Origin of the sequence: Streptomyces sp. 6N223 (assembly GCF_052246635.1) — a bacterium.
Classification (GTDB): Bacteria; Actinomycetota; Actinomycetes; order Streptomycetales; family Streptomycetaceae; genus Streptomyces.
In genome coordinates this window covers 1-112,693 of record NZ_JBQQCA010000011.1, presented here as the reverse complement: position 1 = coordinate 112,693, position 112,693 = coordinate 1, and the positions used below count along the sequence as shown (strand labels likewise).

105 protein-coding genes, 1 pseudogene and 1 riboswitch (1 of these 107 cut by a window edge) are annotated in these 112,693 nt (G+C 72.9%); of the genes and pseudogenes, 42 read left to right on the top strand and 64 right to left on the bottom strand.

The window, feature by feature from the left end; translation table 11 throughout:
• The 6 genes from moeZ to ACTWQH_RS10085 all read right to left on the bottom strand — a co-directional run.
• Positions 1-177, bottom strand: partial view of an adenylyltransferase/sulfurtransferase MoeZ gene (gene moeZ / locus ACTWQH_RS10110; RefSeq protein ID WP_443286072.1) — the 5' end (the start) only. The gene continues 1,002 nt to the left of window position 1, outside the view; 177 of the gene's 1,179 nt are visible here — the first part of the coding sequence; it begins with the start codon at positions 175-177; the stop codon falls past the left edge of the window.
• A gap of 144 nt (positions 178-321) precedes the next feature.
• Positions 322-1,326 carry an NAD-dependent epimerase/dehydratase family protein gene (locus ACTWQH_RS10105; protein WP_443286071.1) on the bottom strand — a complete coding sequence of 335 codons (1,005 nt, stop codon included), beginning with the start codon at positions 1,324-1,326 and terminating at the stop codon, positions 322-324.
• Positions 1,327-1,466: 140 nt separating this feature from the next.
• The gene (locus ACTWQH_RS10100) at positions 1,467-2,630 is read right to left on the bottom strand and encodes a hypothetical protein (protein ID WP_443286070.1); all 1,164 of its coding nucleotides are present in this window, start codon (positions 2,628-2,630) and stop codon (positions 1,467-1,469) included.
• Complete coding sequence (locus ACTWQH_RS10095) at positions 2,627-4,573, bottom strand: DUF3492 domain-containing protein (protein ID WP_443286069.1); 1,947 nt, start codon at positions 4,571-4,573, stop codon at positions 2,627-2,629. The genes ACTWQH_RS10100 and ACTWQH_RS10095 overlap by 4 nt, the downstream gene beginning before the upstream one ends.
• Positions 4,574-4,747: 174 nt before the next feature.
• Entirely contained in the window at positions 4,748-5,986 is a 1,239-nt protein-coding gene (locus tag ACTWQH_RS10090; protein WP_443286068.1) for a DUF3152 domain-containing protein, read from the bottom strand.
• Positions 5,983-6,846, bottom strand: coding sequence for an alpha/beta fold hydrolase (locus tag ACTWQH_RS10085; protein WP_443286091.1), 864 nt, complete (start codon positions 6,844-6,846; stop codon positions 5,983-5,985). The genes ACTWQH_RS10090 and ACTWQH_RS10085 overlap by 4 nt, the downstream gene beginning before the upstream one ends.
• A 266-nt stretch (positions 6,847-7,112) precedes the next feature.
• Between ACTWQH_RS10085 and ACTWQH_RS10080 the strand changes: the two genes are divergently transcribed.
• The 12 genes from ACTWQH_RS10080 (at position 7,113) to ACTWQH_RS10025 (ending at position 18,254) form a co-directional block, all read left to right on the top strand.
• Complete coding sequence (locus tag ACTWQH_RS10080) at positions 7,113-7,394, top strand: hypothetical protein (RefSeq protein ID WP_443286067.1); 282 nt, start codon at positions 7,113-7,115, stop codon at positions 7,392-7,394.
• Between the two features lie 88 nt (positions 7,395-7,482).
• Positions 7,483-8,109: a TetR/AcrR family transcriptional regulator gene (locus tag ACTWQH_RS10075; RefSeq protein WP_443286066.1), complete on the top strand. Its 627-nt coding sequence runs from the start codon at positions 7,483-7,485 to the stop codon at positions 8,107-8,109.
• A gap of 366 nt (positions 8,110-8,475) precedes the next feature.
• A complete protein-coding gene (locus ACTWQH_RS10070; protein WP_443286065.1) occupies positions 8,476-8,703 on the top strand; it encodes a DUF3107 domain-containing protein in 228 nt (75 codons plus the stop codon).
• A 116-nt stretch (positions 8,704-8,819) separates the two neighbouring features.
• The gene (locus ACTWQH_RS10065; protein ID WP_443286090.1) at positions 8,820-9,713 is read left to right on the top strand and encodes a DMT family transporter; all 894 of its coding nucleotides are present in this window, start codon (positions 8,820-8,822) and stop codon (positions 9,711-9,713) included.
• Entirely contained in the window at positions 9,710-10,261 is a 552-nt protein-coding gene (locus tag ACTWQH_RS10060; protein ID WP_443286064.1) for a suppressor of fused domain protein, read from the top strand. Before ACTWQH_RS10065 ends, ACTWQH_RS10060 begins: the two co-directional genes overlap by 4 nt.
• Positions 10,262-10,312: 51 nt before the next feature.
• Entirely contained in the window at positions 10,313-10,951 is a 639-nt protein-coding gene (locus tag ACTWQH_RS10055) for a DUF6758 family protein (protein ID WP_443286063.1), read from the top strand.
• A 100-nt stretch (positions 10,952-11,051) separates the two neighbouring features.
• Positions 11,052-11,897, top strand: a complete 846-nt coding sequence (locus ACTWQH_RS10050; RefSeq protein WP_443286062.1) for a PHP domain-containing protein — start codon at positions 11,052-11,054, stop codon at positions 11,895-11,897.
• A 124-nt stretch (positions 11,898-12,021) separates the two neighbouring features.
• Positions 12,022-12,660: a hypothetical protein gene (locus tag ACTWQH_RS10045; protein WP_443286061.1), complete on the top strand. Its 639-nt coding sequence runs from the start codon at positions 12,022-12,024 to the stop codon at positions 12,658-12,660.
• A gap of 14 nt (positions 12,661-12,674) precedes the next feature.
• Entirely contained in the window at positions 12,675-12,998 is a 324-nt protein-coding gene (locus ACTWQH_RS10040; protein WP_443286060.1) for a hypothetical protein, read from the top strand.
• Positions 12,999-13,019: 21 nt separating this feature from the next.
• Positions 13,020-17,432 carry a DUF6531 domain-containing protein gene (locus ACTWQH_RS10035; protein WP_443286059.1) on the top strand — a complete coding sequence of 1,471 codons (4,413 nt, stop codon included), beginning with the start codon at positions 13,020-13,022 and terminating at the stop codon, positions 17,430-17,432.
• Positions 17,419-17,880, top strand: coding sequence for a hypothetical protein (locus ACTWQH_RS10030; RefSeq protein ID WP_443286058.1), 462 nt, complete (start codon positions 17,419-17,421; stop codon positions 17,878-17,880). Before ACTWQH_RS10035 ends, ACTWQH_RS10030 begins: the two co-directional genes overlap by 14 nt.
• Positions 17,877-18,254: a hypothetical protein gene (locus ACTWQH_RS10025; protein ID WP_443286057.1), complete on the top strand. Its 378-nt coding sequence runs from the start codon at positions 17,877-17,879 to the stop codon at positions 18,252-18,254. The genes ACTWQH_RS10030 and ACTWQH_RS10025 overlap by 4 nt, the downstream gene beginning before the upstream one ends.
• Before the next feature lie 310 nt (positions 18,255-18,564).
• On the opposite strand, the gene ACTWQH_RS10020 is transcribed toward ACTWQH_RS10025, so the two are convergent.
• Positions 18,565-18,771, bottom strand: a complete 207-nt coding sequence (locus ACTWQH_RS10020; protein WP_443286056.1) for a DUF397 domain-containing protein — start codon at positions 18,769-18,771, stop codon at positions 18,565-18,567.
• On the bottom strand, positions 18,768-19,643 hold the full coding sequence (locus tag ACTWQH_RS10015) for a helix-turn-helix domain-containing protein (protein ID WP_443286055.1): 876 nt from the start codon (positions 19,641-19,643) through the stop codon (positions 18,768-18,770). Before ACTWQH_RS10015 ends, ACTWQH_RS10020 begins: the two co-directional genes overlap by 4 nt.
• A gap of 185 nt (positions 19,644-19,828) precedes the next feature.
• On the opposite strand from ACTWQH_RS10015, the gene ACTWQH_RS10010 reads away from it, so the two are divergent.
• Positions 19,829-20,260: an ATP-binding protein gene (locus tag ACTWQH_RS10010; RefSeq protein WP_443286054.1), complete on the top strand. Its 432-nt coding sequence runs from the start codon at positions 19,829-19,831 to the stop codon at positions 20,258-20,260.
• A 67-nt stretch (positions 20,261-20,327) separates the two neighbouring features.
• The gene (locus ACTWQH_RS10005) at positions 20,328-20,942 is read left to right on the top strand and encodes a dihydrofolate reductase family protein (protein WP_443286053.1); all 615 of its coding nucleotides are present in this window, start codon (positions 20,328-20,330) and stop codon (positions 20,940-20,942) included.
• Here ACTWQH_RS10005 and ACTWQH_RS10000 read toward each other — a convergent pair.
• Both ACTWQH_RS10000 and ACTWQH_RS09995 read right to left on the bottom strand, forming a co-directional pair.
• The gene (locus ACTWQH_RS10000) at positions 20,927-21,799 is read right to left on the bottom strand and encodes an alpha/beta fold hydrolase (RefSeq protein ID WP_443286052.1); all 873 of its coding nucleotides are present in this window, start codon (positions 21,797-21,799) and stop codon (positions 20,927-20,929) included. The two genes, ACTWQH_RS10005 and ACTWQH_RS10000, sit on opposite strands and share 16 nt — an antisense overlap.
• Positions 21,800-21,944: 145 nt before the next feature.
• Positions 21,945-23,453, bottom strand: a complete 1,509-nt coding sequence (locus ACTWQH_RS09995; RefSeq protein ID WP_443286051.1) for a DEAD/DEAH box helicase — start codon at positions 23,451-23,453, stop codon at positions 21,945-21,947.
• A gap of 609 nt (positions 23,454-24,062) precedes the next feature.
• Between ACTWQH_RS09995 and ACTWQH_RS09990 the strand changes: the two genes are divergently transcribed.
• Together ACTWQH_RS09990 and ACTWQH_RS09985 are read left to right on the top strand one after the other, a co-directional pair.
• Complete coding sequence (locus ACTWQH_RS09990; RefSeq protein ID WP_443286050.1) at positions 24,063-24,830, top strand: ferritin-like fold-containing protein; 768 nt, start codon at positions 24,063-24,065, stop codon at positions 24,828-24,830.
• 53 nt (positions 24,831-24,883) lie between these two features.
• Positions 24,884-25,423, top strand: coding sequence for a hypothetical protein (locus ACTWQH_RS09985; RefSeq protein WP_443286049.1), 540 nt, complete (start codon positions 24,884-24,886; stop codon positions 25,421-25,423).
• Between the two features lie 29 nt (positions 25,424-25,452).
• Here ACTWQH_RS09985 and ACTWQH_RS09980 read toward each other — a convergent pair whose 3' ends face one another.
• The gene (locus ACTWQH_RS09980) at positions 25,453-26,226 is read right to left on the bottom strand and encodes a hypothetical protein (protein ID WP_443286048.1); all 774 of its coding nucleotides are present in this window, start codon (positions 26,224-26,226) and stop codon (positions 25,453-25,455) included.
• An 81-nt stretch (positions 26,227-26,307) separates the two neighbouring features.
• Between ACTWQH_RS09980 and ACTWQH_RS09975 the strand changes: the two genes are divergently transcribed.
• A complete protein-coding gene (locus ACTWQH_RS09975) occupies positions 26,308-27,474 on the top strand; it encodes an Mrp/NBP35 family ATP-binding protein (RefSeq protein ID WP_443286047.1) in 1,167 nt (388 codons plus the stop codon).
• A 72-nt stretch (positions 27,475-27,546) separates the two neighbouring features.
• Here the strand turns inward: ACTWQH_RS09975 and ACTWQH_RS09970 are convergent, their stop codons facing one another.
• The 5 genes from ACTWQH_RS09970 to sigE all read right to left on the bottom strand — a co-directional run bounded on the left by ACTWQH_RS09970 (position 27,547) and on the right by sigE (position 32,507).
• The gene (locus tag ACTWQH_RS09970; protein ID WP_443286046.1) at positions 27,547-28,206 is read right to left on the bottom strand and encodes a hypothetical protein; all 660 of its coding nucleotides are present in this window, start codon (positions 28,204-28,206) and stop codon (positions 27,547-27,549) included.
• A gap of 188 nt (positions 28,207-28,394) precedes the next feature.
• A complete protein-coding gene (locus ACTWQH_RS09965; RefSeq protein WP_443286045.1) occupies positions 28,395-28,964 on the bottom strand; it encodes a sec-independent translocase in 570 nt (189 codons plus the stop codon).
• A gap of 142 nt (positions 28,965-29,106) precedes the next feature.
• Positions 29,107-30,744 (bottom strand): trypsin-like peptidase domain-containing protein, encoded by a 1,638-nt coding sequence (locus tag ACTWQH_RS09960; protein WP_443286044.1) that lies wholly within the window; start codon positions 30,742-30,744, stop codon positions 29,107-29,109.
• Between the two features lie 99 nt (positions 30,745-30,843).
• Entirely contained in the window at positions 30,844-31,686 is an 843-nt protein-coding gene (locus ACTWQH_RS09955; protein ID WP_443286043.1) for an anti-sigma factor family protein, read from the bottom strand.
• Positions 31,683-32,507, bottom strand: a complete 825-nt coding sequence (sigE, locus tag ACTWQH_RS09950) for an RNA polymerase sigma factor SigE (protein WP_443286042.1) — start codon at positions 32,505-32,507, stop codon at positions 31,683-31,685. The genes ACTWQH_RS09955 and sigE overlap by 4 nt, the downstream gene beginning before the upstream one ends.
• 87 nt (positions 32,508-32,594) lie before the next feature.
• Between sigE and ACTWQH_RS09945 the strand changes: the two genes are divergently transcribed.
• Positions 32,595-33,305, top strand: a complete 711-nt coding sequence (locus ACTWQH_RS09945) for an O-methyltransferase (RefSeq protein ID WP_443286089.1) — start codon at positions 32,595-32,597, stop codon at positions 33,303-33,305.
• A 168-nt stretch (positions 33,306-33,473) separates the two neighbouring features.
• On the opposite strand, the gene ACTWQH_RS09940 is transcribed toward ACTWQH_RS09945, so the two are convergent.
• Both ACTWQH_RS09940 and ACTWQH_RS09935 read right to left on the bottom strand, forming a co-directional pair.
• On the bottom strand, positions 33,474-33,644 hold the full coding sequence (locus tag ACTWQH_RS09940) for a DUF3117 domain-containing protein (RefSeq protein ID WP_443286041.1): 171 nt from the start codon (positions 33,642-33,644) through the stop codon (positions 33,474-33,476).
• Between the two features lie 194 nt (positions 33,645-33,838).
• Positions 33,839-34,189, bottom strand: a complete 351-nt coding sequence (locus ACTWQH_RS09935; RefSeq protein WP_443286040.1) for a DivIVA domain-containing protein — start codon at positions 34,187-34,189, stop codon at positions 33,839-33,841.
• 117 nt (positions 34,190-34,306) lie between these two features.
• Here ACTWQH_RS09935 and folP point away from each other — a divergent pair, with 117 nt between their 5' ends.
• Positions 34,307-35,188, top strand: a complete 882-nt coding sequence (folP, locus tag ACTWQH_RS09930) for a dihydropteroate synthase (protein WP_443286039.1) — start codon at positions 34,307-34,309, stop codon at positions 35,186-35,188.
• A gap of 17 nt (positions 35,189-35,205) precedes the next feature.
• Here folP and ACTWQH_RS09925 read toward each other — a convergent pair whose 3' ends face one another.
• Both ACTWQH_RS09925 and dapE read right to left on the bottom strand, forming a co-directional pair.
• Positions 35,206-36,048, bottom strand: a complete 843-nt coding sequence (locus ACTWQH_RS09925) for a TIGR00730 family Rossman fold protein (protein WP_443286038.1) — start codon at positions 36,046-36,048, stop codon at positions 35,206-35,208.
• Positions 36,049-36,086: 38 nt separating this feature from the next.
• Positions 36,087-37,187, bottom strand: a complete 1,101-nt coding sequence (gene dapE, locus ACTWQH_RS09920) for a succinyl-diaminopimelate desuccinylase (RefSeq protein WP_443286037.1) — start codon at positions 37,185-37,187, stop codon at positions 36,087-36,089.
• A gap of 55 nt (positions 37,188-37,242) precedes the next feature.
• Here dapE and ACTWQH_RS09915 point away from each other — a divergent pair, with 55 nt between their 5' ends.
• Together ACTWQH_RS09915 and ACTWQH_RS09910 are read left to right on the top strand one after the other, a co-directional pair.
• The gene (locus ACTWQH_RS09915) at positions 37,243-38,160 is read left to right on the top strand and encodes a hypothetical protein (protein ID WP_443286036.1); all 918 of its coding nucleotides are present in this window, start codon (positions 37,243-37,245) and stop codon (positions 38,158-38,160) included.
• A gap of 280 nt (positions 38,161-38,440) precedes the next feature.
• Positions 38,441-38,806, top strand: a complete 366-nt coding sequence (locus ACTWQH_RS09910) for a hypothetical protein (RefSeq protein ID WP_443286035.1) — start codon at positions 38,441-38,443, stop codon at positions 38,804-38,806.
• A gap of 101 nt (positions 38,807-38,907) precedes the next feature.
• Here the strand turns inward: ACTWQH_RS09910 and dapC are convergent, their stop codons facing one another.
• Together dapC and fdxA are read right to left on the bottom strand one after the other, a co-directional pair.
• Entirely contained in the window at positions 38,908-40,056 is a 1,149-nt protein-coding gene (dapC, locus tag ACTWQH_RS09905; protein ID WP_443286034.1) for a succinyldiaminopimelate transaminase, read from the bottom strand.
• 9 nt (positions 40,057-40,065) lie between these two features.
• A complete protein-coding gene (gene fdxA / locus ACTWQH_RS09900) occupies positions 40,066-40,392 on the bottom strand; it encodes a ferredoxin (protein ID WP_443286033.1) in 327 nt (108 codons plus the stop codon).
• Positions 40,393-40,494: 102 nt separating this feature from the next.
• On the opposite strand from fdxA, the gene ACTWQH_RS09895 reads away from it, so the two are divergent.
• Positions 40,495-41,535 (top strand): GNAT family N-acetyltransferase, encoded by a 1,041-nt coding sequence (locus ACTWQH_RS09895; RefSeq protein ID WP_443286032.1) that lies wholly within the window; start codon positions 40,495-40,497, stop codon positions 41,533-41,535.
• 13 nt (positions 41,536-41,548) lie between these two features.
• Here ACTWQH_RS09895 and ACTWQH_RS09890 read toward each other — a convergent pair whose 3' ends face one another.
• The 14 genes from ACTWQH_RS09890 to ACTWQH_RS09825 form a co-directional block, all read right to left on the bottom strand.
• A complete protein-coding gene (locus ACTWQH_RS09890; protein ID WP_443286031.1) occupies positions 41,549-43,582 on the bottom strand; it encodes a peptidoglycan binding domain-containing protein in 2,034 nt (677 codons plus the stop codon).
• Between the two features lie 335 nt (positions 43,583-43,917).
• The gene (locus ACTWQH_RS09885; protein WP_443286030.1) at positions 43,918-44,307 is read right to left on the bottom strand and encodes a DUF6113 family protein; all 390 of its coding nucleotides are present in this window, start codon (positions 44,305-44,307) and stop codon (positions 43,918-43,920) included.
• Positions 44,301-45,173: an N-acetyl-1-D-myo-inositol-2-amino-2-deoxy-alpha-D-glucopyranoside deacetylase gene (mshB, locus tag ACTWQH_RS09880; RefSeq protein WP_443286029.1), complete on the bottom strand. Its 873-nt coding sequence runs from the start codon at positions 45,171-45,173 to the stop codon at positions 44,301-44,303. Before mshB ends, ACTWQH_RS09885 begins: the two co-directional genes overlap by 7 nt.
• A 53-nt stretch (positions 45,174-45,226) precedes the next feature.
• Entirely contained in the window at positions 45,227-45,427 is a 201-nt protein-coding gene (locus ACTWQH_RS09875) for a hypothetical protein (protein ID WP_443286028.1), read from the bottom strand.
• A gap of 177 nt (positions 45,428-45,604) precedes the next feature.
• Positions 45,605-46,801, bottom strand: a complete 1,197-nt coding sequence (locus ACTWQH_RS09870) for an ABC transporter ATP-binding protein (RefSeq protein WP_443286027.1) — start codon at positions 46,799-46,801, stop codon at positions 45,605-45,607.
• A gap of 23 nt (positions 46,802-46,824) precedes the next feature.
• Positions 46,825-47,901: an ABC transporter ATP-binding protein gene (locus ACTWQH_RS09865; RefSeq protein WP_443286026.1), complete on the bottom strand. Its 1,077-nt coding sequence runs from the start codon at positions 47,899-47,901 to the stop codon at positions 46,825-46,827.
• Positions 47,902-47,921: 20 nt separating this feature from the next.
• Positions 47,922-48,902, bottom strand: coding sequence for an ABC transporter permease (locus tag ACTWQH_RS09860; RefSeq protein ID WP_443286025.1), 981 nt, complete (start codon positions 48,900-48,902; stop codon positions 47,922-47,924).
• A 115-nt stretch (positions 48,903-49,017) separates the two neighbouring features.
• The gene (locus ACTWQH_RS09855; RefSeq protein ID WP_443286024.1) at positions 49,018-50,838 is read right to left on the bottom strand and encodes an ABC transporter substrate-binding protein; all 1,821 of its coding nucleotides are present in this window, start codon (positions 50,836-50,838) and stop codon (positions 49,018-49,020) included.
• Positions 50,839-50,906: 68 nt separating this feature from the next.
• On the bottom strand, positions 50,907-51,920 hold the full coding sequence (locus tag ACTWQH_RS09850; protein ID WP_443286023.1) for an ABC transporter permease: 1,014 nt from the start codon (positions 51,918-51,920) through the stop codon (positions 50,907-50,909).
• Between the two features lie 454 nt (positions 51,921-52,374).
• Positions 52,375-53,415 (bottom strand): ABC transporter ATP-binding protein, encoded by a 1,041-nt coding sequence (locus ACTWQH_RS09845; protein WP_443286022.1) that lies wholly within the window; start codon positions 53,413-53,415, stop codon positions 52,375-52,377.
• Positions 53,405-54,391, bottom strand: a complete 987-nt coding sequence (locus ACTWQH_RS09840) for an ABC transporter ATP-binding protein (protein ID WP_443286088.1) — start codon at positions 54,389-54,391, stop codon at positions 53,405-53,407. Before ACTWQH_RS09840 ends, ACTWQH_RS09845 begins: the two co-directional genes overlap by 11 nt.
• 100 nt (positions 54,392-54,491) lie before the next feature.
• Positions 54,492-55,409, bottom strand: coding sequence for an ABC transporter permease (locus ACTWQH_RS09835; RefSeq protein ID WP_443286021.1), 918 nt, complete (start codon positions 55,407-55,409; stop codon positions 54,492-54,494).
• On the bottom strand, positions 55,402-56,325 hold the full coding sequence (locus tag ACTWQH_RS09830) for an ABC transporter permease (RefSeq protein WP_443286020.1): 924 nt from the start codon (positions 56,323-56,325) through the stop codon (positions 55,402-55,404). Before ACTWQH_RS09830 ends, ACTWQH_RS09835 begins: the two co-directional genes overlap by 8 nt.
• A 2-nt stretch (positions 56,326-56,327) precedes the next feature.
• Positions 56,328-57,974 (bottom strand): peptide ABC transporter substrate-binding protein, encoded by a 1,647-nt coding sequence (locus ACTWQH_RS09825; protein WP_443286019.1) that lies wholly within the window; start codon positions 57,972-57,974, stop codon positions 56,328-56,330.
• A gap of 207 nt (positions 57,975-58,181) precedes the next feature.
• On the opposite strand from ACTWQH_RS09825, the gene ACTWQH_RS09820 reads away from it, so the two are divergent.
• The gene (locus ACTWQH_RS09820) at positions 58,182-59,444 is read left to right on the top strand and encodes a hypothetical protein (RefSeq protein WP_443286018.1); all 1,263 of its coding nucleotides are present in this window, start codon (positions 58,182-58,184) and stop codon (positions 59,442-59,444) included.
• A 174-nt stretch (positions 59,445-59,618) separates the two neighbouring features.
• On the opposite strand, the gene typA is transcribed toward ACTWQH_RS09820, so the two are convergent.
• Together typA and ACTWQH_RS09810 are read right to left on the bottom strand one after the other, a co-directional pair.
• Entirely contained in the window at positions 59,619-61,484 is a 1,866-nt protein-coding gene (gene typA / locus ACTWQH_RS09815) for a translational GTPase TypA (RefSeq protein WP_443286017.1), read from the bottom strand.
• Positions 61,485-61,514: 30 nt separating this feature from the next.
• The gene (locus tag ACTWQH_RS09810; RefSeq protein WP_443286016.1) at positions 61,515-63,599 is read right to left on the bottom strand and encodes an ABC transporter family substrate-binding protein; all 2,085 of its coding nucleotides are present in this window, start codon (positions 63,597-63,599) and stop codon (positions 61,515-61,517) included.
• Positions 63,600-63,911: 312 nt separating this feature from the next.
• Between ACTWQH_RS09810 and ACTWQH_RS09805 the strand changes: the two genes are divergently transcribed.
• The 6 genes from ACTWQH_RS09805 (at position 63,912) to ACTWQH_RS09780 (ending at position 70,678) form a co-directional block, all read left to right on the top strand.
• Complete coding sequence (locus tag ACTWQH_RS09805) at positions 63,912-64,103, top strand: hypothetical protein (RefSeq protein WP_443286015.1); 192 nt, start codon at positions 63,912-63,914, stop codon at positions 64,101-64,103.
• Positions 64,104-64,227: 124 nt separating this feature from the next.
• Positions 64,228-64,524: a hypothetical protein gene (locus ACTWQH_RS09800; RefSeq protein ID WP_443286014.1), complete on the top strand. Its 297-nt coding sequence runs from the start codon at positions 64,228-64,230 to the stop codon at positions 64,522-64,524.
• Between the two features lie 129 nt (positions 64,525-64,653).
• Complete coding sequence (locus ACTWQH_RS09795; protein WP_443286013.1) at positions 64,654-65,469, top strand: hypothetical protein; 816 nt, start codon at positions 64,654-64,656, stop codon at positions 65,467-65,469.
• 33 nt (positions 65,470-65,502) lie between these two features.
• Positions 65,503-67,383, top strand: coding sequence for a fumarate reductase/succinate dehydrogenase flavoprotein subunit (locus tag ACTWQH_RS09790; protein ID WP_443286012.1), 1,881 nt, complete (start codon positions 65,503-65,505; stop codon positions 67,381-67,383).
• A complete protein-coding gene (locus ACTWQH_RS09785) occupies positions 67,380-68,189 on the top strand; it encodes a succinate dehydrogenase/fumarate reductase iron-sulfur subunit (protein ID WP_443286011.1) in 810 nt (269 codons plus the stop codon). Before ACTWQH_RS09790 ends, ACTWQH_RS09785 begins: the two co-directional genes overlap by 4 nt.
• Positions 68,190-68,593: 404 nt before the next feature.
• Positions 68,594-70,678 carry a SpoIIE family protein phosphatase gene (locus ACTWQH_RS09780; protein WP_443286010.1) on the top strand — a complete coding sequence of 695 codons (2,085 nt, stop codon included), beginning with the start codon at positions 68,594-68,596 and terminating at the stop codon, positions 70,676-70,678.
• A 64-nt stretch (positions 70,679-70,742) separates the two neighbouring features.
• Here ACTWQH_RS09780 and ACTWQH_RS09775 read toward each other — a convergent pair whose 3' ends face one another.
• Positions 70,743-71,495, bottom strand: a complete 753-nt coding sequence (locus ACTWQH_RS09775) for a GntR family transcriptional regulator (RefSeq protein ID WP_443286009.1) — start codon at positions 71,493-71,495, stop codon at positions 70,743-70,745.
• Positions 71,496-71,725: 230 nt separating this feature from the next.
• Complete coding sequence (locus ACTWQH_RS09770; RefSeq protein ID WP_443286008.1) at positions 71,726-72,748, bottom strand: LCP family protein; 1,023 nt, start codon at positions 72,746-72,748, stop codon at positions 71,726-71,728.
• A 283-nt stretch (positions 72,749-73,031) separates the two neighbouring features.
• Between ACTWQH_RS09770 and ACTWQH_RS09765 the strand changes: the two genes are divergently transcribed.
• The gene (locus ACTWQH_RS09765; RefSeq protein ID WP_443286007.1) at positions 73,032-74,084 is read left to right on the top strand and encodes a glycosyltransferase family 2 protein; all 1,053 of its coding nucleotides are present in this window, start codon (positions 73,032-73,034) and stop codon (positions 74,082-74,084) included.
• Between the two features lie 4 nt (positions 74,085-74,088).
• Here ACTWQH_RS09765 and ACTWQH_RS09760 read toward each other — a convergent pair whose 3' ends face one another.
• The 4 genes from ACTWQH_RS09760 to ACTWQH_RS09745 form a co-directional block, all read right to left on the bottom strand.
• On the bottom strand, positions 74,089-75,852 hold the full coding sequence (locus ACTWQH_RS09760) for an LCP family protein (RefSeq protein WP_443286006.1): 1,764 nt from the start codon (positions 75,850-75,852) through the stop codon (positions 74,089-74,091).
• Between the two features lie 142 nt (positions 75,853-75,994).
• Positions 75,995-77,746 carry an LCP family protein gene (locus tag ACTWQH_RS09755; RefSeq protein WP_443286005.1) on the bottom strand — a complete coding sequence of 584 codons (1,752 nt, stop codon included), beginning with the start codon at positions 77,744-77,746 and terminating at the stop codon, positions 75,995-75,997.
• Between the two features lie 166 nt (positions 77,747-77,912).
• Positions 77,913-78,959, bottom strand: coding sequence for an LCP family protein (locus tag ACTWQH_RS09750; RefSeq protein WP_443286004.1), 1,047 nt, complete (start codon positions 78,957-78,959; stop codon positions 77,913-77,915).
• Between the two features lie 588 nt (positions 78,960-79,547).
• The gene (locus ACTWQH_RS09745) at positions 79,548-80,321 is read right to left on the bottom strand and encodes a TIGR03089 family protein (protein WP_443286003.1); all 774 of its coding nucleotides are present in this window, start codon (positions 80,319-80,321) and stop codon (positions 79,548-79,550) included.
• Between the two features lie 96 nt (positions 80,322-80,417).
• Between ACTWQH_RS09745 and ACTWQH_RS09740 the strand changes: the two genes are divergently transcribed.
• Positions 80,418-81,671 (top strand): peptidoglycan recognition protein family protein, encoded by a 1,254-nt coding sequence (locus tag ACTWQH_RS09740; RefSeq protein WP_443286002.1) that lies wholly within the window; start codon positions 80,418-80,420, stop codon positions 81,669-81,671.
• Positions 81,672-81,689: 18 nt separating this feature from the next.
• Positions 81,690-82,643 (top strand): DNA-3-methyladenine glycosylase family protein, encoded by a 954-nt coding sequence (locus ACTWQH_RS09735; protein WP_443286001.1) that lies wholly within the window; start codon positions 81,690-81,692, stop codon positions 82,641-82,643.
• Positions 82,644-82,673: 30 nt separating this feature from the next.
• Here ACTWQH_RS09735 and ACTWQH_RS09730 read toward each other — a convergent pair whose 3' ends face one another.
• Positions 82,674-83,216: an acyl-CoA thioesterase gene (locus ACTWQH_RS09730; RefSeq protein WP_443286000.1), complete on the bottom strand. Its 543-nt coding sequence runs from the start codon at positions 83,214-83,216 to the stop codon at positions 82,674-82,676.
• Between the two features lie 119 nt (positions 83,217-83,335).
• Between ACTWQH_RS09730 and ACTWQH_RS09725 the strand changes: the two genes are divergently transcribed.
• The gene (locus ACTWQH_RS09725; protein ID WP_443285999.1) at positions 83,336-84,628 is read left to right on the top strand and encodes an LCP family protein; all 1,293 of its coding nucleotides are present in this window, start codon (positions 83,336-83,338) and stop codon (positions 84,626-84,628) included.
• An 18-nt stretch (positions 84,629-84,646) separates the two neighbouring features.
• Here ACTWQH_RS09725 and ACTWQH_RS09720 read toward each other — a convergent pair whose 3' ends face one another.
• Entirely contained in the window at positions 84,647-85,024 is a 378-nt protein-coding gene (locus ACTWQH_RS09720; protein WP_443285998.1) for a VOC family protein, read from the bottom strand.
• 101 nt (positions 85,025-85,125) lie between these two features.
• On the opposite strand from ACTWQH_RS09720, the gene ACTWQH_RS09715 reads away from it, so the two are divergent.
• A complete protein-coding gene (locus ACTWQH_RS09715; RefSeq protein ID WP_443285997.1) occupies positions 85,126-85,662 on the top strand; it encodes a CGNR zinc finger domain-containing protein in 537 nt (178 codons plus the stop codon).
• A gap of 18 nt (positions 85,663-85,680) precedes the next feature.
• Here ACTWQH_RS09715 and ACTWQH_RS09710 read toward each other — a convergent pair whose 3' ends face one another.
• The 4 genes and pseudogenes from ACTWQH_RS09710 to ACTWQH_RS09695 form a co-directional block, all read right to left on the bottom strand.
• Entirely contained in the window at positions 85,681-86,448 is a 768-nt protein-coding gene (locus ACTWQH_RS09710; RefSeq protein WP_443285996.1) for a GNAT family N-acetyltransferase, read from the bottom strand.
• Between the two features lie 117 nt (positions 86,449-86,565).
• Positions 86,566-87,321 (bottom strand): annotated as a pseudogene (locus ACTWQH_RS09705) (GH12 family glycosyl hydrolase domain-containing protein); the annotation flags it as partial.
• Between the two features lie 156 nt (positions 87,322-87,477).
• A complete protein-coding gene (locus ACTWQH_RS09700; protein ID WP_443285995.1) occupies positions 87,478-88,923 on the bottom strand; it encodes an APC family permease in 1,446 nt (481 codons plus the stop codon).
• Between the two features lie 91 nt (positions 88,924-89,014).
• The gene (locus ACTWQH_RS09695) at positions 89,015-90,355 is read right to left on the bottom strand and encodes a UDP-glucose dehydrogenase family protein (protein ID WP_443285994.1); all 1,341 of its coding nucleotides are present in this window, start codon (positions 90,353-90,355) and stop codon (positions 89,015-89,017) included.
• A 156-nt stretch (positions 90,356-90,511) separates the two neighbouring features.
• Here ACTWQH_RS09695 and ACTWQH_RS09690 point away from each other — a divergent pair, with 156 nt between their 5' ends.
• Positions 90,512-91,672 (top strand): acyl-CoA dehydrogenase family protein, encoded by a 1,161-nt coding sequence (locus ACTWQH_RS09690; RefSeq protein WP_443285993.1) that lies wholly within the window; start codon positions 90,512-90,514, stop codon positions 91,670-91,672.
• A gap of 1 nt (position 91,673) precedes the next feature.
• On the opposite strand, the gene ACTWQH_RS09685 is transcribed toward ACTWQH_RS09690, so the two are convergent.
• Positions 91,674-92,435, bottom strand: coding sequence for a TetR/AcrR family transcriptional regulator (locus ACTWQH_RS09685; protein ID WP_443285992.1), 762 nt, complete (start codon positions 92,433-92,435; stop codon positions 91,674-91,676).
• Positions 92,436-92,515: 80 nt separating this feature from the next.
• On the opposite strand from ACTWQH_RS09685, the gene ACTWQH_RS09680 reads away from it, so the two are divergent.
• Together ACTWQH_RS09680 and ACTWQH_RS09675 are read left to right on the top strand one after the other, a co-directional pair.
• Positions 92,516-93,487 (top strand): ATP-binding cassette domain-containing protein, encoded by a 972-nt coding sequence (locus tag ACTWQH_RS09680; protein ID WP_443285991.1) that lies wholly within the window; start codon positions 92,516-92,518, stop codon positions 93,485-93,487.
• Positions 93,484-94,290 carry an ABC transporter permease gene (locus ACTWQH_RS09675; protein ID WP_443285990.1) on the top strand — a complete coding sequence of 269 codons (807 nt, stop codon included), beginning with the start codon at positions 93,484-93,486 and terminating at the stop codon, positions 94,288-94,290. Before ACTWQH_RS09680 ends, ACTWQH_RS09675 begins: the two co-directional genes overlap by 4 nt.
• Positions 94,291-94,321: 31 nt before the next feature.
• On the opposite strand, the gene ACTWQH_RS09670 is transcribed toward ACTWQH_RS09675, so the two are convergent.
• Positions 94,322-95,074, bottom strand: coding sequence for a M23 family metallopeptidase (locus ACTWQH_RS09670; protein WP_443285989.1), 753 nt, complete (start codon positions 95,072-95,074; stop codon positions 94,322-94,324).
• 5 nt (positions 95,075-95,079) lie between these two features.
• A riboswitch (cyclic di-AMP (ydaO/yuaA leader) is annotated at positions 95,080-95,257 on the bottom strand.
• Between the two features lie 317 nt (positions 95,258-95,574).
• On the opposite strand from ACTWQH_RS09670, the gene ACTWQH_RS09665 reads away from it, so the two are divergent.
• Complete coding sequence (locus tag ACTWQH_RS09665; RefSeq protein ID WP_443285988.1) at positions 95,575-96,159, top strand: GrpB family protein; 585 nt, start codon at positions 95,575-95,577, stop codon at positions 96,157-96,159.
• A gap of 20 nt (positions 96,160-96,179) precedes the next feature.
• On the opposite strand, the gene ACTWQH_RS09660 is transcribed toward ACTWQH_RS09665, so the two are convergent.
• The 4 genes from ACTWQH_RS09660 to ACTWQH_RS09645 form a co-directional block, all read right to left on the bottom strand.
• Positions 96,180-98,393 carry a DUF6351 family protein gene (locus tag ACTWQH_RS09660; RefSeq protein ID WP_443285987.1) on the bottom strand — a complete coding sequence of 738 codons (2,214 nt, stop codon included), beginning with the start codon at positions 98,391-98,393 and terminating at the stop codon, positions 96,180-96,182.
• Positions 98,394-98,463: 70 nt separating this feature from the next.
• Positions 98,464-99,672, bottom strand: a complete 1,209-nt coding sequence (locus tag ACTWQH_RS09655) for a dipeptidase (RefSeq protein WP_443285986.1) — start codon at positions 99,670-99,672, stop codon at positions 98,464-98,466.
• Positions 99,669-100,193, bottom strand: coding sequence for a 5-(carboxyamino)imidazole ribonucleotide mutase (gene purE / locus ACTWQH_RS09650; protein ID WP_443285985.1), 525 nt, complete (start codon positions 100,191-100,193; stop codon positions 99,669-99,671). Before purE ends, ACTWQH_RS09655 begins: the two co-directional genes overlap by 4 nt.
• 61 nt (positions 100,194-100,254) lie before the next feature.
• Positions 100,255-101,400, bottom strand: a complete 1,146-nt coding sequence (locus ACTWQH_RS09645; protein ID WP_443285984.1) for a 5-(carboxyamino)imidazole ribonucleotide synthase — start codon at positions 101,398-101,400, stop codon at positions 100,255-100,257.
• 137 nt (positions 101,401-101,537) lie between these two features.
• On the opposite strand from ACTWQH_RS09645, the gene ACTWQH_RS09640 reads away from it, so the two are divergent.
• Positions 101,538-102,074: a GtrA family protein gene (locus ACTWQH_RS09640; RefSeq protein ID WP_443285983.1), complete on the top strand. Its 537-nt coding sequence runs from the start codon at positions 101,538-101,540 to the stop codon at positions 102,072-102,074.
• Here the strand turns inward: ACTWQH_RS09640 and ACTWQH_RS09635 are convergent.
• The 4 genes from ACTWQH_RS09635 to ACTWQH_RS09620 form a co-directional block, all read right to left on the bottom strand.
• A complete protein-coding gene (locus tag ACTWQH_RS09635; protein WP_443285982.1) occupies positions 102,060-103,385 on the bottom strand; it encodes an ATP-binding protein in 1,326 nt (441 codons plus the stop codon). The genes ACTWQH_RS09640 and ACTWQH_RS09635 overlap by 15 nt on opposite strands.
• A 16-nt stretch (positions 103,386-103,401) precedes the next feature.
• On the bottom strand, positions 103,402-104,079 hold the full coding sequence (locus tag ACTWQH_RS09630) for a response regulator transcription factor (protein ID WP_443285981.1): 678 nt from the start codon (positions 104,077-104,079) through the stop codon (positions 103,402-103,404).
• Between the two features lie 145 nt (positions 104,080-104,224).
• Complete coding sequence (locus ACTWQH_RS09625; RefSeq protein ID WP_443285980.1) at positions 104,225-104,737, bottom strand: ATP-binding protein; 513 nt, start codon at positions 104,735-104,737, stop codon at positions 104,225-104,227.
• A 283-nt stretch (positions 104,738-105,020) separates the two neighbouring features.
• Positions 105,021-105,413 carry an STAS domain-containing protein gene (locus ACTWQH_RS09620; protein ID WP_443285979.1) on the bottom strand — a complete coding sequence of 131 codons (393 nt, stop codon included), beginning with the start codon at positions 105,411-105,413 and terminating at the stop codon, positions 105,021-105,023.
• A 417-nt stretch (positions 105,414-105,830) separates the two neighbouring features.
• Between ACTWQH_RS09620 and ACTWQH_RS09615 the strand changes: the two genes are divergently transcribed.
• Together ACTWQH_RS09615 and ACTWQH_RS09610 are read left to right on the top strand one after the other, a co-directional pair.
• Positions 105,831-106,733 (top strand): RNA polymerase sigma factor SigF, encoded by a 903-nt coding sequence (locus ACTWQH_RS09615; RefSeq protein ID WP_443286087.1) that lies wholly within the window; start codon positions 105,831-105,833, stop codon positions 106,731-106,733.
• A 140-nt stretch (positions 106,734-106,873) separates the two neighbouring features.
• Positions 106,874-107,641, top strand: coding sequence for an MOSC domain-containing protein (locus ACTWQH_RS09610; RefSeq protein ID WP_443285978.1), 768 nt, complete (start codon positions 106,874-106,876; stop codon positions 107,639-107,641).
• Here the strand turns inward: ACTWQH_RS09610 and ACTWQH_RS09605 are convergent.
• Positions 107,631-108,026 carry a VOC family protein gene (locus tag ACTWQH_RS09605; protein ID WP_443285977.1) on the bottom strand — a complete coding sequence of 132 codons (396 nt, stop codon included), beginning with the start codon at positions 108,024-108,026 and terminating at the stop codon, positions 107,631-107,633. The two genes, ACTWQH_RS09610 and ACTWQH_RS09605, sit on opposite strands and share 11 nt — an antisense overlap.
• 129 nt (positions 108,027-108,155) lie before the next feature.
• Between ACTWQH_RS09605 and ACTWQH_RS09600 the strand changes: the two genes are divergently transcribed.
• Positions 108,156-108,734 carry a hypothetical protein gene (locus ACTWQH_RS09600; RefSeq protein ID WP_443285976.1) on the top strand — a complete coding sequence of 193 codons (579 nt, stop codon included), beginning with the start codon at positions 108,156-108,158 and terminating at the stop codon, positions 108,732-108,734.
• Positions 108,735-108,747: 13 nt separating this feature from the next.
• On the opposite strand, the gene hutI is transcribed toward ACTWQH_RS09600, so the two are convergent.
• From hutI to ACTWQH_RS09585, 3 genes are all read right to left on the bottom strand, one after another.
• The gene (gene hutI / locus ACTWQH_RS09595; RefSeq protein WP_443285975.1) at positions 108,748-109,929 is read right to left on the bottom strand and encodes an imidazolonepropionase; all 1,182 of its coding nucleotides are present in this window, start codon (positions 109,927-109,929) and stop codon (positions 108,748-108,750) included.
• A gap of 61 nt (positions 109,930-109,990) precedes the next feature.
• Entirely contained in the window at positions 109,991-111,340 is a 1,350-nt protein-coding gene (locus tag ACTWQH_RS09590; RefSeq protein WP_443286086.1) for a formimidoylglutamate deiminase, read from the bottom strand.
• A gap of 2 nt (positions 111,341-111,342) precedes the next feature.
• Positions 111,343-112,693: allantoate amidohydrolase (locus tag ACTWQH_RS09585; RefSeq protein ID WP_443285974.1), on the bottom strand; the 1,351-nt coding region annotated here is incomplete at its 5' end.

Sequence of the window (112,693 nt, the reverse complement as noted above, 5' to 3'; positions counted from 1 at the left end):
CAGGTACATCAGCGCGGGCGAGCCCAGGCCGCCCGCGCCGACACACAGCACCTTGGCGTTCTTCAGCCGCTTCTGCCCGGCCATCCCGACGTCCGGGATGATCAGGTGGCGTGAGTACCTGCGGACCTCATCGACAGTGAGCTCATCGGCCGGCTCGACCAGGGGTGGAAGCGACACGGGGACTCCGTAGGGTGAGACGACTCTGCGCTTGCGTGCGCCTGGGTTCAACACTGCCACGTGCGGTCTCATTCCGAGACGCTGGTTCCGCTACGCGAGACGTCCCCGTCCCACCTCTCGGTCACGCCGGTCACGGCGTCTCCGTCACATCCGGCAGGCGGCCTCCATCCAGATGTCGGCCAGCGACTCCTCAAGGCCGATGCGCGCCCGCCAGCCGAGCCGGTCGCGTGCCGTCCGCACATCCGCCTGCTGCCACGCGCCGCAGCCGTCGGGGTACGGGTGCACCGGCTGGGCGTGGGCGGCATGCGTCGGGATCGCGCCCTGTGCGGGCACCGGTACCCCGGCGGCGGGCATCCCGGGAACGGGCACCCCGGGGACGGGCAGCCCGGGCGGCGGGCCCTCCATCTCCAGCAGCGTGCCGGTGTAGCCGGAGATGCGCGCCAGCATCAACGCCGCGTCCCGCAGCCGCACCGCGTGGCCGGTGCCGATGTTGATCACGCCCTGCGCCGCCGAGAGCGTCGCCGCGTGCACCGCCCTGGCCACGTCCCGGACGTCGACGAAGTCGCGCTGCACCGCGAGGCCGCCCAGCTTCAGCTCGTTGTCCTGGTGCTGCATGGCCCGCCGCATCGCGTCCGCCAGCTTGCCGAGCGGCGACCCGGCGGGCGTTGACGGGCCGGTCGGCGAGAAGACGCGCAGCACGATGGCGTCCAGGCCGGAGCCGAGGACCAGCTCGGTGGCGGCGAGCTTGCTCACGCCGTACGGGCCGCCGGGGCGGGCGACGGCGTCCTCCGCGAGGCACGAGCCGTTCTGCGAGGGCCCGTACTCGGCGGCGCAGCCGATGTGCACCAGCCGGGCGCGGCAGCGGCTGCGGCGCAGCGACTCGCACACGGTGGCGGTGGCCACGGTGTTGTGGCGGGTCAGCTCGCTGGCGGTGCCCCGGATGGCGCCGGCGCAGTTGATGACGACCCCCGGGTGGACCGCGTCCAGGAAGCGGGTGAGCGCGCCCGGAGAACCGGTGGCGAGGTCGAAGCGGACGTCGGCGTCGTCGCCCCGGCCCAACGCCGTGAGCTGCACGGCGGGGTCGGCGAGCAGCCTGTCGGCGACGAACCGGCCCAGGTACCCGGCCGCGCCCAGAAGCAGCACTCTCATCGGTCACCCTCCTCGGAGACGGCGGCCGAGGCACCGGCGGGTGGTGGGGTCATCGTTGCGATACTCCTTCGACGGGTAACCGGTAAACGGGTCAACTGGTCAACGGGTTGACGGGTCTATGGACATGGGGTGGGGATGGCCTAGAGGGCGCCGGGCCGGTGGGCGGACCCGGCGCCGGGCCGGGGAGGCTGGTCGGGCCGGTCGCGCTGATCCGGCTGCTCGGGCCCGTGGGCGGAGGCTCTGGCGAGCACCCGGGCGGCGTGGCCGAGCAGCCCGAGCGCGGCCAGCCCGCAGGCCAGCAGCGGCACGGCGGCCGGGCCGTGCTCCCCGGCCAGGGCGGTGACGGGGCGGCCGAGCGCGGCGCAGCCGGGCAGCCAGGCGGCGCTCGCGGTGGCCAGCGTCAGGAACTCGGCGGCGCCGGCCGCGGCCAGGCCGGTGGCGGCGGCGCGGGTCCGGCCGTGGGCCGCGAGCAGGGCGGCGGCGAAGAGCAGCAGGCCGAGCGCGGCGGTGGCGGCCAGGGTGACGCTCCCGGTCGGCGCAAGCAAGCGGGCCAGCAGCAGGGCGGCGGCCAGCCCCGCGGCGTAACGCGCGAGCGCGGCGGCGAGCAGGCGGCGCGCCCCGGCGGCGAACTCCCGCAGACCGCGGCTGGCGGCCAGCCGCCGCCGGGCGCGGGCGGCGAACCACCGGCCGCACCAGGCGGCCGGCGCCACGGCGAGGGCGAGGCCGAGGGCGACGACGGCGTCGGGCTCCGCGCCGCCGCCCGCCTCGGTGCCGGCGTCGGCGTCGGCGCCGGGCAGCATCGCGCCCAGCAGCGCCTCGCCCCAGAGCGCGAAGCCGACGGGCGCACACGCCGCCAGCCCGGCGCCGCCGAGCGCGGCGGCGCGGCGGGTGCTCAGGCGGCCGAGCGCGAGGACGAGCCCGGCCGTGGCCACGGCCAGCGCCGCGCAGGCGGCGGCCACGGTGCCGCGCAGCGCGCCGGCCCCGGGCTCCCAGGCGGCGACGGCGACGGCGCACAGCGCGCCCGGCAACAGCGGCGGCAGCAGCTGGGGCACCCGTGCCCACCCGGGCTCGGCCCGCCCTCGCCCCCCGAGCTCGGCCTCGGACTCGAACTCGACGCGCGGCGCCCGCGCGTACAGCTCCTCGGCGAGGGAGAAGACGTCGCGGTGCCGGAAGCGCGCCGCCGCCCGGTCGGTGAGGCCGTCCGCCTCCAGGGCGGCGGCGATCTCCAGCGGGTCGACGGCCCGCTGGCACAGCAGGCGGTGGCGGCGCAGCAACGCGCGGACGGGGTCGGCGGAGGACCTCACGGCCGTTCCCTCCGTCCGGCGGCGCCCACGGCGGCGGGCGGCACGGGTGCCCCGGTCGTCTCAGGTACGTCAGGTGGTGCAGGCGTTTCAGGTGGTGCAGACATCGCTTCAGCTGTCGCAGGCGGTCCAGGCCGTTCGGACCCAGGCCGTACGGCTTCGGGTCGTTGGGCTTCAGGCCGTTCGGCTTCAGGCCGTCCAGCTATGGGCTCGGCCCCGGCGGGCCGCGCCCAGCTCGGGGTGGAGGGGGCCGGCGGCCCCGGGCGCAGGCGCGCCTCGGCGGGGCGGGCGAAGGGCACGCCCTCGTCAGCCGAACGCTCAGCCGGACTCGGCCCGCGCTCCAGGCACAGCTCCAGGTAGATGCCGCCGAACGCCGCGACATTCCGCTCGACCGTGAACAGCTCCAGCGCGCGAGCGCGCGCGGCGGCGCCCAGCCGCGCCCGGCGCGCGGGGTCACGCAGCAGCGCGAGGCAGGCGCCGGCCAACGCCCGCGGGTCGCGCGGCGGCACCACCAGCCCGGTGCCGCCGATCACCTCGCACACCGCCCCGACGTCGGTGGAGACCGTCGCCCTGGCGCAGAACATCGCCTCCACCAGCGGCACCGGGAAGCCCTCGACCACGCTGGAGAGGACGGCGACGCTGCCCGCGGCATAGGCGTCGGCGAGCGTGGGCGCCTCGTCCGTGCCGACCTCGGTGAAGGTGACCGCGACCCCCTCGGGGAAGAGCCGTGCGGCGAGCGCGCGGCACCGGGCGAGGTAGCGGGCGTCGGGCCGCCCCGTGCCGACGATCAGCAGGCGGGCGGTGGGCTCGGCGTTCCGGACCGTGCGGTGGGCCAGGAGCAGCCCGGTCAGGTCCCGGGCGGGCTCGATCCGGCCCACCCACACCATCCGCGGCCCGGCGTCGCGCCCCTGCTCGGCCACCGCCCGGTAGGGGCCGGCGTCCATCCCGGGGTAGACGGTCCGCAGCCGCGCCCGCTCGGCGCCGCAGCGCTCCTGCCAGCTGCGGGCCTGGGCGTTGCCCGGCGTGATCAGCGCGGCCCTGGCGTACGCCTCGCGCGCGAGCCGCACCTGGAACGCCGCCAGCAGGGCGCGTACGGGCGCGCCCGCCACCGTGGGCGCGAGGGCGTGCGCTCCCTCGTACTCGCCCCCGTGCGGGGCCGCCTCCGGTTCCCCCGGGACCGGCGCCAGGTGCCGCAGGTAGTGCTCGCGCAGGCCCACCCCGTACTCGGTGACCAGCAGCGGCGTTCCGAAGAAGCGGCGGGCGAGCAGGCCGGGCAGCGCGGCGAGGCCGCCGCCCACCGCGTGGCACAGCGCGGCCCGCGCCAGCCCGTCACCGCCATCGCGATCGTCATCTCCATCGCCTTCGCCATCGCGGCCCCAGCCGTACCAGTCGTCGAGGGACAGCGGCCGCAGCGCGCGCTCCAGGCGGTCGGCGACGGCCAGCAGATCCGGCACCCGGGCGGCGTGCACCACGCGCGGCGCACCGGGCGCGCGGCAGGCGGCCTCCAGCACCCGCACCGCCTGCTCGCCGCGCAGCCAGCCGCTCAGCCCGGCCCCGCCGTGCCGGGCGGCCAGTTCGGCCAGCCCGTACAGACCGGTGGCGAAACGGTCCGCCTGCGCCCTGCCTCCACACAGCGACCCGGCCAGCTCGCCGAAGCACTCGGCGATGCGCCGGCCGAGCCGGCCGGTACATCGGCCGCCGCGCCCCGCGCGCCCGCCGCCCCGCCCCCGCAGGGCCGGCGGCGGCCCCCACAGCGGGGCGGTGCGCAGCCGCACCAGGTTGGGCGGCGGCGCCAGGCGCGGCCCGGCCGCCTGCTGCCTGCCGCGGCTGAGCGCGCACACCTCGAACTCGTGCCCGGCCAGCCCGCGCAGCAGCCGGTCGCACCATGCCGCGGACTGGCCGTGTGCGTACGGATATCCACCCTCGGTGAGCAGTGCCACGCGCACCGGCGCACCCCCGATCTCCCGTGAAGGACGTGCGGACGTCAATGAACTTCAGCGGAAAGACGGTATGTCTACATGAGCCTTGAACGACGGACAGTTTTCTGTCATACCATCAAAAAGGGTGAAGGACCGTGACCATCACGGGAGTTCCCTCGTTACTGCGCCCCGGTGCGCCTGCTACTCCCCCTGCGCCGCCTCGGGATGCGGCCACGGGTTGGGCTCGCAGGTGACGCCTTCCGTGGTGAGGTACTTCGTCTGCTGCATCATCACCGGCGCCAACGCCCCCTCGCCCGGGCACAGCACGTGCCCGTAGCCCAGCCGGTGCCCCACCTCGTGGTTGATCAGCATCTCGCGGTAGCCCCGGATGTCGTCGCCGTACGTCTCCGAACCCTGCGCCCAGCGCCAGGCGTTGATCATCACCCGCTCGGTGCTGGAGGAATTGCAGGAGACGTTGTCCACCCGGACGTCCAGGCCCGACTTGTCGCACCACTCCGCCGTCGTGCCGGGGCTGGCCAGGGTGATCACCCAGTCGTACTCGCCCGCCGAGACCCGCGTGAAGCTGCGTTCGCCGCTGTTGCCCCAGCTGCGCGGATCGTTGAGGGTCAGGTGCACCGCCTCGGCGAAGAACTCCGCGTCCAGGCCCAGGCCTTCCTCCACGTCCACGCGATAGCGCACCACCGTGGCGGCCGAGGGATCGGCGGCCGGGTCGCTGCCGGGGACGGGCGCCAGCTCCCCCGAGCCGGTCAGATCCGGCGCCATCTCGAAGGTGGTGTCCATCAGCTCCTCGAAGCCCAGCACCGGCTCGGCGGGCCCGGCCGGCCCGGGCACCTCCGCCTGCCCGGACGCCGGGGCGTCCGGCCCCCGCGCGCCCTCGTCACCGCCACCGCGGTCGGCGTCGGGCTGGGGCAGCTCGGAGGGCAGCGACACCCCGTCGGCGTCGGCGGCGTCCGAGTCCGGGTCGGCGAGCTGCCCGGCGGTCACGACGGCCAGCACCGTCACGACCGCCGCCGAGACCACCCCGACGAGGGTGCGGCCCCAGCCGCGGCGCGCCGCCGACCCGTCCCGGCTATCCCCGGCCACGGCCCCGGCCCCGCCCCGGCGTCCCGCCGCGCGCGCCACGCCCGGCGCCGTGCCCCGGTGCGCCCGCTCGCGCCCTCCCTCGTCGCGCCCGTCGCGCCCATCGCGGCCGCGGTGCCGTCCGTGGCGGCCTCCGCCGGAGCCACGGGGTCCCCGGGAGCGCCCGTAGTTCTCGTCCTCGAAGGCATCGAGATACTCCTGCCTGGGTCCCGCCGCGTTCCCGACGTTCCCGACACCCACCGTCACGCTCGTGCGCGTCGCCGCCTGGCCCGCCTCGTCCGACGTCTGCCGCTGGCGCTGGCGCTGCCCCTGCGTGGTGAGGTCCCGGTACTCGTTCATGCGGCGAGCAGCTCCCGGAAGCCGCGCCCCACGAGTTCCGGGAACTCCATCATCGCCACGTGCCCGGCCTCCGGCAGCACCAGCAGCCGCGACTGGCCGAACGCCCTGCTCGCCCGCCGCGCCATCCGCGGCGACACCAGCCGGTCCCGCCCCCCGTACACCAGCAGCGTCGGCGCCAGCACCCGCTCCGCCTGCCGCCACAGCGAGTGCTGCCCGCCGAGGGTGTAGGCGTTGACCAGGCCGCGCGCGGTGCGGGTCAGCGAGTCCCAGAAGTACGGCAGCATCTGCCGCCGCTCCAGCTCCGCCACCGCCGCCGAGAACTCCTCGGGCGTGATCCGCGCCGGGTCGCCGTAGCACAGGCCCAGCACGTTGCGGGCGCGCTGCTCGGGCGGCAGTCCGTCCATCACGCGCGGCAGCAGCCGCGTCATGCCGGGCGCGCCGAGCAGCGCCGTCGGCAGGGCCGTGCGCTGCACGAGCACCTCCGGCAGCGCGGGCGCGACCAGCGTGAGCGTGCGTACGAGGTCCGGGCGGAGCGCGGCGACGCGGGTCACCACGGCGCCGCCGTGGGAGTTCCCCATCAGATGCACGGGGCCGCGCCCGCTGGACTCCAGGCAGCGGATCACGGCCCTGGTGTGCCCGTACACCGAGTAGTCGCCGTCGTCGGGCGGCGGCGAGGCGCCGAAGCCGGGCAGGTCGAGCGCCTCGCACTCCACGTCCCCGGAGATCAGCTCCATCAGCGCCGACCAGTTGCGCGAGGAGCCGCCGAGCCCGTGCACCATCAACGCCGGCTCCAGGCCGTCCCGGTCGGCGGCGCGGCGGCGGATGGCGAGCGTCATGCCGGGCAGCTCGACGGTCCGCATGGTCTCCCCGGCCCGCACCCCCGGCCACCCCTCCGCGGCTGCCAACGCGGCATTCAAACGCCGCTGCCGCGTCTCCTCGACGGCGGCGGCGGTGGCGGGCTCGGCGGTCGGCATGGCGCAATATTACGAGCCCGTCACGTCAGCTACACGCACTCCCGCGCGGAGTTCGTGTGTCCGACGTCACATCGCGGGTTCGCCTCGGGCCCTTCCGCCTCCTAGGCTTGTGTCACCCACCGGTCAGGACGGTCATGCGGAGGTGAGGTGCGATGCCCGAGGACCCCACGGACCCCGAGACCCTCGATGAGTACCTCGAAGAGAAAGGGGACCAGGACGAGGGCCGGCTCGGCGAACGGGACGAGGTGGGCGCGGGTGACCGTGCCACCGAGGACCTCGGCGAGACGCCCGAGGCCGACGCCGCCGAGCAGCGCCTGGAACTGCTGCGGCTGCGTGACACCCCGCTCACGTCGCGCACGCTGGACGACGCCAACCCGGCGGACGCCGCCGAGCAGTCCCGCGTGGTCGACCCCGGCGACGAGGAGTATCGATGAACGCTCTCCCCCTGAGTTCCACCTTGAGTGATTGCCCGACCGTACGATGACGGGCACCGAGACCGATCGAGAACCAGCGGGAGGCCGCGTGACAGCCACCGAGCAGACCCAGGCCCGCCCGCGCGGCACGCGCCTGCCGCGCCGGGCCCGGCGTAACCAGCTGCTGGGCGCGGCGCAGGAGGTGTTCGTCGCCCAGGGTTACCACGCGGCGGCGATGGACGACATCGCCGAGCGCGCCGGGGTGAGCAAGCCCGTGCTCTACCAGCACTTTCCCGGCAAGCTGGAGCTGTACCTGGCGCTGCTGGACGAGCAGTGCGCGGCCCTGGTGCAGGCGGTGCGCAAGGCGCTCGCCTCGACGAGCGACAACAAGCAGCGGATCGCCGCCACGATGGACGCCTACTTCAGCTACGTGGAGAACGAGGGCGGCGCCTTCCGGCTGGTCTTCGAGTCCGACCTGACCAACGAGCCCGCGGTGCGCGAGCGCGTCGACCGCGTGGCGCTGGACTGCGCCAAGCTGGTCAGCCCGCTGATCGCCGAGGACACCAGCCTGCCCGAGGACCAGGCGATGCTGCTGGCGGTGAGCCTGTGCGGCATGGCCCAGATCACCGCCCGCCACTGGCTCGGCTCGGGTCGCAAGATCCCGCGCTCGGTCGCCAAGGACCTCACCGCCTCCCTCGCGTGGCGCGGCATCGCGGGCTTCCCGATGAACCACTGACCGCCTGCGGCGAGCTTCCGCGCCACGGCCCCTGCCGGCGGTCCACGGCGCGGGGGCGTAGCCCCCTACGCCCCCGCGCCCCCGGCGACGCCATCGCACTGCCCCGCCGATGCCAGGCGCCCGCGCCCGGTCATCGGCGGCACCCGGCCCATGACCGACCACCCCGGCCAGCCGCCGGCCGGCACGGGCGGGAGCGCGGCCTTCGCCTTCGACGGGGGTCCAGCGGGCGGCCCTGGACCCCCGGGAGGTGACCGGGCGGGCAATCCGCCCGCGCGCTGTTCGCTCTCGGCGTGGCAGGGCCCGTCCGGCCCCGGCCGGTGCCCGGATAGCCTGTGGGCAGCAACTGCAACAGCGGAGGGACAAGCCGTGGAGATCAAGATCGGCGTTCAGCACACACCGCGCGAGATCGTTCTCGAAAGCGGGCAGTCTCCCGAGGAGGTCGAGAGCCAGATCGCCGAGGCGTTCTCCGGCAGCGGCAAGCTGCTCACACTGGTCGACGAGCGCGGACGCAAGGTCATCGTCCCTGCCGACCGCGTGGCGTACGTGGAGATCGGCGAGCAGGTCCAGCGGAGGGTCGGCTTCGGCGCCCTGTGAGGGGTCCGGCGTCGCGTGAGCCCAAGGTGGCGCCGGAGGCCGTCGGCGCCACCCGGCGCGCCGTCGCCGCGAGCGTCACCGCCACCGCCACCGTCACCCCCGCCCGCCTCGACGCGCTGCTGCTCGCGGTCGCCGTCGCCGGCGTCTCCCTCTCCGGCCCGCTGAGCGCCGCCATCGCGGCGCCCGCCCTCGCCGTCGCCTTCTGGCGCAACGCTCTGGCCGTCGCCGCCCTCGCCCCGGCCGTCGCGCTCCGCCGCGCCCCGCGCGCGGAGCTGGCCCGCCTCGCCCGCTCGCGGCGTTCGCTCCTCCTCTCGCTCGCCGCCGGGGCCGCGCTGGCCGCGCACTTCGGGCTGTGGCTGCCCAGCCTGCACCTGACCTCCGTGGCCTCCTCGGTCGCGCTCGTCACCACCACGCCCGTGTGGACCACGCTGCTGCTGCGGCTGCTGGGTCACCGGCCACCCGCCCAGGTGTGGCTGGGGTCCGTGATCTCCTTCGCGGGCGTGCTCTGCCTGACCGGCGTCGACCTCTCGCTCTCCGGCCGAGCCCTGGCCGGCGACGCGCTGGCGCTGGGGGGCGGCGTGGCCGGCTCGGTCTACGTGCTGCTCGGCGCCGAGGTGCGCCGCACGGCCAGCACCACCACGTACACCTTCGTCTGCTACGCCGCGACCTCGGCGTTGCTGCTCCCCGTCTGCCTGCTGGCGGGCGCCTCGCTCGGCGGCTACGCCCCGGAGACCTGGCTGAAGCTGCTGGCCCTCACGGCCGCCTCCCAGTTCCTCGGGCACTCGCTGCTCAACCGCGTCGTGCGCGGCCTCGGCCCGTCGATCACCTCGCTCGGGATGCTGCTGGAGACGCCCGGCGCGCTGCTGATCGCCGCCGTCTGGCTCGGCCAGCTGCCGCCCGCCGCCGCCTACCCCGGGCTGGCGCTGATCCTGGCGGGCCTCGCCCTCGTCATCCGCGGCGAACGGAACCAGCCCCCGTCACGAACGCCGACAATGCCGCCAACGCCATGAACGAACGCCTGCCCGCCTCGCTGGCCGGACTCGGCGAGCCCGACGCCCGCGCGGCCGTCACCTTCGTCGGCACCGACCGCGTCGAGGTGCTGCGCTTCCCCGACTCCGACTCCGACTCCGGCCCAGACTCCGACTCCGGCCCCGGCCGGGCCCTCGTCCACTACGCCGCGCTCTGCCCGCCCCCCGACCCGCCGCTGATCCTCACCCTGCGCTCCGGCCGCCGCGCTGACACCGACGGGGTCGTACGCCAGCTCGCCGTGATCGCCGCCTCCCCACAGGTGGAGGGCGTACGCCTGGAGCCGGGCGCCGCGCTCGACCTCCGCGCGCCCCTGTGGCCGGGCGCGCCCTTCACCGCCGTCCTCGTCGACGAGGACACAGCCGATGGCCCCGGCCCGCTGCGCCGGCTGGTGCCCCTCACCCCGGCCGAAGCCGCCTGGCGCCGGGCGCACGGCACGGCAGCGCTCCGCGAGGCCTGGCGGCGCCACGGCACCGACCTGCGCGACCCGGAACGGCGCGCGGTGCCGCTGGCGGCCAGGCAGACCCCCTGACCGAGTGAGAATTCTTGACGTGGCGGCGGCGCACGAGGACCGTTGATGGTCATGAGGGGCGAACCCAGTTGCCCGAAGTGCGGCGGACGGGTGAGGGCGCCCGGACTCTTCGCCGACTCGTGGCAGTGCGGCACCCACGGCCCGGTGCACCCCATGCAGCCGGTCGTCCCGCCCAGTGCCGAGGCGCTGACCGTCGTCGTCGGCCGCACCAAGGTGCCGGTGTGGATGCCCTGGCCGCTGCCGGTCGGCTGGCTCTTCACCGGCGTCGCCCTGGCCGGGGACGACCGCAGCGGCGGCCGGGCCACCGCCGTCGCCTGCTCCGGCCCGAGCCCCCTCGGCGGCCCCGGGGAGCTGCTGCTGATCGCCGAGGAGCTGGGCGTGGGCCTGGGCTCGCGGTACGCCGGGATCGTCGGCCCCGACCCGGGCCCGTACCTGCGCGTGGACCGCCCGCCGCAGGCCAAGGTGCTGGCGGCCGGGCGCCCCACCCCGCTGTGGCACGTCGCCGGCGCCCCCGACGACCGCGCGGTCTTCGCGGGTGAGGCGATGGGCCTGTGGCTGTGGGCCGTGGTCTGGCCGGAGCGCTGCGGGCTGCTGCTCTACGACGAGCTGGTCCTCACCGACCTGCGCGACGCCGGCTCCGAGATCGACCTCGTGCCGTGCGGCGCCCTGTCGCCCCGCATCCTGTCGTAAGGCCCGCGAGGCCCAAAAGGCCCCGTAACCCGGCGTACAGCGCGCCGCTATCCTTGGTGCCCACCCACACCCGCGCTCTCGTCGTCAGGAGCCCCCACCCGTGCGCATCGACATGCACACCCACTCCACCGCCTCCGACGGCTCGGACGCCCCGGCCGAGCTGATCCGCCACGCGGCCGAGGCCGGGCTCGACGTGCTGGGCCTGACCGACCACGACACGGTCGGCGGCCACGCCGAGGCCGCCGCCGCGCTGCCGACGGGCATGACGCTGGTGACGGGCACGGAGTTCTCCTGCCGCCTCGACGGCGTCAGCATCCACATGCTGGGGTACCTCTTCGACCCCGAGGAGCCCGAGCTGGCCGCCCAGCGCGAGCTGCTGCGTGACGACCGGGTGCCGCGCGCCAAGGCCATCATCGCCAAGCTGAACGCCCTGGACGTGCCCGTCACCTGGGAGCAGGTCAAGCGGCTGGCGGGCGACGGCGCGGTCGGCCGCCCGCACATCGCCGCCGCCATGGTGGAGACCGGGGTGGTACCGACCGTCAAGGACGCCTTCACGCTGGACTGGATCGCCGACGGCGGGCGGGCGCACGTCGACAAGCACGAGCTCGACGGCTACACCGCCGTCAAGATGATCCACAACGCCGGCGGCGTCGCCGTCTTCGCCCACCCGCTGGCGGTGCTGCGCGGCCAGGTCGTCTCCGAGAGCTCCATCGTCAAGCTGGCCGAGGCCGGGCTCGACGGCGTCGAGGTCGACCACTACGACCACGACGACGCCAACCGCGCCCGGCTGCGCGCCCTGGCTGCCGAGCTGGACCTGGTCACGACGGGCGCCAGCGACTACCACGGCGACGTGAAGGACGTGCGCCTCGGCAACGACCTGACCTCGCCCGAGGCGTACGAGGAGATCGTCGCACGCGCGAAGGGCGCGAAGCCGCTCACGGCGTGACGCCGGTGCGGGCGGCGTGAGCCGCCCCACGGAGCAAAGCGGAACCAACCCCCTTGCGCTACTCGTCGGTCAGGGAAGATGGCGGGTACCTTCTTTGTTCTTCTCTCTTCCTCCGGGGGTGGCCATGGCCAAGTGGGCGCAGACGGTCGGGGTCGAGCGCGAGGGATTCTCGATCAAGGTCCCCGAGGGCTGGTGGGAGTTCGACATCCGCCCCGAGACGCGGGACAACGCGATCCGGCGGATGGTGGACGAGCGGGTCCGCGCCATGCCGGAGCTGGCCAGCCGGCGGGAGGGGATCACCTCATTCCTGCGCAAGCAGGCGCGCGAGGCGTGGGACGCGGGCGCGGCGTACATCGGCTGCATGGCCGAGGACTTCGGCGGCAGCTCGCCGGTCACGGCGACGATGACGGTCTCGCTGATCCGCGCCCGGGGCGAGAACGGCGAGGCGCTGTCGAACGCCCCCGCGGAGGTCATCACGCGCCTGAAGCCGGTCGTGCCGCGCAAGGACGGCGATGCCTGGCGGGAGGTCAGCACCGTCGAGATCCCCGGCCTCGGCATGGTCGCCCGCACCAGGGGCGTTGAGGACCTGGAGCACCGGGGGGACGCGCGGCGGCTGCGGATGGTGCTGATGCAAACCTTCATCCCGGCCCCCGGCACCGGCGGGAAGCTCGCCCTGGTCACCGGCAGCAGCCCGGTCCTCGACCTCGCCGAGCCGTTCTTCGACGTCTTCGATGCGGTCACCTCCACCTTCCGCTTCGTCTGACAGGAGGCAGCACGGTGCCCGACCTGGTCATCTCGTTCCAGGACCTGCGGGACTTCGCCGAGGCGCTGGAGTCGATCCGCACGCGGATGAACGCCACGGGCCAGACCTTCGACAACTACGAAGACGACATGGGCGACGGCGACGTCAGGGACGCGCTGCAGGACTTCGTGGACAACTGGCGCGACGGCCGGGCCGAGATCGACGGGCAGCTGACGACGGTGAGGGACATCGCCGAGTCGATCGCCGACGACTTCGAGGGCGTGGACACGCAGTACGCCAGCGACCTGCGTGAAGGTGCCGAGGGAGAGGGCGAGGGCGGCGGCGCGCAGCCGGCCTGAGCGGGGGAGGGGAATCGTTCGATGGGGCGGAACTCGGACTGGTCGCCGGTGGGGATGGACGAGGACCCCACCCCGGGCGACCCGGAGCGGATAGCGGAGCTGGCCGACAGCCTGCTGAGCTTCGCCGACGACGTGGCCACCGCGCTCAGCGGCGTACGCGAGATGAGCGGCGACGGCGCGATCCAGGCGATGACGGGCGAGACGGCCGACGCCTTCGCCGAGCGGTTCGAGGACATCCCGGACAACCTCACCAAGCTCCAGGAGTCCTACGAGCTGGCGGGGCTGGCGTTGCAGCGCTACGGGCCGCTGCTGGCGTCGGCGCAGCAGGACGCCGACGCCGCGCTGGAGGACGCCGAGGAGGCCCAGACCGACCTGACCTCCGCCCAGGACTGGCTGACCCAGGCCGCCTCCGCCCTCGAAACCGCCCAGGAGGAGGACGAGCCCGAGGGCCCCGACGAGGAGCAGCTGCGCTCCGAGGTGCGCCGCGCGGTCGACGACGCGACCACCGACCGCGACAACGCCCAGAGCGCCGTGGACTCCGCCCAGTCCCGGCTGGACGCGGCGACCCGCCTGGCCGAGCAGGCCAAGGCGGCCCGGGAGGAGGCCGCCCGTCGGTGCGTGGAGGACCTGGAGGAGGCCTCCGACGCCGGGATGCAGAACCTGTCCTGGTGGGAGCGGGTCACCGACTGGGTCTCCGACAACTGGGACGGCATCATGCAGGTCGTCCAGATCGCCGCCACCGTCCTGGCGGTCGTGGCGCTGGTCGTCGGCGGCCCCCTGGTGTGGGGCCTGATGCTGGCCGCCTCCGCGATCATCCTCGCCGACACGCTCGTCAAATACGCCAACGGCGAAGCCAGCCTATGGGACGTCGGCTTCGCCGCACTCGACTGCATCCCCGGTGGCCGCTTCATCGGCCGGGGCGCTTCGCTCGCGCGCACCGGGCTGCGACGCACCTCCTCCGAGATCGCGGGAGAAACGCCTGCGCTGCGGAGGACCGGCCGACGTATGGATGGCCGCAACGAGTGTGGCGACCCGGTCGACGTGGCCACCGGCGAGCTGGTGATGTCCACGACCGACCTGGAGCTTCCGGGCATCCTCCCTCTCACCGTGGAGCGGCACCACATCTCCACGTACCAGCACGGGCGGTGGTTCGGCCGCTCCTACGCCTCCACCCTCGACCAGCGGCTCGTGCTGGAACTCAACGGCGTGCGGTTCTTCTCCTCGGACGGGATGGTCCTCCACTATCCCGTCCCCCTGCCTGACCCGGAGAATCCGGTGCAGCCTGTCGAAGGCCCGCGCTGGCCGCTGGCCTGGAACGGACAGCCCGGCGGCGAGATGACCGTGCACCAGCCGGATACCGGCCACACCCTGCACTTCACCCCGGTCCCGGGCCGCCGGGCCAACGAGCTGCCTCTCACCGCCGTCACCGACCGCAACACCAACCGCATCGAGCTCCACTACGACGGCCAAGGCGCCCCAGCGGAAATGGCCCACTCCGGCGGCTACCGCGTCGGCATCGCCACCTACGACGAGCGGGTCACGTCCCTGCGTCTGCTCTCCGCACCCGCCGAGCCGTTCCTGATCGCCTACGACTACGACCAGGCCGGCAACCTCGCCAGCGTCTTCAACTCCTCCGGTCTGCCCCTGGCCCTGTCCTACGACGAGAAGGACCGGCTGATCCGCTGGGAGGACCGCAGCAACACCTGGTACCGGTACGAATACGACGCGGATGGCCGGGTCGTCTTCTCCACCGGCACCGACCGCGCCCTGGAGTACCGCTACCACTACGACCCGGACAACCACCGCACCACCGCCACCAATTCCCTGGGCCACGCCACCGTCTACCAGTTCGACGAGGGCTACCAGCTCGTCTCCGTCACCGACCCCCTCGGCCACACCACCCGCCACGACTGGGACCGCTTCGACCGCGCCCTGTCCGTCATGGACCCCGTGGGCCACACCACTCGCTACGAGTACGACGAGCACGGGAACCTCAGTGTCATTGTGCGCCCCGACGGCCACCAGATCCGCGTGGCTTACAACGAGTTCGGTCTCGCAACCGAGCTGATCGAAGCTGATGGCTCCGTGTGGCGGCAGGCGTTCGACGCGGTGGGGAACCGCACAGTTCTCGTGGACCCCGGGGGGAATCGCACCCGGTACGCGTACGACGATCACGGTGGTATGGCCAGCGTGACCGAGGCCAACGGCCATACAACCCGCATGCGATGCAATGCGGCCGGCCTCGTCATCGCGGTCACCGATCCGGCTGGCGAGGTCACCCGCTACGGCCGCGACTCTTTCGGACGGGTCACGGAAGTCATCGATCCGCTCGGCTCCGTTCGACGCGCCGAGTACACGGTGGAGGGTCTGCGGCGGCGCCAAGTCGATCCACTGGGTGGCACCCAGACCTGGTCCTGGGATGGCGAGGGCAATCTGCTTCGTCACACCAACGAAAGCGGCGGCGTCACCAGATTCGAATACGGGCCCTTCGACCTGCCGATCGCCCGAACGGATCCAGACGGCGCTCGGCACGAGTTTGTGCGCGACACGGAGATGAGGGTCACCCGCGTCATCAACCCACAGGGACTGGCCTGGGACTACACCTATGACGAGGGTGGCCGCCTGGTCGCCGAGTCCGACTTCGACGGTCGGGAGGTGAGCTACCGCCGGGACGCGGCAGGCCAGCTGATCGCCCGCTCCAACGCCCTCGGCGAGACTGTCACCTATACCCGGGACCCGTTGGGCAACATCACGGAGAAGCACATCGATGGCCAGGCAATCACCTACACCTACGACTTGGTGGGACGTCTGATCACCGCCGGCAGCCCCGAGTGTGAGCTGGTGATCGACCGCGACGTGCTGGGCCAGATTCTGTCTGAGACCGTCAATGGCAGGGTCCTCACTCATACGTACGACGCCGTCGGCCGTCCACTCACCCGCACCACTCCCAGCGGACTGACCAGTACCTGGACTTATGACGAGACCGGGCACACCGCATCCCTGATGACGGCGGGCCGCACTCTCACGTTCGACCACGATGCGGCCGGGCGCGAAACCTCGCGCCGCCTAGGGGCCGACGTCACCCTGGCACAATCCTGGGACGCGGCGGGCCGGCCGGCAGTGCGGGCGCTCGCCGTAGGCAGCCGAGAGATGCGGCGCCGCAGCTACGACTTCCGCGCCGACCACTACCTCACCAGGATCACCGACGACAGCGGCACGACGAGCCTGGAGCTGGACCCGGCTGGGCGTGTTACCACCCTCACCGCTCCCACCGGCACTGAGGCATACACCTACGACGCAGCGGGCAACCAAGCCTCCGCACACTGGACCGGCAGCCACGGCTCGGACGGCATCGGCGAGCGCTCGTACGCCGGCACCCGAGTCACGCGCGCCGGCCGCATCCGGTATGAATACGACCGGGCTGGCCGCACTGTCCTGAGACAGAAGTCGATGCTGTCCAAGAAGCCACTCACGTGGCGATACGCCTGGAACAGCGAGGACCAGCTCATCCACGTCATCACCCCCGACGGCACCCGCTGGCGTTACAGCTACGACCCACTCGGCCGTCGTATCGCCAAGGAACGCGTGACCCGCGACGGCGAAGGTGTCGCCGAGCGCACCGTGTTCACCTGGCACGAGAACACCCTCGTCGAACAGACCACAACGAGTGGCGATCAGGAGCAGGACGGTCCAGCCACACTCACCTGGAACTACGACGGCCTGCACCCCGTCACTCAGGTGGAAGGGACGTCACGGGACGCGTCGCAAAGCGAGATAGACAGACGCTTCTACGCCATCGTCACCGATCTTGTCGGCACCCCCACCGAGCTGTTCGATGACACCGGCGCTATCGTGTGGCAAGAACGGACCACCCTCTGGGGCTCGGTCGCGGTCCGCCCTGACGGCACCGCTTACATCCCGCTTCGCTTTCCCGGCCAGTACCGCGACCCGGAAACTGGCTGGCACTACAACTTTCATCGGCACTACGACCCAGAGACAGCCCGTTACACCACTCCCGATCCCCTTGGTCTCACACCCGCACCCAACCACTACACCTACCCGCATAATCCGCACACCTGGGCCGATCCTCTGGGGCTCGCCACCCACGAGAACCTACCCGAGGGCTACACCCCTTCTCCGGCGTTGCGTGGCGATCCTTACCACCCTGACGCCGTAGCAGCCCGCAGGGCTCAGGCTGCCGAAGACTATCGACCAAGCGTGGCGGATCGAGCTGCCGAACTCGGGTACACGCGGCGCGTTCCACCGCAGCGTGCCCCATTCAATTCACACGGACAGCCAGTCTTCTCGGACGGAAGAAACTACATCACTCCCGATATCGACGGCCATAACGTTACTGATGGCTGGAAGATGTTCGACCGAAGGGGGCGGCGCATGGGCACCCACGACGCAGATCTGAATTATGTCAAAGAGTGAAGAGTTCTCCATTACGATCGACCCCGGAAATGTCCCACAGGACGCGACAGCAATGACGGAGGCAAGAGGAGTTATCCAGATCGGGAATTTTCGCGAATCATTTCTCGCAAATCTGATCTATTGGAGTGCCGACGACTACCGCAGGAGCTGGCGCGAGTCCTTCGCAGTGCTGAACAGAGAAGACCCGTCGACGTCATGCCTGGTGACATCCATCACGGAGCCGGAGACCAGCAATTTCATTTTCTGCTGGCCTCTCTACAGGATCGGCGAGGTCGTATTCGTACAGAATTCACTCATCTTCCTTGAGGAACTCGAGGAAAGATTCGACGCAGCAGCACCATGGAAATCTGTCAGCCCACGAGAGACGACCACCGAGGATGGTCACCGTATCTCCGAATGGCGCACCACAATGACAGCGCTGAGGAAATTCTTCACCTCGCAACCGTGACTCTTGCCATCAATTTCAGTGACATCTCCTCGATCGAGGCCCTTCTCCGCGGAACTGTCCTGTTCAAGTTCGACTGCCCACAGGCGGAGATGTACGTTGGCAGCCCTCAGCATTCAGAGGCCGCTTCGCTGCTCCTTCAAGCCGTCATCGACGAATACCGCCGATCCGGAAAGGAGGAAGTCGCGAAGCGCTGGGAGAAGCACTACCTCCTCAGCAATCATCCAGAACGACGCGAATTCGTTGGACAATACGCGAGAAGGCACCCGAAGTGGGCCTCCATGGACACACAACAGCGCAAGGCGTGGATCGACACGGTTGCTGCGCCTTACCGGATCTCCGACGAGGATTATCAATCCATCATGTCTGACACGTGAAGCAGTCCTCCGCGTCTAACTCCAAGCCGATCACGCAGGACGTGCCGACAGCCGAAGCAGTTGCTTCAGCGATAAATTCGTCACCGACCTGCCGTTCACTGAATCCCGGTTTCCCATGGCCTGGGACAGGGGAGTACACATGAATGCCGACGACGTGAACGCCGAAGGTCAAGCCGCACGAAAGCGCTGGGCATCACCAGAGCGCGCAAACGCAGTCGATCATAGGTCTTGGTATCCATCTGGGCTCCTCGCGGCTGACGAGTCCCTTCGAGGCATCACCGCAGGCCAGGCAGTAGAACCGACGCTCACCTCACCTCACCTCGGCCAGGAAGGCGGCCCACGCGGCCTCGGGGACGCTGAGACGCGGGCCGGTGGCGTTCTTGGAGTCGCGGACGGCGACGGCGCCGGCTATGCGCAGGATCTCGACGCAGTCGGGGCCGCTGCCGTTGCTGTAGGACGACTTGACCCAAACGCCGTCGGATTGAGTGGCACGGAGTTCGCTCTGTTCGGTGTTCACAGGTCTTTCGCTATCTGCTTGATGAGTCGGATCGTGGCCGCTGGGTCCAGTGCGTTCGCCGCGAGGTCTGCGAACTTGCGGCGGGCTCGGCGGAGTTCGCTCAGGTCATCGGTAACCTCATCATGACGCGACTTCTCGTGCTGCACCACGCTCCGCTCGTCGGCTCCGGGAAAGTCGTAGATCGCGAACGGCGTGCCGAAGACGGCGGGGGCACCGGCCGAGAAGGGCACCACCCGAATGGTGATGTTGTTGCGCTGAGAGTCCTGGACGAGGCGGTTGAGCTGATCACGCATGACCTCGGTGCCGCCGACCGCCGCTCGCAGTGCGACTTCGAGGCAGAGCACGTCGAGCGTCACAGGGTTGGGTCTGGAGAGGATCTGCTGACGCTGCAGGCGCGCTTCGACGAAGAGCTCTCGACGGTCGATGCTCTCGTCCTTCTGGCCGAAATCCGCGAGGGCCTGAACGTAGGCGCGAGTCTGGAGTAGGCCGGGGACATAGTTTCCGGAGTGAGCCAAGATCCGTTCGGCAGCGTCTTCCAGCGGGAAGATCTGGGCGCTCATGCGGGGGAAGAGATCGCGGATCTCCGGCCGCTCCCACCACATGCGGGCGGACTCCCTCGCCATGCGGATCTTCGTCACGATGGCCGTACGGCGCACGTCGTCCACGCCGTACAGGTCCAGCAGCGGGCCGATCTGCTCGTCGGTCGGCCACTTGCGGCCCACCTCGATCTGCGAGACGCGTGCCTGGGAGACGCCCAGGCGCTCCGCGACATCGGACTGGCGCTTGAATCCGGCCTCGATCCGGAGGCTCCTCAGCTCCGCGCCCACCTCCCGCCGCAGCCGGATCGCGTTGGTGTTGACACCCGTTGACACAGCTCTCCTCGCAGTTCAGCGTGCACGCGTTGATCAGCGTAGCCCTCAGTGGCCAGGCATCCCCCGATCGAGTGATCCCGGCCAGCGGCGTTGTTCAGAGCCGGTTGTACAACCAATATTACGTCCAGGACGCGCCGGGCAACTCCCAGATCACGGCGCGTAGTTCAGGATGCTGGAGAACGCCCATGCTCGCCTCGCATGCGCAACTGACCCCCCTCGTACCGCTGTTCACCTGGTCCTTTCCCCGCGAGCCCGCCTCGGTCGGCAGAGCCCGGTCGTTCGTGCGCGATGTCCTGTCCGAAGGACCCTGCGACTGGGTCAACGACGAACTCCGCGAGACGGTTGTGCTGCTCGTCAGCGAGGTGGCGGCCAACGCCGTGCGGCACGGCGCCGGGCCGCACTTCGGCGTTGAGTGCCACCTGCCGGACGCCGCGCTCCTGAGGGTGTCGGTGTACGACGACGGGGACGGACGGCCCCGGCCTCGCGTCGCGGGGGCCGACGACGAGGGTGGGCGCGGGCTGGCGCTGCTGGATCTGCTCGCGGACGAGTGGCGGTGCGAGCGCATGGGGCACGGCGGCAAGGTCGTCGCGTTCACGGTGAAGGGGCCTCGGACGTGAAGGCACCGATGAGTTCCGCCCGCGTGGCCCGTCTACCCACGACAGGTGTACGGACGAGGAGGACGCTGTGGGACAGGTCGTGGTGGACATCACGATGTCGCTGGACGGGTACGTCGCCGCACCCGGGGTCGATTTGGAGCATGGGCTCGGGGTTGGCGGGGAGGCGCTGCATGACTGGGTGATGGAGGGGAGGACCGAGGTCGACAGCCAGGTGCTGGACGCGGCTGTCGAGGCGACGGGGGCCGTCGTGATGGGGCGGCGGCTCTTCGACGTCGTGGACGGGCCGAACGGCTGGCGCGGCGACATGGGGTACGGGGCCGAGCGGGATCAGTCCAGGCCGCCGCCGTACTTCGTCGTCACTCACCGGGCGCCGGAGGCGGTGCGGTTGGAGGCGCCCTACGCCTTCACCTTCGTCACCGACGGCATCGCCAGCGCCGTCCGCCAGGCGAAGGCCGCCGCCGACAAGGTGGGCAAGGACGTCGTCGTGATGGGGGGCGCGAGCGTGTGCACGCAGTGCGTGGCGGCGGGGCTCGCCGACGTGGTGTGGATTCACCTGGCGCCGGTGCTCCTCGGGGGCGGGACGCGGCTCTTCGACGACATCGGCGGCGCGCAGGTGCCGCTGGAGATCACCGAGGTGATCGAGTCGGCCCGGGCGACGCACATCCGCTACCGCGTCGCCTGACAGCTCCGCCAGAAGTCGACCAGCGCCGCCGCCGTCGCCAGGGGCTCCTCGGTGTTCGGGGAGTGTTCCGCGCCCTTGATCACGGTGCGGCGGGCGTTCAGGCGCTGCGCCATGCGGTCCATGAGCGGGACCGGCCAGGCGCCGTCGCGCTCGCCGGAGACCACGTGCACCGGCACGCCGGTGGCGGCCAGGCGGGACACGCGGTCGGGCTCGTAGCGCAGCGTGCGGCCCGTGACCTGGGCCTGGATCGGGGCGCTCGCCAGCCAGCGGCCGCGCATCCAGCGGCCCGTGTCGTCGCGCTCGCGCACCGGGTGCCACACGCGCCACATCGCGCGCGGACCGAGCACCGGCAGGCCGGCGCTCAGCATCCGCAGCCGCCAGCGGGGCCAGCGCGCCACGCGGCCCGGTCCGGAGCCGATCAGGGTGAGTGAGGCGAAGGGTATGTGCCCGCGCGCCGCCGCCCGCAGCACCGCGCCGCGCGCGATGAGGCCGCCGAGGGAGTGGCCGGCCAGGTGCAGCGGGCCCTCGGAGGGCTCGGGCTCCAGCGCCTCGCCCTGGGCGAGGACGTCCTCGGCCAGGGCACCCAGGCCGTACGCGTGGCGCACGCCGTCGCCGGGCGTCTCGTACTGCCCCCGCCCGTCCACGGCCACCGCCCGGTACCCGGCCTGGGCCAGCGGCGCGAGCAGCGCGATGAAGTCCTCCTTGCTGCCGGTGTACCCGGGCACCAGCAGGGCCGTCCCGGCGAGCGGGCCGCCGTCCGCCGGCGCGGCGTCCAGCACGGCGAACGCACCGCGCCGGGTGGGCAACCGATACGCCCGCACACCGACCGGCGGGTCCAGGAAGGGTGGTCTGCTCACGGATCGAGCGTAGCCGGGAGCCAGGCGTGCCGGGCGGGCCAGGCGTCCGTCGGGCCGTCACCGCCCGTGTGCGGGCGGCAGGCCACGGCCCGCACCCGGGGGCCCGGCGACGGAGCCCCCGGTCACGGGAGGGTGCGGGTGCGGGTCAGTCGGCCGCCGGGGCGGAACCGGCCGCGCCAGCCGTGTCCGCCGTGCCCGTGCGGCGGCGGCGCCTGCGTCGCGGGCGGGGGCGCGCGGCGGCGTCACCGGCGGGATCGGCGGGATCGGCGGCGTTCACGCCGTCGGCCACCGGAGCGGACTCCGCCGCCTCCACCGCCTCCGCCTCGGACCCCGCGTCCCCGGGGGCAACCACGATGCCGCCACGGGTACGCCGCCGCTGCCGCTGCGTGCGCGTACGCCGCCGCTCGCGCTCACCGCCCCGGTCACGGTCACGGTCACGGTCGCGCCCCTGCCGGCGGCTGTCCCGCCCGCCGAGGTCCTCGACCTCCTCGGCGTCGAGCCCGGCCCGGGTGCGCTCGGCGCGCGGCAGCACGCCCTTCACGCCCTCGGGGATGCCCAGCGCCTCGTACAGGTGCGGCGAGGTGGAGTACGTCTCCGGCGGATCGGCGAGGTCCAGGCCCAGCGCCTTGTTGATCAGGTGCCAGCGCGGGATCTCGTCCCAGTCGACCAGCGTGACCGCGATGCCCAGCGCGCCCGCCCGGCCGGTACGGCCGATGCGGTGCAGGTACGCCTTCTCGTCCTCCGGCGTCTGGTAGTTGATCACGTGCGTCACGCCGTCGACGTCGATGCCCCGGGCCGCGACGTCCGTGCAGACCAGCACGTCGACCTTGCCGTTGCGGAAGGCGCGCAGTGCTTGCTCGCGCGCCCCCTGGCCGAGGTCGCCGTGGACGGCCGCCGCCGCGAAGCCGCGCCGCGCCAGCTGCTCGGCCACGTCCGCCGCCGTCCGCTTGGTGCGGCAGAAGATCATGGCGAGCCCGCGCCCGTTGGCCTGGAGTATCCGCGCCACCATCTCCTGCTTGTCCAGGGAGTGGGCGCGGAAGGCGTGCTGTGTGGTGTTCGCGACGGTCGCGCCCTCGTCGTGGGGCTCGGCGGCGCGGATGTGGGTGGGCTGGTTCATGTAGCGCCGGGCGAGGGAGATGACCTGGCCCGGCATGGTGGCGGAGAAGAGCATGGTCTGCCGCCTGGCCGGCAGCAGCTCGATGATCCTCTCCACGTCGGGCAGGAAGCCGAGGTCGAGCATCTCGTCGGCCTCGTCCAGCACCAGGCAGCGCACCTGCGACAGCCGAAGCTTGCGCTGACCGGCCAGGTCCAGCAGGCGACCCGGCGTGCCCACGACGACATCGACGCCCTTGGCCAACGCCTCGACCTGCGGTTCGTACGCGCGCCCGCCGTAGATGGACACGACGCGGACGTTGCGGACCTTGCCCGCCGTGAGCAGGTCGTTGGTGACCTGCTGGCACAGCTCGCGGGTGGGGACGACGACGAGGGCCTGCGGCGCGTCGGTCAGCTCTTCGGGCTTGGCGCGCCCGGATTCGACGTCGGCGGGGACGGTGACCGCCTCCAGCAGCGGCAGGCCGAAGCCGAGCGTCTTGCCCGTGCCGGTCTTCGCCTGGCCGATGACATCGGCGCCGGCGAGCGCGACGGGCAGCGTCATCTCCTGGATGGGGAACGGAGTGGTGATGCCGACGGCCTCAAGGGCCTCGGCGGTCTCCGCCAGGATCCCGAGATCTCGGAATGTGGTTGATTCGGTAGCGGACAGCTTTTTGCCTCTTCTGTGTGACGCGGCACGCGGCGGCGAGGCGGGTCATGCGTACCGCGCCGGTCAGTGACGGCCCAGGAGGGCCATCCGGCGCGGGACCCGGTCGTCTCGCTCAAGCGCACGCTGCGCGCGAGCGGGTCCCTCGTGCGGCGACTCGTGCGGGCGCACGGACCGCGCGAAGGGCTGGTCAGGTCGGAGCCGATCGGGCCACCGACCGGGCATCCGCGATGCTGGGTCCCTGGTCCCTGGTCCCGTGGTGTGCGGGTACGGGCGGCCCAGGAGACTCCAGCTTGGAATCGGGCCCGTCTCATGTGAGCGGGCCCTATATCACTGTACCCCGGAACCGCGCACATGCGTCAGCCTGTGTATCAGGTCACGTCCAGGTCATGGTCGGGTCATGTCGGGATCACGCCTGATCCAGCCCGGTCCGGCCCCGTCCCGCATGGTGTCCGGGGTTCCCGCGCGGTCGGCGCGGCCGCGCCGCCGGGGGATATTGTGCTGGTCATGGAGACGCCCGACACACCAGCTCCTGACACGTCCGCCGCCGAGACGCCCGGACCGCCCGGACCGCCCGGACCCGGCATCGCCACGCGGGACTGGGCACAGGCCAGCGCCGACGCCCGCTACCGGGCGGCCGTCGTCGATCTGCTGGGCGCGCTGGCGTACGGCGAACTCGCGGCGTTCGAACGCCTGGCGGACGACGCGAAGCTCGCGCCGACGCTGACGGACAAGGCCGCGCTGGCGCGGATGGCGGCCGCCGAGTTCCACCACTTCGAGCAGCTCACCGAGCGGCTGGAGGCGATCGAGGAGGACCCGACGGCGGCGATGGAGCCGTTCGCCTCGGCGCTGGACGAGTTCCACCGGCTCACCGCGCCCTCGGACTGGCTGGAGGGGCTGGTCAAGGCGTACGTGGGCGACGCGATCGCCGCCGACTTCTACCGCGAGGTCGCGGCCCGGCTGGACGCCGACACCCGGGCGCTGGTGCTGCGGGTGCTGGACGACACGGGCCACGCCTCGTTCGCGGTGGAGAAGGTGCGGGCGGCGATCGAGGCCGACCCGCGGGCGGGCGGGCGGCTGGCGCTGTGGGCGCGGCGGCTGATGGGCGAGGCCCTGGCGCAGGCGCAGCGGGTGGTGGCCGACCGCGACGCGCTGTCCACGATGCTCGTCGGCGGCGTCTCCGACGGCTTCGACCTGGCGGAGATCGGCAAGATGTTCTCCCGCATCACCGAGGCCCACACCCGCCGCATGGCCGCGCTCGGCCTGTCGGCCTGAGGCCGCTCGCCCTCGGTGGCGGGGCCGGGGCGGCAGGCCGTACGCTCCCGGGCATGAGTGGCGAGAACGGCGTGAGCGGCGAGGCGTTCGAGCTGGCCCTGATCGAGGAGTCCGCGAAGAAGTCGGCGCTGGTGTGGGTGCGCGGCCCACGGGGCGCGGCGCGGGCGCTGTGGCACGTGTGGCACGAGGGCGCGGTCTGCCTGGTGGGCGGGCCGGGCGAGCAGCCCGTCGACGACCTCGGGCTGGACGACGGCGGGCAGGCCGCGGTCACCTGCCGCAGCAAGGACAAGGGCGGGCGGCTGATCGTGTGGCCGGCGCGCGTCGTGGAGCTCGCGGCGGAGGGAGAGGCGTGGCGCGCGGCTGTCGAGGAGCTGAGGGGCAAGCGGCTCAACGCGCCCGACGCCGAGACGCTGCCGGAGCGCTGGGCCCGCGACTGCCGGGTGCTGCGGCTGGAGCCCGCCGGTGCGGCGGTGGAGCGGCCGGACGCCATGCCCACCGGCTCGCTGGCCGCGCCGCCGCTGCCCACGCCCGCGAGCACGCGCGTGGGTACGCCCACGGGCCTGCCGGCGCGGCGCCGCGCCCGTCGGCGTTAGCCCTCTCCCGGCGTTGGTCCCCTTCGGTTTCAGTCCTCTGATTCCCCGGAACCGCCGGATCCGCCGGTGATCATGTCGTCGCCGTAGTCGACGACCTGCTTCTCGTCCGGCCGCCGGGGCGAGAAGTCCTGGTTCCAGTCGGCGAGCGTCACCGTGCCCGCGTCGCCGCCGCGTTCGAGCCGCAGCGGGTAGGGGCGGCCGACCAGCGCCACGTCCATCGCGCCGCCCCGCCCGCCGTCGGCCTGGACCCGTATCGTGCTCACGCCGCCGACGGCGCCCTCGTCGCCCGTCTCCCGCTCGCCCTCCATGGCCAGCAGCCCGTCCAGCAGCAGGTTCTTGTCCGTGAAGCCGCTGAGCTCCCCGTACGCGGGGTCGTCCGGCGCGACCTTCACGTACTTGTCGTCGAGCTTCTCGGCCGGGTCGGACTCCAGCTCGGCGGGCAGGTCGTCGCTCTGCCAGAACGCCTCGTCAGCCTTCAGGTAGAGGTCCTCGCCCACGCGCAGCAGTTCGAAGGTGGGGCCGCCCTCGGCGGACACCTCGCCGAGGGCGCCGTCCTCGGCGAGCCGCATGTCGATGCGGTACTCCGCGTCGCCGGAGATGACCGTGCCGGTCAGCAGCACCGTGCGGGCCTGCCGGGCGGCGGAGATGGCGCGCTGCTCGATCTCCCCGGCGGACAGCTCCTCGACGCCGTTGGTCTCCTCGTCGTCGCCGTCGTCGCCGCCGCCCGATCCGCATCCGGCGAGGGAGAGCAGGAGGGCCGCGGTGCCCCAGGCGACCGCCCGGCGCCGTAGGAGAACAGTCACGTGCCGCAGCGTACCCGCCGCCCCGCGCCCGGGAACGGCCCGCCTCGGATGTGCGGCTCACTCGCGCCGTACCATCGGGGCATGGCTACCGACACGGCCCCGACCTCAGCGACCGCCCCGACCGAAGCCGCCGTACGGGCGGCGCTGTCCCGGGTCAACGACCCCGAGATCCACCGGCCCATCACGGACCTGGGCATGGTGAAGTCGGTGGAGATCGCGGCGGACGGCGTGGTGAGCGTCGGGATCTACCTCACGATCCAGGGCTGCCCCATGCGCGAGACGCTCACCTCCTCCGTGTCGGAGGCGGTGCGCGGCGTCCCGGGCGTGGCGGACGTGCACGTCGAGCTGGACGTGATGAGCGACGAGCAACGCCGCGAGCTGGCCGCCTCGCTGCGCGGCGGGCAGGCCGAGCGGGAGGTGCCGTTCGCCCAGCCGGGCTCGCTGACCCGGGTGTACGCCGTGGCCTCCGGCAAGGGCGGCGTCGGCAAGTCCTCGGTGACGGTCAACCTGGCGGCGGCGATGGCCGCCGACGGCCTCGCGGTGGGCGTGGTGGACGCCGACATCTACGGCCACTCGGTGCCCCGGATGCTGGGCACGGACGGGCGCCCCACGCAGGTCGAGAACATGATCATGCCGCCCGAGGCGCACGGGGTGCGGGTCATCTCCATCGGCATGTTCACGCCGGGCAACGCGCCGGTGGTGTGGCGCGGGCCGATGCTGCACCGGGCGTTGCAGCAGTTCCTCGCCGACGTCTACTGGGGCGACCTGGACGTGCTGCTGCTCGACCTGCCGCCGGGGACCGGCGACATCGCCATCTCCGTCGCGCAGCTCGTGCCGGGCGCGGAGATCCTGGTGGTGACGACGCCGCAGCAGGCCGCCGCGGAGGTGGCCGAGCGGGCCGGGTCGATCGCGGTGCAGACGCACCAGAAGATCGTGGGCGTGGTGGAGAACATGTCGGGCCTGCCGTGCCCGCACTGCGGCGAGATGGTCGACGTCTTCGGCAGCGGCGGCGGGCAGCAGGTCGCCGAGGGGCTGACGCGGGCCACCGGCGCGAAGGTGCCGGTGCTGGGCACGATCCCGATCGACGTGCGGCTGCGCGAGGGCGGTGACGAGGGCAAGCCGGTGGTGCTCACCGACCCCGGCTCGCCCGCGGGCGCCGCGCTGCGGTCGGTGGCGACGTCGCTCTCACGACGCGAACGCGGCCTGGCCGGCATGTCCCTGAGCCTGACGCCGACGCGGCGGGGGTAGAGGGGCCGTCCCCCAGGCCGTCCCCCACCCCGCGCCTGGCGCGGGGTGGCGGCTCACAGCGCCCGAAGGCCGCTACGCGTAGCTCTCGATGTCCTTGACCACGGCGAAGCCGAGGCCGTACGCGCTCATGCCCCTCCCGTACGCCCCGAGGTGAACGCCGTGGTGGGCCGCGCCCGCCAGGACCCAGCCGTACTCGGACTCCCGGTAGTGGAAGTCGGTGGGCTCGCCGTCCACCGGCAGCGACAGCGTGGACCAGCCGCCGCCGTGCAGGTCGTCGGCGAGCTCCCAGGCGATCGCGGTCTGCTGCTCCAGCCAGTCCTGGCGCAGCGCCCGCTCCATCTGGGCGGGCCAGGTGCATGACAGCAGGCCGGAGCCCGCCAGCCAGGCCGCGGAGGAGACCGAGGTGGCCTCCAGCACGCCCGTGCCGTCCGGGCTGCGGCGCAGCGGGCGGCTGGCGACGGTCACCACGACGGTGAAGCGCTGGTCGGCGTGGCCCAGTTCGCCCCGCAGCGACGGCTCGTCGCCGTGGCCCGTGGAGCCGTGCTCGACGGCCCCGTCGGCGGCGGTGCCGACCTGCATCAGCCAGCGGGGGCCGGTGAACGCCTCATCAAGTCCATACCAGGGAAAGCTGGCCATCAGATAGCCGTCCACGGCGCGGCGCGCCCCGGGCACCCCCTGGGGTGTGGGGCTGTCCGTCGTGTCCTGCGGCTCGGCCCGACTCGTCGTCTCCATGTTTGTGCGACGCCTCCTCATAGCCCTCGTCCTGGGCAGACCCCGGACATAGGGAGGATAGCCATCCGGGTCCGGGGTGTCGGGCATGACCGAAGACCGGGTGGGGTCATATGCCCTCGAACAGGTGCGAACGGCGGGACGGGCCGCCGTTCACGCGCCCCCGGCGGTCGGACGGAGCAGGGATCGAATCAGGTGGCGTCGGCATCGAAGGGCGGCGCGTCCTCGCTGGGCGCGGCGGAGGCGGAGGGGGCGTCGCCGTCCTTGCTCAGCCGCACCGGGCCACCACTGCCGGCGGTGGAGCCGGTCGAGGCGCCATTGGAGCCCGTGGCCTCGGCCGGGGTGCCGCTCGCGGCGGTGCCGCCGGCGGCCGTGCCGCCCTTGCCGAGCCCCTTGTTCATGCCCTTGCCCAGGCGCCCGTTGGCGGGACGCGAGGGGCGGCCGTTGACGGCGTCGGCGACCTCGGTCAGCTCATTGCGCATGTCGAGGCTGTCGCCGAGCTCCTTCAGCCCCAGGTCCTCGTTGTCGAGCAGGTGCTTCTTCGCGAAGCGCCGCGGATTCAGGTCCTCGAACTCGAAGTCCTTGAACTCCGGGCCCAGTTCGTCCCGGATATCCCGCTTGGCGCTGTCGGAGAATTCCCGGATCTTGCGGAGGAACCGCGCCGCGTCGTGGATCATTTTCGGCAGCTTCTCGGGCCCGAAGACCAGGATGGCGAGAACGATGAGGAACAAGAACTCCAGGGACCCTATATCGAAGAACACCTGACAGCTCCCTCATCCCGACAGTTCCTACGCATTCGGTGAGGGCAACGGTACCTGCCCGGGGCGCGCGATGGGAGTCCGCGCATCCGGACGGGCCCCGACGGGGCCGGGACAGGCGGGTGAACGGCCGACCACCCCACCGTCAGCTTCCCGTCTCCTCGCCGAGGACCACGTCGATCTGCATCTCCTCGCCGCCGCGCTCGATGGTGAGCGCCAGCCGGTCGCCCGGCTGGTGGCTGCGGATCTTCACGATGAGCTCGTCCCCGGTCCGCACCGGCTCCCCGTCGACGGCGGTGATCAGGTCGCCCTCCTGCACGCCCGCCTGGTCCGCCGGGCCGCCGGGCGTCACCGCCTCCTCGCCGGGAGTGGTGCTGCCGACCATGGCGCCCTCGCCCGCGTAGCCGGTGTCGAGCATCACGCCGATGACGGGGTGGGTGGCGTATCCGACGTTGATGAGCTGCTCGGCGACGTCCCTGCCCTGGTTGATGGGGATGGCGAAGCCGAGGCCGACGCTGCCGGAGCTGCCGGAGTCGAAGCCGCCGGAGTCGGCGGTGCGGATCGCGCTGTTGATGCCGATCACCCGGCCGCTGATGTCGACCAGGGGGCCCCCGGAGTTGCCGGGGTTGATCGGGGCGTCGGTCTGGAGGGCGTTGACATAGCTGATGTCGGAGCCGTCCGGCTCGGAGCCGCCCGCCGTGATGGGGCGCTCGGTGGCGCTGATGATGCCGGAGGTGACGGTGCCCGCCAGGTCGAAGGGGGCGCCGAAGGCGATCACCGGGTCGCCCACGCGCACGGAGTCGGAGTCGCCCAGCTCCAGCGGGCTGAGGCCGGAGACGCCGCTGACCTCGACCACGGCCAGGTCGTACCCGGCGTCCGAGCCGATGACCTCGGCCTGCGCCGTGTCGCCGCTGCTGAAGGTGACCTCTATCACGCCGCCGTCCCCGGCGGGCTCCACCACGTGGGCGTTGGTGAGGATGTGGCCCTCGTCGTCCAGCACGAAGCCGGTGCCGGTGCCCGCGGCCTCGGCGCCCGAGACGTGCAGGGTGACGACGCCGGGGAGGACGTCCTCGGCGATCCCGGCGATGCTGCCCTCGGGCGCGGGCCCGTCATCGGGCGAGGACTGCGGCAGCTGCACCTCGTCGTCGTTGAAGGTGCCGTCGCGCTCCATCTGAACGCCGATGGCGCCGCCGACGAGGCCCGCGAGGAGCGCGATCAGCGCCGCCCCGGCCACGAGCGCCAGGGGACGCGGCCGTTCGGACGCGCCGGCCGGCGGCACCCCGGCGGGGGCGGCCCCGGGCACGCCGGGCAGGGGAACGCCGCCGCCCGCGGTGCCGCCCCACGGGTCGTAACGCCGCAGCGGCTCGCCGGGCAGGGAGGCGGCGGCAGGGGCGGGCGCGTGCGCGGCGGGCGCGGCGTGCGCCTGCGGCGGCGCGGTGGCACGGGCGGGCGGCATCGGCGTGCCGGTGGGCGGCGTTCCCATCGGCGTGGGACGGGGCGCGGGCGCGGTGCCGGGCGCGGCGCCCGCCGGGGCCTGCCCGGTGGGCGTGCCCGCCGCGGGCGTCTGGCCCGCGGGCGTGCCGGCGGGGGCGGCGGGCGGGGACGTCCTCGTGCCCGCGGGCGGGGTCGGCTCCGGCCGCTGCACGGGGGGCGCGGGGGCCCAGGGACCCGGCTGGCCATAGGGCGGCGTGCCGTACGCCTCCTCCGCGTGGCGACGCTCGGTGTCCTCGTCCTGCTGGCTCTGCCGGGGAGACCCCCAGGAAACGCTCTTCCCGTTGTCCATTCCCGTCCCCATCGTGTCCGCTACCCCGCTACCGGCTGGTTCTCAGTGCTCCGGTAAGGGATTCAACCAGGTGGCCGCCCACCGGGTCACGGAAGCGCCTCATGGGGCGTCCGTGGCTCCGACGATGCCGAGCCCGCCGACGGGGGCGAGGCTGATGAGCATGGGTGCCGGAACCGACGTGGTCGATCCCTCGTCCGGGCCCGCTGCCAGTATGGGCCCCAACGCCGGGAAAAGCTGCTCCGCCAGGCCGGCGGGGTCGCTCGCTCCCGGCGGCCACGCGCTCGTGTCCGAGGCCGCGACCGAGCCGACGGCTGACCGCCGCGCGGTGTCCTCCTCCGGCCGGTTGCTCGTGGCCCGCACCACGCTCGCCGGCGAGGCGCCGCCTCCCGCCGCGACCGTGCTGCCGCCCGACGCGGCACCGGCTCCGGTGGCGCCGGGGCTGGTCATGGCGCCACCGATGGCGAACGCCGCCAGCGAAACCGCGCCCGCGGCGGCAAAGGCAAGCCGGTGGCCGCGATGCGTGCGTCCCGCGGCCCCCGGCTCGTGTATACGGAAGCCGCGCACCCCGCCGATGATCGGAGGGCCGAGCCACGAGGCGCCCCGGCGGCCGCCGGGCAGCGACCCCGGCTTAGGGCCCGGCGGCTCCTCCCGATCGCGCGGCTCGTCGCGGCGCGAGGAGCCGGGCGGGTCGGGCTCGCCGTTGGTGGCCGGAAGCCCCTGCAGCCGCGCCAGCAGGCCCGCCGGCGGGGCGGGCAGCGGGCTGGTGGCGAAGACGCTCTTCAGCCGGCGCTGGGCGTCGGCCTCGTCCTTGCAACTGGGGCAGGTGGCCAGGTGCGCGAGCACCCGGTCCCGGCTGTCGTGCGACAGCTCCCCGTCGATCAGCGCGGCCAGGCTCTCTCCGAGATGCTGGTCGGCCGGTCCTGCTTCGGCGGCGCTCGTCACCCGGCCCCGCCTTCCTCCGCCGAGGACGCGGGCGCGGCGGGCACGGCGGGCACGGCGGCGAGCACGGTCTCCTGCTCCCGCCCGCGCGGCGAGCGGTGCTGCAGGGCCTTGCGCAGGTGGGAGCGGCCACGGTGGATGCGGCTGCGGACGGTGCCGAGCTTCACGCCGAGGGTGGTGGCGATCTCCTCGTAGCTCAGACCCTCGATGTCACAGAGCACCACCGCCGCCCGGAAGTCGGGCGCGAGGGTGTCGAGCGCCTGCTGCACGTCGGCGTCGAAGTGCGTGTCGTTGAAGTGCTGCTGGGGCGTGGGCTCGCGGCTGGGCAGCCGCTCGGCGGCGTCATCGCCGAGGGCGTCGAAGCGGATGCGCTGCTTGCGGCGCACCGAGTCCAGGAAGAGGTTCGTGGTGATGCGGTGCAGCCACCCCTCGAAGGTGCCCGGGGTGTAGGTCGACAGCGAGCGGAAGACGCGGACGAAGACCTCCTGGGTCAGGTCCTCGGCGTCGTGCTGGTTGCCGGTCAGGCGGAAGGCGAGGCGGTAGACGCGCGCGCTGTGGGTGCTGACGATCTCCTCCCAGCTCGGGGGAGCCCAGGTCTCACCGTCCGCGCCGGCGCCAAAGGTGGCCAGCTCGGCCGTGGCCGTGCCGGTCTCGGCGGTCTCGGCGGGCCCGGTGGGTTCCTGGGCCCGGTCGGCGTCAGCGTTCTCAGTCACGTCCGTCGGCCTGCCAGAGGACCCGAGGAGGCGTTTGAGCACCCCCCGGCCCGTGGCCACGGCCGCACCTCCCCTGTTGGCTCTGGTGGTGTCCAGTGGAGTCCCTACCATAACCACCTCACCCGTTAGCTCCGGATAAGCATTTTTGACCGGCTTTCCGCCCCGGTGCCTCTTCGTCCAACGTCCGGTCCAGCCGACCTGTTCCCGGGGAGAGTCGATACAGTCGATGCGCGTGACAGACGGGGACAGGAGACGGCCATTACCGGCAACCGGCTGACGAGCTGGGCGTTCGCCGAGGCGTACGGCGCACCGGACGCCGACACCGCGGAGGGGACGGCGCTGCGCTGGGCCCGCGACCGGGCTCAGGAGGCCGGGCTGCGCCCGGTCTCGCCCGGCACCGGCGACGCCCTGCGGCTGCTGGCCGCGGCGAGCACGGCCCGGGCGGTGGTCGAGATCGGCACGGGCACCGGGGTGTCCGGCATCTACCTGCTGCACGGCATGCGCCCGGAGGGCGTGCTGACCACGGTGGAGATCGAGCCGGAGCGGCAGCAGTTCGCCCGGCAGGCGTTCCGGATGGCGGGCTTCCCGGCCAACAGGGCGCGGCTCATCGTCGGCCACGCGCTCGACGTGCTGCCCCGGCTCACCGACGGCGGCTACGACCTGGTCTTCTGCGACGGCAGCCGACTGGAATGCCTGGAATGTCTTGGAGAATCGTTGCGTCTGCTTCGTCCGGGCGGCCTGGTCTGCTTCACCGGCGTCTTCGCCGACGGACGCACGGTCGACTCCAGGATCCAGCCGGCCGAGGTGCTGCGCCTGCGCGAGCTGCTCCGCGCGGTGCGCGAGAGCAAGGAGCTGGTGCCCGCGCTCCTGCCGGTCGGCGACGGCCTGTTGTGCGCCGCCCGGGCGTAGCCGGTCCGGGCATGGGCCCTCCGGGCGGCAGGAAAACGGCGCTGCCCCGGTAGGTGGTCCGGGGCAGCGCCGATAGGACTGACGGCGGGCGGCCTGGGCCGGTCGCGTGTCAGCGTGGCTAAGCGAGTCAAGAAGCGGGCTGAGGGATCGACTCGTGACACGGGCGGCTCAGCTCGCCGTCACTTTCTTCAGCTCCTCGTCGAGCGCAACCGCCTCGTCGGGGCTCAGCTCGACCACGAGTCGCCCACCGCCTTCGAGCGGAACGCGCATGATGATCCCCCGCCCCTCCTTGGTCACCTCGAGCGGGCCATCGCCCGTCCGCGGCTTCATGGCCGCCATGCTCGTTCCCCTTCCTGAACCAGCTCACCGCAGCCGACAACCGAAGCGATCACCGGCATCGAACACGTTGCTTCAGGCCATTATCCCGCATGGCACGGTTCCATGACCAACATCGGGCGGTATCCCTTCGGCAACGCACGCTCGCAAATCCACTCAATCCGGCGATTGCGCCTTCACCACGGCGAACATCACGCTCACTCGCCAGCCGCCTCGTCCTGCCGCTGGGCGACCGCCCGGGCACCGGCCAGCGCGCTCTCCAGCTCCGCGATGCGCGCGTCCCGCTCGGCGAGCTCGGCGGCGAGCCGGTCCAGCACGTCGTCGACCTCCGCCATGCGATAGCCCCGGGGCGCCACCGGCAGGCGCACCGCCACCACGTCGGCCGGGACGACCGGACGGTCCCTCGGCAGCGGGTCGTCGATCCGGTCCGGCTCGGCTTCCGGCATGCCGCCGGACACCGGCCCGCCCGAGCCGTCGCCGCTGCCCAGCACGGCCAGCGTGACCGCGGCGATCACCACCACCATCGCCGCCATCAGAAACCAGAACACGACGCCGCCTCCCCTTGTCCCCTCAGAGAACTGTCCGATGCCTGTCGGATGCTATGCCGATCGTCGCACGAGGCACCGACAAGCGCGGACAGCCGGCGTCCCGGTAGCGTCGGACCGATGAGCGGAGAGCAGAGCGGGACGCTGCGCCTCGGGTCGCGCGAGTTCCCGGCGACCGAGCCGGTGATCATGGCCATCGTGAACCGGACGCCCGACTCGTTCTACGACCGGGGCGCGACCTTCGGCGACCAGGCCGCCTTCGCCCGCGTCGAGGACGCCATCGCCCAGGGCGCGGCGATCATCGACATCGGCGGGGTGAAGGCGGGCCCCGGCGCCGAGGTCGGCGTGGCCGAGGAGATACGCCGCACCGCCGGCTTCGTCGCCGAGGTGCGGCGGCGTTTCCCCGAGGTGGTCATCAGCGTCGACACCTGGCGCCACGAGGTCGGAGAGGCCGTCTGCCAGGCCGGCGCCGACCTGCTCAACGACGCCTGGGGCGGCGCCGACCCGCGCCTGGCCGAGGTCGCCGCCCGGCACGGCGCCGGCCTGGTCTGCACCCACACCGGCGGCGCGGCGCCCCGCACCCGGCCGCACCGGGTGGCGTACGAGGACGTGATGGCCGACATCCTGCGGGACACGGTGCGGCTGGCGGAGCGGGCCGTGCGGCTGGGCGTGCGGCGGGACGGCGTCCTCATCGATCCCGGGCACGACTTCGGGAAGTCCACGCGGCACTCTCTGGAGGCGACCCGGCGCCTGGACGAGATGACGGCGACGGGCTGGCCGGTGCTGGTGTCGCTCTCCAACAAGGACTTCGTCGGCGAGACGCTGGACCTGCCCGTGAAGGAGCGGCTCATCGGGACGCTGGCGGCCACGGCGGTCTCGGCGTGGCTGGGGGCGCGGGTCTACCGGGTGCACGAGGTCGCGGAGACGCGGCAGGTGCTGGACATGGTCGCGTCGATCGCCGGGCACCGGCCGCCCGCGGTGGCCCGCCGCGGCCTGGCGTAGCAGGGCTGTGGCTGCGGCTACGGCTTGGTGACCAGCGTGATGGCCTCTTCCACGTCGTCGGTGACCTGGAAGAGGCCCTCGTCCGCGGCGGACGCCTTGCCCTGGGCGACCACGGTCTCGCGCAGCCAGCCCGCCAGGCCCTGCCAGTACGCCGTGCCGAAGAGCACGATCGGGAAGCGGGTGACCTTGCCGGTCTGGACCAGGGTCAGCGCCTCGAAGAGCTCGTCCAGGGTGCCGAGCCCGCCGGGCAGCACGAGGAAGCCCTGGGCGTACTTCACGAACATCGTCTTGCGGACGAAGAAATAGCGGAAGTTGACGCCGATGTCGACATAGTCGTTCAGGCCCTGCTCGAAGGGCAGCTCGATGCCGAGGCCGACGGAGACGCCGCCGGACTCGCTGGCGCCGCGGTTGGCCGCCTCCATCGCGCCCGGGCCGCCGCCGGTGATCACGGCGAAGCCCGCCTCGGCCAGCCCCTTGCCGATGCGCACGCCGATCTCGTACTCCGGGGACCCCACGGGCGTCCGGGAGGAGCCGAAGACGCTCACGGCCGGGCCGAGTTCGGCCAGCGCGCCGAAGCCCTCGACGAACTCCGACTGGATGCGCAGCACGCGCCAGGGGTCGCCGTGGACCCAGTCGGCGGGCCCGCGGGTGTCCAGCAGCCGCTGGTCGGCGGTGCCGGGCACGACCTGTCCGCGGCGGCGCACCACCGGGCCGAGGTACTGCTCGCGCGGGCCGGGCTCGGCCGGCTCCGGGCGTACGCCACGCTTGCCGAGCTCGTCCGGCTCGGGGTCCGGGACCCGGTCCACGCCCTCGCCGCCGCCCGTGCTCTCGCTGTCGCTGTCGCTGTCGCTGTCCTTCATGGCCTGCTCCTCCCACGCACCCGATTCAGGGTAGGCGCTCAGGCGAGCCAGGCGCGCAGCCGCTCCTCGCAGCGGATGATCAGCTCGCCCTCCACCCGCTCGTCGGCCTTGTGCGCCAGGTTGGGGTCGCCGGGACCGTAGTTGACCGCGGGCACGCCGAGGGCGGAGAAGCGCGAGACGTCGGTCCAGCCGTACTTCGGGCGCGGCTGCCCGCCCACCGCCTCGGTGAAGGCGCGGGCGGCGGGGTGGTTCAGGCCCGGCAGCGCGCCCGGCGCGTGGTCGTCGACGGTGAACTCGGCGACGCCGCAGCCCTCGAAGACCTCGTGGACGTGGGCGATGGCCTCCTCGGGGCTCCGGTCGGGGGCGAAGCGGTAGTTCACGGCGACGGTGCAGGCGTCGGGGATGACGTTCCCGGCGACTCCGGCCTCGATGCGGACCGCGTTCAGGCCCTCGCGGTACTCCAGGCCGTCGATCACCGGGCGGCGCGGGACGTACGCCGCGAGGCGGGCCAGCACGGGGGCGGCGGCGTGGATGGCGTTGGACCCGGTCCAGCTGCGGGCCGAGTGCGCGCGCTGGCCGGGCAGCCGCAGCAGCAGGCGCAGGGTGCCCTGGCAGCCGCCCTCGACCTCCCCGTTCGAGGGCTCAAGGAGCACCGCGAAGTCCGCGGCGAGCCAGTCGGGGTGGGCGGCGGCGAGGTGGCCGAGGCCGTTGCGCGCGGCGTCGACCTCCTCGTTGTCGTAGAAGACGAAGGTCAGGTCGCGGTTGGGGCGGGGCACGGTGGCGGCGAGGCGCAGCTGCACCGCCACGCCGGACTTCATGTCGCTGGTGCCGCAGCCCCACAGCACGCCGTCCTCGTCGAGGCGGGAGGGGAGGTTCCCGGCGACGGGCACGGTGTCGATGTGGCCGGCGAGCACCACCCGCTCGGCGCGGCCGAGGTCGGTGCGGGCGACGACGTTGTTGCCGTGCCGGTCGACCCGCAGCCAGGGCAGCGCCCGCAGCGCGGTCTGGAGGGCGTCGGCGAGCGGCCGCTCGGTGCCGCTGACCGAGGGGATGTCCACCAGCCGGGCGGTGAGCGCGACGGCGTCCAGGCCGAGGTCGAGCCGGTGGTCGAGCCCCGGCGGTGATGCGGGTGGCTGCATGTCGTTACGGTACCGGGGGGCAGGTAACGGCCACGTGACCCGCTACCTTTGTCGGGTGCCCGAACGGAAATCGTCCCAGTCCCGCGGCCGGGGGGTGGGCGGCGCGTTCACCGTGCTGTTACTGGCCGCGACCGCCGCGTACGTGGTGACGAGGTACGACTCGGACGATCCACCGGAGCCGCACTGTGCCGTGTCCGGCCACTCCGGCGAGGTGGCGTTCACCACGGAGCATCAGCAGGCGGCCAACGCCGCGACGATCGAGGCCGTCGGCTCCGCGCGCGGCCTCTCGGAACGCGCGGTGACCATAGCCATCGCCACCGCCATGCAGGAGTCGCGGCTGCTCAACATCGACTACGGCGACCGCGACTCCCTCGGCCTCTTCCAGCAGCGGCCCTCGCAGGGCTGGGGCAGCGCGGAGGAGGTCCTGGACCCGGTGTACGCGGCCGGGCAGTTCTACGACCACCTGGTGGAGGTGCCGGACTACGAGACGCTGCCACTGACCGAGGCCGCGCAGGCCGTGCAGCGCAGCGCCTACCCGGACGCCTACGCCCAGCACGAGCAGGAGGCCGAGGTGCTGGCCGCCGCGCTGACCGGGCGGCGGGCGGCGGCGCTCAACTGCGTCGTGGGCTCCGAGCCGGTTCAGGGGCGGCCGGCCGAGGTGCGGGAGCGGATACGGCGGCAGTTCGGCGGCCGCGTGCCGGTGAGCGGCGACGGAGCCACCCTCACCTGCCCGGCCGGCGCGGAGGGGGAGCCCGGGCAGGGCTGGGAGCTGGCGCACTGGGCGGTGGCGCACGCCGCCGAGCTGGGCATCCAGCGGATCGACTACGGGGAGCGGGTCTGGGAGGCCGACCGGTCGGAGGAGGGCTGGCGGGAGGCCACCGAGGAGGACGGCCTCGCGGGCGGGACGGCGGCGACGGCCGAGATCCGGCTCGGCACCTTCCCGCCCGGCGAGGCCTCGGCCCAACCCCAGTAGCGGCCAGGGCCTTTGCACGGGAGATTTGCCGCAAAGCGCGCGCACCACGGCGCAGGCAGTTGATGTGACGTTACGTCAACCGCCCGGAGGGCGTGGCGATTGACCGTTTTCGTCGCTGATTTCGCCGCATTCGATAATGCGACGCATTAACAATCCTTTACCCGGTGCAGCCGAAACCTCCGCCCGCCCCAAGCCGATAGTCACGACGTCCACACGTCACGTCACGCGCGATTCCGCACGTGGGCGTTAAGCATCTCTCCATACTCCGCGAAGGAGCATCATGTCTGCCTCCAGGCGTCTCCCCCGCCGTCCCCTCCGCCGCCGCATGGCCAAGGCCGCGTTCGTGCTCGCCGCCGGCGTCGCGCCCGTCTGGGGTGCGGCCGACTCCGCCGCCGCCGACTCGAAGGGCACGGACGAGGCGTTGAGCGACACCGTGCGGATCGCCAACACCCTGCTGGAAGAGGTCGGGAACGAGGCCGCCAAGAGCGCCATGCCCGTCCTCATGCCGGCCGTCAACGAGGTGGCGCAGAAGACCGCGCACACCAGCGCCAGCCTCCTGGGGGACGTGCAGCGGGACTTTGTGAACCCCGAGGGGCTGAAGCGGACGCTGCCGTCCCTCGACGACCCGGACCTCAGCGCGCTCTGAGGGACCGCGTCCGCCCCGGCGTCCCCCGGCATCCCCCGATATCCCCGACCAGCCCCCGGACCCGGCCACCAGGGTCCGGGGCCGGTCACGCCCGCCGCGGGTCAGGCCAGGCGGCTGACCGCCTCCGCCACCCGCTCGTCCGTGGCCGTCAGCGCCACCCGCACGAACCGCTCGCCCGCCGTCCCGTAGAAGTCGCCGGGCGCCACCAGGATCCCGTGCTTGCTGAGGTCGCTCACGGTCTCCCAGCACGGCTCGTCCCGCGTCGCCCACAGGTACAGCGAGGCCTCGCTGTGCTCGATCCGGAAGCCGCGCCCGGTCAGCGCCCCGCGCAACGCCGCGCGCCGGGCGGCGTACCGCTCCCGCTGCGCGGCCACGTGCGCCGTGTCGCCGAGCGCCGCCACCATCGCCGCCTGCACCGGCGCGGGCACCATCATCCCGGCGTGCTTGCGGACCTGCCGCAGCTCCCCCAGCACCGCCGGGTCGCCGACGAGGAACGCCGCGCGGTAGCCCGCCAGGTTGGAGCGCTTGGAGAGCGAGTGCACGGCGACGAGCCCCTCGACGCTGCCGCCGCACACCTCCGGGTGCAGCACCGACACCGGGTCCGCCTCCCAGCCGGACTCCAGGTAGCACTCGTCGCTGACGAGCAGCACCCCGTGCTCCCGCGCCCACGCCACGACGCGGCGCAGCCGGGAGGCGGGGAGCACCTGGCCGGAGGGGTTCGCCGGGGAGTTGAGCCACAGCAGCCTCAGGCCCCGCGGGTCGGGGGCCGTCTCGGGCAGCTCGCCCGCCCGGTACGGCACGGGCTCGGCGCCCGCCAGCCGCGCCCCCACCTCGTACGTCGGGTACGCCAGCTCGGGGAACGCCACCTTCTCGCCCGGGCCCGCGCCGAGCTGGGCCGGGAGCGAGGCGACCAGCTCCTTGGAGCCGATCACCGGCAGCACGTGCTGGTGCCCGAGGCCCAGCTCCCCGGTGCCCGTGCGCCGTGCGCACCAGCCCAGGATCGCCTCCCGCAGCGCCTCGGTGCCCCACACCGTGGGATACCCCGGGCTGTCGGCGGCGTCGGCCAGCGCCCGCCTGACGACCCCGGGAACGGGGTCGACGGGCGTGCCGACCGACAGGTCGACGATGCCGCCGGGGTGGGCGGCGGCGTCGGCCCGGTACGGCTCAAGCCGGTCCCACGGGAAGACGGGCAGCCGCGAGGAGACCGGCGGGGGCCGGGAGGCCGGAGAGGAAGAAGGGGGAACGGGCACGTCGCGGGTCTACTCGTCGTGCTCCTGCGGCGGCAGCGCCGCGATCAGCGGGTGGTCCCGCTCGATCAGGCCCAGCTTGCTGGCGCCGCCGGGCGAGCCGAGCTCGTCGAAGAACTCGACGTTCGCCTTGTAGTAGTCCTTCCACTCCTCCGGGGTGTCGTCCTCGTAGAAGATCGCCTCGACGGGGCAGACCGGCTCGCAGGCACCGCAGTCCACGCACTCGTCGGGGTGGATGTACAGGGCGCGCTGACCCTCGTAGATGCAATCGACTGGGCACTCCTCGATGCACGCCTTGTCCTTCAGGTCAACGCAAGGCTGCGCAATGACGTAGGTCACGCTCTCAGTCCTCCTCATTAAGCGCGGGAGCGCGGGGTCGTCGATCTCAGCCCTAGTATCGCCGGTCGGGCCTAATGGAACCTAATGAGGGGCTGGAAGACGGTGGAATTTGCTGCCCGCGGTCGCCTTGAGGTCCGCATTACCCCCGCTGACGTGGGGCAACGCGTCTCGGTGCGGATGCGAGCCCGACCGGAGCACCACCCTGCGCGCTTCACCGACACCGTCGGGGTGCTCAGCGCCTGGGAGGGTGGTGTGCTCAGCGTCACACGCCGGGACGGCCGGGTCGCGCGCCTGCACGAGTCGGAGATGGTGGCCGCCAAGGTGGTGCCCGACGCGCCCGCGCGCCGCCGGGGAACGCCGGCGGCCGGCCTCGACGAGCTGCGGCGGGTGGCCGCGCGGAGCTGGCCCGCGCCGGAGACCGAGACGATCGGCGGCTGGACGGCGCGGGCGGCGGCCGGGTGGTCCCACCGCGCCAACTCGGCGTACCGCTCGGGCGAGGGCGAGCCCGACCTGGAGCGGATCGCCGCCTGGTACGCCGGGCGCGGGCTGCCGCCGTCGCTCCAGGTGGCGACGGGGGCGCGGGGCGGGGACCGCGGGGACCGCGGGGACCGCGGGGACCGCGGGGACCGCGGGGACCGCGGGGACCGCGGGGACCGCGGGGACCGCGGGGACGAGGTGCTCGCCGCCGAGCTGGAGCGGCGCGGCTGGCGCGCGGCGTACCCCACCGTCGTGCAGGTGGCGGCCCTGGGGCCGCTGGCGGACCGGGAGCCGGACGCCCGTGTGAGGGTCGGGCGGGAGCTGGGCGAGGACTGGCTGCGCGGCAGCCCGGCCGCGCGGCGCGACCCGGCCGCCGCGCGCCGGGTACTGCTGGGCGGGCCCTCGGTGTGGTTCGCCACGGTCGCCGACGGCGCCGGGGACGGCGCCGGCACGGCGGCGGTGGGGCGTTGCGTGGTGGACGGCCGCTGGGCCGGTTTCGCCGCGATCCACGTGGCGCCCGCGCACCGGCGCCGGGGCCTGGCGATCGCCGTGATGGCCGAGCTGGCCCGCGCGGCGCTGGCCGAGGGCGCCAGCGCCGCACACCTCCAGGTCGAGGCCGGCAACGCCCCGGCCCTCACCCTCTACCGGGGGCCGGGGCGGGACTAGGGCGCTAGGCGCGCTAGGGCCCGACGGCGCCCTCGACGACGGCGAGGCGGCCGCCCTCCAGCTCGTCGGTGGCGGCGGTCTCGCGCAGCACGGGCAGCATGGCGGCGGCGACGTGCTCGGGCGTCAGCGCCACGCGCCCGCTGCCCGCGTCGATCTCGACGCCGTCGAAGTAGCCGCCGTACTTCTCGGCGAGCACCTCGGTGTCCATCACCGGCTGGAGCTTGCCGTCGACCGGCTGCATCGTCAGGATCTCGCTGAGCGTCTCCGGGCTGAACGCCAGCGGGTCGAGCGCGTCCCCGGCCTGCACCCAGATGTAGCCGGACATCGCGGGCTCGGCGAAATCCTCCATGGCCCGGTCGACCTCGGCCGCGTCCACCAGCGGGTCCTGGGCGGTGACGGGCAGTTCGATGGCCGGGTCGCGGCCGGTGGCGGCACGATCGCGGAACGCCGCCTCCACGGCGTCCGCCGCCGCCTGGACGTCGATGGCGTTGCCCGGCTGGCCGGGGTGGCCGATGGCCTGGCCGTCCTCGAAGGTGACGCCGCCCTCGACCGGCGCGCCGTCGCCGGCGTGTTCGTCGGCGATCTCCTGGAGGGCGACGGTGAGCTTCTCCCGGTCGATGGCGAAGACCGCGCCCTCGGTGCGCTCGGCGCCGAAGAGGGAGCCGATGACGGTGACCGGGTTGTAGTCCTGCCCGGAGACGCTGTCGACGGTGGCCTTGGTGTCGACGGCCAGCCCGGCGACGTCGGGCGAGAGCTCGGCCTCCTCCCCGCCGATGAGGAGCGTCAGCGGCTCGCTGTTGGCGCGGTCCAGCGCGGCGTCGAGGCGGTTGACGGCGTCCTGGGAGGTGGTGCCGCCGATGTCGATGCCGAGGACGGTGGTGCCCTTGGGCACGTCGTCGGAGGTGAGCAGGAGCCCGGCGCCGTAGGCGACGACGCCGACCCCGGCGAGGGCGATGACCAGCAGCTTCAGGCGCGAACGCCCCCGGCGCCGGGCGGCTGGCGCGGCCTCGGGCTCCGCGTCGCGCTCGCCGCCCTCCGGCCGCGGGTCGGGCCCGGGCGGCGGCACGGCCGGTCCGCCCTCGCCGCCGCCGAACGCCGGGAGCGAGCCGGTGGCGGTCAGCCCGCCCTCGCGGTTGCGCACGGGCGGGGGCGCGGGCGGGAACGGGCCGCCCAGGTCCATGGTGGTGGCGGCGAGTTCGTCGCCGGGCGGCGGGGCGAGCGGCATCGAGCCGCTCACCGGGCCCGTGGTCGGCCCGACGGGGCGGGGCGGGACGCCGGTGCCGTGCGGCGGGGTCGGCGCGGGCGCCGGGGTGAGCTGCGGCGTGGGCGCCGGCGGCGCGACGGAACCGGGCGCGACGGGGAACGCCTGCGCCGTGCCGTCCGGCGGCGTGTCGGTGGGCTGGAACCAGTTCGGCGCCGAGCGGCCCAGCCCCGGGATGCCTCCGGCCGGGGTGTCGCCCGGGCGGGGCGGCGGGCTCGCCGCGGGGCTGCCGGAGGGCGGAGTCTCGCCGCGCTGGGCGCCACGGCGCTGGAGGCTGGGCAGCCTGGGGAGCGCGGGCCCGCCCGACACGCCGGGGATCGGACCCGTCGCGGGGCCGCCGGGCGCCGGCGGCGCCGCCGGGGCGGGCGCGGCGGACGCGGCGGACGCGGCGGACGCGGCGGACGCGGCGGACGCCGACATGCCGGGGCTGGTGGCGGGGCCGGCGCCCGCGCCGCCGCCACCCGGGCCCCGGGGGGGCTTGCGCGGCTCGAACCAAGAGCTCGCCTTCTTGCCGTCGGGCGCGCCCCCGCCGGGCGGCGGGGGCGGGGCGGCGGCGGCCGACGGCGTGCCGTGGGCGGCGGTCTCGTCGACGGTCTCCCGGACCACGATGGGCGGAATGGGCCGCGACCCGGGGATGTTGATCCGCGCCCGGGTCGTCAGCGTGGTCTCGGTCTGTTCCTCCTCCGGCCGCGGAGCGCCGGGGCGGTCCGCGTCCTCCCCTTCACTGCGCTGGGGGTCCCCCCACCCCCGGGGACGCGGGGAGGGGTTGTCTGTTTCACGACTCAAGGCAGGATCTCCCGGTTGGCTTCACCGGCCGTCCGGCGACACGGCCGGTCCGGTCGGCGAGCCCCACGATACTGGGGTGAGCGAGGCGCCACGCCGCCACCACAGGATCGGCACAGGGCCGGCGACGAGCCCGGGCCCTGTCCGGTGGATCTTCCGGGCCCGAGACTCCCCCACTCCGCTTCGCTGCGCGGGATGCACCCCCACCGCTTCGCGCTACGGCCGCTCGCCGCGTTGCCGGGATCGCCCAAGCATATGCGTAGGAGAGCGACCCTCCGCCGTGCGATCGGCCGCGTCCGACGCCGCGGGCCGGTCCGGCACGAGCGCCCCGACAGGCCCTAGCCCCGCGAACGCGTGTCCTGGACGACGGCGAACAGCGGCCGGGCCGGGGCGAGCGCGGCGCACGCGAAGGCGATGGCCATGCCGCCGAGGAGGAAGATGTAACTGCCCGCGCCCGAGGCGAAGACGAAGTCGCCCTGCGGGCGGGTGGCCGTCAGCAGCATCACCGCCAGCACCCAGCCGCCGCCGGGCGCCACCGCCCCGGCGCGGGAGCCGGTCAGCAGGGCGCCGCCCCAGAAGGCCCCGGCCGCGCCGCCCAACGCCAGCAGCAGGCCGAGCGGGAACCAGCCGGCCTGCACCAGCGCCCCGGCGACCCCCGCCAGCATGCCGAGCGCGGCGAGCCCGGCGTACGCCAGCGCCCTGCCGAGGTTCACGCCCGTGGTCAGCATGGGACCTCCAGCCCCGCGAAGATGTCGCCGGCGCCGGCGGGGACGGGGTCGCCGGCCGCCAGCTCGTAGTACTCGGTGGCCCACAGCGGCTGTGCCAGGCCGTTGGAGAGGGCGAAGACCTCGCCGCCCGCGTCCACCTCGATCTGGGTGGCGTGGGCGGCCATCGCCGCCGCCTTGGCGGCGGCCTGGGCGGCGGTGCCCGCCACGGCCAGCGCCACCCGCTCCTCGGGGACGACGCCGGGCACGTCGCCGAGCGCGGCGACCCCGGGGAAACGCCCCCCGCCCGCCGCGCGCAGCCGCGCGAGCCGCTCCTCCGCCACCGGGGCAGGCACGCAGGTGAACAGGGTGCGGGAGACGCGGTGGCCGCCCCGGGAGGCGGCGAGTTCGGCGCCGCGCAGCGCGACCCGGTGGGCCTGGATGTGGTCGGGGTGGCCGTAGCCGCCGTCGGGGCGGTAGGTGATGAGGACCTGCGGGCGGACCTCGTCGATGATCTCGGCGAGCGCGGCGGCGGCCTCGTCCACCTCGGCCCGCCAGAACGCCTCCGCCCCGTCGTTGGAGGGCAGGCCCATCATGCCGGAGTCGCGCCAGCGGCCCCGGCCGCCGAGGAAGCGGTGGTCGGTGACGCCGAGCGCGCGCAGGGCGGCGGCCAGCTCGCCCGCGCGGTGGGGCCCGAGGGCGTCGTCCCGGCCGGCGGCGAGGTGGGCCAGCTCCGGCGGGATGACCTCGCCCTCCTCGCCGAGCGTGCAGGTGACGAGCGTGACCCGGTCGCCCGCCTCGGCGCAGGCGGCCATGGTGACCCCGTTGTTGATCGACTCGTCGTCGGGATGCGCGTGCACCAGCAGCACACACCCCTGGCCAGGATTCATGACGCCCAGCTTAGAAGGCGCCCGCACGACGGCCTGAGACGGCCTCCGGCGGCCTACGACGCCGTCTCGCTGATCTCGTCGATCACATCGGCCATGGTGTCGCCGAAGTCGCTGATGCTCGGCGCCATGCTCGAACTGGCGAGGTAGAAGCCGAGAAGGACGCACAGCGAGGCGTGCAGCACCTTCAGGCCGGCCTTCCTCACCAGCAGTACGACGATGACGGCAAGCACCAGCACCGCGGAGACGGAGACCACCGTGGAAGCACCTCCATGACGTCATGCCCGGATCGATGAGCGGGGCTTGGCAACGCTGCTTCGCAACGCTTCTACCACCGCGCGCGACGGATCATAACTATCCGTGAGTCATCATGGCTCGGTGCATGGGTGCAGATGAGGGGCGCACGCCCCCGTCGCGTTCGGGTGGGTGGGCCCTCAGACGGCCTTGACCACGATGTCCTCGCCGCGGGAGCGAGTGGTGCCCTCCTCGGGGAAGTGGCAGGCGGTCAGGTGTCCCTCGGCGTTTCCCTCGATGCGGACGAGCGGGGGCTCGTGGGTGGCGCACTTCTTCTGCGCCTTCCAGCAGCGGGTGCGGAAGCGGCAGCCGGAGGGCGGGTTGGTGGGCGAGGGCACGTCGCCGGTCAGGCGGATGCGTTGCCGCCCCTGGCGGGCGGCGCCGGCCCCCTCCCCGGCCTCGGCCGCGGCATGCGCCGCGTCGTCCGCCTCCGGGGGAATCGCGCCGTCCTCGGCCTCCGACAGCGCCTCGTCCATGGCCTCGTCGATCACCTCGTCCAGCACGCCCTCGGGCACGGCGGACAGCAGCGCGTGCGTGTACGGGTGGCGGGGGCGTTCGTAGATCGACTCGCGGTCGCCGATCTCGACGATCTTGCCCAGGTACATGACGGCGACGCGCTCGGAGAAGTGGCGCACCACCGCCAGGTCGTGGGCGATGAAGAGGAACGCGATGCCCAGCTCGCGCTGGACGCGGCGCAGCAGGTTCACCACCTGCGCCTGGATGGAGACGTCCAGTGCGGAGACCGGCTCGTCGGCGATGATCAGCTTCGGTTCGAGGGCCAGCGCCCGGGCGACACCGATGCGCTGCCGCTGGCCGCCGGAGAACTCGTGCGGGAAGCGGTTGTAGTGCTCGGGGTTGAGGCCGACGATCTCCAGCAGCTCCCGCACCCGCTTCTCGTGCCCGCCGGGCGGGTTGATGTTGTTGATCTCCATCGGCCCGCGGATGATCGTGCCCACCGTCTGGCGCGGGTTCAGCGAGGAGTACGGGTCCTGGAAGATCATCTGGATCTCGGAGCGGACGGGCGCCATCTCCCGCCGGCTGGCGCGGGTGATGTCCCGGTCGCCGTAGCGGATGGTGCCCGCGGTGGGCTCCAGCAGCCGGGTCAGCAGCCGCCCGGTGGTGGACTTGCCGCAGCCGGACTCGCCGACCAGGCCGACGCTCTCCCCGGCGTGCACGGTGAGGTCGATGCCGTCGACGGCCTTGACCCAGCCGACGGTCCGCCGGATCGGGAACCCGCCCTTGACCGGGAAGTACTTGGTGAGCCCCTCGGCGGTGATCAGGGCCTCGCGGTCGGCGCCGCCGGTGCCCTTGCCCTTGCTCATGCTGACGCTGGTCATCGTTTGTCCAAACCTTGGGAGAGCTAGCCGAGGCGGGGCATGACGCGCTCGGTGAAGAACGTCCGCTTCTGTTCGGCGGTGAGGTGGCATGCGGCGCCGCGGCCGGCCGGCAGCGCGGGCCGGTCCGCCGCGCAGCTCGCCCCGGCCACCTCGGTGCGGAAGGAGCAGCGCGGCTCGAAGGGGCAGCCGGGCGGCGGGGTGAGCAGGCTGGGCGGCGAGCCGGTGATGGGCACCAGCTCCTTGTTGACGTCGCCGGCGAGGCGCGGCATGGAGGTCAGCAGGCCCCAGGTGTAGGGGTGCTGGGGGCTGCGCAGCACGTCGCGGACGGAGCCGCGCTCCACGGCGCGGCCGGCGTACATCACCAGGACGTCGTCGGAGACCTGCGAGACCACGCCGAGGTCGTGGGTGATGAGGATGATCGCGGAGCCGAACTCCTGCTGGAGCTCCCTGAGCAGGTCGAGGATCTGGGCCTGCACGGTGACGTCGAGCGCGGTGGTCGGCTCGTCGGCGATGAGCAGGTCGGGGTCGCAGATCAGCGACATGGCGATCACGGCGCGCTGGCGCATGCCGCCGGAGAACTGGTGGGGGAAGTCGTCCACCCGCCGCTTGGGGTTGGGGATGCCGACCTTGGCGAGCATCTCGATGGCCCGCTCGCGGGCCTCGCGCTTGGAGGCGCCCTTGTGCTTGCGGAACGGCTCGCCGATCTGGCGGCCGATCGTGTAGTAGGGCGACAGGGCGGTGAGCGGGTCCTGGAAGACCATGGCGACCTTGTTGCCGCGCAGCCGTTCGAGGTGGCGTTCGGTGGCGGTGGTCAGCTCCTCGCCGTCCAGCGTGATCTCGCCGGAGATCGCGGTGTTCTTCGGGTTGTGCAGGCCCATGATCGCCTGGTTGGCGACGGACTTGCCCGAGCCGGACTCGCCGACGATGCCGAGGGTCCTGCCGCGCAGCACGTCGAAGGACAGGCCGTCGACGGCCTTGACGATGCCGTCGTCCGTGCGGAAGTGGACGCGCAGGTCCCGCACGGACAGGAACGGGGCGGCGTCGGCGTCGCGGCCTGCGCCGTCGGCGTCCGCCGTTTCGGGGGTCTTGGCGAGGTTCACGTCTCCCACTCCCTCGGCGGTCAGGACAGCCGCACGCGCGGGTCGATCAGCGCGTAGCAGGCGTCGATGATGATGTTGAAGACGACGATCATGAACGCGGAGAAGAGCATCACGCCCATGAGCATGGGCAGGTCGGACTCCTGCACGGACTCCACCGCGAGCCTGCCCAGGCCGTGCAGCGTGAAGGTGTACTCCGTGATCATCGCGCCGCCGAAGAGCGAGCCCATGTCGACGCCGAGGATGGTGACGATCGGGATCAGCGAGCCGCGCCAGGCGTACCGGAAGAACACCGTGGAGCGGGACATGCCCTTGGCTCTGGCCATGCGGACATGGTCCTCCTGGAGCTGCTCGATGAGGGTGGCGCGCGACATGCGGGTGTAGTTGGCGGTGAAGATCGTCGCCAGCACCAGCCATGGCAGCAGCATCCCCATGAACCATTCGCCGGGACTGTCGGTGAAGGGGATGTATTCCGGCTGACTGAGCCATCCCGTGTTGTGGACCAGGACGGCGAGGGCCAGCGGGCCGAGGAAGTAGATCTGGATGGAGCTGAGCACCAGGGAGGTGGAGCTCATGCCCTTGTCCAACAGGCCGCCGCGGCGCCAGGCCGCCAGCATGCCGAAGGCGAGGCCGAGGGTGAGGAAGACGACGGCGCCGCCGATGGCGAGCGAGACGGTGACCGGCAGCCGGTCGATGATGGTCTCCCACACGGGGGCGTTGTTGCGGAAGGAGAAGCCGAGGCAGGGCGCGGGGCAGTCGCCCGCGGGGAACTCGCGGCCCAGGAAGATGCCGACCATGTATTCCCAGTACTGCTGGGGCAGGGGGTCGTCGATGCCGAGGTTGCGCTCGACGACGGCGAGTTCCTCGAGGGAGCAGTTCCCCTTGCCGCAGGCGAGGACCGCCGGATTGCGCGGGACCGCCCAGAAGAGGAAGAACGTGATCGCGCTGATGAACAGCAGGATGACGATGGCGCCCAGCGTTCGCCTGACGATGAATCGGAGCATCGGTTGCAGCCTTAGAAGCCTTGTGAGGTGGCCGGAGCCGGCCGGGTCCGGGCGGGGTGGCGGAGGGCCCGCTCACGTGGGCGGTCGGTGAGCGGGCGCCCCGGGGACGGATCGGTCACGCGTCGGCGACGAAGACCTTGTTGGGGTCGACGCTGCCGATGTCGTCGTTGAAGACCGCGCCTCCGACCTTCGAGCCGTGGAGCATGATCATCCGGTAGAAGAACCCGGGGACCACCGGGAGGATCTCCTCCAGGATGTGGGTGTTGAGCTTCCACCACTCGCTGGCCTGCTCCTCCGGGTCCGGGATCTGGGAGATCCGGTCGATCTCGGAGTCGACGTGCTCGTCGCGGAGGTGGGCGTAGGTGGCGGCGCCGTCCTCGATCTGGCGGCTGTCGAAGAGCGGCGGGATGACGGTGGAGGAGGACAGCCAGTCGTGGCCCCAGGAGGCGCGGTAGATGTCCAGGCCGTTGTCGACCGTGCCGATCTCGTCGTAGTACGTCTCCTGCGGGCCCTGGGTCCTGTTGACCTCGAAGCCGGCGTCCGTCAGCGCGGCCTCGACGGCGGGCCCCCACTGCTGGTCCTCGGCGCTGTTGGCGTGGTAGAGGTTCAGCGTGGTGCCGACGGCGTCGGCCTCCTCCAGGAGCGCCCGGGCCTTGTCCAGGTCCCCCTCGGGCTTGGCGAGCTTGCCGTACGGGTCGTAGTCCGCCTGGTAGCCGGGCAGGAGCGGGCTGATGAGGCCGCCGGCGTACTCGCCGCCGAGGGCACCGCCGTAGGCGTTGAGAACGCCGTTGAGCGGCAGCGCGTGGAGGATCGCCTCGCGGACCTTCTTGTCCTTGACCCGGTCCTGGTTGATGGCGAGCTGCCACACGTACGGCTGGTAGCCGTCCAGCAGCCGGTCGGCGTACTGCGGGTCCTCCATCACCGTGGGGCCGTTGCCGCCGTCCAGGCCGTTGCTGAAGCTGATGGCGTACTGGTCGTCGCCGCGGTCGGCCATGAGGCGGGAGGTGGAGTCCTCGGGCGTGTGGCCGTAGGACAGCTCCCAGCGGTCCGGGAAGGCGTGGCGTATGGGGTCCGTCTCGGCCATCCAGTGCTCGTTGCGCACCAGGGTCATGGCCCGGCCGGGCGAGTAGTTGTCGATGCGGTAGGGGCCGGACGCCACCGGCGCCCGGTCGTACTCCTGCTTGGTGTCGCCCTCCATGGAGACGATGGCGTAGCCGGCCATCGCCAGGCAGTAGGGCAGGTCGAGCTGCGGCTTCTTGAAGTGGAAGATGACGGTCTTCTCGTCCGGGGTCTCCAGGACGTCGTCCGGCAGGTGGTCGCCCTCGTAGGGGCCGCCGGGCAGCAGGTCGCGGTAGCCCGCCGGGTCGTCGGCCAGCCAGCCCTGGAGGTACTTGGGGCCCTGCGCGATGAAGTCCGCGAACAGCCGCTCCACCGAGTGCCGCACGTCGGCGGAGGTGATGGGGCTGCCGTTCTCCCAGTGGATGTCGTCCTTGAGGGTGAACTTCCAGGTCCTGCCGTCGTCGGAGGTCTTGCCGGAGTCGGTGGCCAGGTCGCCGACGACGGTGTAGTTGCCCTGGGCGTCGAGCTGGATCCCCGTCAGGCCGCGGTGGAGCAGCTTGGCGTGCATCATCTCGTGGGAGACGTAGATCTGGGCGGGGTCCAGGTGCTCGGGGCCGGCCTCGGTCAGCACATGGATGGTGCCGCCGGTCGTGGCGCCCTCGACCTCGGGGGCGGGGCCCCGCGACTGCTCCTCGGTGCCGAAGAGGACGCCCTCCAGCTCCTTGGGGCCCTCGGTGTTGCCCGTGTTCCCGCCGCCACCGCCGCCGCTGCTGCACGCGGCGAGCACGAGGCCGCCGCCCATGGCGAGCGTGGCTCTCCTCGTCAGGTGAGGCGGCAGTCTGAGGGTGTGCCCGTTGGCCTGTCCTGTCTCGCTCATCGTCTCTTAGCTCCTGCCCGTTCGTTGTCTGTCAAGCCAGTACGTCGGTGGTGTGGGTCGGCACGGGGTCATCGCGCCGTCTTCGGGTCGAAGGCGTCCCGGATCGAGTCCCCCAGGAGGTTGAAGGCGACGATGAAGACCACCATCGCCAGTCCGGGGAAGAACATGTAGGTGATGTCCTCGCGATAGACCTCGGAGGCCGTGGCGAACATCCGGCCCCAGTCGGGCGTCGGCTCGGTGATGCCGACGCCGAGGAAGGACAGGCCCGCGATGCTGGTCACGAAGTTCGGCAGCATGTAGGTCGCCTGCACCAGCATCGGCGACACGGTGTTGGGCAGCAGCTCCTTGCGGATGATGCGCCACGGGCTGGCACCGCTCACCTTCGCCGCCTCGACGAACTCGCGCTCGCGCAGGGAGAGGGTGACGCCGCGCAGGATGCGGCCGAGGGTCATCCAGCCCAGCACCGACAGCACGAGGATGACGGAGATGATCTCGACCCACTTGGGCGTCTCCTCCCGGCGGCCCGACACGAAGAACGTGGTGACGATCGGCAGGAACGCCACGAAGAAGAGCTGCTGGGGGAAGGCCATCAGGAGGTCGGTGAAGCGGCTGATGACGTAGTCCGCCTTGCCGCCGAGGTACCCGGCGGTGATGCCCAGCAGGATCGCGATGAGGGTGGCGATCACGGCCACGGCGGTGGCGATGAGCAGCGAGTTGCGGATGCTGTAGAGCAGGAGGGTGAAGACGTCCTTGCCGGTCTGGGGCTCAAGGCCGAACCAGTACTCGCCGTCGATGCCGCCGTTGGGCTTGATGGGGTAGCCGAACTCGTTGAGCAGGGAGGTGTCCCGCAGGCCGTACCCGGTGTACGGATCTTTTCCGTACAGAGAGGATATGACCGGGGCAAGCAGACCGATCACGAAGAAAAACAGCACGACGCAGGCGGATATAACCCCGACTCGGTCGCGGCGGAAGCGACGCCACATCAGCTGCCCGGGCGAGCGGCCGACCAGTTCGGGCGCCTCCTCGGTCGCGGAACCCTCGGCAGGCTCGGCGGCCTTGGCGACCTGGGTTGGGCTGGACATCTATCGGCCCCCCGACGGAATGGACGAGCTGCATGGACTTGTTGCGCGTGTAGATCGTGTAGCTCGCGACTGTGGCAAGGCACACACTTTCTCGTCAAGCCATAGCATTGGTATAAGCCTATGAAGGCAAATTGGGAAGCCAATGTTATGCGTATTGACGCCGAAACGTGCTTGACGGGCGTTCGTTGTATCTGACATATGGTGACAAGTCGTAACCCACGGTGTTAACAAGCAAGCAACACCCCGGACGCCACACCGATATGCGAACGCCCCAGACTGAGGCGGTACGGCCGTGCGGGTGCCGTAGACCGGGGCGATGCGGCCAGTGCGTCCGCATCGCCCCGGTACATGTCCGCTGCGCGGTGCTTGGCCGCGAAGGCGGGCGCCGACGGCGCCGCTTCGGCGGCGCGGGGCACCGCCTCAGCGGCCGACGTCGTCGGCCTCGGTGGTCTGCCTATCCGCTCGTCACCTGCTGCTTCTCCTCCGCGAAGTGACAGGCCGAGTCGTGGCGTACGGGGTCCGGGGCGTCCTTCAGATGCCGTGGCACGGCCAGCGGGGGCTCGATCTCGGCGCAGATCGGCTGGGCCTTCCAGCAGCGGGTGCGGAAGCGGCAGCCGGAGGGCGGATCGGCGGGCGAGGGCACGTCGCCGGTCAGGATGATGCGTTCGCCCCGGCCGCGCCGGGCCGGGTCGGGCACGGGGACGGCCGAGAGCAGCGCCTGGGTGTAGGGGTGGGTGGGATGCTCGTAGATCTCCTCGTCGGTGCCGGTCTCGACGATCTTGCCCAGGTACATGACGGCGATCCGGTCACAGATGTGCCGCACCACCGACAGGTCGTGGGCGATGAAGACGTAGGAGAGGCCGAATTCGGCCTGAAGTCGCTCCATGAGGTTGATCACCTGGGCCTGGACCGAGACGTCGAGGGCCGAGACCGGCTCGTCGGCGACGATGATCGCCGGGTTGAGCGCGAGGCCCCGGGCGATGCCGATGCGCTGGCGCTGGCCGCCGGAGAACTGGTGCGGGTAGCGGTTGATGTACTCCGGGTTGAGGCCGACGACCTCCAGCAGCTCGCGCACCCGCGCCAGGCGCCCGGCCTTCGGCACGACCTCGGGGTGGATGTCGAAGGGCTCGCCCACGATGTCGCCGACCGTCATCCGCGGGTTGAGGGAGGTGTAGGGGTCCTGGAAGACGAGCTGGATGTTGCGGCGCACGGCCTTCAGCGCCCGGCCCGTCAGGCGGGTGATGTCCTCGCCCTGGTAGAGGATGCGGCCGGCGGTGGGGCGTTCCAGGCTGGTCATCAGCTTCGCCACGGTGGACTTGCCGCAGCCCGACTCCCCCACGAGGCCGAGGGTCTCCCCCGGGCGGAGGTCCGCGTCGACGCCCGAGACGGCCTGCACCGCGCCGATCTGGCGCCGGAGGACGACGCCCCGGGTCAGCGGGTAGTTCTTGACCAGGCCGGCGACGTCGAGGACCGGCTCGCTTTCCTCACCTCTCACCGATGCACTCCCTCCAGAGGTGGCAGGCGCTGGTGCGGCCCTCGGAGACGTCGTAGAGCGGGGGCCGCTCGGCGCGGCAGACGGGCTGGGCGAGCGGGCAGCGCGGGTGGAACGGGCAGCCGGGCGGGATGGCGAGCAGGCTGGGCGGCAGGCCGCGGATGACGGGGAGTTCGCCGCCCCCGTCGCGGCCGGCGCGGTCCAGGCGTGGCACGGAGTCCAGCAGCCCCTTGGTGTACGGGTGCGCGGGGGCGGCGTACAGCTCGTGGACGGGCGCGTGTTCGACGATGCGGCCCGCGTACATGACGGCGATGCGGTCGGCGACGTCGGCGACGACGCCGAGGTCGTGGGTGATGAGGATCAGGCCCATCCGGTACTCCCGCTGGAGCTCGGCGAGGAGGTCCATCACCTGGGCCTGCACGGTGACGTCGAGGGCGGTGGTCGGCTCGTCGGCGATGATCAGCTCGGGGCTGAGCGCCAGCGCCATGGCGATCATGATGCGCTGGCGCATGCCGCCGGAGAACTGGTGCGGGTAGTCGCCCGCCCGCTGCCGGGCCGCCGGGATGCGCACGCGCTCCATCAGCTCGACGGCGTTCTCCCTTGCCTCCTTGCGGGTGGCACCGCGGTGGACGCGGAACATCTCGGCGAGCTGGTAGCCGACGGGGAGCACGGGGTTGAGGGCGGAGAGCGCGTCCTGGAAGATCATCGCCATCTGCTCGCCGCGGATGCGGCGCCGCTCCTCGGGGCCGAGGGTGAGCAGGTCGCGGCCGGCGAAGCGGATCTCGCCGCCGGTGACGCGGCCGGGCGGGATGTCGAGGATGCCCATCACGGCCTGCGCGGACACCGACTTGCCGGAGCCGGACTCGCCGAGCACGGCGAGGGTCTCGCCCGCGTCGACGGCGTAGGAGACGCCGTTGACGGCGCCGACCACGCCGTCGCGGGTGTGGAACTCCACGCGCAGGTCGCGCACCTCCAGCAGGACGGGCTCCTCCTCGTCGGTCGCCTCTCCGCCCGCGCGGCCGCGTACGGGCGTCGAGGCTGCCTGCGGGCCGGGAGCCGTTGGTGCGTCGCTCACGAGGTCACCTCAGTCTGGGGTCGAGGGCGTCGCGCACGGCGTCGCCGAGCATGATGAACGCCAGCACCGTGAGGCTCAGCGCGGCGGCCGGGTAGAGCAGGATGTGGGGGGCGTTGCGGAACTGCATGCCGTCGGAGGCGGCGGAGATGTCCACGCCCCAGGAGACGGTGGGGGGCTTGAGGCCGACGCCGAGGTAGCTGAGGGTCGCCTCCAGGGCGATGAAGGTGCCCAGCACGATGGTCGCCATCACGATGACGGGGGCGAGGGCGTTGGGCAGGATGTGGCGCAGCAGCAGCCGGGCGTTGCCCGCGCCGAGGGCCCGTGCGGCGAGGACGTAGTCCTGCTGGCGGACGGTGATCACCGAGCCGCGGGCGATGCGGGCGACGGGCGGCCAGCCGAGGGCGGCGATGACGAGGACGACCGGCCAGATGCCGGTGAGCGTGATCATGCTGAGGAAGACGATGGCGCCCAGCACCATGGGGATGCCGAAGAAGACGTCGGTCATGCGGGAGAGGACGGCGTCGAAGGGGCCGCCGAAGAAGCCGGCGAGGCCGCCGACGACGCCGCCGAGGAGGGCGACGCCGAGGGTGGCGCAGACGCCGACGGCGATGGAGGCGCGGGCGCCGTAGACGGTGCGGGTGTAGACGTCGCAGCCCTGGGTGTCGAAGCCGAACCAGTGGCCGGCGGTGGGGCCTTCGAGGGAGCGCATGAGGTCGCAGCGGTGGGGGTCGCCGGGGGCGATGAGGCCGGGCCAGACGGCGATGACGACGAGGAAGAAGATCAGCAGCGCGGAGACGAGGAAGACGGGGTTGCGGCGCAGGTCGTGCCAGGCGTCGGTGCCCAGGCCCCGGGCGGGGGCGAGACGGATGCCGGAGGCGGCGGGGCCGGCGTCTTCCTGGGCCTCGAGCGGTGTCTCAGGCATAGCGGATCCTCGGGTCGAGCACGGCGTAGAGGAGGTCGACGAGCAGGTTGGCGAGGAGGAAGATCAGGACGAGCACGGTGACGAAGCCGACGACGGTGGGGGAGTTCTGGCGGAGGATGCCCTGGTAGAGCTGGTAGCCGACGCCCTGGATGTTGAAGATGCGCTCGGTGACGATGGCGCCGGCCATGAGGTTGCCGATGTCGGCGCCGAGGTAGGTGACGACGGGGATGAGGGAGTTGCGCAGCAGGTGGCGCACGGTGGTGCGGCGGCGCGGCAGGCCCTTGGCGATGGCGGTGCGGATGTAGTCGGCGCGGGTGTTCTCGGCGACCGAGGTGCGGGTGAGGCGGGTGACGTAGGCGAGGGAGACCAGGGCGAGGATGAGGCCGGGGACGAGCAGCTCGTCGAGGTTTCCCCCGGGGCTGACGGCCGGCTCGATCCAGCCGAGTTCGACGCCGAGGACGTACTGCAGCGTGGTGCCGAGGACGAAGGTGGGGATGGCGATCACGACGAGGGTGGCGACCAGGACGCCGGTGTCGAGGGGGCGGCCGCGGCGCAGGCCGGTGACGACGCCGAGGGTGATGCCGATGACGGCCTCGAAGGCGAGGGCGACGAGCATCAGGCGGAAGCTGATGGGGAACGCCGTCTCCATCAGGTCGGTGACGGGCTGGCCGTTGAAGGCGGTGCCGAAGTCGCCGGTGAGGATGTCGCCGAGGTAGAGCAGGTACTGCTTCCACAGGGGCTCGTCGAGGTTGAACTCGTCGCGGAGGCGGGCGGCGGTGGCGGGGTCGGGGGGGCGGTCGCCGAAGAGCGCGGTGACGGGGTCGCCCAGGGCGTACACCATGACGAAGATGAGGAAGGTGACGCCGAGGAAGACCGGGACCATCTGGATCAGGCGCCGGATGATGTAGCGCCCCACGGTCAGCTCACCCGGATGTCGGTGAAGACGGGAACGGAGAAGGGGTTGAGGCGGACGTCGCCGAGGCGTTCGGAGTAGCCGGCGGTGCCGTTCTGGTACCAGAGCGGGATCGCCGGGAGGTCGTGGGCGATCAGCTCCTCGGCGTCCTGGAGGAGGTCGACGGCCTCCTCGGCGTCGGGGGTGGCGTTGGCGCGGTCGAGGAGGCGGTCGAAGCGGGGGTTGCTGTAGCCGGCGTCGTTGGAGGAGGCGTCGGTGTAGTACACCGGCTGGAGGAAGCTCTGGATGAGGGGGTAGTCCATCTGCCAGCCGGTACGGAACATGCCGGTCATCTCGTCGGCCATGATCTGGTTGCGGAAGTCGGCGAAGGTGGGGATGGGGTTGACGGTGCAGGCGCCGGTGTCGCCGAGGACGTTGTTGATGCTGTTGCAGACGGCGTCCATCCACTGGCGGTGGGAGCCGGTGTCGACGTTGGAGGAGAGGGTGACGGAGCCGCCGGGGAGGCCGCCGGCGTCCTCGATCAGGCGGCGGGCCCGGTCGGGGTGGTACTCGCACAGCTCCCCGCACATGCCGGGGTCGTAGCCGCCGGACTCGCCGAGGACGGGTGAGGTGAAGTCGCGGGCGGGGGTGCGGGTGTCGAAGTAGATCTTGGAGGTGATGGCCTCGCGGTCGATCGCCATGGACAGGCCCTGGCGGATCTTGCGGCCGTTCTCGCCGCGCCACCTGCGGTCGTAGAGCGGGAAGGAGACGGTCTGGATGATGCCGGCGGGCTGGTTGATGTAGCGGTCGGCGAGGTCGGCCGGGGCGTTCTGGAGCTGCGAGGCGGGCACGTCGTCGATGAGGTCGAGGTTGCCGGCTTGGAGGTCGGTGTAGGCGGTGTTGTTGTCGGTGTAGACCCGCAGCTCGACGCCGTCGTTCTTCGGCTTGTCGTCGCCGGTGTACTTCTCGTAGGTGACCAGGTTCATGCCCTGGCCGGGCGTGTAGGAGGCGATCCGGTAGGGGCCGTTGCCGATGGGCTTGGCCAGCCAGGCGTCGTGGTCGTCGAAGAACGCCTTGGGGAGCGGGGCGTAGGCGGCGTAGCCGAGGGTCTCGGGCCACAGGGAGAAGGGCTGGCTCAGCTCGACGGTGAAGGTGTGGTCGCCCGTGACCTTCAGGCCGCTCATGGTGTCGGCGGTGGGCTCGGCGTTCGCCTCGGTGGGGTGGACGTCCTCGTAGCCCTCGATGAACTGGAAGAAGTAGCTGCCGACCTGGGCGTTGTCGATGTGGGCGCCGTAGTTCCAGGCGTCGACGTAGGAGCTTGCGGTGACCGGGGTGCCGTCCTGGAAGGTCCAGCCGGGCTCGATGGTGATGGTGAAGTTCCGCTGGTCGTCGGTCTCGATCGATTCGGCCATCATGTCCTCGGCCTCGCCGGTCTCCGGGTTGTAGCGCTTCAGGCCCCGGAAGATCATGTCGAGGACCTTGCCGCCCTGGACCTCGTTGGTGTTGGCGGGCTCCAGCGGGTGGGCCGGGTCGCCCCAGGAGGCGCGCACGACGGCACCCTCGGCGGTCGCCGTGCCGCCGTAACCGTCGTCGCCGCCGCCGCAGCCCGCCGCGGCCGGGGCGAGGACTGTCGCGGTGGCGAGGGCCACGGCAAGGCGCGTCGCTGGGCGCATCGGGATGCCTCCTGGATCCTGACCGGCTTCTCGCGCGGGGATGGCCGCACGAAAGACCATGAGATCCCTTTTGAGGTTTTTTGTCCGCCATCAGAGCGTGGCCGAGACCTGCGTGTTGCGAGAAACCCCCCATATGCCGGACGCGATCCCTGACATATCATTTTGATAACGACTCAGTGTCGATTCCGCACGACGGGAGAAGGCACAATGCGCAGCCGCTCGTCCAAGCCCCCCGATCCCCCCACCCCTTCCCTCACCGTTCTCGCCGGCGCCCTCGCCACCGTGCTGGCCGCCGGCGCGCTGCTGGGCTGCTCCAGCGGCTCCGAGCCGGCGGCGGACGGCCGTCCCGCCGACCCCGCCGCGACGCCAACCCCCGCGCCCTCCGTCCAGGCGCCGCTGATCCCCTCCGACGCCGCGCTGCCCGGGCAGGTCATCGCGCTGGACTTCGCCGACGACAGCCACGGCTTCGTGCTGCTGGCGGACTGTCAGGACGGCCTGCCGTACGGCACCGCCCGCGGCTGCACCTACAGCCTGGCGGCGCTGGACGGCGAGTCGGGCACCTGGGAGCTGCGCGACACCCCGCTGCCCACGGGCGACCGCACCGAGTTCGGCTTCGTCGTCGAGGCCGCCTCGGCCGGCCACGCGCGCCTGTCCTCGGTGACCGGCGCCGTGCTGGACGACATCGGGGACACGGTCTGGGTGACCGACGACGCCGGCCGCAGCTGGCGGCGCGGCGACGCCGGGACCTCCGGCACGGTCCCGGCGATACCCGAGGGCTCGCACGTGGCGCTCGTCGACGAGCGGCTGGCGGCGTTGATGCCCCGGACCGCGGAGTACCGGCTGCTGGAGCGGCAGCCGCCGCTGGAGGAGCTGAGCACGCCCGGCCTGCTGCCCGACGGCAGGCACTGGGTCGCCGGCGTCGACCCGGTCACCGGCGCGTCCGCGCTCGCCGTCTCGCAGGACGAGGGCCGCGGCTGGCGCACGCTGGCGCCGCTGCCCACCGCCCCGGCGTTCGCCGGCTCGGCCGGCTACCGCGAGCTGCGGCTGGTGGCCGGTCCCGACGGGCTGTACGCCTTCGAGTCCGGCGTCGCGGACCACGGCGGCGACAGCGACGCGCAGGCGGGGTTGTACGGCAGCACGCTGCTCGGCATCCACGTCAGCGGGGACGACGGGCGGTCCTGGCAGCGGGTGTGGACGCACGAGGACTCCTCCAGCCGCCCCGGCTCGGTCATCGGCACGCCCATCGCGGCGGCCGACGGCAGCCTGGTCGTGTACGGCGACGACGCGATCTACGTCAGCCGGGACGGGGGGCGAAGCTTCGCGGTTGAGCGGCCAGGGCCGCCGCCGGAGGAGCCGGCGCTGACGCGTGCCGGGTATCTGCTGACGGATCTCGACCACGCGGGGCACTACCGCGTATCGGCGGACGGGTTCACGTGGAGCACGATCGTGCTGGGGAGCGAGGAGGGGTAGTCCCGCCCGCCCCACGGGGCTCCGCCCCGGACCCCGTTTGCCGCCCACACCCCGGCACCCACCCGGGGGCGAGCGCCGTCGGCAGACGCGCCAGCCGGGGACGGAGCGCCGTCGGCAGACGCGCCGCTCGCCCCCGGCGGGGGCGGGGCGGAGCCCCGGGGTCGGGTGGGCGGGCTACGCGCGCTTCGCGCGGGCCGCGGCTCGGAGGCGTTCGCGTTGGTCGAGGACGACCTTGCGGATGCGGACCTCGGTCGGGGTCACCTCCACGCACTCGTCCTCGCGGCAGAACTCCAGGCACTGCTCCAGCGACAGCTTGCGCGGCGGCACCAGGTTCTCCGTGGTCTCGGCCGTGGAGGAGCGGATGTTGGTGAGCTTCTTCTCCTTGGTGATGTTCACGTCCATGTCGTCGGAGCGGGAGTTCTCGCCGACGATCATGCCCTCGTACACGTCGGTGCCCGGCTCGACGAAGATCGTGCCGCGCTCCTGGAGGTTGAGCATGGCGTACGCCGTGGCCACGCCGGTGCGGTCCGCGACGAGGGAGCCGCTGCGGCGGGTGCGCAGCTCGCCCGCCCAGGGCTCGTGGCATTCGAAGATGCTGTGGGCGATGCCCGTGCCCCGGGTCTCCGTCAGGAACTCGGTGCGGAAGCCGATCAGGCCGCGCGAGGGCACCAGGAACTCCATGCGCACCCAGCCCGAGCCGTGGTTGACCATGGTCTCCATCCGGCCCTTGCGGCCCGCCATGAGCTGCGTGATCGCGCCCAGGTGCTCCTCGGGGGCGTCGATCGTCATCCGCTCCACCGGCTCGTGGACCTGGCCGTCGATCTGGCGGGTGACCACCTCGGGGCGGCCGACCGTCAGCTCGAAGCCCTCCCGGCGCATCGTCTCCACCAGGATGGCCAGCGCCAGCTCGCCCCTGCCCTGCACCTCCCAGGCGTCCGGGCGCTCCGTCGGCAGCACGCGCAGGCTGACGTTGCCCACCAGCTCCCGGTCGAGGCGGTCCTTCACCAGCCGGGCCGTGAGCTTGTGGCCCTTGCCGCCGCGGCCGGCCAGCGGCGAGGTGTTGGTGCCGATGGTCATGGAGATCGCCGGCTCGTCCACGGTGATCAGCGGCAGCGCCACCGGGTCGGCCGGGTCGGCCAGCGTCTCGCCGATCATGATGTCCGGGATGCCGGCCACCGCGCAGATGTCGCCGGGCCCGGCCTGCTCGGCGGGGCGGCGGGTCAGCGCCTCGGTCATCAGCAGCTCGGTGACGCGGACGTTGCGGGCGGTGCCGTCGCGGCGCAGCCACGCCACGGTCTGGCCCTTGCGCAGGCTGCCGGCGCGGATGCGGCACAGGGCGATCCGGCCGAGGAAGTTGTCCGCGTCGAGGTTGGTGACGTGCGCCTGGAGCGGGGCGCCCTCCTCGTAGACGGGCGCCGGGACGGTGTCGAGGAGGGTGGTGAAGAACGGCTCCAGGCTGTCGCTGTCGGCCGGGACCGTGCCGTCGGCGGGCTGGGTCAGCGAGGCGACGCCGTCGCGGGCGCAGGCGTAGACGATGGGGAACTCGATCTGCTCCTCGTCGGCGTCCAGGTCGAGGAAGAGGTCGTAGGTCTCGTTGAGCACCTGTGTGATGCGGGCGTCGGGCCGGTCGGTCTTGTTGACGCAGAGGATGACGGGGAGCCGGGCCTGGAGCGCCTTGCGCAGCACGAAGCGGGTCTGCGGCAGCGGGCCCTCGGAGGCGTCGACGAGCAGCACGACCGCGTCCACCATGGACAGCCCGCGCTCCACCTCGCCGCCGAAGTCGGCGTGGCCGGGGGTGTCGATGATGTTGATCACCACCGGGCCGCCGCCCTTCGGGTGGTACCGGACGGCGGTGTTCTTGGCGAGGATCGTGATCCCCTTCTCCCGCTCCAGGTCCCCGGTGTCCATGACCCGCTCGTCCACCTGCTGGTGGGCGGCGAAGGCACCCGCCTGTCGCAGCATGGCGTCGACGAGCGTGGTCTTGCCGTGGTCGACGTGGGCGACGATGGCGACATTGCGGATGTCGTGGCGCGTGGGCATGGCTGTAATCGTACGGTGGGCCCGGAGTGGTCAGCGGCGGTATCCGATGTCCTGGTAGCGGGGGGTGGCCATACCGTGCGCGCCGACGCCGGCGAGGTCGGCGCGGGCGGCGACGAGCTGCGGCGGCTGGTAGAGGGGGATGGAGCCCGCCACCGCCCACAGCCGGGCGTCGGCCTTGTTCAGCAGCTCGGCGTGCTCGGCCTCGTCCAGCTCGCCCGCCGCCTGCCGCAGGAGCTGGTCGATGTAGTCGGTGCCGAGGCGGGTGTAGTTCTGGCCGACCAGCATCTGGCCGCCGGGGAGCGCCTGCGGCTTGGCGAAGAGCGGCTGCGCGTCGGTGGCCGGGTAGGCGGTGGCGGGCCAGGAGTAGAGCGCCAGGTCGAAGTCGCCGCCGGGGACGCGCTCGGCGAAGAAATCCTCGGCCGGGACCTCGGTGAGGTCCGCGCTTACGCCGATGCCCTCCAGCATCGTCACGATGCGGCGGCCGGTGGCCCGGAGCTGCCCGGAGCCGGGGCCGTCGGGGACGAGGAAGCGCAGCTCAAGGGCCTCGCCCTGCTTGGTCCGCACGAGCGGGGGCGAGGCCGGGGCCGCGCCCCGGCCCTGCTTGGCCGCGCGCCCGTCGCCCGCGCCCGCTTCGGCTCCCCCCGGGTCACCGTCGTCGGTGTTCGCGCCGTCGTCGGTCGTGCCAGGACGCGCGGCGAGTTCCCAGCCCGCCTCCTCCAGGAGGGCGGCCGCGGCGGTGGTGCCGCTGTCGCCGAGGGCTTCGCTGTTGTCCTGGTAGCCCGCCTGGCCGACGGTGCGCAGGTGGCTGCCGAGGGGTTCGGCGGGGAGCCCGGCCGGTTCGTGGACCTCCTCGGCCAGGGCCTCGCGGTCGATGGCGCGGGCCAGCGCCCAGCGCACCCGCTCGTCGCGCAGCGCCGGGGACGCGCCGTTCAGCGTGAGCTGCGTGTAACCGGCGTCGTAGGCCCGGTAGACGGCGAAGTCGCGCAGCCGCTCGCGCAGGACGGCCTCGCGGGAGACGAGGGTGAGCTCGCGGGCGCGCTCGGCGTCGGTGAGGGTGCGGGCGTAGCGCTCCCGGGCCCGCTCCGCTGCCGCGCTGTCGTCCGAGCCGGACTCCCCCGTCTCGCCGGTCTGCCCCGTCTCCTCGGTCAGCCGCGCCGTGGCCCACGCGTGCATGGCCGCCGCGGTGTCCACGGCGCCCCGCTCGCGAAGCGGCCCGGGGCCCTGCGCCCCGGGCGCGCTCTCCGCCGCGGCGGTGATCCGCTCGGCGTCGGAGGCCGAGACCTCCGCCAGGTCGAGCTCGCCCGCCAGCAGCGCGGCCTGCCGCCTGCCGCCCGGCACGGCCGCGAAGACCAGCTCGTCCAGCAGCGCGGGCCGCCCCCACCACTCCTCGTTGCGGGCCAGCGTGATCGTCCCGGCCTCGCGGTCCACGCTCTCGACCGCGAACGGCCCGCCCGCCGGCGGAGGGTCCTGGCGTGCGCCCTCGTTGAAACGCCCGGGATCGGAGGTGACCGAGCGCGGGTAGAGCGGGCTGAACAGCGACCGCCAGTCGGCGTACGGCCGGGCGAAGGTGACGGTGACCTGGCGCGGGCCCGGGCCCTCGGCGACGCTCTCGATGCGCTCGTAGCCGGCGGCGCGCGCCCCGGCGTAGTCGGTGTCCTGGCCGCTGAGCGCCCGCCACTGCGCGTGGAAGTCCTCGACGCCGATCGGCTCGCCGTCGCTCCACGCGGCCTTCGGGTGGAGGGTGTAGACGACGCGCTGCCTCGGCTCGCGGTCGGTGATCTCGGCGGTGCGCAGGTAGTCGGTGTTCAGCCGCGGCCGGCCCCGGGCGTCGAGGGTGAAGAGCATCGGCAGCACCGCACCCGCGACGTGCTCGGTCACCGGCCCGGCGTCCTCGTGGTAGGCGTTCAGGCTGTCGGGCAGCTCGTCAACGCCCCAGGTGACCGTTCCCCCGCTGGTCAGCTGTGCCCGGCGGGCGACGGCCACGGACTGGGAGGCGGAGACGGAGGCGGACCCCTCCCGTTCGTCCGAGCCGGTGCAGCCCGCGAGCAGGGGGGTGGCGGGGGTGAGCAGCGCCGCCGCGAGGAGCGCCGCAGCGCGGCGCGCGGGCACGGACATGGTGGGACACCTCCGGGGTCGGCGAGGCGCCCGGCTCAGCAAGCCTGTCTGCTGATCACACCGGCGCGCCTCGCTGCCCACTTAACGGGGACGCCCCCGCCCGCCCGGCGGCGACACGGCGGCCGGGCGCGGCCAGGCCACCCGTCCGGCTCATACGCTGGCGCCCATGCCAGCGAGCCCGGAGCCGATCCCATCCCCCGCCGCCCCACCCACCACACCCGCCCCACGCCGTCCCGGCCCGGGCGCCGGCGCAGCGAGGCGAGCCGGGAGGCGATCCTGGCCGCCGCGCTGCGGCTGGTCGACGAGGCGGGCGTGCCCGGCCTCACCGTGGAGGGCATCGCCGCCCGCGCCGGCTGCGACCTGCCGGAGCGGCCCTCGCCGGAGACGGTGCTCTACATCGTCTTCGGCACCCTGTGGTACCGGGTGCTCGCCACCCGTCGGCCGCCCGACGAGGCGCTGGACGAGGACCTGCTGGCGGTCCTGGCACCGGGCACAGGGCGTTGACCGCCGTTGACGGCTTCACCCGAGGGGTGCGGCCCTCTTCCCAACAGGCAGTCCGAGGGGACAGACTCGCAGGGTCCGGTGACGCGCCACCGCTGGAGGTGGTCGCAACGGAGGTGTTTGAGCGATGTCGCTGCACGAGGAGCTCCGCGCCGCACAGCGCTGCGTGGATGATCTGGCGCGCTGCGTCTCCCGCCTGGAACGGGAGCTGGGCGGCGTTCTCGAGGTGCGCCGGGTGCGCAGCGACGCGGACCACCTGCGGGAGAGCCTGGAGCTGCTCGGCGCCGCCTCGGTGTCGCGGCCGCCGTCACCGGCGCGGGCGGGCGAGCCGGCGGCGGAGCCGATACGGGTGCCCGACGCCCCGTACGACCACCGGCTGTGGGTAGGCGCCGACGACGAGGGTCTGGGATGCCACCGCCCTTGATCTAGCCGGCCCACCCGCTGACGCCGTGGCGCGCCCCCTCGCGCCGCGCGCCCACGGCAACGCCAGCACGCCCATCCCCCAACGCAGCGCAACGCAGCGCGCCTCGCCCCATCTCGCTCGGAGAGTTCCTTGGCCACCGAAATCGACACCCCACCGCCGCCCTCCCCTGCCCCCGCGCGGGCCGCCATCGACGAGCGGCACCTGCGCACCGACCGCTGGTGGCTGCAGCCGACACTGGTCGTGGCAGGGCTGCTGGCGTTCATCGTCTACGCCACCTGGCGGGCGTTCGCGAACGCCGACTACTACGCCGCGCCCTACGTCTCGCCGTTCTACTCCCCCTGCCTGGCGGAGAACTGCGAGGAGATGCGCGGCGGCCCCAACTGGGCGCTGTTCGGCGACTGGTGGTCGCTCTCCCCCGCGCTGCTGTTCCTCTTCCTGCCGCTGGGCTTCCGGCTGACCTGCTACTACTACCGCAAGGCGTACTTCCGCAGCTTCTGGGGCTCCCCGCCGGCCTGCGCGGTCGCCGAGCCGCACACGGCGTACTCCGGCGAGACCCGCTTCCCGCTGCTGCTCAACAACAGCCACCGGTACTTCTTCTACGCCTCGGCGGGCATCGCCGTGATCCTCACCTACGACGCCATCCTCGGCTTCCGCGACGAGCACTACGAGTGGGGCCACGCGGGCCTGGGCACCCTGCTCGGCCTGGTCAACATCACGCTGGTGTGGGCGTACACCCTCTCCTGCCACTCCTGCCGCCACATCTTCGGCGGCCGGCTGAAGAACTTCTCGGCGCACCCGCTGCGCTACCGCATGTGGACGTGGATCAGCCGCCTCAACGGCCGCCACGCGCTGCTCGCCTGGGCCTCGCTCACGAGCCTGGGCCTGACCGACCTGTACGTGTACCTGCTGGCCACCGACGTGTTCGACGACCCGCAGCTGTTCTGACAAACCCCCGAAGACGACAAGGAGACGAGCGAAGTGGAGCGGCAGTCGTGGGATGTGGTGGTGGTCGGCGCGGGCGGCGCCGGGCTGCGGGCGGCGATCGAGGCGCGTGAGCAGGGGCTGCGCACGGCGGTGATCTGCAAGTCGCTGTTCGGCAAGGCCCACACGGTGATGGCGGAGGGCGGCATCGCCGCCAGCATGGGCAACGTGAACTCCGGCGACGGCTGGTCGGTGCACTTCCGCGACACCATGCGGGGCGGGAAGTTCCTCAACCAGTGGCGGATGGCGGAGCTGCACGCCCGCGAGGCGCCCGACCGGGTGTGGGAGCTGGAGACCTGGGGCGCACTCTTCGACCGCACCAAGGACGGCAGGATCTCGCAGCGCAACTTCGGCGGCCACGAGTTCCCGCGCCTGGCGCACGTCGGCGACCGCACGGGCCTGGAGATGATCCGCACCCTCCAGCAGCGGGTGGTCGCCCTCCAGCAGGAGGACTTCAAGGAGACCGGGGAGTACGAGGCGAAGCTGAAGGTCTTCGCCGAGTGCACCGTCACGCGGGTGCTGAAGGCCGAGGACGGCCGCGTCGCCGGCGTCTTCGCCTACGACCGCGAGTCGGGGACGTTCTTCGTCATCGACGCCCCGGCGGTGGTGCTGGCCACCGGCGGCATCGGCAAGTCGTTCAAGGTCACCTCCAACTCCTGGGAGTACACCGGCGACGGGCACGCGCTGGCGCTGCTGGCGGGCGCGCCGCTGGTGAACATGGAGTTCGTGCAGTTCCACCCGACCGGGATGGTCTGGCCGCCCTCGGTGAAGGGGATCCTCGTCACCGAGTCGGTGCGCGGCGACGGCGGGGTGCTGCGCAACAGCGAGGGCAAGCGCTTCATGTTCGACTACGTCCCCGAGGTGTTCAAGGAGCACTACGCCCAGGACGAGGCCGAGGCCGACCGCTGGTACACCGACCCCGACCACAACCGCCGCCCGCCGGAGCTGCTGCCCCGCGACGAGGTGGCCCGCGCGATCAACTCCGAGGTGAAGGCGGGGCGCGGCTCGCCGCACGGCGGGGTGTTCCTGGACGTCTCGACCCGGATGCCGGCCGAGGAGATCGTGCGGCGGCTGCCGTCCATGCACCACCAGTTCAAGCAGCTCGCGGACGTGGACATCACCAAGGAGCCGATGGAGGTCGGCCCGACCTGCCACTACGTGATGGGCGGCGTGGACGTCGACCCGGACACGGCGGCGGCCACCGGCGTGCCGGGGCTGTACGCGGCCGGCGAGGTGGCCGGCGGCATGCACGGCTCCAACCGGCTGGGCGGCAACTCCCTGTCCGACCTGCTGGTCTTCGGCCGGCGGGCCGGGCTGTACGCCGCCGAGTACGCGGCCGGGATCGGCGAGGGCGAACGCCCGGTGGCGGCCGAGGACCAGATCGCGACGGCGCGCGAGGAGGCGTTGCGCCCCTTCGAGGGCGAGGGCGGCGACGAGAACCCGTACGCGGTGCAGCAGGATCTCCAGCAGACGATGAACGACCTGGTCGGCATCATCCGGCGCGAGTCGGAGGTGACCGAGGCGCTGGAGCGCCTGGGCGAGCTGCGCGAGCGCGCGCGGCGCGCGGGCGTGGAGGGCCACCGGCAGTACAACCCGGGCTGGCATCTCGCGCTCGACCTGCGGAACATGCTGCTGGTCAGCGAGTGCGTGGCGCTGGCGGCCAAGGAGCGCACCGAGTCCCGCGGCGGCCACACCCGGGACGACTACCCGCAGATGGACCGCGACTGGCGGCGCGTCAACCTGCTGTGCACGGTGAACGCTTCGGGCCGGGTGGAGCTGACCCGCCGGGACCTGCCGCCGATGCGCTCCGATCTGCTGGAGCTGTTCGACAAGGAAGAACTCGCGAAGTACCTGACCGACGAGGAGCTCGCCTCATGACCACGGCGGCCGACAGCACCGCAAGCCCAAGCACACGCTACGACGCCCGCTTCCGGGTGTGGCGCGGGGACTCCGGGGGCGGCGGGCTCGCGGACTTCACCGTGGAGGTGAACGAGGGCGAGGTCGTGCTCGACATCATCCACCGGCTCCAGGCCACACAGGCCCCGGACCTGGCGGTGCGGTGGAACTGCAAGGCGGGCAAGTGCGGCTCGTGCAGCGCGGAGATCAACGGGCGGCCGCGCCTGATGTGTATGACGCGGATGTCGCAGTTCGAGCGGGACGAGACGATCACGATCACGCCACTGCGGACCTTCCCGGTGGTGCGGGACCTGGTGACGGACGTCGGCTTCAACTACCAGAAGGCGCGCGAGATCCCCTCGTTCGTGCCGCCGGAGGGGCTGGGGCCCGGCGAGTACCGGATGCAGCAGGAGGACGTGGGGCGCTCGCAGGAGTTCCGCAAGTGCATCGAGTGCTTCCTGTGCCAGGACGTGTGCCACGTGGTGCGCGACCACGAGGAGAACAAGCAGGCGTTCGCCGGGCCGCGCTTCCTGATGCGGATGGCGGAGCTGGACATGCACCCGCTGGACGACGCGGAGCGGGAGGGCCTGGACCGGCAGCGGGCGATCCAGGAGGAGCACGGGCTGGGGTTCTGCAACATCACCAAGTGCTGCACCGAGGTCTGCCCCGAGGGCATCAAGATCACGGACAACGCCCTGATCCCGATGAAGGAGAGGGCCGTCGACCGCAAGTACGACCCCATCGTCTGGCTCGGCAGCCGCATCCGCCGCCGGAAGAAGTCGGACTAGCGAGGGTTCGTCCCCACCCCCTGGCCCTCGGCCCGGCCCCCTGTGGACTATGGCAGTGGCCTAATCCGTGTGCGCACGGTGATGTGCTGGCGTAGGGTCTGGCATATGCGGACAGGGGGTGAGGGATGAACGCCAGCAACCTGCGCCCGTGGCAGGTGATCCGGCAGGATGAGAACGGCGGTCGCTACCGCATAGGACACTGCGCCACACGCGCCGAGGCGCAACGCCTCGTTTCGCGGCTCAGCCTTCGCGTCGGAGCCGGCGGGCCGGCCGCGGATCCTCCGGCTCACTACCTCGTGGAGCGCGTCGAGCCGGGGTCCGGCCCGTCTCGCTGAGCCGCCGGGCGCCGAGGCGGCCGGGCGCTGAGGAGAGCGGTTCCATCCCGCGGGGGCACAATCGTATATATGGGACATTCTGGGCGTGGCTCGGACCTCGCGGCGACGGGGCGTCCGTGCTCGCTGCTCGACCTGCTCCGCGTCGGCATCGTCATGCTCGACGCCCGCGGTCAGGTCACCCTGTGGAGCCCCGTGACCGAGGAGATCCTCGGCTGGCCGAAGCGGGAGGCCGTCGGCCGCCACCTGAGCGACTTCGTCCCCGCGGGCCGCCCTGCCCCCGGCACCGCGGTCTACCGCGCCCTGCTGCGCGACGGCCACTGGCGCGGCACGCTCGCCCTCCGCCACCGGGACGGCCACGTCGTGTCGCTGGAGGCGCGGGCCTCGCTGCTGCGCGACGACGACGGGGTCCCGTGCATTCTCGCCAATCTCGTCGAAACCAGCCGCCTCGACGCCGTCGAGCAGGACCTCGCCACCCTCGACGCGCTCTTCGCCGCCTTGCCGCAGGGCATCGGGATCTTCGACACCGACCGGCGTCTGGTCCGCCTCAACGACGCCCTGGCCCGCCTCGGCGACGCCCCGGCCGAGAAGCTGGTGGGCAGGACCGCGCTGGAGCTGCTGCCGCCGCCGATGGCGCGGGAGATCCACCGGCTCCAGGGGGAGGTGCTGCGCACCGGCCGCCCCGTGGTCGACCTGGTCATCTCCACCCCGGACGACGGGGCCGCCCACTCGTTCTCCCTCAGCCGCCTCACCGACCGGGACGGCCGCACCCTCGGCGTCGGCTGCGTCAGCATGGACGTCACCGAGCGCATCGAGTCCCTGGTCCGGGTGGAGCGCACCCGCGAGAGCCTGGCCCTGCTGGACGACATCGGCTCCGCCCTGGCCAACCTGCTCGACGTGCGGCGCATCAGCGACACCCTGGCGCGGCTCCTCGTCCCCCGCTTCGCCGACTACGCCTCCGTCACGCTGCTCGAGCCGGTCGCGAACGGCGGGGACCTGCCCCGGCCCGGCGACATCCCGCACCAGCGCCTCGTGCGGGTCGCCGTCGGCGCCAAGCGCAGCAGCCCCGAGGTGACGCAGATGATGCGGCTGGGCCAGGAGTTCCCGGCCGATCCGCGCAACGTCATCGGGGCGGCCGTGCTCAGCGGTACCCCCCGCCTGTACTCCTCCGAGGAGGAGATCCTGGCCACGGCCCCCGGCGACCGCAACGCGGCCGCCTCGCACGCCCTCGGCATCCACTCGATGATCACCGCGCCGCTGCCCGCCCGCGGCACCGTGCTCGGCCTGCTCACCCTCACCCGCGCCGAGGACCGCGCCCCCTTCGACCGGCAGGATCTCTCCCTGGCCACCGAGGTCGTCGCCCGGGCCGGGGTCTCGCTCGACAACGCCCGCCTGTACGCCCAGGAGCGCGAGCGCGCGGTCACCCTCCAGCGCAGCCTGCTGCCGCGCTCGGTGCCCTCGCTGCCGGGCGTGGGCGTCAGCTATCGGTACGTGCCCGCCGGCGTCGGGTCGGAGGTCGGCGGCGACTGGTTCGACGTGATCCCGCTGACGCGCGGACGGGTGGCGTTCGTCGTCGGCGACGTGACCGGGCACGGGCTGCGGGCCGCCGCCACCATGGGGCGGCTGCGCACGGCCGTGCGCACCCTCGCCGGGCTCGACCTCTCCCCCGCCGAGTTGCTGCGCCGGGTCAACGACCTGAGCGAGGACATCGCCCGCCACCCCGACGACCCGATGATGGCGACCTGCCTGTACGCCGTCTTCGACCCGGACGACCGGGGGTGCACCCTCGCCAAGGCCGGGCACATGCCGCCGGTGCTCTACGCCCCCGGCGACCCGCGTCACCCCGAGCGGCCCGGGGAGTGGACGGCCCGGCTGCTGGAGCTGCCCTCGGGCGTGCCGCTCGGCGTCGAGGGCGGGGTGATCGAGGAGCGGCGGGTGGAGGTGCCGAGCGGCGCGATGCTCGTGATGTACACCGACGGGCTGATCGAGACGCGCGGCGGCGACATCAACGAGGGCATGCGGCGGCTGTGCGACCTGCTGAGCAGGACCGCCCGTCCCGGCATCTCGCTGGAGGCGCTGTGCGACCGCATCATCGAGACCATCGGCCCGGGCCCCGAGGACGACATCGCGCTGCTCGCCGCGCGGCTGGGTTCCTAGGCCCTCCCGGCCCTCCCGGCCCCGGCAGCCACGGCGGCCCCGGGCCCTCTCCGGGCGACAGGCCCTAGCGGACGGGCAGGTGGTAGGCGACGCGGAACCGGTCGGCGGGGACCACCACGTCCGCCGTCTCCACCGGCAGGCAGCCCGCCCGGAAGGTGCGGGCGATCACCAGCACCGGGTGCCCCGGCACGCCGCCGAGCTGGCGCGCCTCGGTGGCCAGGGCCGGGCGGGCCATCACGTCCTCCGCCACGTTGTCCACCACCAGGTCGATGGCGGCCATCCGCTCCACCACCCCGCGGCCGGCCAGCGGTCCCTCCTCCGGCAGCATCACCGGCGTGCGGCCGGTGATGCGCAGCGGCTCGTAGGAGGTGGAGAGCATCACCGGCTCGCCGCCCGTGCGGAGCAGGTACCGGGTGCACATCACCTCCTCGCCCGGCTCGATCCGCAGCCGCCGCGCGATGGCGTCGCTCGCCTCGATGCGGTCGCTCACCGCCTCCCAGCTGCCGCGCACCCGCTCGTCCGCCTGCTCCTGCCTGAAGGGGCTGGACTCCCCGAGCGTGCGGTACCCGCTGCGGCAGACCCGGCGCGGCTCGGGCCGCTCGCGGACATACGTCCCGGAGCCGGAGCGGCCCTCGACGAGGCCCTCGGCCATCAGCACCTTGCGCGCCTCCAGGGCGACCGTGTCGGAGACGCCGTACTTGGCGCGAATGCTCGCCTGCGAGGGCAGCCTGGCATGCGGCGGCAGGGTGCCGTTGGCGATCTGCTGTCGAAGGTCGTCCGCGACGCGAAGATATGCGGGCTGCTCACCGAACGGCACCGGCCCCTCCCAGGGGTTCTCCCGTTTCGTGCGTTTCGTACTAACGAACAGCAACAGCTTGACGACAGAGGGTCGCCGCCCGCAAGGCCCGGCCATGGAATCACCCGAAGTGATGACCGACAGGTCGGATTCTGGCCGATTGAGTCGGCGAAGCACGCGAAGGTGCGTCGTCACGTGTGGAAATGTGTTCGCAAGACCGCTTCATACGCCGCCGCGCGGGTCACGGGTCGCTAGGAGCAGTCCTCGCGGTCCTCGTCGGCGCCGGACGAACGGCGCGGGGGGTCGCCGTCGGTGTCGGGCAGCGGGCGGTCCTCGCGCAGCGCCGCGAAGAGGTTCCCGGCCTTGTCCTGGTCCCAGGCGACGGTGGAGCCGATGCCGGGGACGGTGCGGTTGTGGTCGGACAGCGGCACGGAGGCGAAGCGGGCGTCGGAGGGCTTGAACTCCCGCATGGCGCCCGCCAGGTCGAGCATCTCCTCGGCGCCGAAGCCCGGGTCGGCGCGGACCGAGCCGAGCAGCGCCTGCGCCGTGCCGCTCAGCCGCGCGGGGTTGAGCAGCACGCCGCTGCTGACGGCCCGGTCGAGGAAGGCGGCGAGGAACCGCTGCTGCCGCTCCATGCGGCCGAGGTCGGAGCTGCCGTCCACGTGCCGGGCCCGCACGTACGCCAGCGCGGTGGCGCCGTCGAGGGTGTGGCTGCCCGCGGGCAGGTCGAGCCCCGAGTAGTCGTCCTCCAGGCGGCGGTTGGTGCAGACCTCGACGCCGCCGATCTCGTCCACGGCGTTCATGAAGCTGGCGAAGTCGACCTCCAGGTAGTGGTCGACGCGCAGCTCGGTCATCCGCTCCACGGTGCGGACCATCAGCGAGGGGCCGCCGTGGGAGAGGGCGGCGTTCAGCTTGTCGGCGTGTGCCTGGTGGCGGCCGCCGGTGGGCGCGAACTCGTGGGCGGGCAGCTCGGCGTAGGAGTCGCGGGGGAGGCTGACCACGCTGGCCCGCTCGCGGTCGGCGGAGAGGTGCACCAGCATGATCGTGTCGGCGCAGTAGCAGGAGACGCCGCCGAGGTGGTACTTGTCGCGCTCGGCCTCGCTGAACCCGTCGCGCGAGTCGGTGCCGATCAGCAGGATGTTCAGATCCTCGCCGCCGTCGTCGGCGGGGCGGTCGTTGTCCGGCAGGCCGCGGAAGGGGTCGACGCGGGTCAGCTCCCGCTCGGCCGAGCTGACCATGGCGTGGCCGACGCCGCTGGCGGTGAGGACCAGCACGGCGAGGGTGGCGGCGGAGCGCAGCGCCAGGCGGCGGACCCGCGGCGTCAGGCGCGGACGCGGGCGGGGGCGGAGGCGGGGGCGCGGACGCGGACGGGGGCGGGGACGGGGGCGCGCACGCAGGCGCGGGCGATAGCCCGGGCGCGGGCGGAGGCGTTGAGCCGGGCGCGGGCGGAGGCGTGGGAGGTGCGGGCGGGCAGGCATCGCCGCCACCGTAAGCCGATACGATCTACGCCCTCGGGCGGCGCGCTTCCGGGTCCCTCGATCGCGGTAACGTGAGCCGGTGACCACCACTCCCACGACCCCGTCCTCGGTGCCGCCCGTCTCCGTCATCATGCCCGTCCTCAACGAGGAGCGACATCTGCGCGGCGCGGTGCGGCACATCCTGGAGCAGGACTACCCGGGCGAGATCGAGGTGGTGATCGCGCTGGGGCCCTCCACCGACCGGACCGACGAGATCGCCGCCGAGCTGGTGGCCGAGGACGAGCGGGTGCGCACGGTGCCCAACCCCACGGGCCGCACCCCCGCCGGGCTCAACGCCGCCATCGCCGCCTCGAAGCACCCGGTGGTGGTGCGGGTCGACGGCCACGGGATGCTCTCGCAGGGATACATCGCGACCGCCGTGCGGCTGCTGGAGGAGAAGGGCGCCGCCAACGTCGGCGGCATCATGCACGCCGAGGGAGACACGCCCTGGGAGAAGGCCGTGGCCGCCGCCATGACCTCCCGCATCGGCGTCGGCAACGCCGCCTTCCACACCGGGGGCGAGGCGGGCGAGGCGGAGACGGTGTATCTCGGGGTGTTCCGGCGGGAGGTGCTGGAGCAGCAGGGCGGATACAACGAGGAGTTCATCCGGGCCCAGGACTGGGAGCTGAACTTCCGCATCCGGCAGGCGGGCGGGCTGATCTGGTTCTCGCCCGAGCTGCTGGTCTCCTACCGGCCGCGGCCCAGCGTGCGGGCGCTGGCCACGCAGTACCGCAACTACGGGCGCTGGCGCCGCGTGGTGGCCCGGTACCACTCCGGCTCGATCAGCGCGCGCTACCTCGCGCCGCCCGCCGCGCTGCTGGCGATCGTGGCCGGGCTGGTGGCGGGCGCGGTGCTCACGCCGTGGGCGCTGGCGGTCCCGGCGGCGTACGCCGCGGGCGTCGCGCTCGGCTCGGTGCCCGCCGGGCGCGGCCTCCCCCCGGGCGTGCGGGCGCGTATCCCGCTGGCGCTGGCCACGATGCACCTCTCCTGGGGCTGGGGATTCCTCACCAGCCCCAGGAAGCTCGCGCGGCGCGTGATCGCCTCGCGGCGGGAGCCCGCCGCGCCCGAGTCGGCCAGGCCCTACCAGGTGTAGGGCCCTACCAGGTATAGACGGGGTTGACGGCCATGCAGGTGTTCTTGTCCTGCCCGGAGATGATGTCGTCGGGGTTGATGGGGGTGTTCCCCCCACCGCCCGAGCCTCCGGAGCCCGAGCCGCCCGAGCCCCCGTCGTCCTGCGCGGGGTAGCTCGTGCCCTCGGCCCAGTCGGCGCCGACGACGAGCGTGATCTGCGTGCTGCTCGGGGATATCCGCAGAGCTGAGCCGGGCACGCCCAGCGCCTCGGCCACGGCCTCGGCGTTGGCGCGGTCGTCCTCGGCCGGGTAGAGCAGGAGGGTCGACTCCTCCGACGCCAGCGTCAGGTCGGTGACGGCCGAGGCGAAGCCGAGGCGCACCAGCTCCTCGGTGATGTCGCCCGCGCGGCCGTCCACCGGGAGCTGACCGCCGTAGCCGGTGCCGTTCTGCACCGCGACCGGGATCTCCGCCTCCGGGTCGGCGGGGGCCGCGCTCTCCTCGGGCGACTCCGACTCCCGCGGCTCCTCGGGCGCGTCGTTCGCCTGCTCGGGCCGGTCGATCGGGATGTCCTCGCGGACCAGCGAGAACAGGTTCTCGGCGGTGCCCGGCGCGGGGACGACCGTGACCGTCGGGTTCTCCGGGTCGGGTTCCCAGGGCATCGTGACCATGTTGACGCGCTTGTTGGGGACCTGCCGCAGGTCCTCGCCGAGGTCGTAGAGCTTCTGCACGGAGCCGAGGCCGTGGTCGACGGTGAGGGCGTTGGTCGCCGACTCGGCGAGGTTCATCAGCTCGGCGGGATCGGTCAGCGAGGTGCTGCCCTGGAGCTCGCGCGCCATGTTGCTGAGATACATCTGCTGCGCCTTGGCGCGGCCGATGTCGCTGCCGTCCTCGAAGCCGTGCCGGGTGCGCAGCCACTGCAACGCCTGCGCGCCCTGGATGGTGTGCTCGCCCTCCTCCATGTACAGGCCGGAGTCGGGGTCGTTCACATTGGCGTCCACGCAGACCGGCACACCGCCCACCGCGTCGGCCATCTCCACCACGCCCTCGAAGTCCACCATCATGAAGTGCTGGATGGGGATGCCGGTCAGCTCCTCCCAGGTGGCGACGGCGCAGCCCGGGCCGCCGTGGGAGATGGAGTTGTTGATGGAGTCGTAGGTCTCCTCATACACCTGGCCGGTCTTGGGGTCGGTGCAGCGGGGAATGGTGACCTGGGTGTCGCGGGGGACGCTGATCAGGGTCATGTTGCTGCGGTCGGCCGAGGCGTGCAGCAGGATCTGGGTGTCGGCGCGATTCCCGGCCGCGTCTCCGGTGTGCAGTGCCTCCTGCTCCTCCTCGCTCAGGCCCTCGCGGCTGTCGGAGCCGAGGAGCAGGATGTTGAGCGGTGTCTGGCCGGCGGCGTTCGGCTCGGGCCCCTCCAGGGGGTTATCGCCGAGGTTGAGCTCTTCCTTGGTGAGGTTGTTGTTCAGGTGGCGTATGTAGAGCCAGCCGGCGACGGCCAGGGCCGCCAGGAGGAACGCCAGCGAGCCGGCGGTCCAGACGAGGATGCGGCGCCACAGCGGCTTGCGCTTCTTCGGCTTCTTCCCCTTGCGCCGCCGACCGGGCTCCCCGGGCTCGGCGGCGGGTTCGCCCTGCGGCTCGCTCTCCGGCCGCTGGCCGGGAAGCAGCCTGGTACCGAGGTTGGCGGTGTCGTCGGGCCCGCGTACCAGGGCGGCGCCTGTCGCGGCGCCGTCGTCGGCGTTCGCGTCCGCGCGCGGGCCGCCGCCCTCCTCACGTATACGGGTCCTCCGCATGGGCAGATCCCCCAAGATCTTCCGAGTGTCGTCCGGCCCCGCCCGCCCCCGTGGGCGGCCCCGTTCGTGCCGGCTGTAGATGGGACGGTTTTCCGCGCCCGTTGGTTGTGCCGAGTGTGTTTCCGATTCGTTATGTGGCCGGTTATGAGGCGCAGACTTCCTCGTCCGCCGTGATGCTCTCCACGTTGTCGGGCTTCCGCGGCGGGCCGCCGATGGGCTCTCCCGCGCCGTTGAAGTCGTTGCCGAGGGTGAGGACCATCGGCTCCTCCCCGGCGTTGGTGGTGCCCTCCTGGAGCATCGTCTTCTTCAGATCCATCATGTCCGCCAGCCTGGCGGCCTGGTCGGCCTGGTCGGGGCCGTACTCCAGGGTGGTCTTCTCCTGCGGCTCGGCGGCGTTGCCGGCGTTGGTCGACAGGGGGACGCCCATCTCGTTCTGGAGCCAGGAGACGGTCTCCTGGGCGGCGCCGACGACCTCGCCGCCGTTGTAGACGTCGACGCGCACCTCCTCGGGGGGCGCCATCTCCTGCTGGCTTCCGCCTCCGTTGCCGCCGTTGCCCTTCTTGCCGTCGCCGGTCATGGAGATGTCCTGCTGGAGCATCTCGAAGATGGGCTCGGCGTTCGGCTCGTCGACGAGAACGGTGGCGCCGTCGGTGTTGTCCACGACGGGGACGGTCAGGAAGCTCATGTCCGACATGGGCACCCGGCCGAGGTCCTTGGCGAGGTCGTACAGCTTGCGGACGCTGTCGATGCCGTTGTCGACGGTGAGCGCCTTGGTGGCGGTGTCCGCGAGGTTCCACATCTTGCTGCCGAGGCCGTCGAACCCGATGGAGTTGATCTCGCGGGCCATCGAGGCGAGGAACTGCTGCTGGAGCTCGATGCGGCTCAGGTCGCTGCCGGTGCCGACGGAGTACCGGGTGCGGACGAACGCCAGGGCCTCCTCGCCCTCCAGCTCGTGGTCGCCGGCGTCGAGTTGCAGGTGCGACTTCGGGTCGTCGATGGGCTCCTCGAGGCAGACGGGAACGCCGCCCACGGCGCTGGAGAGATCCTTCACGGCGTTGAAGTCGGCCATGATGTAGTGGTCTATCTCAACGCCGGTGAGCTTCTCGACCGTTCGCCAGACGCAGCCGGGGTCGCGGCCGCCCACGCCGAGGGCCTCGTTGAAGCGGACGTCCTCGCTGGCCGGTATCGCCGAGGTGGTGCCGTCTTCGTTCCTGACCTCGCACTCGGGGATGTCGGTGATGAGGTCGCGCGGGATGCTCAGGCCGGTGGCGTGCTCGCGGTCGGCGGAGAAGTGCATCAGCACGGTGGTGTCGGCGCGGCCGGAGTCGCCCTCGTTGCCGTATCCCGTATTGCCCTTGCCGGTGCGGTTGTCGGTCCCGATGAACAGGACGTTGACCGGATCGCCGTCCTCGTACCCGGTCTCCTCGCCGACGACCTCGGTCGAGGTGATGTTGGCGTTCAGCCGCCAGTACATGTATCCGGCGAGCGCGCAGCCGGTGACCAGCAGCATGGCCATGCCGCCGCCGACCCACATCAGCGCCTTCTTCTTGCGGCTGCGGACCCTCTTCGCCTTGGGCTTGCGGCGGCTGTGCGGCGCGGCGCGGCGGTCGCGCTGCCCGGGCAGCGGGCGGTCGTCGCCGGTGCCGCTGCCGGGGCGGGGGCGTTCGGTGGACTGCGGGCCGCGACGCTGCCGTGGCGGAACGTCATGGCGTGAGGGCGTGGCCGAGGCGGCGGGTGAGGCAGCGGGGGGCGCCTGCGAGGCGTGACGGCCCTGGCCGTACGACGCCTGCGGTCCGGACACCCTCAGCTCGAAGTCGCCGGTGTCCGGGTTGTACACCCACTGGTCCGCGGGATCGATCTCGTCGCCCGCGCCGCCACGTCCCTGCGCGTCCACCTAACCGTGCGCCCTCCGTGTGCCGACTTAGAGGATGTGACGGCTCACCCTAGCCCGGGAGTTCCCGGGGGCGCGACGACGGTGACGCATGCCACCTGCGGAGGCGGGGGCAATCCTCCGGCTAGTTACCCTTTTCCGACTGTTTAATCGCGTTGGTGTTCAGGTTTCACTTGCACGTGGTCGCGGTGGACGCGGGGCCCGGCGCCGCGTGGTCGGCGGCGGGTGTTCGCGTGGGCGTCCCGGGCGCCTCGCCACCCCCCTCGCCGGGCAGTGGCCGGTCCAGGCGCAGGCGTTTGAACAGGTCGTTCGCGGCGGGCTGGCGCAGCACGTCGCGGTTGGGGCTGGCCGGATCGGACACTCTGGGAACCGTCAGAAACCGGAACTGTGCGGAGGGAACGGAACGAACTTCGCGGAGCAGGTCGTAGAGCTTTACAAGTGAGTCAAGTCTGGTGTCAGTTGTGATCGATGAGGCGGCGGCGTCGAGTACCGGGAAAAGTTTGGCGGGGTTGAGCAACACGCCGCTGTCGGTGATCTCCCGAGTGAGCGCGTCGAGGAACTGCTGCTGGCGCTCCACCCGCGCGGTGTCGCTGCCGTCGCCCAGATCCTTGCGGGCGCGGACGTACGCCAGCGCCTCCTCGCCCGTCAGCGTCTGCCGCCCGGCGGGCAGCCGCAGCCCGGCGAGCCGGTCGTTCAGCGGCCGGTCGAGGCACATCTCCACCCCGCCCAGCGCGTCGACGATGCCGCTGAAGCCCTCGTAGTCCATGACGACGTGGTGGTCGACGCGGATGCCGGTCACGCCCTCCAGGGTGCGGATGGCGCAGGACGCGCCCCCGGCCTCGTAGGCCCAGTTGAACTGGGCGCGGCGCGGCGCCGACCCGTCGCAGCGGGGGATGTCCACCATCAGGTCGCGCGGCACGCTCAGGGCGGTGGCGCTCTCCCGGTCGCCCGCGAGGTGGAGCAGGATCGCCACGTCGGAGCGCTGCCCGCCGCCCTTGGCGCGGTCGGTGCCGATCAGCAGGACGTTCTTGGCGTCCCCGGGGGCGGGCGGCGGGCGCTGCTCCTCGTAGCGCTCCAACTCCCGGGCGGTGGTCACGTCGGCGACGATGCTGTTGTCCAGCCTGCGCAGCATCACCCAGCCGACGCCGGCGACGGCCAGCACGACGAGGGCCAGGCCGAGCGCGACCCAGCGCAGCCAGCGGGGCGGGCGCGGCATGCGGGGCATACGCGGCAGGCGGGGCAGGCGCGGGCGGTGGCCCGCCCAGCGAGTCAGGCGCGTCAGGCGCGGCGAGCCCGCGTGCCGCCAGGCGGCGCGGCGCCGCTCGCCGGGACGGCCCGGGCGCGGCGCACGCGACCAGCGCCGCGGGCGCCGCGGGGCCGTGCAGACGTGCGGCGAGTTCGGCGCGTCCGGGCCGCCCGGGCCGTCCGGGCCGTCCGGGCGGCGGCGAAGCCAGCGCGCCGGGCCCGCCCGGCGAGGCCCGTGCGACGGGCCCTCCGCCCGCTGCGGGTCAGGACAGGAGCGCGGCCCATCAGGCGAGTCGGACGAGGCCGGCCCATCCGCGCGGCGGCGAAGCCACCCCGGACGGCCGGGACGCCAGCGCGCCGAGCCCGCCGGACAGGGACCCCGCGAGCCCGCGCGCCGGCGCGGCGAGCGGAGCCAGCCGAGCCACGCCGTGAGGCGCGGGCGGCGGCCACGGCCGCGCCCGCGCGTCGTGGCGTACGGCGGCGTGAGCCGGTGGTAGGCGGGCTGTCGCGGCACCCTCATGCTCACGATCCTGGGGCCGGTGCTCCGACCCGGCCACCGTCACGCCGCGAAGTGGGTGACGCGCTCGCTCGCGGCCCGCGCGTCGCGCCCGGCCTCGTCCAGGCGTTCGGCGTTGCGGCACAGCACGACGGAGGCCCCCGCGGCCAGCGGCGCGAACAGGCCCGCCGAGACGCCCTCCCACGTGCCGAAGCCCATCAGCGACATCAGCCGGTCGCCGGGCCCCAGCCCTCGCGCGGCGGCGTCGGCGCGCGCCAGCTCGACCAGCCGCCCGCCGCTCAGCTCGCGCCCGCCGACCACCACCGCGGGGTCGTCCGGCCCCGGCGGGTCGTACGCCGCGAAGGCGTCGGGCTGCGCGGGCGCGGCCCTGGCGTAGTCGGTGAAGCCCTCGGGCGGGGCCAGGAAGGGCGCGCCGAGCGGGCGCAGGCTCAGCGCGATCCGCTCCCCCGGGCAGGCCAACGCCCGTTCGAGCCCGTCCGGGCCGCTGACCACCGCATCGGCGGCGGCCGGGTCGCCGTCGAGGTCCGCGACCACGCCGGCGGCGGCGCAGGCCAGCAGCCAGGCCGCCGTCTGCCAGTGGGCGGGGAGCAGCAGGGCGATGCGGTCGCCGCGTTCGGCGGCGAGCTCGTCCTGGATCAGGTTCGCGGTCTTCGCCACCCAGTTGGCGAGCGTGGCGACGGACAGCTCGACGCGCTCGCCGGTGGCGTCGTCGTAGTAGGTGACGAGCGGGCGGGCGGCGTCGGCGGCGAGGGCGGATCGCAGCAGCTCGGCGGGGGTGCGGTCGGCGGCGTTCGCGGCGTTCTTCGCGGCGTTCATCGGGAGAAGGGTACGCGGGGCGGGACGCGGGGCCGGGCCTCCGAGCGGGTCAGTCCGAATGGACAGCTTTGTGGTGGTATGTCAAACATCGTTGTCATGCGCGTTCTCCTTCCCCTCGCCGCCCTCGTCGTCCCGCTGCTCGTGCCGCTCGGCGCCTCCCAGGCCCAGGCCGGCGCCCCCGCCGACGCCGCCGCGAACGCCCCCCTGCCGACGGCCGGCGCGGCCGACGGCATCCAGTCCCTCGCCCTCCGCCCGCTGTCCGACACCACCCACCCGGGCGGCGGCGCCGCGCCCGGCGAGGGCTCCCAGGCCCAGCTCCAGGGGCTGCCGGTCACGCCCACCGAGCCGTTCTCGCTCCTCGGTGTCGTCTGGTCCGACCCGGGCGCAGCGCTCGACGGCCGCGTCGAGGTCCGCACCCGGGACGCGGGGACCGGCGAATGGTCCGGCTGGCAGGAGCTGGAGGCGGGCGGCGAGCACGCCCCCGACCCCGGCGCGGCCGAGGCGGGCGACGGTACGGTGCGCGGCGGCACCGCCCCCCTGTGGGTCGGCGCGTCGGACGCCGTCCAGGTGCGGGTGGCGGTCGGGGGCGAGTCCCCCGACGGGCTGCGCGTCGAGCTGATCGACCCGATGACCGTGACGCCCTCCTCGGACGAGGCGACCGAGGCGACCGAGGCGACCGACGAAGTCGAGGAGGAGGCCGGGGAAGAGGCCGGGGAAGACGCCGTCGCGCTGCCCGCCGGGGCCGAGTTCGTCGGGCCCCGGCCGCCGATCGTCACCCGCTCCGGCTGGGGCGCCGACGAGAGCCTGCGCGAGAGCGGCTTCGTCTACACCGACTGGGTGCGCACGGCGTTCATCCACCACACCGCCGGCAGCAACGACTACGCCTGCAAGAACGCCGACAGCGTGATCCGGGGCATCTACAGCTACCACGTGGTGAGCCTCGGCTGGCGCGACGTGGGCTACAACTTCTTCGTCGACCGCTGCGGCACCATCTACGAGGGCCGCGCCGGGGGCGTGACCGAGCCGGTGCAGGGCGCCCACACCTACGGCCACAACCACAACAGCATGGGCGTCGCCGTCCTCGGCAGCTATGAGGACACCAAGCCCAGCAAGCGCGCGCTGGAAGGCCTGGCCAAGCTGACGGCCTGGAAGCTCGGCCTCTTCGGCGTCAACCCCACCAAGTCCCAGGTGCGGATCTCGGGCGGCGGGAAGTACGCGGCCGGCACGGAGGTGCGGCTGAACAACATCTCCGGCCACCGCGACGGCTACGCCACCGCCTGCCCGGGCGAGCGCCTCTACGACGAGCTGTCCACCGTACGCAGCACGGCTGCCAGGCTTCAGGGGCGCTAGGCGCTAGCCTTACCGGCCATGCCGGACCCGCTCGCCCCGCCCACGCCGCCCACCCCGCCCACCCCCCTCGACCGTGACTGGACTCCGCCCGAGGCGTACGACCTGCACCGCACGCTGAGCGTCCTGGCGCGCGGCCCGTACGACCCCGCCTACCGCGCCGACCCCGACGGCACCGTGTGGCGCGCCACCCGTACGCCGCACGGCCCCGCCGCCCTCCGCCTCGTCCCCGGCCCCCGGATCCGGGCGACCGCCTGGGGCCCGGGCGCCGAGTGGCTGCTGGACGCGCTGCCCGCGATGCTGGGCGCCGAGGACGAACCCGAGGCGTTCGTGCCGCACCACCGGCTGGTGGCCGAGGCACAGCGCCGCCACCGGGGCCTGCGGCTGGTCCGCACCGGGCTTGTCCTGGAGTCGCTGATCCCCTCGATCCTGGAGCAGCGCGTCACCACCCACGACGCCTACCGCGCCTGGCGCCTGCTGCTGCGGCGTTTCGGCGAGCCCGCGCCCGGCCCGGCCGGGGAGGTGGGCGGCATGTACGTGATGCCGGAGCCGCGCGTCTTCTCCCGCATCCCGTCCTGGGAGTGGCACCGGGCGGGCGTGGACGGCCAGCGCTCCTCGGCGGTGCTGCGCGCGGTGCGGCTGGCGCGGCGGCTCGAGGAGGCGACGGCGATGGAGCTGCCGGAGGCCATGGCCCGGCTGCGGGCGGTGCCCGGCATCGGCCCGTGGACGGCGGCCGAGACGCTGCAGCGCTCCAACGGCGCGCCGGACGCCGTCACCGTCGGCGACCTGCACCTGCCGGGCATCGTCGGCTACGCGCTCACGGGGCGGCGGGGGGCGGACGACGCGCGGATGCTGGAGTTGCTGGCGCCGTACGCCGGGCAGCGGTACCGCGCCGCGCGCCTGATCCTGCTGACGGGCCGCGCGCCCGCGCGCCGCGCCCCGCGCGCACGGCGCATGGACATCGCCCGGCTGTAGGACAGGCTGCAGGACTGGCTGTGCCCCCGGCTAGCCGCGCTCGCTCCGCTCCCGCAGCTCCAGGATCTCCCGCCGCCGCGCCAGCCTGTGCGTGCGGCGGATCTGCGCCTCCTCGTAGCGCCCCCGGTCCCGGTCCGTCTCCGGGATCACCGGCGTCACGGGCCGCGGCTTCCCGTCGTCGTCCACCGCGGCGAAGACGAGATACGCCGTGGCGACCCGCGTCGGCGGCGTTGCCTCGTTCCACCGCTCGGCCAGCACCTTCACGCCGATCTCCATCGACGTCCGGCCCGTCCAGTTGACCTGGGCGTGGACGTGGACGAGGTCGCCGACCCGCACCGGCTCCACGAAGACCATCTCGTCCATGGACGCCGTGACCGCCGGCCCGCCCGAGTGCCGCCCGGCCACCACGCCGGCGGCGTCGTCCACCAGCTTCATGATCACGCCGCCGTGCACGGTGCCGAGGAGGTTGACGTCGTTGTGCGTCATGATGCGCGACAGGGTGATGCGGGAGGCCTCGGTCGGCTTGCCCGCCGGCTCGCCCGGATGGTCGGTCGCGTCGGTCACGTGCGTCATACGGCCAGCGTAAGCGGGGCGCGCGGCCAGAGGACTTCCCCCGGGTTTGCATCAGCTCTGCCACATTCCCGCCCCCCGGCTTTCCCCCCGGCCGCCTCGTGTGGGCAGACTGCTGTGCCATGAGCGACTGGCCCGACGGATGGACCGACAACGACCGCAGGCGCGCCGGAGGCAACCCCGGGGGCAACTCCGGGGGCAACCCCAACCCCGAGGGCGCCCGGGTGATGCCCCACGTCCAGCACGTGCCGCCGCCCGCCCCGCCGGGACCGCGATCACCCCAGCACGACGCGTACGGCGCCGCCGGCGGCGACCCCTACAACGCCGCGCCGGAGTACAACGAGGGCCAGGTCTACCGGGGCGCCCGCCGCCCCCAGGGCCCGCAGCCGCCCACGCCGCCCGACCCCTCGGCGTACGACGAGGAGCCGCGCGAACGCCGCTGGCCGCGCCGCGTCGCGTACTCGGCGCTCGCGCTGGTCATCATCCTCGTCATCGTCGCCACCAGCACCTTCTTCTGGGCCGACAGCAAGCTGCGGCGCGAGGTGGACCTGTCCATGGTCGAGGACCGGCCGGAGTCCGGAGAGGGCACCAACTACCTGATCGTCGGCTCCGACAGCCGCGAGGGCCTGAGCGAGGAGGAGCGGAACGAGCTGCACACCGGTGACCCCGAGGGCCAGCGCACGGACACCATGGTCCTGCTGCACGTCGGCGACAACGGGAACACCATGATCAGCCTGCCGCGCGACTCGCTCGTGACGATCCCCGCGTTCACGGGCTCGGAGAGCGGCAATCGCTACGAGCCGGAGCAGCAGAAGCTGAACACCGCGTATTCGTACGAGGGTCCGTGGCTGCTTGTCCGGACCGTCGAATACAACCTCGACATCAGGATCGATCACTACATGGAGATCGGCTTCGGCGGCTTCGCCAACGTCGTGGACGCGCTCGGCGGCGTCGAGATGTGCTTCGACGAGCCCGTCCAGGACGAGAACTCGGGCGCCGACTTCGACAAGGGCTGCCACAACCTCAACGGCGCCGAGGCCCTCGCCTTCAACCGCCAGCGCTACCAGGAGGCCGAGGGCGACCTGGGCCGCACCCGGAACCAGCAGGAGTTCCTGGGCACGATCTCCGACAAGATGGCGTCGATGGGGACGATCCTCAACCCCTTCCGCCTCTACCCCACTCTCGGAGCCGGGCTGGACTCGCTGATCGTGGACAAGGACATGAGCCTGTGGGACCTGCGCACGGTCTTCTACGCCATGCGCGACGCCAAGCAGATGAACATCCCGGTCGAGAACCCCGGCCATGACGGGGGGGCACTGGGCTCCACGGTCCTGTGGGACGAGGAGCGCACGGAGCGGCTGATGAACCAGATCCGCAACGACGAGAAGATCACCGTCAGCGACGAGGTGGGGTAGCCCCCCGGCTCGCCCCGCTCAGCACGCGCACAGACAGAACGGGTGCCCCACCGGGTCGGCGTACACCCGCCAGGCCCGCTTGCCGCCCTCGTCGCCCTCCAGCAGGCGGGCGCCGAGGGCGATGACCCGCTCCTCGGCGGCGTCGAGCTGCTCCCTGGGCACGTCCAGGTCGAGGTGGAACTGCTGGCCGTGCTCGGTGCCCGGCCAGCGCGGCGGCTGGTAGCCCTCGGAGAGCTGGAACGCCAGCGCCCGCCCGTGCGGCCCGTTCAGCTCGGCCCAGTCCTCCCCCTCGGCGTCCGGGTTCAGCTCCCAGCCCAGCACCGCGCCGTAGAACTCGGCGAGCGCGCGGGGGTCGGGACAGTCGAGCACGGTGACACCGAATGTCGCGACAGCCATGACGGCCTCCTCCTGCCTCTCTTTCGTTACCCCTTAAGGCCATCTAGGGGTAACCAATGTTAGTTACCCCATAATGGCGGCCCGACGGTAACGTGGCAAGCATGGGAGACAGATCCACCCCCTCCGGCCTCGTCCTCGTCGAAGCGCTGATCAACACCTGGGACATCGAGGCCGACGAGGACGAGCTCGCGACCCCCCGAGGCCGCGCCGACTTCTCCCGCCGACACGGGCTGCCCGAGTTCCCCAACTCCGCCGTCCCGGAACTTCAGCGCCTGCGCGAGGCGCTGCGCGCCGCCTGCCTCGCCCACGCGGGCGTGGACATCCCGGCGGACGAGATGCCGGCCCCGCTGCCCGCGCCGCTCACCCTCCGCCTCTCCCCCACCGGCGCCGCCGCCCTCGACCCGGCCCCGGGCCTGCCCCCCGTCGCCGCCCTGACCGCGCGCGTCGCCGCCGCCGTCGCCGCGGCCCAGGCCGACGGCACCTGGCAACGCCTCAAGGCGTGCGAGTCCCACACCTGCCGGTGGGCCTACTACGACCACAGCCCGGCGGGCCGCCGCCGCTGGTGCTCCATGCAGGTCTGCGGTGCCCGCGCCAAGATGCGCGCGTACCGGGCGCGGCGTAACGCCAACCCGGCGTAACGCCGCGGCCACGGGTGGTCAGAGCCTGCCGCCAGAGGTGTCACCAGTGACAAGCGCTTCGGGTGTCGCCTTCGCAGCGGCGTTCGCAACGCCGAACAACGGCAGGCACGGGTCGAGCCCGGAGACGGTGACGGGGACGGGGACGGGGGCACGGGTGTCGCCGGGGCGGCGTGCGCGGTACGCCTCCCAGCGGGCGCGGGTCAGCCGCAGCCGGTGCTCGGCGACGGCGCGGCCGCGCACCACGTGCCGATCGACGCCGTCGCGCTCGTAGCCGAGCTTCTCCGACACGGCGAGCGAGGCGGGGTTGTCGTCGAACGCCCCGGAGAGCGCCTCCTCGGCGCCGAGCCCGGCGAACGCCAGGTGCAGCACGGCCGCGCGCATCTCCGTGCCGAGGCCGCGGCCCTGGTGGCGCCGGCCGAGCCAGGAGCCGCTGCCGACCTGCCGCAGCACGGCGAAGTCGCGGGCGCTGAGCGACTGGTGGCCGACGACGCGGCCCTCGGCGAAGACGGCCAGCGGCAGCGACCACGACTCGGGGGTCCAGGCGCCCAGCGACCGCCAGTGGTGGAGGACGACCGAGCGGGCCCGCTCTTTCGGCGGCAGGTCGGTCCAGGGGACGAGGAAGGGCATCCGGGCGGGGTCGTGCACGCCGTCGGCGGCGAGGTCCGCCTGCTCGGCCAGCTCGTCGGGGCTGGGCAGCCGCAGCTCCAGGCGGGGGGTGGTCAGGCGCAGGCCGAGCAGCGGCCAGTGCGCGGCCAGCGGCGTCGGCTGGCGAGTGTCGGCGTCCATACGCGATTGTCCGGTCGCGCCGGAGCCCCGGTCATCCGGTTTTCGCGGCCGCGAAGAGGCGCGGAGGTCGGACGACCGGGGCTGCGGATGACCGGGGCTCTTGCGGGCGGCCGGTCAGTTCACGGTCGAGGAGAACGAGCTCACGCCGAGGCCGACGCCGCCCTCCCAGGGCTCGAACCCGGCCTGGATGCTCGTCACGTACCACTGATCGGTGGCCAGCCCGGCGCCGATCGCCTGGCCGATGAATTCCATGACGTCGAAGCTGAAGCTGTTCATGGCCGACGGGGCGACGAACGAGATCACGTCGTTGGTCCCGTTGTTCCCGGTCCAGACCTCCCACTGCTGACCGGCGACGGTGGCGGTGCCGGTCTGCGAGCCGATGGGCTGGATCGGGCCCACCCGGTTGAGCCAGATCATGATCTCGGTCTGGCTGACACCGTCGGTCTGCGGCTCGGGGTCGAGCCAGATGTCGAAGGAGGCGTTGTACACGGCGTTGTCGACGTAGGTGTACGAGATCTCGCTGGGGATGCTGGAGATCGAGCTGATCTGCAGCGGCAGGTTCGTGCCCGGCGAGCAGTTCGTGTAGTGGCAGCCGAGGTACACCGACGGGTACGACTTGGGCGGCCCGTCGGTGGAGGCGCTGCCGTCCGCCTGGGTGACCTCGAACCCGCTGCCGGTCACGCTGATGCACTGCGCCTCGGTCGTGCCCCAGGCGTTGTTCTGCACCACGTACTTGTCCTGGATGGTGGCGGTGCCGAACTGGTCGCAGATCTGCTCCTGCGCCTGGGAGGTCTGCGTCGCCGTCACGAAGGCGGCCATCGACGCGACGGCCACCAGGACCGCAACCGCTGCGGAGCGTATGCGGGATTTCATGGGGCTCCTTCTGATGTGGGGGGCGGTGTGGGGGTATGCCGCTTTGCGCAGCAGTGGGAGCGCTCCCAAGAACCAACTCGCGGCGGACTCTAGGGGCAGGCGCAGCCGATGACAAGACGGCCCGCACCTGCCCCTGGCCGGGGCGACCGGCGATATTCAGCCCGCGGCGCCGCCCTTTCCATCGCCGCCGTCCCCGCCCTCGGCCGGGGCCGGGGCCTTCGCGCGGCTGGCCGCCATGTAGCGGTTGCCCAGCCACATGCACGCCCACAGGCCGATGCCGACGAGCATCAGCCAGCCCGCGATCTGGTAGTCGTCGCCGGGCCGCCCCGACAGCGGCGTCGCGAGGTAGACGCACATCGCCGCGCCGATGACCGGGAGCGCCGTCGGTGCCCGGAAGTGCGCATGCTCCACCCGGTCGCGTCGCAGCACCAGCACCGCGACGTTGACGACGGCGAAGACGCACAGCAGCAGCAGCGACGTCGTGCCGCCCAGCGCCGCCAGGTCGGCGTAGCCGATCAGCACGAACGCCAGCAGCGTGGTGAAGACGATCGCCACCCACGGCGTCCGCCGCGTCGGCAGCAGCCGGCTCAGCGGTTCCGGCAGGCAGCGCTCCCGCGACATGCCGTACAGCAGGCGGCTGGCCATCAGCATGTTGATGAGCGCGGTGTTGGACACGGCGAACATCGTGATCCACGCGAAGAGATCGATGGGAAATCCCGGTGCCCCGGCCTCGACGACCTTCAGCAGCGGCGTTTCGCCCTCACCGAGTTCGGAGGGCTCGACGAGCGAGACACTCGCGACCCCCACAAGCACATAGATCACGCCTGTGACGCACAGGCCGATCATCATCATCCGGGGAAAAATCCTGACCGGATCCTTCGTTTCCTCCGCCATGTTCACGGAGTCCTCAAATCCCACCAACGCGAAGAACGCGAGCGCGGTCGCCGCCGTCGCCGCGCCGAACGCGGTTTCACCACCGGACGTGTCGAACTCCGTGATCCGGGAGAATTCGGCATCTCCCTGGGTCATCGCCCACACGCCGACACCAATGACAATCAGCAGGCCCGAGAGCTCGATCAGCGTGAGAACGATGTTCGCCTTCACGCTTTCTCCGACTCCGCGAAGATTGACCAGGCTGATGAGCGACATGAACGCCAGCGCGATGACCAGCGTCACCCGGGCGTGCTCGCCCTCGACGTCCAGCGCCGACAGCAGGTTGGCCGAGAACGCCTCCGACGCGCTGGAGGCGGAGGTCAGACCCGAGCACATCACCGCGAACGTCACCAGAAAGGTGAGAAAGTGGATCCCGAACGCCCGGTGCGAGAACGCCGCCGCGCCCCCGGCGCGCGGGTATTTCGTCACCAGCTCCAGATAGCTCGTGGCGGTCAGCATCGCTACCGCAAACGCGCACACAAAGGGCAGCCACACCGCGCCCCCGACCTCGGCGGCCACCCTTCCCGTCAGCGCGTAGACCCCGGTGCCGAGAATATCCCCGACAATGAACAACAGGAGCAACCCGGGCCCCATGACGCGCTTGAGTTCTGTGGTGTCCCCCGCCGCTTCGGACGGACTGTCCGTCTTCGTCCCCGTGTTCTCTGACATGCGGGGACGATAGCGCAGACCTCATGCCGCGAATAAGGCGAGGGACAATCCTTCCGGACGTATTTCCCAATTACGTTCCGGTGAGCTGGCGTCAGGCCGTCGGGCGGCCCAGCGCGCGGTACGTCCAGTCGGCCTTGCGCCATACCGCGGGGTCGAGGGTGTTGCGGCCGTCGAGTATGTGGCGGGTGGTGACGGCGTCGCCGAGGGCAGCGGGGTCGAGGTCGCGGAATTCGCGCCATTCGGTGAGGTGGAGGACGGCGTGGGCGCCCTGCGCCGCGTCGAGGGCGGTGGCGGCGTACCGCAGGGTGGGGAAGACCGCCTGGGCGTTGCGCATCGCTTTGGGGTCGTAGACGGTGACCTCGGCGCCCTGGAGGTGGAGCTGGCCCGCGATGTTCAGCGCCGGGGAGTCGCGGACGTCGTCGGAGTCGGGCTTGAACGCCGCGCCGAGGACGGCGACGCGCTTGCCGAGGAGCGAGCCGCCGACGGTTTCGCGGGTGAGCTCGACCATGAGGACACGGCGGCGCATGTTGATCGCGTCGATCTCGCGGAGGAAGGACAGCGCCTCGGCGGCGCCGAGCTCGCCCGCGCGGGCCATGAAGGCGCGGATGTCCTTGGGGAGGCAGCCGCCGCCGAAGCCGATGCCCGGGCGCAGGTACTTCCGGCCGATCCGTTCGTCGTGGCCGAGGGCCTCGGCCAGCCGCACCACGTCGCCCCCCGCCGCCTCGCAGACCTCGGCCATGGCGTTGATGAAGGAGATCTTGGTGGACAGGAAGGCGTTGGCGGCGGTCTTGACCAGCTCGGCGGTGGGCATGTCGGTGGTGAGGAAGGGCGAGCCCTCGGCGATGGGGGTGGCGTACAGCTCGCGCAGCAGCGTCTCGGCGCCCTCGCTGGTGACGCCGACGACGATGCGGTCGGGGTGGAGGGTGTCCTGGACGGCGAAGCCCTCGCGGAGGAACTCGGGGTTCCACGCCAGCTCGGCGTCCTCGCCCGCCGGGGCCAGCTCGGCGAGGCGGGCGGCGAGCCGGGCGGCGCTGCCGACGGGGACGGTGGACTTGCCGACGACCAGCGCCGGTCGGGTGAGGTGGGGCGCGAGGGAGTCGACCGCGGCGTCGACGTAACTCATGTCGCACGCGTACTCGCCGGGGCGCTGCGGGGTATTGACGCAGATGAAGTGCACATCGCCGAAGGCGGCGGCGTCGGCGTAGGAGGTGGTGAAGCTCAGGCGGCCGGAGGAGCCGGGCAGGCCCGCCACGTGCCGCTGCAGCAGATCGTCGAGCCCCGGCTCGTACATCGGGGAGTGCCCCTGGCTGAGCCGCTCGATCTTCTCGGGAAGCACGTCGAGACCCAGCACCTCGAAGCCCAGCTCGGCCATGGCGGCGGCGTGGGTGGCGCCAAGGTATCCGGTGCCGATGACGGTGATTTTGGGGGTCATGGAGAGGCTCCCGGTGAGAAGGACTGAGAGGGGCGAGTGGGCCTGCGCTGAGCATAGAACGGGGCGAGCCGTCGGCAAGCCCGGCTGTCCACAGCCCTGCCGCACTCATAGGATTAAGTTACTTAACGGTTGTTAGCTCACAGCAGGGAGAGAACCGTGGCAGGAGCCGCTGACTTCGACCTTTACCGCCCCGCCGAGGAGCACGAGATGCTCCGCGAGTCGGTGAGGGCGCTGGCCGAGGCGAAGATCGCCCCGCACGCCGCCGAGGTCGACGAGGCCGGGCGCTTCCCGCAGGAGGCCCTCGAGGCGCTGGTCGCCAACGACCTGCACGCCGTCCACGTCCCGGAGCAGTTCGGGGGCGCGGGCGCGGACGCCCTGGCCACGGTGATCGTGATCGAGGAGGTGGCGCGGGTGTGCGCCTCCTCCTCCCTCATCCCGGCCGTCAACAAGCTGGGGTCGCTGCCGGTGATGCTGTCGGGGTCGAAGGAGCTCCAGGCCCGGTACCTCACCCCGCTGGCCAGGGGCGACGCGATGTTCTCCTACTGTCTGTCGGAGCCGGAGGCGGGCTCGGACGCGGGCGGGATGAAGACCCGCGCGGTGCGCGACGGCGACCACTACGTCCTCAACGGCGTCAAGCGGTGGATCACCAACGCCGGGACCTCGGAGTTCTACACCGTCATGGCCGTCACCGACCCGGAGAGGCGGACGCGCGGCGGCATCTCGGCGTTCGTCGTGGAGAAGGGCGACGAGGGCGTGTCGTTCGGCGCGCCGGAGAAGAAGCTCGGCATCAAGGGCTCCCCGACCCGCGAGGTCTACCTGGACAACGTCCGGATCCCGGCCGACCGGATGATCGGCGACGAGGGCACCGGCTTCGCGACCGCGATGCGCACGCTGGACCACACCCGCATCACCATCGCCGCGCAGGCCCTCGGCATCGCGCAGGGTGCCCTGGACTACGCCAAGGGGTACGTGCGCGAGCGCAAGCAGTTCGGCCGGCCGGTGGCGGACTTCCAGGGCGTGCAGTTCATGCTCGCCGACATGGCCATGAAGCTGGAGGCCGCCCGCCAGCTCACCTACGCCGCCGCGGCGAAGTCCCAGCGCGAGGACGCCGACCTGACCTTCTTCGGCGCCGCCGCCAAGTGCTACGCCTCCGACGCGGCGATGGAGATCACCACCGACGCCGTCCAACTCCTCGGCGGCTATGGCTACACCCGCGACTACCCGGTCGAGCGGATGATGCGGGACGCCAAGATCACGCAGATCTATGAGGGCACCAACCAGGTGCAGCGGATCGTCATGGCGCGCAACCTGCCGTAGGTCACGCGCCGGAACGCCGGGCGTTGATCAGGGCCTCGACGCCGTCGAGCAGAAAGCGCAGGCCGTAGTCGAAGTCCTCCTCGGGGCCCGACCGGCCGTCCCCGAAGGCGCCCTCGGCGACGATCCGGGCGAGGGTGGGGTAGCGGCCGTCCGCGACGGCCTTGGAGAGCATCTCGCCGTAGACCCGGCCCCACTCCTCGTAGCTCACGCCGGTCCGGGGTGCGGCCCGGGCCAGTGAGACCTCCTGGCGCGCCTCGTTCAGGACGTAGCCGCTGAGGATCATCAGCACGCCGACCATCTCCTCGCCCGGCAGCCCGGTGTCGTCCATGGTGGCGAGCGCCGCCTCCATCCAGCCGAGGTTGTTCGGGCCCATCGGCGGGCCGTTCAGCGGGATGTCGAGCATCCAGGGCTTGGCGCGCAGCACGTGCCAGGTGGCGTGGGCGTACGCCGTGAGCCCGCCGCGCCAGTCGTCCGGCCAGTCGCTGGTGTCCGGGCGACCGGACGCCATGTCGAACATCAGGTCCAGCAGGTCGTCCTTGCCGGGGACATAGCGATAGAGCGACATCGTGGTCACACCCAGCCGCTCGGCCACCTTGCGCATGGAGACCCCGGCGATGCCCTCGGCGTCCGCGATCTCGATGGCCGTGCGGACGATCCGGTCGAGGCTGAGGCTGCCGCGCGGGCCCCTGCTGCCGGGCTGCTTGGTGCGCCACAGCAGGGCCAGGGTCTGTTCGGGGTCGCGCCGTGCGGGCCGTTGAGTCATTGACGACATCCTAGAACTGTGTATGGTGTATACCTAAGTCTACGACGTACACAGTTTTGGAATGAGCGGGGAGAACCGAGATGGCCGAACACGCGATCGTGGCCGAGGGGCTGCGCAAGCGGTACGGAGACGACACACAGGCGCTGGACGGCTTCGGGCTCGCGGTCGAGCCGGGCACGGTCCACGGCCTGCTCGGGCCCAACGGCGCGGGCAAGACGACGGCCGTGCGCGCGCTGGCCACGCTGCTGCGCTACGACGAGGGCCGGGCGGAGATCTGCGGCTTCGACGTGGCCCGCCGGCCCGAGGAGGTGCGGGCCCGGATCGGGCTGACGGGACAGTACGCCGCCGTCGACGAGCAGCTCAGCGGGCGGCAGAACCTCGTGATGTTCGGGCGGCTGTACAAGCTGCGCCCGCGCGAGGCCCGGCGGCGGGCGGAGGAGCTGCTGGAGCGGTTCGGCCTCACCGAGGCGGCCGGGCGGTCCGCCGGGAAGTACTCGGGCGGCATGCGCCGCCGCCTTGACCTGGCGGCCAGCATGATCCTGCTGCCCCGCGTGCTGTTCCTGGACGAGCCGACCACCGGCCTCGACCCGCGCTCCCGCAACCAGGTGTGGGACGCCGTGCGCTCGCTGGTCGCGGAGGGCACCACGGTGCTGCTCACCACCCAGTACCTGGAGGAGGCCGACCAGCTCGCCGACCGCGTGTCCGTGATCGACGCGGGCCGGGCGGTGGCCGAGGGCACCCCGGACGAGCTGAAGGCGCGGATCGGCGGCGACCGGGTCGAGGTCGTGGTCCGGGACGTCCGCGAGCTCGCCGAGGTGGCGGCGATCCTCGGCCGGATCACCGGCGTACCGCCGCTGACCGACCCGGACACGCGGCGGGTCTCCGCCCCGGCGGCCGACCGGGTGGCGGCGCTGACGGAGGCGGTGCGGGCGTTGCACGACGCCGGGACGGCGATCGAGGACATCGGCACCCGCCGGCCCACGCTCGACGAGGCGTTCCTGCGGCTGACCGGACACGACACCACCGCGGAGAAGGAGGAGGTCGCGGCATGAGGCGGCTGCGGATGGCGACGGCGGACGGCTGGGTGATGACCCGCCGCAACATGGCGCACCTGGTGCGCACCCCAGAGGAGGCGGCGCTCTACTTCACGCTGCCGATCATGTTCGTGCTGGTCTTCGGCTACGTCTTCGGCAACGGCATGTCCGTGGCGGGCGGAGCCGACGGCGGCGGGGGCTACCGGGAGTTCCTGCTGCCGGGCGTCTTCGCCATGACCATGCTCTACGGCATGGGCGCGACCGGCGGCCAGCTCGCAACGGACGCCTCGCGCGGCGTCGTGGACCGCTTCCGCGCCATGCCGGTGGCCCGCTCCGCGCTGCTGACCGGGCGCGCCGCGGCCGACCTGCTGCGGGCGCTGACGGAGATGACGGTGCTGCTGGTCTGCGGCCTGCTGGTGGGCTGGGAGTGGCACCGGGGCGCGGGACGGGCGCTGCTGGCCGTGGCGCTGCTGATGATGCTGCGCGTGGCGGTGACCTGGATCGGCATCTACCTGGGGCTGGTGCTCGGCAACGCCGAGACGGTGGGCGCGGTCGTCTTCCCGCTGGCGTTCCCCTTCACCGCCCTGTCGAACGTCTTCATGTCGCCGGAGCTGATGCCGGACTGGCTCGGGGCCGTCTCGGAGTGGAACCCGCTGTCGGCGACGGTGGCGGCGATCCGCGAGCTGTTCGGCAACCCGGGGGTCGGCGGCGAGTCGTGGGCGGCGGACCACGCGATGCTGCTGGCGGTGGCGTGGCCGGTGGCGCTGACGGCGCTGTTCGCGCCGCTCGCGCTGCGCCGGTACCAGCGGCTGGGCCGCTGATACCGGCGCGGGTTGAGGAGCGTGGCGTTGCTCAGATGGTGACGCCGTTGGCCCGCAGGTAGGCCAGCGGGTCGATGTCGGAGCCGTACTCCGGGCCGGTCCGCACCTCGAAGTGCAGGTGCGGGCCGGTGACGTTGCCGGTGGAGCCGGAGAGGCCGATCTGCTCGCCGGAGGCCACCTGCTGGCCGACGCCGACGGAGATGGAGGAGAGGTGGGCGTACTGGCTGTAGTGGCCGTCGGGGTGCAGGATGACGACCTCGTTGCCGTACGCGCCGCCGTCGCCCGCCGAGACGACCTCGCCGGAGCCGATGGACACCACGGGCGTGCCGGTCGCGACGGGGAAGTCGACGCCGGTGTGGTAGCCGGAGGACCACATCGAGCCCGCGACGCCGTAGGCGGTGCCGAGCGGGCCCTGCACCGGGGCGGTGAAGCCGGAGGCGGTCTCGGCCGGGGCCGAGGCGTCGGCGGTGTCCTCTGCCGGGGCGGACGAGGTGGTGGTCAGGGTCAGCTCCTGGCCGGGCAGGATGAGGTCCGGGTTGGAGCCGATGACGTCGCTGTTGGCGTCGTAGAGCGCCTTCCAGCCGCCGTCGACGGCCTGCGCCCTGGCGATCGTGGACAGGGTGTCGCCGGCGGCGACGGTGTAGGTCGTGTCGTCCGGGGCGGCGTTCGCCACGCCGGCGCCGACCAGCGGCAGCGCCAGGCCGGCGCCGCCGACCGTGAGTATGAGGGAGACGCGGGATATGCGGCGGGTGCCCTGACGGCGGTGTCGTCCGCGTGCGGACATAGGTGTGCTCCTCCTCCTACGCCTGCGAGGTGAGCTGTCGGGTTCGGGCCGGAGTCGCCCGGTCGCGGCGTCGGTGACGCCGTGACTTCACCCCAAGCCGTGGCGCGCGCTGCACGGTGCGCGGTGCGCGTACGGCGAAAGTGGGTCCCCCGCTCCTGTCACGCGGAATGGCAGCTTCTCCGCCCCCGGTGACAGGATTCGGCGTCCGGCGGCGGCCCGCCGCGGGGTGCGGCGCGGCCAGCACCGTAAACCGCGGATTTCCGGCGAGACAAGAACCATGAGCTGTCGGGGCATGACCACCCATGATCGGACATGATCCCCCGCGGCGAATGCGGGCAAAGCAGAGGAATTCCGGGAAACGCCAAGGGGCCCGCATCGCCGCGCACTTGGGGGCGGCGTTTCGGGCGGGTGGCGATTCGCGAGGGGTGGCGTTCAGCGCATAAAGTGAATTCGGTCACCACCTCGGGGCCAAGGCTCTTAATTTTCCAGGATGTTGCAGAATGTCCGAAACGCCGCAAGTGCGCCGTGCCGTCGTCATCGACTACTCGTCCGCCTGGGTCCAGCGGGGTGCCGAGATCGGCGCGCAGCTGATGGAGCTGCTGGCGCCGCACGCGCTGCGCGTGGATCACATCGGCAGCACCGCCATCCCCGGCATGGCCGCCAAGGACGTGCTCGACATACAGGTGAGCGTCGCCGACCTGGACCGGGCGGCCGAGGCGTTCGACGCGCCGCTGGCGGGGCTCGGCCTCACCCGCTGGCCCTACGAGCGGGACCACGTGCCGGCCGGGCGGAACGACAACCCGGCGCGCTGGGCCAAGCGGCTGTGGTCCCGGCGCGGACACCCGGACGGCAACGTCAACCTCCACGTGCGGCTGCGCGGCTCGCCGAACGAACGCCTCGCGCTGCTGTTCCGCGACTGGTTCCGCGCCCACCCCGAGCTGGCGCCGGCGTACGGCCGCTTCAAGCGGGTGCTGGCGGAGGCGGTGCCCGACCTCGACACCTACACCGACGTCAAGGACCCGGTCGTCGACCTGTTGGTGGAGCTCGGCGAGTCCTGGGCGGCCCGGACCGGCTGGCGGCCCTGAGCGCCGCGCGCGTCAGAGGATCAGAAGAACAGCCAGGTGCCGTCCAGGCCCCGCTGGCCGGCCCCGTCGGCGCTCCAGTCGCACACCCCGTCGGGGAAGATCCGCCGCAGCCGCCGCTCCTGCTCCTCGGTCATCGCGACGCCGTAGGAGCCGGGATCGACCGGCGCGAGCCGGCAGACGATCACGTCGTTCTCGATCCCCGCGCCCGCGACCATGCGGGGCGAGCCGTAGACCGGGTACTCGGCGTTGCAGCGGGTCGTGCCGGCACCCGGCTCCTGGCGTTCCACGATCTTGACGCCCTCGCGGGTCCAGCACGCCTCGACCAGGTCCGGCGGCCGGTTGCGGATCACCCGCTCCGGGCCCGTGCCGGGCGCGCGGTCGGCGCGGATCGCGGTCAGCCAGGCATCCATCTGGTCCAGTGCCTCGGCGAGGATCGGGTTGCCGGTGGTGAAGCCGCCGTGGCTACCGTCCTCGACGAGCATGACCTGGTTCGCGGAGGTGCCGTTGGCCAGTTCGAGGCGTTCGCGCGTGGCGAAGGAGTGGAAGCTCATGTGGATGTCGCCCTGGCGCTCCAGGTCCCGGTACTCGCGCAGGTCGATGATCGGCATCCCGGCCAGCCCGCCGCCGCCGTTGAGGAGCCGCCCCGTGCCGTACGCCGCGCGCACCGCCGAGGGGTCGGCGACGGTCCGCTCCGGCACGTGGTTGGCGTCGGCGTCGAAGCCGCCGATGCCCTCGTTGAGGTCCAGGAACTGCTCGACGGTGATCGTGCCGTCCTCCAGGGCGGAGCGGCCGTACTCGATGCCGGTGTTGTCCAGCGGTCGCCGGGCGAAGCCGGTCGCCGGGTCGGTGCCGTAGGCGTTGACGGTGTGGCTGTAGACGTCGCAGCGTGCGCCGCCGGGGTTGGTGACGGGGTCGTAGCGCAGCTCGGCGGGGAGTTGCTCGGGGCAGAAGACGCGCGGGTCGATGCGCCCGCCCGCCTCGGCCAGGGCGGCGATGCTCTGCCAGCGGCCGAAGCCGGAGACGGCGCGCTGCTGCGCACGCGTGAAGGTGCCGGGCGCGGTCTCCTGGAAGAAGTGGTCCAGCAGCCGGGCATCGCTGACGGTGTGGACGGTGCCGAAGCCGACGTCGGGGAAGCTGTTGCCCACGACGATGCCGTCGAGCAGCCCCGGGTAGTTGTCGCCGATCTGCTGCGCCTGGTATGAGCCTCCGGAGGCGCCCCAGCCGATGGTGAACGCCGGCTCGCCGTACGCCTCGATGAACCGCTCGCGCACCATGGCCATGGTCTCGGCGGCCAGCAGGTCGCTGCAGTTGTTGCCGAAGACGTTGAGCGAGGAGGATGCGACGGCGTAGCCCTTGCCGAGCATGCCGTCCTCGGTGACGCCGCCGGTGTCGGCGCCCTGCCGGTACCAGCCGTTGGCGCAGCCGCCGCCGAAGGTATAGACCAGCCGGCGGTTCCAGCCGCGCGGGTCGGCGAGCATGGCGATCTCGTACACCGCCCGGTTGATGGTGCCGGTCTCGACGCGGACGAGGTACGGCACCCGCGCGCCGGTGCGAGTCGTGATCCAGGCGATGTCCTCGGGCAGGGTGCCGGCGCGGGCGTGGCGCTCGGGCAGCGGCAGCAGCTCGCCCCCGGCGGCGGCGCGGTAGACGTAGTCGGTCCGGGTCGCCACCGAGCAGTCCTCGTCCAGCGGCGGGCCGAGCCGCTCGCCGGTGACGAGCGTGAACTCCGCGGTCTCGCAGATGTACGGCGTCTCCTGCGGCCCGGAGAAGACCGGCCCGGACCGCGGGTGGTTGACCAGCGTGAGCTCGGCGGGGGGCAGGCCGAAGGCGCTGGCGGTCAGGGCGTTCGCGCCCTCCGCCAGGCCGGTGACCAGGCCGCGCAGCCGGTACGCCCCCGGACGCCCGGAATGGTGGTCGCCGCGCGCCACGCGGAAGTCGCCGGTCACCTCCCGGCCGCCGGCCTCGACCCGCACCCGGTGCGGCGGCACGCCGAGCGGCACCGTCACCTCGATCAGGGCGTCGCCGCCGGAGACGGCGTCCGGCCGGGACGAGACCACGGCGATGCCCAGGCCCCGATCGCCCCACTCACCCCGATCGCCCCACTCACCCCGATCGCCCCGATCGCCCTGATCGCCCCGGCCGCCCGGCCGGTCCGAGGCCTCCGCCGGGCCCGCCGCGAGCAGCCCGAGGGCGACCACCAGCGTCCAGCACACCCCCCAGACCGCTCCACGCATCGCCTGGACCTCACCGTCCCATCCGTCCCACTACGGTGAACTACGAGGAAGTACGGGGAACTTCGGGAAACTATGCGGATTCTGCCCCGTTGGTGCTTCCGTCAAGCTGCTCGATGGTGGCTATGGACGGGCCGCGGCGGGCCGCGAGCTCGCGGGAGGCGGCCTCGGCGTCGCGCAGCACGCGCACCGCGTTCCGCCAGGTGAGCTTCGCCAGGTCGGCGTCCGACCAGCCGCGCGTCAGCAGCTCGGCGATCAGGTTCGGGTAGTCGGCGACGCTCTGCAGGCCGTCGGGCAGGTTGGGGGTGCCGTCGAAGTCGCCGCCGATGCCGACGTGGTCGATGCCCGCCACCTCACGCATGTGGTCCAGGTGGTCGGCGACGGTCGCCACGGTGGCGCGCGGGCACGGATCGGCCTCCTCGAAGGCCCGGTGCACGCGCCGCGCCTCCTCACCGATGTCGTTCGGATCGAGGCCGTGGGCGCGCAGGTTCTCGTCGGCGCGCCGAGCCCAGGCGATGGCCTCGGGCAGCACGAACTGCGGCACGAACGTGGCCATCGCCACCCCGCCGTTGGCCGGCAACGCCGCGAGCACCTCGTCCGGAACGTTGCGCGGATGGTCGCAGAGGGCGCGTGAGGAGGAGTGCGAGAAGATCACCGGCGCCTCGGTGACGCGCAGCGCGTCACGCATGGTGGCGGGCGCGACGTGCGAGAGGTCGACGAGCATGCCCATGCGGTTCATCTCCCGCACCACCTCCTCGCCGAAGGCGGTCAGCCCGTCGTGCCGGGGCTCGTCGACGGCGGCGTCGGCCCAGTCCAGGGTGACGTTGTGCGTCAACGTCATGTACCGCACGCCGAGGCGGTACAGGGCCCGCAGCGTGCCCAGGGAGTTGTTGATGGAGTGGCCGCCCTCGGCGCCCATCAGCGAGGCGACGCGGCCCTCGGCACGGGCCGCCTCCATGTCGTCCGCGGTGAGGGCCGGGCGCAGCGCCTCCGGGTACCGCGCGAGCAGCTGCCCGACCGCGTCGATCTGCTCCAGACAGGCGCTGACGGTGGCGTCCCCGGACCGCTGATACCGCACGTACACCGACCAGAACTGCGCGCCCACGCCGCCCGCGCGCAGCCGGGGGATGTCGGTGTGCAGGTGGGCGCTCTGGTCGGCGGCGATGTCGCGTTGGTCCAGGTCGTACCCGACCTGCTCGCGCAGCTCCCAGGCCAGGTCGTTGTGCCCGTCCACGACGGGGTACTGGGACAGCAGCTCCCGCGCCCGCTCCAGCGTGGTCACGGCGCGCTCCCCTCGTCGGCCAGCGCGGCGCGCAGGCGCCTGCCCTTCTCGGTGGCCTGCTCCCTCAGCCCTCGCTGGAAGGCGGTCATCCGCTCCAGCAGCTCCTTGTCGTGGGCGGCGAGCATGCGCACGGCCAGCAGCCCGGCGTTCCGCGCGCCGCCCACCGAGACGGTGGCGACCGGCACGCCGGCCGGCATCTGCACGATGGACAGCAGCGAGTCCATGCCGTCGAGGTGCTTCAGCGGCACCGGCACCCCGATGACCGGCAGAGGGGTGACGGCGGCGATCATCCCCGGCAGGTGGGCGGCGCCGCCGGCGCCCGCGATGATCGCCCTCAGGCCCCGCCCGGCGGCGCGCTCGGCGTACGCGATCATCTCGTGCGGCATCCGGTGCGCGGAGACGACGTCCACCTCGTGAGGCACGCCGAACTCCGCCAGCGCCTTGGCGGCGCCCTCCATCACCGGCCAGTCGGAGTCCGACCCCATCACAATGCCGACCAGCGGCTCGGCCGGGCTGTTCATGCGTCCCTCATTCCTCGGCTGGTCCGTCCTCGCCGGCTGGTTCGTCCGCTGGTTCGTCGGCTCATTCGTCGATGGCCCCTCGCAGGTAGTCGGCGGCGTGGCGGGCGCGGGCGCGCACCTCCGCCAGGTCCTCGCCGTAGGCGGTGACGTGGCCGACCTTGCGGCCGGGCTTGACGTCCTTGCCGTACATGTGGATCTTCAGGCCCGGATCGCGGGCCATGCAGTGCAGGAACGCCGGGTACATGTCGGGGTAGTCGCCGCCGAGGACGTTCGTCATGACCGTCCACGGCGCCCGGGGGCGCGGGTCGCCGAGCGGCAGGTCGAGGACGGCGCGCACGTGGTTGGCGAACTGCGAGGTGACGGCGCCGTCCTGGGTCCAGTGCCCGGAGTTGTGCGGGCGCATCGCCAGCTCGTTGACCAGCACCCGCCCGTCGCGGGTCTCGAACAGCTCCACAGCCAGGTGCCCGACGACGCCCAGCTCCTTCGCGATGCGCAACGCCAGCCGCTGCGCCTGGCCGGCCAGCTCGCCCGGCAGCCCGGGCGCGGGCGCTATCACCGTGTCGCAGACGCCGTCCACCTGCACCGACTCCACCACCGGATACGCCACGGCCTGCCCGTGCGGGGAGCGCACCACGTTCGCCGCCAGCTCGCGGGCGAAGTCCACCGCCTCCTCGGCGAGCACCGGCACCCCGGCCCGGAACGGCTCGGCCGCTTCGGCGGCGCCGGCGGAGCGCACCACCCACACGCCCTTGCCGTCGTACCCGCCCCTGACCGTCTTCAGCACCACCGGGAAGCCGCCCACCTCCTCGGCGAAGCGCGCCACGTCGGCCGGGTCGTCCACGAGGCGGTGCCGGGGGCAGGGCACGCCGAGCGCGTCCAGGCGCGCGCGCATCACGCCCTTGTCCTGCGCGTGCACCAGCGCGTCGGCGCCGGGCCGCACCGCTATGCCCTCCGCCTCCAGGGCCCGCAGGTGCTCGGTCGGCACGTGCTCGTGGTCGAAGGTGACCACGTCGCACCCGCGAGCGAAGCCGCGCAGCGTGTCCAGGTCCCGGTAGTCGCCGACGACGACGTCGCGCGCCACCCGCGCGGCGGCGTCCTGCGGGGTGTCGCTGAGCACCCGGAACCGGATGCCGAGGGGGATGCCTGCCTCATGTGTCATGCGGGCGAGCTGCCCGCCACCGATCATGCCAACTACCGGGAACGTCACGACACCCAGAGTAGCGGCCGGGTCCGACAGCGCTCCGTGAGGCCGCCGTCACACCGGAACCGCAGGTGGGCACCGCCCGTCCCTCCATAGGCAGCCGTCCGAATGCGCCCAGGGGGGTCCCGTCTAGCATGGCCGTTATGAGCGATCGGCTCACGCTGCGCGACCGGCTGCGCGGCATAGCGCGCGAGGCGGCGAAGTTCGGCACCGTGGGCGCGTTCGGCTTCCTGGTCAACGTCGTCGTCTTCAACCTCTGCACCCAGGGGGCGGGCCTGCAGCCGGTGCGTTCGGGGGTGATCGCCACCTCGGCCGCGATCTGCACCAACTACGTCGGCAACCGCTACTGGACCTACCGGCACCGTGACAAGACCGGGCGGCGCCGCGAGGCCAGCCTGTTCCTGCTCTTCTCCGGCGTCGGCATGGTGATCGAGAACGGCGTGCTGGCGCTGTCCCACTACGGCTTCGACTTCACCTCGCCGCTGGCCGACAACATCGCCAAGAACGTGATCGGCCTCGGCCTCGGCTCGCTGTTCCGCTTCTGGTCCTACCGCACCTGGGTGTTCCGCCGCGCCGCGCCACGGCCCGGGGAGAGGGCCGCGTCCTCCTCCGGCTCCGGCTCCGATTCCGGCTCCGGCTCCGGCTCCGAGTCCGACTCCGAGGGCTCAGTCGTGGTGTGAGGAGCGCGCGTCGCGGTGTGAGGGCCGCGAGTTCTCCGCCTCGTCACACTCGCGGCTCGGGCCCCCTCCCGGTGCCTGATCCACTTCCCGGCTCAGGAACAGCGCGAACACCGGCGGGCGCTGCTGAAGCAACTCCAGACGGCCGCCGTCCGCCTCGGCCAGGTCCCGGGCGACGGCCAGGCCGAGCCCGGTGGAGTTCCGGCCGCTGACCGTGCGCTCGAAGACCCGGGAGCCCAGCTCGCTCGGCACGCCGGGCCCGTCGTCGGTGACCTCCACCACCGCCTGGTTGCCGGTGGTCCTGGTGCGCAGCGCGACCGTCCCCCCGCCGTGCATCAGGGCGTTCTCCACCAGCGTGGCCAGCACCGTCGCGACCGCCCCCGGCGTGCCGACGGCCCGCAGGCCCTCCCTGCCCGAGTGCACGATGGCCCGCCCGGCGCCGCGGAAGGCGGGCTTCCACTCCTCGATCTGCTGGAGCACCACCTCGTCCAGGTCGAAGCCGACGGCCGAGGCGGAACGCGGGTCCCGGGAGTTGGTCAGCAGCCGCTCCACGACCTCGGTCAGCCGCTCCACCTGGGACAGCGCGATCGTCGCCTCCTCGTGGACGGTGTCCTTGTCCTCGGTGGCGATGATCTCCTCCAGCCGCATCGACAGCGCGGTCAGCGGGGTGCGGAGCTGATGGGAGGCGTCGGCGGCCAGGCGGCGTTCAGCGGTCAGCATGCGGGCGATCCGCTCGGCGCTGGCGTCCAGCACGTCCGCGACCCGGTCGAGCTCGGCCACGCCGTAACGCCGGTGGCGCGGGCGCGGGTCGCCGGAGCCGAGGCGTTCGGCGGCCTCGGCCAGGTCGGTCAGGGGCGCGGCCACCCGGCGGGCCTGCCGCATCGCCAGCAGGGCGGCCCCGCCGACGGCCAGCAGCGAGACGACCAGGATGATCACCAGCGCGCGCCCGATCTCGTCGGTCACGACGCTGCCGGGCTGCTGCACGGTGATGGTCTCGCCGTGCACGCCGGTCTGGGACGCCTCCGTCACGCCGCCCTCCGGCTTCTCGCCGAGGGTGATGGAGGGCTGGTCCGCCAGGTCGATCACGACATAGCGGTCGCGCGGCGCGGACGACCTGAGTTCCGCGGCGGTCACCGGCTCGCCCGCGGCGATGCGGCTCTCCACGTCGGCCACCAGGCGGGCCGCCTCGGCCTGGAGGGAGTCGCGCGCGCTGGACTGGATCAGGCTCGCCTCGACGGCGAAGAGCGATACGCCGAGCACCGCGATGACGAAGAGCACCACGGCGAGGGTCGAGTTGATGAGTCGGCGGCGCACCCGGTGCCCAGCTCTGTCAGCTCTTCTCGAAGCGGAAGCCCACGCCGCGCACGGTCGCGATGTAGCGGGGGTTGGCGGCGTCGTCGCCGAGCTTCTTGCGCAGCCAGGAGATGTGCATGTCGAGGGTCTTGGTCGAGGACCACCAGGTGGTCTCCCAGACCTCGCGCATCAGCTGCTCGCGGGTGACGACGCGGCCGGCGTCGCGCACCAGCACGCGCAGCAGGTCGAACTCCTTGGCCGTCAGGTGCAGTTCGTCCTCGCCCATCCACGCCCGGTGCGACTCCACGTCGATGCGGATGCCGTGGACGGTCGGCGCCGGGGAGGACTCGCCGGCGCCGCGCCGCAACAGGGCGCGGACCCGGGCCAGCAGCTCGGCCAGGCGGAAGGGTTTGGTCACGTAGTCGTCGGCGCCCGCGTCCAGCCCGACGACGGTGTCCACCTCGTCGGCGCGGGCGGTGAGGATGAGGACCGGCAGGCCCAGTCCCTCGGTGCGCAGTCGGCGGCAGACCTCGAGGCCGTCCATGCCGGACAGGCCGAGATCGAGCACGACCAGGTCGATGTCCCCCCGCAGTCCGGCCCGCAGCGCGGCGGGGCCGTCCTCTCGCACCTCCACCTCGTATCCCTCGCGTCGCAGCGCCCGGGCCAGAGGCTCCGAGATGGACGCGTCGTCCTCGGCGAGCAGTACTCGGGTCATGGGGCGATGGTAAACGCCTCGGCATGGCCTGCCGGCGACTTGGCCGGAATGGCATGTGCCGGGCCGCGGGCGCGGCGTAACGCCGGGTTGGCGGGCGATACGCGGGCGCCGGCACGAGCGCCGCGCGGGCGCCGCGCGCGGGCGCTCACGCGAGGCCGGGCGAGGCGAGTTCGGCCCAGACCGTCTTGCCGGACCCGCGGCCGGTGCCGTCGGCGGGCTCGCGTATCACGCCCCAGTCCAGGCACAGCCGCTGGACGATGAACAGGCCGTGGCCGCCCGGTCGCCCCGCGCGACGGGTGGTGCGCAGGGCCGGCGCACCTGTGCCACTGTCGTAGACCTCCACCCGAAGCAACTTTGCGGCGTTGGCCAGACGCAGCTCGTGGGGGCCGCCGGCGTGCAGGCAGGCGTTGGTGACCAGTTCGGAGACGACGAGCAGCACGTCCTCGGCGGCGGCGCGCTGCTCCATGGTGGCGGCGGGCAGCCACTCCCAGTCGAGCAGGGCCCGCCGCGTGAACTCCCGGGCGCGGGAGACGGCGCCGGGTATCCCGGACAGCCGCAGCCTGCGCACCTGCCGGGGCCGCTCGGCGGCGGCGGCAGGGGGCGGAGCCTGGGATTCCGGTCCGTGGTCGCCAGCAGCATGCGGACGGGTGGTACTCACGCACGCCTCCCCTCACCGCATCACCGCGCTGGCGGAATGTCCAAGTGGTCCAAGTAGTCCGAGCGGCCCGAGTGGTCCGGGTCGCAATGGCCGAAGTGGTGGAGTTGCCGGAAAGCTCCCTGGAGGTGCCTGGTAGCGCCGGACCCGTCCCCGGATGCCCGGCGTAACAGGGGGACTCCTGCCCTGACCGCCGGTGCGCACACCCTCCCGAGCCGGGGAATAGTGTGACTCGCGCAACCGGCTCCCGTACAGCGGGGGTACCCTGCGGGAACGCCCGGGGCGATCACTCGGCGGGCAGCGCGGCGAGGGCGTCGCCGAGGCTCCGGTGGACCGTGAAGACCGCGCCGGCGCCCGTGATCTCGAAAACTCGGGCGACAATTGGCCGCATTCCTGCCAAATGCACCTCGCCACCCGCGGCTTCGGCCGCCATGCGCGTGGCGAGCAGCACGTTGAGGCCGGTCGAGTCGCAGAACTCCAGATCCGAGCAGTCGATAACGATCCGGGAACAGCCATCGTCGATACACGTCTCCAGCGACTCACGCAGCGTTCCGGCCGAGTGGTGATCGAGCTCACCGGCGGGCGTGACGACCGCGCCCGCGCCCGCACTCGCGCCCATACGCCGCACGGTGACCGTCAGCTGGCGCCGGCTGCCCTCCCCCGGCATCCCGCGGTCCATGCAGCCCCCTTCATATTGGAGCGCTTTCCTGGCTAGGTTCGAAACCCTAGCCCCTAGGGAGTCCGCTGGGCACCCTAACAGGCCCGACATTCCTCCGAATTCGGGCGGAGCAGACTTGCCATGCCCGGCGGATGACCGATAGGCGTAGGAGGACGCCCCGCGCGCTAGTCCTTGTCCCCCCACACAATTCCAAGTCGGCCTTGGAGGCGCCGCATCCCGCAGTGAACGAAGGCTTCGGCAGCCATATGCCGAGAGACTTACGGAGGACACCACATGTCACCGGCCCCTCGAACCGACGAACCGCAGACCGTGGAGACCACCAGGGTGGACATCGCCAAGCCCGCCGGCGCCGAGGTGCCGCAGGCGGCGAACCCGCCGGACATGACGGACGTGCCCGACACGCCGGTTGCGTCGGGTATGCCGGTTGCGCCAGGTATGCCGATCGTGCCGACCGTGCCGGAGGCCCGCGAGGCGCCGGAGGCGGAGACATCCCGGGGACCGGCCCCGGCGGACGTCCTGGCCTCGCTCCCGGAGATCCCGCCCTACGACGAGGTGGGACCCGTCGACGCGCGTGCGCTGTCCAAGAGCCTCTTCACACGGCTGCGGATACTGGAGGAAGGCACGCACGAGTACGCCTACGTGCGCAACACGCTGGTCGAGCTCAACCTCGCCCTCGTGAAGTTCGCCGCCGCCCGGTTCCGCTCCCGCAGCGAGCCGATGGAGGACATCGTCCAGGTCGGCACGATAGGCCTGATCAAGGCCATCGACCGCTTCGAGGCGGACCGGGGTGTGGAGTTCCCCACGTTCGCCATGCCGACGATCGTCGGCGAGATCAAGCGCTTCTTCCGGGACACGTCCTGGTCGGTGCGGGTGCCCAGGCGGCTCCAGGAGCTGCGCCTGGACCTGGCCAAGGCGGGGGACGAGCTGGCGCAGAAGCTGGACCGCGCCCCCACGGTCGCCGAGCTGGCCGAGCGGCTGAACCTCAGCCACGACGAGATCGTCGAGGGCATGGCCGCCTCCAACGCCTACACCGCGAGCTCGCTGGACGCCCAGCCGGAGGAGGACGACGCGGAGGGCGCGCTGGCCGACCGCATCGGCTACGAGGACAACGGCCTGGAGGGCATCGAGTACATCGAGTCCCTCAAGCCGCTGATCGCCGAGCTGTCGCCGCGCGACCGGCGCATCCTTTCGCTTCGCTTCGTGGCCAATATGACCCAGTCGGAGATCGGCGAGGAGCTGGGCATCTCGCAGATGCACGTCTCCCGGCTGCTGGCCCGGACGCTGGGCAAGCTGCGGCGCGGGCTGATGGTCGAGGAGTAGCGCGGCACACGGAGGGCTCAGGCGCGGCGGCGTACGGGGCGGCGCCGGGGCGCACGAGGCGGCGCGGCGGCAAACCGGGCGGCGTGCCGGGGCGTAACGGAGTGGCCGGGGCCGGGGGCGCTCGGCATAGGGTGGCGCGCATGCGGCTTCAGGTGCATGAACGTGCGGGCGGCCCGTCGGTCCTGTCCGTGAACCTCGGCAAGGGCACCGCCACCGCGGCGTCCGCCACGGCGCCGGGCGGCCTCACCGGCATCGACAAGCGGCCGGTCGCCGGCCCCGTCGCGGTGGCCGCGCCCGGCCCCAAGGGCACCGGCGGCAGCGGCCTGGCCGGCGACGAGGTCTGCGACCTGCGCCACCACGGCGGGAACGACCAGGCCGTGTACGCCTACGCCCGCGAGGACCTGGACCGCTGGGAGCGGGAGCTGGGCCGCGAGCTGCGCAACGGCACCTTCGGCGAGAACCTCACCACCCTCGGCATCGACCTCGGCGAGGTGCGGATCGGGGAGCGGTGGCGCGTCGGCGGGCGGCTGGTGCTGGAGGCGACCTCGCCGCGTATCCCCTGCAACACCTTCGCCGACTGGCTCGGCGAACGCGGCTGGGTGCGGCGTTTCACACGGGCGGCCGTCCCCGGCGTGTACTTCCGGGTGATCGAGCCCGGCGAGGTCCGGGCGGCGGACCCGGTCGAGGTGGTGCACCGCCCCGGCCACGAGGTGTCGGCGGCGTTCCTCTTCCGGGCCCTGACCACGGAGCCGGCGCTGCGGCCGCGCGTCATCGCGGCGGGCGAGGCCCTGGGCGAGCCGGAGCTGCGCAAGGCCCGCCGCTGGGCCGCCCGGGCGGCCCAGGAGGGCGCACGGGAAGCCGCCGACGGGGTCGGCGGGAAGGCCGCCCGCGGGGGCGTCAGCCGCTGAGGTCCTGGAAGATCTGCGGATAGTTGCCGTCCGGGTCCTCGACCGTGGCCAGCATCACCGGCTCGCCCGGCGACGGCTCCTCCACGGGCCTGATCCACCGCGCGCCCATGGCGGTCAGCCGGGACTCGGCGGCGCGGATGTCGGCCACCTCGATGTTGAACAGGACGCGGCCGGGCTCGGCGGCCTTCTCGCCGACGTCGTCGCGGTGCTCGAAAATCAGCCAGGTGCCGCCCAGCTCCAGCGCCAGCACCGGCATCTCGGCCGGCTGCGGCCCGGCCTCCGGCGCGAACGCCGCCTTGTACCAGTCGTAGAGCCGCTGCGGGTCGATGCTGCCCAGGACCAGGCCGCCCAGGCGCGGCTTCGCGGGTGTCGTCGGTGTCGACATGGCCACATGCACTCCTTACGGGTCACGGATTCCGTTCTCCCTACAAGACCGGGGCGGAGGCGAAAACTCATCGCGGGCGCCGCGACGCGGTCTGGACAGGGGCCTGAAGTGCGAGGACGCTCTTGGGACATGGCCTTTCCACCGCCGCCGCCGTCATCCCCGCCGTCCTCCCCGCCGCCGGCGTACCCGGGTTTCCCGGGGCATCCGCCGCCGACGGCGCAACCCGCGTCGGCGGGGCTGTTCGTCGCGCTCGCCGGGCTGCTGGCGCTCGCCCTCGGGATGGGCGTGCTCGACTGGCTGTCGTACGAGGTCGACGAGGAGACGAGCGACACGCTCACGCTCAACGGCGTGGCCGGGGTGTTCTACGCGGAGGAGACGCGGGAGATCCTGGGGGACTACGAGCACGCCTACCTGCAGTACCTGAGCTGGCTGACGGCGTTCGCGACGGCGCTGACCGCGCTGCTGGCGACCTGGCCGCAGGCGGCGGGCGGGCCGAGGCCGGTGCTGCGGGGCACGGCGACCGTGCTGGGGGTGTTCGGCCTGATCTCGACGATCGTGCTCGCGGCGTCGCTGGGCGACATCGAGGAGGGGGACCTGGGGGCGCCCACGTTCGACGTGTCGGCGGGGCCGTGGATCGCGGTGGCGGGCTTCGGGCTGCTGGCGCTGGGGGCGCTGCTCGGGCCGCCGCGCCCGCGCTGGCCACGCTGAGCGGGCTGAGCGGTCACACGACGCGTACGCCCTCGCGCCAGACGGCGGCGACGAGGGGGACTCCGGGGCGGTAGGCGAGGTGGATCGGCGAGGGCGCCTCCAGCAGCACCAGGTCGGCGCGCGCGCCGGGCGTGACGCGGCCGATGTCGGCGCGGCGCAGGGCGGCGGCGCCGCCCGCGGTGGCCGACCACAGTGCCTCGTCGGGGGTCATGCCCATCTCGCGGACGGCGAGGGCGATGCAGAACGCCATGGAGCTGGTGTAGGAGGAGCCGGGGTTGCAGTCGGTGGCCAGGGCCACGACGGCGCCGGCGTCCAGCAGGCGGCGGGCGTCGGGGTAGGGGGAGCGGGTGGAGAACTCGCAGCCGGGGAGCAAGGTGGCCACGGTCGGCTCGGGGGCGGTGGCGGCCTGGGCGAGGGCGTCGACGTCGGCGTCGGCGAGGTGGGTGCAGTGGTCGGCGGAGGCGGCGGCGAGCTCGACGGCGAGGCGTACGCCGGGGCCGGGGGCGAGTTGGTTGGCGTGGAGGCGCGGGACGAGGCCGCGCGCGCGGCCGGCGGTGAGGACGGCGCGGGCGGCGTCGGCGTCGAAGGCGCCGCGTTCGCAGAAGGCGTCGATCCAGCGGGCGTGGGGCGCGCAGGCGTCGAGCATCGGGCCCGTGACGAGATCGAGGTAGGCGGCCGGGTCCATGCCGGGGGCGACGATGTGGGCGCCGAGGAAGGTCGTCTCCTCGGTGTGGCGGCGGGCGATGCGCAGCGCGCGGGCCTCGTCGGCGACGGTGAGGCCGTAGCCGGACTTGGTCTCGACGGTGGTGGTGCCCTGGCGGCGCATCTCGGTCAGCAGCGAGACGAGGCGGGTGGTGAGCGCGGCGTCGCTGGCGCGGCGGGTGGCCTCGACGGTGGTGCGGATGCCGCCTGCCGTGTAGGGGAGGCCGACGGCGCGGGCGGCGAACTCCTCGGCGCGGTCGCCGGCGAAGAGCAGGTGGGAGTGGGAGTCGACGAAGCCGGGGATGAGGGCCCGGCCCGCCGCGTCGTGGTAACTGTCAGTGGCGGGTGCTCTACTGGATGCACCGGTCCAGGCGACGCGGTCGCCGTCGATGACGACGGCCGCGTCGGTGAGGGGGCCGAGCGGACCCGTGCCGAGGGAGGGATCGTTCGTGATGAGGGTGCTGATGTGGGTGATGGCGATGCTGCTGGGCATCGGCGGCGCTCCCGGCGGGGGTGGTCGCGGTCTTGGTGGCGGTGGTCATGGGGGGCGTCGTTCAGCCGACGGCGTGGCGCAGGGCGTCGACGGTGCCGCTGATGACGCGCGGCGCGTCGTGCACGAGCTGGTGGGTGCCGTCGCGCACGAGGTGCCGCCCGGCGACCACGGTGTGGCGCACGTCGGCGCTGGTCGCCGCGTAGACGGCGGCCTCGGCGGCCATCCGGGGCGGCGGGCCCGCCGTGCGGGTGGTGTCGAGCGCGATGGTGGTGAAGTCGGCGAGCATCCCGGTCTCCAGGCGTCCGGCCTCGGGCCAGCCGAGGGCGGCGTGGCCGTGCTCGGTGGCGGAGCGCAGCAGCTGGGCGGCGGTGAAGTGGCCGCGGGTGCGGGTGCGCAGCCGCTCGTGGAGTTCGATGCCGCGCGCCTCCTCGAAGAGGTCGATCACGGCGTTGCTGTCGGTGCCCAGGCAGAGCTGGCTGCCGACGCGCCGCAGCCGGGCGGCGGGGCCGATGCCGTCGGCGAGGTCGCGCTCGGTGGTGGGGCACAGGCAGACGCGGGTGGCGGAGCGGCCCAGCAGTTCGAGGTCGTCCTCCGTGAGGTGGGTGGCGTGCACAGCGGTGGTGCGCGGGCCGAGCACGCCGTGGTCGGCGAGCAGGCGGGTGGGGGTGCGGTCGTGGGCGCGGCGGCAGGCGGCGTTCTCGGCGGGCTGCTCGGAGAGGTGGAGGTGGAGCGGGGCGCGCTGCTCCCTCGCCCACGCGGCGACGGTGCCCAGGGCGTCGGCGGGCACGGCCCGCACCGAGTGGATGGCGGCGCCGATCCGGGTGGTGGCGTTGCCGCGCAGGGCGTCGGCGCGTTCGGCCCAGGCCTCGGCGGTGCCGTCGGAGAAGCGCCTCTGCTGGGGCGCGGGGGCCTGGCCGAAGCCGGCGGAGAGGTAGCAGGCGTCGAGCAGGGTGAGACGGATGCCCGCCTCGGCGGCGGCGGCGATCAGCGCCTTCCCCATGGCGTTCCTGTCGTGGTAGGGCTCCCCGCCTGGCTGGTGGTGCACGTAGTGGAACTCGCCGACGCAGGTGATCCCGGCCAGCGCCATCTCGGCGTAGACGGCGCGCGCCAGGTCGAAGCAGGAGTCGGGGGTGAGCCGGTCGGCGATGTGGTACATGGCCTCGCGCCAGGTCCAGAAGGTGCCGCCGCCGATCTGGGCGGTGGCGCGCAGGGCGCGGTGGAAGAAGTGGCTGTGGGCGTTGGCCAGGCCGGGCAGGGTCAGGCCGCGCAGCGTGACCGCCCCGGCCGGGGGCGCGGGCGTGCCCGGGCGCACCTCGGTGAGGTAGCCGCTGTCGGCGGTGGCCAGCACCACGCCCGGCTCGACGGTGCCGTTGAGCCAGGCGTGTTCCGCCCAGTACGTCTGCGCGCTCAGCGTCACACCGGTTCCTCCCGGTCCTCCGGGTCCTCCGGGTCGTGCCGGTCCGCTCGGTCCGCTCGGTCCTCCTGTCTCAGATCCTCCAGCACCTTCGCGAGCGCGGCCACTCCGGCCAGGCAGTCGGCGTCCTCGGCGTGCTCGGCGGGCGCGTGGGAGACGCCGGTGGGGTTGCGGACGAAGAGCATGGCGGCGGGGACGGGCGCGGGGCGGGCGGTGGCGAGGATGCCGGCGTCGTGGCCGGCGCCGGTGGGCAGCACGGGCGCGCCTCCCAGCAGGGTGGCGATGCGCTCGCGCAGCCCGGCGTCGAAGGCGACGGCGCCGGTGAAGGACTCCTTGGTGACGCGCAGGGTGACGCCGTCGCGCCGTCCGCGCTCGGTGGCCGTGCGGGTCACCTCGTCGACGAGGGCGGTGAGGGTGTCCTGCTCGGGGGCGCGGGCGTCGAGCCAGCCCTGCACGAGGGACGGCACGGCGTTGACCCCGCCGGGGGCGGCGGTGACCTTGCCGAAGGTGGCCAGCGCCCCGGCGAGCCGGGCCTTCTTGCGGGCGGCGAGCGCGGTGGTGGCGAAGCTGAGCATCGGGTCGCGGCGGTCATGGAGGCGGGTGGTGCCCGCGTGGTTGGCCTCGCCCTCGAAGTCGAAGCGCCAGCGGCCGTGCGGCCAGATGCCGGAGGCGACGCCGACGGGGTGCGGGGTGTGGGCCAGGGCCCGGCCCTGCTCGACGTGGAGTTCGACGAAGGCGGCGATCCGGGTCAGCCGCTGCGGGTCGGGCCCGATGGCTTCGGGGTCGTGCCCGGCGCGGGCCATGGCCTGGGCGAGGGTGACGCCGTCGGCGTCCACCAGCCGCCGGGCGCGCTCGGGGCCGAGCCGGCCGCAGGCCAGCCGGGATCCGGCGCAGGAGACGCCGAAGCGGGCGCCCTCCTCGTCGGCGAACGCCACGACCCCGAGGGGGCGGCCGCCGCCCGCCGCGCCGCGCTCGCGCAGGGCGTCGAGGGCGGCGAACGCCGAGACCACGCCCAGCGGCCCGTCGAAGGCGCCGCCGTCCGGCACGGAGTCCAGGTGCGAGCCGGTGACGACGGCCCCGCCGCGGGCGGGGTCGCCGAGCCAGGCCCACTGGTTGCCGTTGCGGTCCACCTCGTAGGCGAGCCCGCGGGTCTCCGCCTGGCGGCGGAACCACTCCCGGCAGGCGGCGTCGGCGTCGGTCCACGCGAAGCGGCGGTAGCCGCCGGTGGCGGCGTCGCGGCCGATGGGCTCCAGCTCGGCCCACATGTGACGGAAGGCGGAGTTGACGACGGCGCTCACCCCCGGGTGGGGTGCCGGGGTGTGTGCGGCGAACGGGGGTCCGGGGGCGGAG

Bases quoted from the DNA above. Each gene is read 5' to 3' on its own strand.
- ACTWQH_RS10105 (WP_443286071.1), bottom strand. From the start codon at position 1,326: ATGAGAGTGCTGCTTCTGGGCGCGGCCGGGTACCTGGGCCGGTTCGTC.
- ACTWQH_RS10090 (WP_443286068.1), bottom strand. From the start codon at position 5,986: ATGAACGAGTACCGGGACCTCACCACGCAGGGGCAGCGCCAGCGCCAG.
- ACTWQH_RS10085 (WP_443286091.1), bottom strand. From the start codon at position 6,846: ATGCGGACCGTCGAGCTGCCCGGCATGACGCTCGCCATCCGCCGCCGC.
- ACTWQH_RS10080 (WP_443286067.1), top strand. From the start codon at position 7,113: ATGCCCGAGGACCCCACGGACCCCGAGACCCTCGATGAGTACCTCGAA.
- ACTWQH_RS10060 (WP_443286064.1), top strand. From the start codon at position 9,710: ATGAACGAACGCCTGCCCGCCTCGCTGGCCGGACTCGGCGAGCCCGAC.
- ACTWQH_RS10055 (WP_443286063.1), top strand. From the start codon at position 10,313: ATGAGGGGCGAACCCAGTTGCCCGAAGTGCGGCGGACGGGTGAGGGCG.
- ACTWQH_RS10045 (WP_443286061.1), top strand. From the start codon at position 12,022: ATGGCCAAGTGGGCGCAGACGGTCGGGGTCGAGCGCGAGGGATTCTCG.
- ACTWQH_RS10035 (WP_443286059.1), top strand. From the start codon at position 13,020: ATGGGGCGGAACTCGGACTGGTCGCCGGTGGGGATGGACGAGGACCCC.
- ACTWQH_RS10030 (WP_443286058.1), top strand. From the start codon at position 17,419: ATGTCAAAGAGTGAAGAGTTCTCCATTACGATCGACCCCGGAAATGTC.
- ACTWQH_RS10010 (WP_443286054.1), top strand. From the start codon at position 19,829: ATGCTCGCCTCGCATGCGCAACTGACCCCCCTCGTACCGCTGTTCACC.
- ACTWQH_RS09995 (WP_443286051.1), bottom strand. From the start codon at position 23,453: ATGACGCTGCCCGTCGCGCTCGCCGGCGCCGATGTCATCGGCCAGGCG.
- ACTWQH_RS09990 (WP_443286050.1), top strand. From the start codon at position 24,063: ATGGAGACGCCCGACACACCAGCTCCTGACACGTCCGCCGCCGAGACG.
- ACTWQH_RS09985 (WP_443286049.1), top strand. From the start codon at position 24,884: ATGAGTGGCGAGAACGGCGTGAGCGGCGAGGCGTTCGAGCTGGCCCTG.
- ACTWQH_RS09975 (WP_443286047.1), top strand. From the start codon at position 26,308: ATGGCTACCGACACGGCCCCGACCTCAGCGACCGCCCCGACCGAAGCC.
- ACTWQH_RS09970 (WP_443286046.1), bottom strand. From the start codon at position 28,206: ATGGAGACGACGAGTCGGGCCGAGCCGCAGGACACGACGGACAGCCCC.
- ACTWQH_RS09960 (WP_443286044.1), bottom strand. From the start codon at position 30,744: ATGGACAACGGGAAGAGCGTTTCCTGGGGGTCTCCCCGGCAGAGCCAG.
- sigE (WP_443286042.1), bottom strand. From the start codon at position 32,507: ATGGTAGGGACTCCACTGGACACCACCAGAGCCAACAGGGGAGGTGCG.
- ACTWQH_RS09940 (WP_443286041.1), bottom strand. From the start codon at position 33,644: ATGGCGGCCATGAAGCCGCGGACGGGCGATGGCCCGCTCGAGGTGACC.
- folP (WP_443286039.1), top strand. From the start codon at position 34,307: ATGAGCGGAGAGCAGAGCGGGACGCTGCGCCTCGGGTCGCGCGAGTTC.
- ACTWQH_RS09925 (WP_443286038.1), bottom strand. From the start codon at position 36,048: ATGAAGGACAGCGACAGCGACAGCGACAGCGAGAGCACGGGCGGCGGC.
- dapE (WP_443286037.1), bottom strand. From the start codon at position 37,187: ATGCAGCCACCCGCATCACCGCCGGGGCTCGACCACCGGCTCGACCTC.
- ACTWQH_RS09910 (WP_443286035.1), top strand. From the start codon at position 38,441: ATGTCTGCCTCCAGGCGTCTCCCCCGCCGTCCCCTCCGCCGCCGCATG.
- ACTWQH_RS09885 (WP_443286030.1), bottom strand. From the start codon at position 44,307: ATGCTGACCACGGGCGTGAACCTCGGCAGGGCGCTGGCGTACGCCGGG.
- mshB (WP_443286029.1), bottom strand. From the start codon at position 45,173: ATGAATCCTGGCCAGGGGTGTGTGCTGCTGGTGCACGCGCATCCCGAC.
- ACTWQH_RS09870 (WP_443286027.1), bottom strand. From the start codon at position 46,801: ATGACCAGCGTCAGCATGAGCAAGGGCAAGGGCACCGGCGGCGCCGAC.
- ACTWQH_RS09860 (WP_443286025.1), bottom strand. From the start codon at position 48,902: ATGCTCCGATTCATCGTCAGGCGAACGCTGGGCGCCATCGTCATCCTG.
- ACTWQH_RS09855 (WP_443286024.1), bottom strand. From the start codon at position 50,838: ATGAGCGAGACAGGACAGGCCAACGGGCACACCCTCAGACTGCCGCCT.
- ACTWQH_RS09850 (WP_443286023.1), bottom strand. From the start codon at position 51,920: ATGTCCAGCCCAACCCAGGTCGCCAAGGCCGCCGAGCCTGCCGAGGGT.
- ACTWQH_RS09835 (WP_443286021.1), bottom strand. From the start codon at position 55,409: ATGCCTGAGACACCGCTCGAGGCCCAGGAAGACGCCGGCCCCGCCGCC.
- ACTWQH_RS09825 (WP_443286019.1), bottom strand. From the start codon at position 57,974: ATGCGCCCAGCGACGCGCCTTGCCGTGGCCCTCGCCACCGCGACAGTC.
- ACTWQH_RS09820 (WP_443286018.1), top strand. From the start codon at position 58,182: ATGCGCAGCCGCTCGTCCAAGCCCCCCGATCCCCCCACCCCTTCCCTC.
- typA (WP_443286017.1), bottom strand. From the start codon at position 61,484: ATGCCCACGCGCCACGACATCCGCAATGTCGCCATCGTCGCCCACGTC.
- ACTWQH_RS09810 (WP_443286016.1), bottom strand. From the start codon at position 63,599: ATGTCCGTGCCCGCGCGCCGCGCTGCGGCGCTCCTCGCGGCGGCGCTG.
- ACTWQH_RS09800 (WP_443286014.1), top strand. From the start codon at position 64,228: ATGTCGCTGCACGAGGAGCTCCGCGCCGCACAGCGCTGCGTGGATGAT.
- ACTWQH_RS09785 (WP_443286011.1), top strand. From the start codon at position 67,380: ATGACCACGGCGGCCGACAGCACCGCAAGCCCAAGCACACGCTACGAC.
- ACTWQH_RS09780 (WP_443286010.1), top strand. From the start codon at position 68,594: ATGGGACATTCTGGGCGTGGCTCGGACCTCGCGGCGACGGGGCGTCCG.
- ACTWQH_RS09760 (WP_443286006.1), bottom strand. From the start codon at position 75,852: ATGCGGAGGACCCGTATACGTGAGGAGGGCGGCGGCCCGCGCGCGGAC.
- ACTWQH_RS09750 (WP_443286004.1), bottom strand. From the start codon at position 78,959: ATGCCGCGCCCGCCCCGCTGGCTGCGCTGGGTCGCGCTCGGCCTGGCC.
- ACTWQH_RS09745 (WP_443286003.1), bottom strand. From the start codon at position 80,321: ATGAACGCCGCGAAGAACGCCGCGAACGCCGCCGACCGCACCCCCGCC.
- ACTWQH_RS09740 (WP_443286002.1), top strand. From the start codon at position 80,418: ATGCGCGTTCTCCTTCCCCTCGCCGCCCTCGTCGTCCCGCTGCTCGTG.
- ACTWQH_RS09735 (WP_443286001.1), top strand. From the start codon at position 81,690: ATGCCGGACCCGCTCGCCCCGCCCACGCCGCCCACCCCGCCCACCCCC.
- ACTWQH_RS09730 (WP_443286000.1), bottom strand. From the start codon at position 83,216: ATGACGCACGTGACCGACGCGACCGACCATCCGGGCGAGCCGGCGGGC.
- ACTWQH_RS09725 (WP_443285999.1), top strand. From the start codon at position 83,336: ATGAGCGACTGGCCCGACGGATGGACCGACAACGACCGCAGGCGCGCC.
- ACTWQH_RS09720 (WP_443285998.1), bottom strand. From the start codon at position 85,024: ATGGCTGTCGCGACATTCGGTGTCACCGTGCTCGACTGTCCCGACCCC.
- ACTWQH_RS09715 (WP_443285997.1), top strand. From the start codon at position 85,126: ATGGGAGACAGATCCACCCCCTCCGGCCTCGTCCTCGTCGAAGCGCTG.
- ACTWQH_RS09710 (WP_443285996.1), bottom strand. From the start codon at position 86,448: ATGGACGCCGACACTCGCCAGCCGACGCCGCTGGCCGCGCACTGGCCG.
- ACTWQH_RS09700 (WP_443285995.1), bottom strand. From the start codon at position 88,923: ATGTCAGAGAACACGGGGACGAAGACGGACAGTCCGTCCGAAGCGGCG.
- ACTWQH_RS09695 (WP_443285994.1), bottom strand. From the start codon at position 90,355: ATGACCCCCAAAATCACCGTCATCGGCACCGGATACCTTGGCGCCACC.
- ACTWQH_RS09685 (WP_443285992.1), bottom strand. From the start codon at position 92,435: ATGACTCAACGGCCCGCACGGCGCGACCCCGAACAGACCCTGGCCCTG.
- ACTWQH_RS09680 (WP_443285991.1), top strand. From the start codon at position 92,516: ATGGCCGAACACGCGATCGTGGCCGAGGGGCTGCGCAAGCGGTACGGA.
- ACTWQH_RS09675 (WP_443285990.1), top strand. From the start codon at position 93,484: ATGAGGCGGCTGCGGATGGCGACGGCGGACGGCTGGGTGATGACCCGC.
- ACTWQH_RS09670 (WP_443285989.1), bottom strand. From the start codon at position 95,074: ATGTCCGCACGCGGACGACACCGCCGTCAGGGCACCCGCCGCATATCC.
- ACTWQH_RS09665 (WP_443285988.1), top strand. From the start codon at position 95,575: ATGTCCGAAACGCCGCAAGTGCGCCGTGCCGTCGTCATCGACTACTCG.
- ACTWQH_RS09660 (WP_443285987.1), bottom strand. From the start codon at position 98,393: ATGCGTGGAGCGGTCTGGGGGGTGTGCTGGACGCTGGTGGTCGCCCTC.
- purE (WP_443285985.1), bottom strand. From the start codon at position 100,193: ATGAACAGCCCGGCCGAGCCGCTGGTCGGCATTGTGATGGGGTCGGAC.
- ACTWQH_RS09640 (WP_443285983.1), top strand. From the start codon at position 101,538: ATGAGCGATCGGCTCACGCTGCGCGACCGGCTGCGCGGCATAGCGCGC.
- ACTWQH_RS09630 (WP_443285981.1), bottom strand. From the start codon at position 104,079: ATGACCCGAGTACTGCTCGCCGAGGACGACGCGTCCATCTCGGAGCCT.
- ACTWQH_RS09620 (WP_443285979.1), bottom strand. From the start codon at position 105,413: ATGGACCGCGGGATGCCGGGGGAGGGCAGCCGGCGCCAGCTGACGGTC.
- ACTWQH_RS09615 (WP_443286087.1), top strand. From the start codon at position 105,831: ATGCCGGTTGCGCCAGGTATGCCGATCGTGCCGACCGTGCCGGAGGCC.
- ACTWQH_RS09610 (WP_443285978.1), top strand. From the start codon at position 106,874: ATGCGGCTTCAGGTGCATGAACGTGCGGGCGGCCCGTCGGTCCTGTCC.
- ACTWQH_RS09605 (WP_443285977.1), bottom strand. From the start codon at position 108,026: ATGTCGACACCGACGACACCCGCGAAGCCGCGCCTGGGCGGCCTGGTC.
- ACTWQH_RS09600 (WP_443285976.1), top strand. From the start codon at position 108,156: ATGGCCTTTCCACCGCCGCCGCCGTCATCCCCGCCGTCCTCCCCGCCG.
- hutI (WP_443285975.1), bottom strand. From the start codon at position 109,929: ATGCCCAGCAGCATCGCCATCACCCACATCAGCACCCTCATCACGAAC.